Source organism: Nocardioides bruguierae (assembly GCF_023554635.1).
GTDB lineage: Bacteria > Actinomycetota > Actinomycetes > Propionibacteriales > Nocardioidaceae > Nocardioides > Nocardioides bruguierae.
Map to the genome: position 1 here is coordinate 1 of NZ_JAMJPH010000033.1, position 115,343 is coordinate 115,343.

At 74.6% G+C, this 115,343-nt stretch carries 99 protein-coding genes and 1 tRNA gene (1 of these 100 running past the window's edge); 40 read left to right on the forward strand and 60 right to left on the reverse strand.

Going from position 1 to position 115,343, the window contains the following annotated elements; all coding sequences use genetic code 11:
* Positions 1-110: 110 nt before the first annotated feature.
* Together ilvA and M8316_RS17425 are read right to left on the reverse strand one after the other, a co-directional pair.
* Positions 111-1,322 carry a threonine ammonia-lyase gene (ilvA, locus tag M8316_RS17420; RefSeq protein WP_308196052.1) on the reverse strand — a complete coding sequence of 404 codons (1,212 nt, stop codon included), beginning with the start codon at positions 1,320-1,322 and terminating at the stop codon, positions 111-113.
* The gene (locus M8316_RS17425) at positions 1,319-2,725 is read right to left on the reverse strand and encodes an AI-2E family transporter (RefSeq protein ID WP_250056695.1); all 1,407 of its coding nucleotides are present in this window, start codon (positions 2,723-2,725) and stop codon (positions 1,319-1,321) included. Before M8316_RS17425 ends, ilvA begins: the two co-directional genes overlap by 4 nt.
* 131 nt (positions 2,726-2,856) lie before the next feature.
* On the opposite strand from M8316_RS17425, the gene msrA reads away from it, so the two are divergent.
* Both msrA and M8316_RS17435 read left to right on the forward strand, forming a co-directional pair.
* On the forward strand, positions 2,857-3,504 hold the full coding sequence (msrA, locus tag M8316_RS17430; protein WP_250056697.1) for a peptide-methionine (S)-S-oxide reductase MsrA: 648 nt from the start codon (positions 2,857-2,859) through the stop codon (positions 3,502-3,504).
* Entirely contained in the window at positions 3,501-3,815 is a 315-nt protein-coding gene (locus tag M8316_RS17435; protein ID WP_250056699.1) for a hypothetical protein, read from the forward strand. Before msrA ends, M8316_RS17435 begins: the two co-directional genes overlap by 4 nt.
* Before the next feature lie 3 nt (positions 3,816-3,818).
* Here M8316_RS17435 and M8316_RS17440 read toward each other — a convergent pair whose 3' ends face one another.
* Positions 3,819-4,700 carry a GNAT family N-acetyltransferase gene (locus tag M8316_RS17440; RefSeq protein WP_250056701.1) on the reverse strand — a complete coding sequence of 294 codons (882 nt, stop codon included), beginning with the start codon at positions 4,698-4,700 and terminating at the stop codon, positions 3,819-3,821.
* A 72-nt stretch (positions 4,701-4,772) separates the two neighbouring features.
* Complete coding sequence (locus M8316_RS17445; RefSeq protein WP_308196053.1) at positions 4,773-5,456, reverse strand: alpha/beta hydrolase; 684 nt, start codon at positions 5,454-5,456, stop codon at positions 4,773-4,775.
* Between the two features lie 300 nt (positions 5,457-5,756).
* On the opposite strand from M8316_RS17445, the gene M8316_RS17450 reads away from it, so the two are divergent.
* Positions 5,757-6,101, forward strand: coding sequence for a YciI family protein (locus tag M8316_RS17450; protein ID WP_250056704.1), 345 nt, complete (start codon positions 5,757-5,759; stop codon positions 6,099-6,101).
* A gap of 42 nt (positions 6,102-6,143) precedes the next feature.
* Here M8316_RS17450 and M8316_RS17455 read toward each other — a convergent pair whose 3' ends face one another.
* Together M8316_RS17455 and M8316_RS21220 are read right to left on the reverse strand one after the other, a co-directional pair.
* Positions 6,144-6,590 (reverse strand): GNAT family N-acetyltransferase, encoded by a 447-nt coding sequence (locus M8316_RS17455; RefSeq protein ID WP_250056714.1) that lies wholly within the window; start codon positions 6,588-6,590, stop codon positions 6,144-6,146.
* A 78-nt stretch (positions 6,591-6,668) separates the two neighbouring features.
* A complete protein-coding gene (locus M8316_RS21220; RefSeq protein WP_250056716.1) occupies positions 6,669-7,664 on the reverse strand; it encodes a GNAT family N-acetyltransferase in 996 nt (331 codons plus the stop codon).
* 106 nt (positions 7,665-7,770) lie between these two features.
* On the opposite strand from M8316_RS21220, the gene M8316_RS17465 reads away from it, so the two are divergent.
* From M8316_RS17465 to M8316_RS17480, 4 genes are read left to right on the forward strand one after another with little or no spacing between them, the layout of a single operon-like run.
* Positions 7,771-8,439, forward strand: a complete 669-nt coding sequence (locus tag M8316_RS17465) for a hypothetical protein (RefSeq protein WP_250056718.1) — start codon at positions 7,771-7,773, stop codon at positions 8,437-8,439.
* A 1-nt stretch (position 8,440) separates the two neighbouring features.
* Positions 8,441-8,809, forward strand: coding sequence for a VOC family protein (locus tag M8316_RS17470; protein WP_250056720.1), 369 nt, complete (start codon positions 8,441-8,443; stop codon positions 8,807-8,809).
* The gene (locus M8316_RS17475) at positions 8,797-9,339 is read left to right on the forward strand and encodes a hypothetical protein (RefSeq protein ID WP_250056729.1); all 543 of its coding nucleotides are present in this window, start codon (positions 8,797-8,799) and stop codon (positions 9,337-9,339) included. The genes M8316_RS17470 and M8316_RS17475 overlap by 13 nt, the downstream gene beginning before the upstream one ends.
* Before the next feature lie 40 nt (positions 9,340-9,379).
* A complete protein-coding gene (locus M8316_RS17480) occupies positions 9,380-9,955 on the forward strand; it encodes a hypothetical protein (protein WP_250056732.1) in 576 nt (191 codons plus the stop codon).
* A 37-nt stretch (positions 9,956-9,992) separates the two neighbouring features.
* On the opposite strand, the gene M8316_RS17485 is transcribed toward M8316_RS17480, so the two are convergent.
* Entirely contained in the window at positions 9,993-11,756 is a 1,764-nt protein-coding gene (locus M8316_RS17485; protein ID WP_250056734.1) for a chloride channel protein, read from the reverse strand.
* A gap of 174 nt (positions 11,757-11,930) precedes the next feature.
* Here M8316_RS17485 and M8316_RS17490 point away from each other — a divergent pair, with 174 nt between their 5' ends.
* Together M8316_RS17490 and M8316_RS17495 are read left to right on the forward strand one after the other, a co-directional pair.
* Entirely contained in the window at positions 11,931-12,455 is a 525-nt protein-coding gene (locus tag M8316_RS17490) for a MarR family winged helix-turn-helix transcriptional regulator (protein WP_250056736.1), read from the forward strand.
* Positions 12,456-12,539: 84 nt separating this feature from the next.
* Positions 12,540-13,877, forward strand: coding sequence for an ABC1 kinase family protein (locus M8316_RS17495; protein WP_250056738.1), 1,338 nt, complete (start codon positions 12,540-12,542; stop codon positions 13,875-13,877).
* A gap of 44 nt (positions 13,878-13,921) precedes the next feature.
* Here M8316_RS17495 and M8316_RS17500 read toward each other — a convergent pair whose 3' ends face one another.
* The 7 genes from M8316_RS17500 to M8316_RS17530 all read right to left on the reverse strand — a co-directional run bounded on the left by M8316_RS17500 (position 13,922) and on the right by M8316_RS17530 (position 19,235).
* A complete protein-coding gene (locus tag M8316_RS17500; protein WP_250056739.1) occupies positions 13,922-14,650 on the reverse strand; it encodes a hypothetical protein in 729 nt (242 codons plus the stop codon).
* 32 nt (positions 14,651-14,682) lie between these two features.
* A complete protein-coding gene (locus M8316_RS17505) occupies positions 14,683-15,210 on the reverse strand; it encodes a DinB family protein (protein ID WP_250056741.1) in 528 nt (175 codons plus the stop codon).
* Positions 15,207-15,986 carry a VOC family protein gene (locus tag M8316_RS17510; RefSeq protein WP_250056742.1) on the reverse strand — a complete coding sequence of 260 codons (780 nt, stop codon included), beginning with the start codon at positions 15,984-15,986 and terminating at the stop codon, positions 15,207-15,209. Before M8316_RS17510 ends, M8316_RS17505 begins: the two co-directional genes overlap by 4 nt.
* A 10-nt stretch (positions 15,987-15,996) precedes the next feature.
* The gene (locus M8316_RS17515; protein WP_250056743.1) at positions 15,997-16,392 is read right to left on the reverse strand and encodes a DUF3054 domain-containing protein; all 396 of its coding nucleotides are present in this window, start codon (positions 16,390-16,392) and stop codon (positions 15,997-15,999) included.
* Positions 16,393-16,435: 43 nt separating this feature from the next.
* Entirely contained in the window at positions 16,436-17,077 is a 642-nt protein-coding gene (locus M8316_RS17520; protein ID WP_250056745.1) for an IMPACT family protein, read from the reverse strand.
* A 45-nt stretch (positions 17,078-17,122) separates the two neighbouring features.
* A complete protein-coding gene (locus tag M8316_RS17525) occupies positions 17,123-17,821 on the reverse strand; it encodes a response regulator transcription factor (RefSeq protein WP_250056747.1) in 699 nt (232 codons plus the stop codon).
* 634 nt (positions 17,822-18,455) lie between these two features.
* Positions 18,456-19,235, reverse strand: a complete 780-nt coding sequence (locus M8316_RS17530; RefSeq protein WP_250056749.1) for a TSUP family transporter — start codon at positions 19,233-19,235, stop codon at positions 18,456-18,458.
* A gap of 163 nt (positions 19,236-19,398) precedes the next feature.
* Between M8316_RS17530 and M8316_RS17535 the strand changes: the two genes are divergently transcribed.
* Positions 19,399-19,788, forward strand: coding sequence for a helix-turn-helix domain-containing protein (locus M8316_RS17535; protein WP_250056751.1), 390 nt, complete (start codon positions 19,399-19,401; stop codon positions 19,786-19,788).
* 47 nt (positions 19,789-19,835) lie between these two features.
* Here the strand turns inward: M8316_RS17535 and M8316_RS17540 are convergent, their stop codons facing one another.
* Positions 19,836-20,420, reverse strand: a complete 585-nt coding sequence (locus M8316_RS17540) for a ClpP family protease (RefSeq protein WP_250056753.1) — start codon at positions 20,418-20,420, stop codon at positions 19,836-19,838.
* A complete protein-coding gene (locus tag M8316_RS17545) occupies positions 20,417-21,061 on the reverse strand; it encodes a ClpP family protease (protein ID WP_250056755.1) in 645 nt (214 codons plus the stop codon). Before M8316_RS17545 ends, M8316_RS17540 begins: the two co-directional genes overlap by 4 nt.
* A 105-nt stretch (positions 21,062-21,166) precedes the next feature.
* On the opposite strand from M8316_RS17545, the gene M8316_RS17550 reads away from it, so the two are divergent.
* Positions 21,167-22,063, forward strand: coding sequence for a TroA family protein (locus M8316_RS17550; RefSeq protein ID WP_250056757.1), 897 nt, complete (start codon positions 21,167-21,169; stop codon positions 22,061-22,063).
* A 26-nt stretch (positions 22,064-22,089) separates the two neighbouring features.
* Here M8316_RS17550 and M8316_RS17555 read toward each other — a convergent pair whose 3' ends face one another.
* The 3 genes from M8316_RS17555 to M8316_RS17565 form a co-directional block, all read right to left on the reverse strand.
* Entirely contained in the window at positions 22,090-24,207 is a 2,118-nt protein-coding gene (locus tag M8316_RS17555; RefSeq protein WP_250056759.1) for a vWA domain-containing protein, read from the reverse strand.
* A complete protein-coding gene (locus M8316_RS17560; protein ID WP_250056761.1) occupies positions 24,200-25,612 on the reverse strand; it encodes a magnesium chelatase ATPase subunit I in 1,413 nt (470 codons plus the stop codon). Before M8316_RS17560 ends, M8316_RS17555 begins: the two co-directional genes overlap by 8 nt.
* Before the next feature lie 258 nt (positions 25,613-25,870).
* The gene (locus M8316_RS17565; protein WP_250056763.1) at positions 25,871-26,788 is read right to left on the reverse strand and encodes a universal stress protein; all 918 of its coding nucleotides are present in this window, start codon (positions 26,786-26,788) and stop codon (positions 25,871-25,873) included.
* A gap of 133 nt (positions 26,789-26,921) precedes the next feature.
* On the opposite strand from M8316_RS17565, the gene M8316_RS17570 reads away from it, so the two are divergent.
* The 3 genes from M8316_RS17570 (at position 26,922) to M8316_RS17580 (ending at position 29,568) form a co-directional block, all read left to right on the forward strand.
* The gene (locus M8316_RS17570; RefSeq protein ID WP_250056765.1) at positions 26,922-27,323 is read left to right on the forward strand and encodes a YchJ family protein; all 402 of its coding nucleotides are present in this window, start codon (positions 26,922-26,924) and stop codon (positions 27,321-27,323) included.
* Between the two features lie 167 nt (positions 27,324-27,490).
* Complete coding sequence (locus tag M8316_RS17575) at positions 27,491-27,937, forward strand: pyridoxamine 5'-phosphate oxidase family protein (protein WP_250056767.1); 447 nt, start codon at positions 27,491-27,493, stop codon at positions 27,935-27,937.
* Between the two features lie 56 nt (positions 27,938-27,993).
* The gene (locus tag M8316_RS17580) at positions 27,994-29,568 is read left to right on the forward strand and encodes a GAF domain-containing sensor histidine kinase (RefSeq protein WP_250056769.1); all 1,575 of its coding nucleotides are present in this window, start codon (positions 27,994-27,996) and stop codon (positions 29,566-29,568) included.
* 386 nt (positions 29,569-29,954) lie between these two features.
* Here M8316_RS17580 and M8316_RS17585 read toward each other — a convergent pair whose 3' ends face one another.
* The 5 genes from M8316_RS17585 to M8316_RS17605 all read right to left on the reverse strand — a co-directional run bounded on the left by M8316_RS17585 (position 29,955) and on the right by M8316_RS17605 (position 37,840).
* Positions 29,955-30,632 carry a response regulator gene (locus M8316_RS17585; RefSeq protein ID WP_250056771.1) on the reverse strand — a complete coding sequence of 226 codons (678 nt, stop codon included), beginning with the start codon at positions 30,630-30,632 and terminating at the stop codon, positions 29,955-29,957.
* Positions 30,622-34,110 carry a thiol reductant ABC exporter subunit CydD gene (gene cydD, locus M8316_RS17590; protein ID WP_250056774.1) on the reverse strand — a complete coding sequence of 1,163 codons (3,489 nt, stop codon included), beginning with the start codon at positions 34,108-34,110 and terminating at the stop codon, positions 30,622-30,624. Before cydD ends, M8316_RS17585 begins: the two co-directional genes overlap by 11 nt.
* A complete protein-coding gene (gene cydB, locus M8316_RS17595; RefSeq protein WP_250056776.1) occupies positions 34,107-35,141 on the reverse strand; it encodes a cytochrome d ubiquinol oxidase subunit II in 1,035 nt (344 codons plus the stop codon). The genes cydD and cydB overlap by 4 nt, the downstream gene beginning before the upstream one ends.
* A gap of 31 nt (positions 35,142-35,172) precedes the next feature.
* Positions 35,173-36,624: a cytochrome ubiquinol oxidase subunit I gene (locus M8316_RS17600; RefSeq protein WP_250056777.1), complete on the reverse strand. Its 1,452-nt coding sequence runs from the start codon at positions 36,622-36,624 to the stop codon at positions 35,173-35,175.
* A 364-nt stretch (positions 36,625-36,988) separates the two neighbouring features.
* The gene (locus tag M8316_RS17605) at positions 36,989-37,840 is read right to left on the reverse strand and encodes a hypothetical protein (protein WP_250056779.1); all 852 of its coding nucleotides are present in this window, start codon (positions 37,838-37,840) and stop codon (positions 36,989-36,991) included.
* Between the two features lie 202 nt (positions 37,841-38,042).
* On the opposite strand from M8316_RS17605, the gene M8316_RS17610 reads away from it, so the two are divergent.
* Entirely contained in the window at positions 38,043-39,116 is a 1,074-nt protein-coding gene (locus M8316_RS17610; RefSeq protein WP_250056781.1) for an SGNH/GDSL hydrolase family protein, read from the forward strand.
* 109 nt (positions 39,117-39,225) lie between these two features.
* Here the strand turns inward: M8316_RS17610 and M8316_RS17615 are convergent, their stop codons facing one another.
* From M8316_RS17615 to eno, 7 genes are all read right to left on the reverse strand, one after another.
* On the reverse strand, positions 39,226-40,083 hold the full coding sequence (locus M8316_RS17615; protein WP_250056783.1) for a Bax inhibitor-1/YccA family protein: 858 nt from the start codon (positions 40,081-40,083) through the stop codon (positions 39,226-39,228).
* A 354-nt stretch (positions 40,084-40,437) separates the two neighbouring features.
* Positions 40,438-40,510 (reverse strand) — tRNA-Leu (locus M8316_RS17620).
* Between the two features lie 70 nt (positions 40,511-40,580).
* The gene (locus M8316_RS17625; protein ID WP_250056785.1) at positions 40,581-41,348 is read right to left on the reverse strand and encodes a uracil-DNA glycosylase; all 768 of its coding nucleotides are present in this window, start codon (positions 41,346-41,348) and stop codon (positions 40,581-40,583) included.
* Between the two features lie 13 nt (positions 41,349-41,361).
* Positions 41,362-42,294, reverse strand: coding sequence for a Ppx/GppA phosphatase family protein (locus M8316_RS17630; RefSeq protein ID WP_250056787.1), 933 nt, complete (start codon positions 42,292-42,294; stop codon positions 41,362-41,364).
* The gene (locus tag M8316_RS17635; RefSeq protein WP_250056895.1) at positions 42,285-42,788 is read right to left on the reverse strand and encodes a DUF501 domain-containing protein; all 504 of its coding nucleotides are present in this window, start codon (positions 42,786-42,788) and stop codon (positions 42,285-42,287) included. Before M8316_RS17635 ends, M8316_RS17630 begins: the two co-directional genes overlap by 10 nt.
* Positions 42,789-42,846: 58 nt before the next feature.
* A complete protein-coding gene (locus tag M8316_RS17640) occupies positions 42,847-43,527 on the reverse strand; it encodes an FtsB family cell division protein (RefSeq protein ID WP_250056789.1) in 681 nt (226 codons plus the stop codon).
* Positions 43,528-43,541: 14 nt separating this feature from the next.
* The gene (eno, locus tag M8316_RS17645; RefSeq protein ID WP_250056792.1) at positions 43,542-44,819 is read right to left on the reverse strand and encodes a phosphopyruvate hydratase; all 1,278 of its coding nucleotides are present in this window, start codon (positions 44,817-44,819) and stop codon (positions 43,542-43,544) included.
* Between the two features lie 365 nt (positions 44,820-45,184).
* Between eno and M8316_RS17650 the strand changes: the two genes are divergently transcribed.
* Positions 45,185-47,755, forward strand: a complete 2,571-nt coding sequence (locus M8316_RS17650; RefSeq protein ID WP_250056793.1) for an esterase-like activity of phytase family protein — start codon at positions 45,185-45,187, stop codon at positions 47,753-47,755.
* A gap of 106 nt (positions 47,756-47,861) precedes the next feature.
* Here the strand turns inward: M8316_RS17650 and M8316_RS17655 are convergent, their stop codons facing one another.
* The 9 genes from M8316_RS17655 to M8316_RS17695 all read right to left on the reverse strand — a co-directional run bounded on the left by M8316_RS17655 (position 47,862) and on the right by M8316_RS17695 (position 61,159).
* Positions 47,862-48,545, reverse strand: a complete 684-nt coding sequence (locus M8316_RS17655; RefSeq protein WP_250056794.1) for a MazG nucleotide pyrophosphohydrolase domain-containing protein — start codon at positions 48,543-48,545, stop codon at positions 47,862-47,864.
* Entirely contained in the window at positions 48,542-49,243 is a 702-nt protein-coding gene (locus tag M8316_RS17660; protein ID WP_250056795.1) for a hypothetical protein, read from the reverse strand. Before M8316_RS17660 ends, M8316_RS17655 begins: the two co-directional genes overlap by 4 nt.
* Positions 49,244-49,391: 148 nt before the next feature.
* Positions 49,392-53,066 carry a transcription-repair coupling factor gene (mfd, locus tag M8316_RS17665; RefSeq protein ID WP_250056796.1) on the reverse strand — a complete coding sequence of 1,225 codons (3,675 nt, stop codon included), beginning with the start codon at positions 53,064-53,066 and terminating at the stop codon, positions 49,392-49,394.
* Between the two features lie 135 nt (positions 53,067-53,201).
* Positions 53,202-53,558 (reverse strand): hypothetical protein, encoded by a 357-nt coding sequence (locus M8316_RS17670; protein WP_250056798.1) that lies wholly within the window; start codon positions 53,556-53,558, stop codon positions 53,202-53,204.
* 157 nt (positions 53,559-53,715) lie between these two features.
* A complete protein-coding gene (tsaE, locus tag M8316_RS17675; RefSeq protein ID WP_250056800.1) occupies positions 53,716-54,678 on the reverse strand; it encodes a tRNA (adenosine(37)-N6)-threonylcarbamoyltransferase complex ATPase subunit type 1 TsaE in 963 nt (320 codons plus the stop codon).
* Positions 54,675-55,817, reverse strand: a complete 1,143-nt coding sequence (locus tag M8316_RS17680; RefSeq protein WP_250056802.1) for an alpha/beta fold hydrolase — start codon at positions 55,815-55,817, stop codon at positions 54,675-54,677. The genes tsaE and M8316_RS17680 overlap by 4 nt, the downstream gene beginning before the upstream one ends.
* On the reverse strand, positions 55,814-56,989 hold the full coding sequence (alr, locus tag M8316_RS17685; RefSeq protein ID WP_250056804.1) for an alanine racemase: 1,176 nt from the start codon (positions 56,987-56,989) through the stop codon (positions 55,814-55,816). The genes M8316_RS17680 and alr overlap by 4 nt, the downstream gene beginning before the upstream one ends.
* Positions 56,990-57,052: 63 nt before the next feature.
* Positions 57,053-58,465 (reverse strand): NAD(P)H-hydrate dehydratase, encoded by a 1,413-nt coding sequence (locus tag M8316_RS17690; RefSeq protein WP_250056806.1) that lies wholly within the window; start codon positions 58,463-58,465, stop codon positions 57,053-57,055.
* Positions 58,466-58,582: 117 nt separating this feature from the next.
* A complete protein-coding gene (locus M8316_RS17695) occupies positions 58,583-61,159 on the reverse strand; it encodes an amidase family protein (RefSeq protein ID WP_250056808.1) in 2,577 nt (858 codons plus the stop codon).
* A 274-nt stretch (positions 61,160-61,433) separates the two neighbouring features.
* On the opposite strand from M8316_RS17695, the gene M8316_RS17700 reads away from it, so the two are divergent.
* Positions 61,434-62,393 carry an endonuclease domain-containing protein gene (locus M8316_RS17700; RefSeq protein WP_250056810.1) on the forward strand — a complete coding sequence of 320 codons (960 nt, stop codon included), beginning with the start codon at positions 61,434-61,436 and terminating at the stop codon, positions 62,391-62,393.
* A 43-nt stretch (positions 62,394-62,436) separates the two neighbouring features.
* Here M8316_RS17700 and M8316_RS17705 read toward each other — a convergent pair whose 3' ends face one another.
* Together M8316_RS17705 and glmS are read right to left on the reverse strand one after the other, a co-directional pair.
* Positions 62,437-62,790, reverse strand: coding sequence for a holo-ACP synthase (locus tag M8316_RS17705; protein WP_250056812.1), 354 nt, complete (start codon positions 62,788-62,790; stop codon positions 62,437-62,439).
* Positions 62,791-62,797: 7 nt separating this feature from the next.
* The gene (gene glmS, locus M8316_RS17710) at positions 62,798-64,642 is read right to left on the reverse strand and encodes a glutamine--fructose-6-phosphate transaminase (isomerizing) (RefSeq protein WP_250056814.1); all 1,845 of its coding nucleotides are present in this window, start codon (positions 64,640-64,642) and stop codon (positions 62,798-62,800) included.
* 190 nt (positions 64,643-64,832) lie between these two features.
* Here glmS and coaA point away from each other — a divergent pair, with 190 nt between their 5' ends.
* The gene (gene coaA, locus M8316_RS17715; RefSeq protein WP_250056815.1) at positions 64,833-65,855 is read left to right on the forward strand and encodes a type I pantothenate kinase; all 1,023 of its coding nucleotides are present in this window, start codon (positions 64,833-64,835) and stop codon (positions 65,853-65,855) included.
* 26 nt (positions 65,856-65,881) lie between these two features.
* Here coaA and M8316_RS17720 read toward each other — a convergent pair whose 3' ends face one another.
* Genes M8316_RS17720 through rplM form a run of 5 tightly spaced genes read right to left on the reverse strand, consistent with a single transcriptional unit; the run spans position 65,882 to position 70,061 of the window.
* Entirely contained in the window at positions 65,882-66,688 is an 807-nt protein-coding gene (locus tag M8316_RS17720) for an ABC-2 transporter permease (protein ID WP_250056817.1), read from the reverse strand.
* Positions 66,685-67,656, reverse strand: coding sequence for an ABC transporter ATP-binding protein (locus M8316_RS17725; RefSeq protein WP_250056819.1), 972 nt, complete (start codon positions 67,654-67,656; stop codon positions 66,685-66,687). The genes M8316_RS17720 and M8316_RS17725 overlap by 4 nt, the downstream gene beginning before the upstream one ends.
* 60 nt (positions 67,657-67,716) lie before the next feature.
* Complete coding sequence (glmM, locus tag M8316_RS17730) at positions 67,717-69,072, reverse strand: phosphoglucosamine mutase (protein WP_250056821.1); 1,356 nt, start codon at positions 69,070-69,072, stop codon at positions 67,717-67,719.
* A gap of 12 nt (positions 69,073-69,084) precedes the next feature.
* On the reverse strand, positions 69,085-69,585 hold the full coding sequence (gene rpsI / locus M8316_RS17735) for a 30S ribosomal protein S9 (protein ID WP_250056823.1): 501 nt from the start codon (positions 69,583-69,585) through the stop codon (positions 69,085-69,087).
* A 32-nt stretch (positions 69,586-69,617) separates the two neighbouring features.
* Entirely contained in the window at positions 69,618-70,061 is a 444-nt protein-coding gene (rplM, locus tag M8316_RS17740; protein ID WP_250056825.1) for a 50S ribosomal protein L13, read from the reverse strand.
* Between the two features lie 465 nt (positions 70,062-70,526).
* On the opposite strand from rplM, the gene M8316_RS17745 reads away from it, so the two are divergent.
* Positions 70,527-71,816 (forward strand): citrate synthase, encoded by a 1,290-nt coding sequence (locus M8316_RS17745; protein ID WP_250056826.1) that lies wholly within the window; start codon positions 70,527-70,529, stop codon positions 71,814-71,816.
* A gap of 101 nt (positions 71,817-71,917) precedes the next feature.
* Here M8316_RS17745 and M8316_RS17750 read toward each other — a convergent pair whose 3' ends face one another.
* Complete coding sequence (locus tag M8316_RS17750) at positions 71,918-72,346, reverse strand: hypothetical protein (RefSeq protein WP_250056828.1); 429 nt, start codon at positions 72,344-72,346, stop codon at positions 71,918-71,920.
* 80 nt (positions 72,347-72,426) lie between these two features.
* A complete protein-coding gene (locus M8316_RS17755) occupies positions 72,427-75,558 on the reverse strand; it encodes a collagen-binding domain-containing protein (RefSeq protein WP_250056831.1) in 3,132 nt (1,043 codons plus the stop codon).
* A 397-nt stretch (positions 75,559-75,955) separates the two neighbouring features.
* On the opposite strand from M8316_RS17755, the gene M8316_RS17760 reads away from it, so the two are divergent.
* The 4 genes from M8316_RS17760 (at position 75,956) to M8316_RS17775 (ending at position 81,377) form a co-directional block, all read left to right on the forward strand.
* The gene (locus tag M8316_RS17760; RefSeq protein ID WP_250056833.1) at positions 75,956-77,524 is read left to right on the forward strand and encodes a trypsin-like peptidase domain-containing protein; all 1,569 of its coding nucleotides are present in this window, start codon (positions 75,956-75,958) and stop codon (positions 77,522-77,524) included.
* A 784-nt stretch (positions 77,525-78,308) separates the two neighbouring features.
* The gene (locus tag M8316_RS17765) at positions 78,309-79,553 is read left to right on the forward strand and encodes a sensor histidine kinase (RefSeq protein WP_250056835.1); all 1,245 of its coding nucleotides are present in this window, start codon (positions 78,309-78,311) and stop codon (positions 79,551-79,553) included.
* Positions 79,554-79,744: 191 nt separating this feature from the next.
* The gene (locus tag M8316_RS21225; protein ID WP_250056836.1) at positions 79,745-80,701 is read left to right on the forward strand and encodes a sensor histidine kinase; all 957 of its coding nucleotides are present in this window, start codon (positions 79,745-79,747) and stop codon (positions 80,699-80,701) included.
* Positions 80,694-81,377: a LuxR C-terminal-related transcriptional regulator gene (locus M8316_RS17775; RefSeq protein ID WP_250056837.1), complete on the forward strand. Its 684-nt coding sequence runs from the start codon at positions 80,694-80,696 to the stop codon at positions 81,375-81,377. Before M8316_RS21225 ends, M8316_RS17775 begins: the two co-directional genes overlap by 8 nt.
* A gap of 72 nt (positions 81,378-81,449) precedes the next feature.
* On the opposite strand, the gene M8316_RS17780 is transcribed toward M8316_RS17775, so the two are convergent.
* Complete coding sequence (locus M8316_RS17780; protein WP_250056838.1) at positions 81,450-82,256, reverse strand: helix-turn-helix transcriptional regulator; 807 nt, start codon at positions 82,254-82,256, stop codon at positions 81,450-81,452.
* A 536-nt stretch (positions 82,257-82,792) separates the two neighbouring features.
* Between M8316_RS17780 and M8316_RS21230 the strand changes: the two genes are divergently transcribed.
* From M8316_RS21230 to M8316_RS17795, 3 genes are read left to right on the forward strand one after another with little or no spacing between them, the layout of a single operon-like run.
* Positions 82,793-83,809, forward strand: a complete 1,017-nt coding sequence (locus M8316_RS21230; RefSeq protein ID WP_250056839.1) for a sensor histidine kinase — start codon at positions 82,793-82,795, stop codon at positions 83,807-83,809.
* Positions 83,775-84,473 carry a response regulator transcription factor gene (locus tag M8316_RS17790; protein WP_250056840.1) on the forward strand — a complete coding sequence of 233 codons (699 nt, stop codon included), beginning with the start codon at positions 83,775-83,777 and terminating at the stop codon, positions 84,471-84,473. The genes M8316_RS21230 and M8316_RS17790 overlap by 35 nt, the downstream gene beginning before the upstream one ends.
* Positions 84,470-85,942 carry an exopolysaccharide biosynthesis polyprenyl glycosylphosphotransferase gene (locus tag M8316_RS17795; protein WP_250056841.1) on the forward strand — a complete coding sequence of 491 codons (1,473 nt, stop codon included), beginning with the start codon at positions 84,470-84,472 and terminating at the stop codon, positions 85,940-85,942. Before M8316_RS17790 ends, M8316_RS17795 begins: the two co-directional genes overlap by 4 nt.
* A gap of 550 nt (positions 85,943-86,492) precedes the next feature.
* On the opposite strand, the gene M8316_RS17800 is transcribed toward M8316_RS17795, so the two are convergent.
* The 3 genes from M8316_RS17800 to M8316_RS17810 all read right to left on the reverse strand — a co-directional run bounded on the left by M8316_RS17800 (position 86,493) and on the right by M8316_RS17810 (position 92,206).
* Positions 86,493-87,230, reverse strand: a complete 738-nt coding sequence (locus tag M8316_RS17800) for a hypothetical protein (RefSeq protein ID WP_250056842.1) — start codon at positions 87,228-87,230, stop codon at positions 86,493-86,495.
* Positions 87,227-90,880: a PKD domain-containing protein gene (locus M8316_RS17805; RefSeq protein WP_250056843.1), complete on the reverse strand. Its 3,654-nt coding sequence runs from the start codon at positions 90,878-90,880 to the stop codon at positions 87,227-87,229. The genes M8316_RS17800 and M8316_RS17805 overlap by 4 nt, the downstream gene beginning before the upstream one ends.
* Before the next feature lie 102 nt (positions 90,881-90,982).
* Complete coding sequence (locus M8316_RS17810; protein ID WP_250056845.1) at positions 90,983-92,206, reverse strand: glycoside hydrolase family 26 protein; 1,224 nt, start codon at positions 92,204-92,206, stop codon at positions 90,983-90,985.
* A gap of 271 nt (positions 92,207-92,477) precedes the next feature.
* Here M8316_RS17810 and M8316_RS17815 point away from each other — a divergent pair, with 271 nt between their 5' ends.
* From M8316_RS17815 to M8316_RS17850, 8 genes are all read left to right on the forward strand, one after another.
* Positions 92,478-94,232, forward strand: coding sequence for a hypothetical protein (locus M8316_RS17815; protein ID WP_250056847.1), 1,755 nt, complete (start codon positions 92,478-92,480; stop codon positions 94,230-94,232).
* Positions 94,225-95,748 (forward strand): O-antigen ligase family protein, encoded by a 1,524-nt coding sequence (locus M8316_RS21235; RefSeq protein ID WP_250056849.1) that lies wholly within the window; start codon positions 94,225-94,227, stop codon positions 95,746-95,748. The genes M8316_RS17815 and M8316_RS21235 overlap by 8 nt, the downstream gene beginning before the upstream one ends.
* Complete coding sequence (locus tag M8316_RS17825) at positions 95,745-96,965, forward strand: hypothetical protein (RefSeq protein ID WP_250056851.1); 1,221 nt, start codon at positions 95,745-95,747, stop codon at positions 96,963-96,965. Before M8316_RS21235 ends, M8316_RS17825 begins: the two co-directional genes overlap by 4 nt.
* A 62-nt stretch (positions 96,966-97,027) precedes the next feature.
* Positions 97,028-97,939, forward strand: a complete 912-nt coding sequence (locus M8316_RS17830; protein WP_250056853.1) for a sulfotransferase — start codon at positions 97,028-97,030, stop codon at positions 97,937-97,939.
* The gene (locus M8316_RS17835; RefSeq protein WP_250056855.1) at positions 97,936-99,507 is read left to right on the forward strand and encodes a lipopolysaccharide biosynthesis protein; all 1,572 of its coding nucleotides are present in this window, start codon (positions 97,936-97,938) and stop codon (positions 99,505-99,507) included. Before M8316_RS17830 ends, M8316_RS17835 begins: the two co-directional genes overlap by 4 nt.
* Positions 99,504-100,496, forward strand: a complete 993-nt coding sequence (locus tag M8316_RS17840) for a sulfotransferase (RefSeq protein WP_250056857.1) — start codon at positions 99,504-99,506, stop codon at positions 100,494-100,496. Before M8316_RS17835 ends, M8316_RS17840 begins: the two co-directional genes overlap by 4 nt.
* Before the next feature lie 8 nt (positions 100,497-100,504).
* Positions 100,505-101,488: a glycosyltransferase family A protein gene (locus M8316_RS17845; protein WP_250056859.1), complete on the forward strand. Its 984-nt coding sequence runs from the start codon at positions 100,505-100,507 to the stop codon at positions 101,486-101,488.
* Positions 101,485-102,093, forward strand: coding sequence for an LbetaH domain-containing protein (locus M8316_RS17850; protein ID WP_250056861.1), 609 nt, complete (start codon positions 101,485-101,487; stop codon positions 102,091-102,093). Before M8316_RS17845 ends, M8316_RS17850 begins: the two co-directional genes overlap by 4 nt.
* Before the next feature lie 102 nt (positions 102,094-102,195).
* On the opposite strand, the gene M8316_RS17855 is transcribed toward M8316_RS17850, so the two are convergent.
* Complete coding sequence (locus tag M8316_RS17855; protein ID WP_250056863.1) at positions 102,196-103,260, reverse strand: glycosyltransferase; 1,065 nt, start codon at positions 103,258-103,260, stop codon at positions 102,196-102,198.
* Positions 103,261-103,497: 237 nt separating this feature from the next.
* Here M8316_RS17855 and M8316_RS21240 point away from each other — a divergent pair, with 237 nt between their 5' ends.
* Complete coding sequence (locus M8316_RS21240) at positions 103,498-104,739, forward strand: LCP family protein (protein WP_250056865.1); 1,242 nt, start codon at positions 103,498-103,500, stop codon at positions 104,737-104,739.
* A 211-nt stretch (positions 104,740-104,950) separates the two neighbouring features.
* Positions 104,951-105,253: a GIY-YIG nuclease family protein gene (locus M8316_RS17865; RefSeq protein ID WP_250056868.1), complete on the forward strand. Its 303-nt coding sequence runs from the start codon at positions 104,951-104,953 to the stop codon at positions 105,251-105,253.
* Positions 105,254-105,454: 201 nt separating this feature from the next.
* On the opposite strand, the gene M8316_RS17870 is transcribed toward M8316_RS17865, so the two are convergent.
* Both M8316_RS17870 and M8316_RS17875 read right to left on the reverse strand, forming a co-directional pair.
* Positions 105,455-106,495, reverse strand: coding sequence for a GNAT family N-acetyltransferase (locus tag M8316_RS17870; RefSeq protein WP_250056870.1), 1,041 nt, complete (start codon positions 106,493-106,495; stop codon positions 105,455-105,457).
* A complete protein-coding gene (locus M8316_RS17875; RefSeq protein ID WP_250056872.1) occupies positions 106,492-108,186 on the reverse strand; it encodes an ABC-F family ATP-binding cassette domain-containing protein in 1,695 nt (564 codons plus the stop codon). Before M8316_RS17875 ends, M8316_RS17870 begins: the two co-directional genes overlap by 4 nt.
* A 127-nt stretch (positions 108,187-108,313) precedes the next feature.
* Here M8316_RS17875 and M8316_RS17880 point away from each other — a divergent pair, with 127 nt between their 5' ends.
* On the forward strand, positions 108,314-109,015 hold the full coding sequence (locus M8316_RS17880) for a maleylpyruvate isomerase family mycothiol-dependent enzyme (protein WP_250056874.1): 702 nt from the start codon (positions 108,314-108,316) through the stop codon (positions 109,013-109,015).
* 3 nt (positions 109,016-109,018) lie between these two features.
* Here M8316_RS17880 and M8316_RS17885 read toward each other — a convergent pair whose 3' ends face one another.
* The 3 genes from M8316_RS17885 to M8316_RS17895 are packed head-to-tail and all read right to left on the reverse strand — an operon-like array spanning position 109,019 to position 111,422.
* Positions 109,019-109,627, reverse strand: a complete 609-nt coding sequence (locus M8316_RS17885) for a class I SAM-dependent methyltransferase (RefSeq protein ID WP_250056876.1) — start codon at positions 109,625-109,627, stop codon at positions 109,019-109,021.
* On the reverse strand, positions 109,624-110,544 hold the full coding sequence (gene truA, locus M8316_RS17890; protein ID WP_250056878.1) for a tRNA pseudouridine(38-40) synthase TruA: 921 nt from the start codon (positions 110,542-110,544) through the stop codon (positions 109,624-109,626). The genes M8316_RS17885 and truA overlap by 4 nt, the downstream gene beginning before the upstream one ends.
* A 50-nt stretch (positions 110,545-110,594) precedes the next feature.
* Positions 110,595-111,422, reverse strand: coding sequence for a hypothetical protein (locus M8316_RS17895; RefSeq protein ID WP_250056880.1), 828 nt, complete (start codon positions 111,420-111,422; stop codon positions 110,595-110,597).
* A 173-nt stretch (positions 111,423-111,595) separates the two neighbouring features.
* Here M8316_RS17895 and M8316_RS17900 point away from each other — a divergent pair, with 173 nt between their 5' ends.
* Entirely contained in the window at positions 111,596-113,278 is a 1,683-nt protein-coding gene (locus M8316_RS17900) for an NAD(P)/FAD-dependent oxidoreductase (protein WP_250056882.1), read from the forward strand.
* Positions 113,279-113,282: 4 nt separating this feature from the next.
* On the opposite strand, the gene M8316_RS17905 is transcribed toward M8316_RS17900, so the two are convergent.
* Positions 113,283-114,194: a PfkB family carbohydrate kinase gene (locus M8316_RS17905; protein WP_250056885.1), complete on the reverse strand. Its 912-nt coding sequence runs from the start codon at positions 114,192-114,194 to the stop codon at positions 113,283-113,285.
* A 122-nt stretch (positions 114,195-114,316) separates the two neighbouring features.
* On the opposite strand from M8316_RS17905, the gene M8316_RS17910 reads away from it, so the two are divergent.
* Positions 114,317-114,670 (forward strand): GntR family transcriptional regulator, encoded by a 354-nt coding sequence (locus M8316_RS17910; protein ID WP_250056887.1) that lies wholly within the window; start codon positions 114,317-114,319, stop codon positions 114,668-114,670.
* Positions 114,671-114,769: 99 nt separating this feature from the next.
* Positions 114,770-115,343 carry the 5' portion of a ketopantoate reductase family protein gene (locus tag M8316_RS17915; RefSeq protein ID WP_250056889.1) on the forward strand. It continues 401 nt past the right edge of the window, so 574 of the gene's 975 nt are visible here — the first part of the coding sequence; it begins with the start codon at positions 114,770-114,772; the stop codon falls past the right edge of the window.

Below are 115,343 nucleotides of genomic sequence, written 5' to 3' on the forward strand. Positions count from 1 at the left end.
CGGGGGGGGGGGGCCCGGGCGGCCCCCCCCCCCCCCCCCCCCCCCCCCCCCCCCCCGGCCCCCCCCCCACCGGGCCCCCCCCGCGGCGGGGTCTGGGGGTGGGTGCCGGGTCAGGAGACGACGCGGTAGCCGCACTCGCGCAGGCGGGCCACGAGGGTGGCGGACGACTCCGCGCCCCGGGTCTCCAGCTGGAGCCGCACCTCGACCTCGTCCATCGACAGCGCCGGAGAGGTGCGGGCGTGCCCGACCTCGAGCACGTTGCCGCCGTGGGAGCCGATCTCGGTCAGCAGCGCGGCCAGGCCGCCGGGGCGGTCCGGCAGGGTGACGATGAGGTCGAGGTAGCGACCGGCCGCGGCCATGCCGTGCCGGATCACCTTGCCGAGCAGCAGCGGGTCGATGTTGCCGCCGGAGACGACGGCGACGGCCGGCGTCGGGAAGCGGGACGGGTCGTCGAGCATCGCGGCCACGGCGGCCGCACCGGCCGGCTCGGCGACGAGCTTGGCCCGCTCGACCAGCCCCTGCACAGCCCGGGCCAGGAGGTCCTCGGAGACGGTGACCACGTCGTCCACGTGCTCGCGGACCGCGGCGAGGGTCAGCTCGCCGGGGGCGCCGACGGCGATGCCGTCCGCCATCGTGGCCAGCTGCGTCAGCGGCACCGGACGCCCCTGCGCGAGCGAGGCGGGGAAGGCCGCCGCGTCCTTGGCCTGGACGCCGATCACCCGGACGTCGGGGCGCAAGGTCTTCACCGCGATCGCGACACCGGCCAGGAGGCCGCCTCCTCCGGTGGGCACGACGACGCTGGCGAGCTCGGGCAGCTGCTCGACCAGCTCGAGGCCGACGGTGCCCTGCCCCGCCACGACGTCGACGTGGTCGAAGGGGTGGATGAAGACCGCGCCGGTGGACTCGGCGTGCTCCTGGGCCGCGGCCAGCGCGGTGGTCAGCGAGGAGCCGGCGAAGACGACGTCGGCGCCGTAGGCCCGGGTCGCGCGCTCCTTGGGGATCGGTGCGCCCTCGGGCATGTAGACCGTGGCGCGGATGCCGAGCAGCTGCGCGGCCAGCGCCACGCCCTGCGCGTGGTTGCCGGCCGAGGCCGCGACCACCCCGCGGGCCCGCTCGGCCTCGCTGAGCCGGCTCAGCCGCAGGTAGGCGCCGCGGATCTTGAACGAGCCGGTGCGCTGGAGGTTCTCGGCCTTGATCCGCACCTCGCCGCCGGCCAGGGCGGTGAGCCAGCGGGACTCCTCCAGCGGTGTCGGCACCGCCACGTCGGCCAGCATCGCGCGGGCGGCCTCGATGTCGGCGAGGCCGACCGGCAGGGCGCTCACAGCCGCTCCCCCTCGTCCGATCCCGACGCGGGGGCGGCGTCGGCCGCCACGGGTGGCGCGTCCCCGGGGACGGGCTCGGGCTCGGCCGGGGTGGAGAGCGAGGCCAGGTGCAGGACGACGGCGTTCAGCGCGGCGGCGGCCGGCACCGCGACCAGCGCGCCGGCGATGCCCGCCACGAGCACACCGACCGCGATGGCGACGATCACCGCGAGCGGGTGCACCGAGACCCAGCGGCCCATGAGGAACGGCTGGAGGATGTGGCCCTCCAGCTGCTGGACGACGATGACGCCGACGAGCATCACCAGCGCGGCGACGGCGCCCTGGTCGACGAGCGCCACGAGCACCGCCACGGTGCCGGCGATGGTGGCACCGATCATCGGGATGAAGGCGCCGAGGAAGACCAGCACGCCGATCGCGAAGACGAACGGCAGGCCCATCACCTGGGCCCAGATGCTGATGCCGAGCGCGTCCACGAACGCCACGATCACGGTGGCGCGCACGAACTGGGTCAGCGAGATCCAGGCGACGTGGCCGGAGGAGTCCACCCGGTCGCGGGCGGCCCGGGGGGCGATCCGCACGACCCAGCCCCAGATCCGGGAGCCGTCCGCGAGGAAGAAGTAGGTGGAGAACAGGGCGATGAACAGGCCGGCGAAGACGTGGCTGAGCGTGGTGCCCAGCTCGGTGATGCGCGAGATCAGCTGCGAGGACTGGCCGGGCTCGGCCGTGAACTGCTGCGTGATGTAGAGCTGCGCCTCGTTGATGTAGTCGTCGATCTGGGTGTCGCTGGCCTGGAGCGGCCCGTTCTTGAGCCACTCCCGGATCTGCCCGAGGCCCTGCACCGTGGAGTCGGCGAGGTCGTTGGCGCCGTTGGCGATCTGCTGCCCGACGAACGTGAGGGCGGCGCTGATCAGCGCGAGGCCGACGACGACCGTGACCAGGGCGGCCAGGCCGCGCGGCAGCACGCGGCCCAGGAGGTTGACGACCGGCACCACCAGGGCGCTGAGCAGCAGCGCGACCAGGATCGGCACCACGACCACCGAGAAGTACGCCACCAGGTAGGCGATCAGCCCGCCCGCGGCGACGATGACGAGGAACCGCCAGGCCCAGGCCGCGGCCAGGTCGACCCCGGGCGGGACCTTCGCGGAGACCGGGGTGTCCCCGCCGACGTCCGGCATGGCCAGCTGGCGCTCGCGCTCGAGCCGCAGGGCGCTCCACTGGGCGTTGAGCTGGGCGATCTGGCCCAGCACGCCGCGAGCGCGCTCCTCCTCCGCCTCCCGGGCACCCCGGGCCGCGGCCCGGACGGCCCGCCGGCGGGCCGCCTCCTCGCGGTTGCGGGTGCGCGCGGGCGAGGACTGCTCCTCGTCCGGCTCGGGGGCGCCTGCGCGGGGGTCCTGGTCGTCCACAGGCAGACCCTAGCCGCGGGCACCCCACGAACCCGAGGGGTGAGTCGCGGGTCGGGAAGGATCGCGCCCACGGTCGTGTTGTGCTCCCTGCCAGGCCCCACCGGGGCAGTCGAGGACGACCGGAGGCAGACGTGTTCTTCGCCCGCAAGCAGACCGAGCTCATCGACGAGGGGCAGACCCTCCCGGGCCGCTCCACCGCCCTCCTGGACCCGGCCGCGCGACACCTCGTCCTGGGCACCCCCGTCGTCACGGACGAGGTCCCCGACGGCTTCGAGGTCGCGCTGTTCGGCCTGGGCTGCTTCTGGGGCGCCGAGGAGATCTACTGGCAGGTGCCGGGCGTGTGGTCCACCAGCGTCGGGTACGCCGGCGGCACCACGCCCAACCCCACCTACGAGGAGGTCTGCTCGGGCCTGACCAACCACACCGAGGCGGTGCGGGTGGTCTTCGACCCGAGCACGGTCTCCTACGCCGACCTGGTCAAGCAGTTCTTCGAGGTGCACGACCCCACGCAGGGCATGCGGCAGGGCAACGACGTCGGCACCCAGTACCGCTCGGCGATCTACTACGCCTCGCCCGAGCAGGAGCAGACCGCCGCCGAGCTGACGAAGGTCTACGGCGAGGAGCTCGCCTCCCGCGGCGTCGGCGCCATCACCACCGAGGTCCGCCCGGCCGCCGAGACGCCGTACTTCTACGCCGAGGACGTGCACCAGCAGTACCTGCACAAGAACCCCTACGGCTACCGCTGCCACGCGAACACGGGCGTGCCGTTCCCGGCGTGAGCGGGTCTCGCCCGCGCCCGGTCGTCACGCTCTGCGGCTCCTGGCGATTCGCGGCCGAGATCCAGCGCCTGACCGCCGAGCTGACCCTGGCCGGGCACGTGGTGCTGGCCCCGGTGGCGGTCCCCCGCGAGCCCACCCCGGACGAGCGCGAGCGCCTCGCCGACGTCCACCTGCGCAGGGTGGCGATGGCGGACGAGGTGCTCGTCGTCGACGTGGACGGCTACCTCGGGGAGAGCACCCGCCGCGAGGTCGAGCACGCCCGCGCGTGCGGGGTGCCGGTGCGGTTCCTCTCCGACCAGGCCCCGGCCTGAGGCTCAGCCGCGGAACCACGTGGTGGTGGACGTCGGCACGAAGCCCAGTCCGGTGTAGAGCCCGCCCGCAGCCTGGCTGCTCCACGAGACCTTGGCCCGGGCGAGCCCACGGACCGCGGCCAGCGCCAGGCCGTGCGCGAGCACCGCGCGCGCCAGGCCGCGGCGCTGGTGCGCCTCCTCGACCCGCACCGGCTCGACGAGCGCGACGCCGGTGACCGGGTCCGGCCAGAGCAGCGCGTAGCCGGCGACCGAGCCGTCGGGGGCCAGCGCGACGAGGTCGAGCGCGGGGTCGTACAGCAACGTCGCGGTCAGACCGTCGGCGACGTCCGGGCCGTTGCGCAGCGCGAGGTGGTGCCGACCGCTGAGGTGCTCCCGGCTGCTCAGGCGGTATCCCTCGGCCACGGCAGCGACCGGCAGTTCCGCGACCGGCAGGGCCCCGGCGAGCTCGAGCCAGCCGGTGTCGTCCCCGTGACCCGCGACGAGGCCGAGCCGCGCTGCCTGGGCCCGACCGACCACGTCGTCGTCCGCCACCGGCACCTCCACGGCGCCCTCCCCGGCAGCAGCCCGGGCCTCGGCCAGCGCTCGGTCCCACACGTCCGCCGGGTCAGCAGGGGAGCCCCGGGTCACCACCGGGTCGCACTGCCAGGCGTCGTCCTGCTCGGCCGTGAGCAGCACCCCCGCGACCGGCTCGGCCCCGGAGAACCAGAAGGTGGTCGGGACGTCGTCGGAGGGCCTCGGTCGGCGCGACCACCACTGCGGGTCGGCCGCCTCCCAGACCCCACCGACCGGCTCGGCCACCCGGGCGGCCTGCAGCAGGCGGGTGGCGGCGTCGAGGCGCTCGGAGCCCGACAGGGCCTTCGCGCGCAGGGGTCGGTGCGACGTCATGGCCCCACCCTTGCCCAGGACCCCGATCGACGGCACCGGGTTATCGGCCCACCGGGTCATCGGCGCCGTGGCTCAGCCCTCGGCCCCGAGGAACGCTCGGACAGCCGGCCAGCAGCCCGGGGCGTGCAGGACGTTCGCGTGGTCGGCCTGTGGCAGGTCCACCACCTGGGTGCCCGGCGGCAGCGCAGACAGGAGGGCGTCGGTGCGGGCAGGCCGCACCACGGTGTCCTCTCCTGCGCGCACCACGAGCACGGGTGCGGTGACCCGCGGCGCGAGCGACGCCGAGTCGAAGGTGTCGGCCACCAGTCCGCCCCACCTGCCGGCGTGGTCCCGCGCCACCGCCGCCACGGAGTCGAACGGGGTCACCATGACCAGCGCCGAGAGGGCCCGTCGCGCGGCCACTTGGACGGCGACGCCGCTGCCCAGGCTGCGACCGATGACGACGACCGGGTGCGCGGGGTACCGGCGCGCCGCCTCGTCCACCACCGCGCAGGCGTCCTCCACCAGCGCCCGCTGGGACGGCCTGCCGCTGCTCGCGCCGTAACCGCGATAGGCCATCAGGTGCACCGCGTGCCCGGGCAGCTCCTCGCTCAGGACACCACGTTGCGCGCCCACCTCCTCCGCGTTGCCCCCGAGGTAGACGACGGCAGCCGGCGCATCCGGATGTGTGACCCACCCCCGCAGCACGGCTCCGGGCACCCTCAGCGCCACGTCGGTGACCGAGACCGGGACCCGCGTCTCCCGGCGCGGGAACACCAGGGGACGGGTCAGGGGCGGCCGAGCGCGGGAAGCAACGGCACGTCGCTGACGCTAGTGCGGCCATGCCGGTGCGGCCGGCCGAAACGTCGGTCACGGCCGTGATCGGCGTCGGGGAACAGGAACAACGCGGGCGGACGGCGGCGGGCGGCCGTGTCGGCGCAGGTCAGCGAGGTGCGGGCCGGCCGGTGCGGGCGTTGTTCCGGTCCGGCGACGCGCCGACCCTGGCACCCCACCCTGGCACCCCACCCTGGCGCCCCACCCTGGCGACGAGGCCCCGGACGGGGCAGAGTGCCCGGCATGACCCAGTACCTGATCTTCTTCAACCAGCAGTGGGTCGGCGACCACCCGGCCGAGTGGTTCGCCGAGCGCGGCCCGCTGGCCCGCGCGGCCGTCGAGGAGATGCGCGAGGCCGGCGTGCTCGTCTTCGCCGGCGGCCTGGAGGAGGACCCGGCCGAGGGCTTCAGCGCCGACGCCACCTCCGGCGAGCTGACGTTCAGCCCCGGCCCCTACCGCCAGACGCCCGAGTTCGTGGGCGGGATGACCATCGTCGACGTCCCGGGCGAGGACGAGGCCCGCTACTGGGGCGGCCGGGTGGCCGAGGCGTGCGGCTGGCCGCAGGAGGTGCGGCCGTTCAAGGGCTGACCTCCCCCGCCCCGGCCACCGAGCACCGAGCACCGACGCGGGTCAGGGCAGCCGCAGGTAGACCTCGTCCGCGTCGTGCGCGAAGGGCGTCTCCCAGGCGGTGAACCCGGCCGCGGCGCACAGCGACGCCATCACCGTGTTCTCGGCGCGGTGGCTGGTGGCGACCATCTCGACGGACGGCACCCGCCGGGCCCGGGCCACGACCGCGTCCAACAGCGCCCGCCCGTAGCCCTGCCCGCGCTGCTCGGGCGCGACCATCAGCCGCAGCACGAACCCGACGCCACCGCGCACCTCGAGCACCGCGAACCCGACCGCCGGGGCCGCGGGCACCTCCAGCCCGCACCAGCGCGCGTCCCAGGCCACGAGCGGCTCGAGCGCGGCGTCCTCCGCGCACTGGGCCAGGGAGCGGTCGACGTCGGCGACCAGGTGCGCCTCGTCGTCCGGGCGCCGCACGGCGCGCGCCGCGGCCCGGGTCTCGTCGTCGGTCACGGTCCGCAGGGTCACGCCAGCCACCCGGGCATCACACCACGCCGCGGCGCACCACGGGTGACGGCCGGAGCAGGAGCGTCAGGGCCGCGACCACTCGTGGACGCAGGTCGCGGCCTCGTCGGTGTAGCCCAGCGACCGGTAGAGCCCGAGCGCGCCGGAGGGGTTCGCGGTGTCGACCCCGAGGCCGGCCGAGTCCAGCCCGGCGGCCGCGAACCGGTGCATCGAGTCCACGAGCAGCGCCGTCGCCACGCCCCGGCCGCGGTGGCTGCGCAGCACCCCCAGCTCGTCGGTGTACCCCTGGGACCTGCCCTCGGCGGCCCAGTCCTGCTCGTAGGCGCACGACAGCGCGACCCCGACGATCGCCCCGGTCCCCTCGTCGAGCGCCATCACCGACCACGCCGGGCGGACGACGGAGGAGCCGATCTGGTCGGCCCACACGTCGTCGGTGCGGTCCGCGTGGCCCCAGTGGTCGGCGAAGGCCGTGTCGAGCACGCGGTGGATCTCAGCGCTGCGCGCGAGGTCGAGGTCGACCAGCCGCACCCCCGGCACGTCTCGCGGCGCCGGCAGGTCGGTCAGGGGCCGGGCCATCTCGGTGAAGTACCGCGCCACCTCCAGCCCGTGGCGGGTGGCGAGGTCGCGGACGTCGCCCTGGCCCACCGGCGCGTAGAGGCGGGCGACCAGCGGACCGTGGCCGGGCTCGCGCGTCGCCTCGTCCCAGGCCCGGGCGTGCGCGAGCTGCCAGGCCAGCACCGCCCCGCCGATGCCACGCCGCCGCCACGCGGGGTGCACCGCCCCGCCCAGGTGGACGCGGCGCACCTCCGTGATCGAGCGGTTGCAGCCGGCCCACGCGACGGCCACGAGCGTCCCGTCCTCGCTGCGGCCGGCCCGGACGTCCTCGGCCGGGCGCGAGCGCGGCGAGTCGACGAACTCCTCCAGCATCGGCAGCGACTGCCGCTCGGGGTCCTCGTCGTGGGCGGTCGTGACCTCGTACAGACGGGCCAGGTCGGGGAGGTCGGTGCGCAGGAGGGGTGCCCAGCGCAGGCCGGTGCGGGCGTCGAGATCGAGGTCGTCCACGACGCGCACCCTGCTCGCCGCCGTCCGCCCCGGCAACCCGTTTTCCCGGGCCGCACCGCCGGTCGGGTGGCCCTGCCGAAGGTAAAGACGTGGCAGGGTGCCGGGCATGACGAACGCCGCCGTCCCCTTCACCGAGGTCACGCTGGACCCGACCGTCGACACGGCGCTCGACCGTTCCCCCACCACCCTTCCGGAGGCAGGCGTGGGCACCCGACTCGCCGCCATGGCCGACCGTCCCCTCATCTCCGTGTGGACCCGCACGCTCGCCGGCCTGGGCGTCGCCCTCGTCGGCGCGGGCGCCGCCTGGGGCCTGGCCCTCGTGCTCGGCGGCCTCAACAGCTACGCGTGGGCCGACGACGCCCTCGTGCCGGCGGACGGCAGCGCCCACGAGGTCGCGGTCACCGCCGGCGAGACCACCCGCATGTGGACCACCACGGGCGCCGTGCCGGGCTGCCGCGTGGGCGACGCCGCGTCCGGCGAACGCCTGGCGCTGGCCCCCTCGCAGGCACTGACCCGACCGGCCGGCAGCAGCACCTGGACCTCCGGCGGGCAGTTCGTGCCCACGTCCGGCCTGGTCACCGTGGCCTGCGCCGCCAGCGGGCCCGACGTCGTGGCGATCGGCGCCGGCGGCACGGTCGCCTTCGACCTCGGCGACTCCCGCACCCAGGCGCCCCTGGGCCTGACCATCATCGGGGTCGCCCTGGTCACCATGGCGCTGGTCCTCGTGGCCGCCCAGCACCAGGGCACCGCTCCCGCACCCGGGAAGCGTCGCTGACGTGCCGGCCTTCGCCGCCTACCCGAGCGTGGTCCTGGACTGCCCGGACCCGGGAGGCCTCGCGCGCTTCTACGGCTCGATGCTCGGCTGGACGGTGCGGGTCGACGACGACGGGTCGTGGGCCGAGGCCCGCCCCGAGGACGGCTCGGCCTGCCTGTGCTTCCAGCAGGTCGAGGCCTACGCGGCGCCCTCCTGGCCCGGCCAGGAGCACCCGCAGCAGATGCACCTGGACGTCATGGTGCGCGACCTCGACGACGCCGAGCCGCAGGCCCTGGCCCTGGGGGCGACGCGGGCAGAGCACCAGCCGGGTACGTCCTTCCGGGTCTTCCTCGACCCGGCCGGACACCCGTTCTGCCTGTGCGTCGACTGACGTCGGCCGGGCGCCTCGCCCTGGCCTCGACCGGACTGCTGCTGGTCGGGCTGGTGTGGGGCACGGTCGCGGTGGTCCGCGGCCTGCTCGGCGACTGGGACTTCGCCGACGACGCCCTGGTGCCGGTCGACTCCGAGCCGCACGTGGTCTCCGTGGCGACCGACCGGCCGACCTACGTCTGGATCTCCGAGACCACGGCGCGACGCTGCACGGTCGCCGAGGACGACGGCACCGACCTCGCGCTCGCCGAGGCCGACCTGCCCCACCACCTGCCGTCCGGCCTCCTCGGGCCGGGCTGGATCGCCACCGACTCCTTCACCGCCTCCTCGAGCCCGGTCACGGTGACCTGCTTCAACCGGACCCCCAGCGACCTGCGCGTCGCGATCGCGGCCGACCCGGGCACGCCGGCGCTCGCCCTCGTCCGCCGGCAGGTGGTGCCCCTCCTCCTGGTCGGGGTGGGTCTGGTCGGGCTCGTCGCGTCCGCGGTGCTGCGGCTCCGGGCGCGACGCGACGGGCCGAGCACCGCCTGAAGCGCCGCAGGCCGGGCCCGAGGCCTTTACCATCCGTGTCATGACCGACACGACGCTACGAGCGGGGGCGACCTCGGAACCGGTCCGGTTGCTCGCGCTGGGCGCCACCGCCCTGCTCGTGCTCGCCGCCGCCTGGGCGTGGCTGGGGCTGGTGATGACCTCCGCCGACGGCTGGACCTTCGCCGACGACGCGGTGGTCGCGGTCGACGGGCGCCGGCACACGGTCGCCACGGCGACCGACGCCCCGACCTACGTGTGGACGCTGGGCACCGCCCTGCCGGGCTGCACGGTGCTCGACGCCCGCGGCGAGAAGGTGCCGGTGACCCGGACGGCGGACGGGCCCCGACTGCCGGGCGGGTCGGTGGGCGACTGGGTCGCCCGGGCGTCCTTCGACTCCCCCACCGCCACGGCGCGCGTCTCCTGCGAGGCAGGCGGCCGCTGGAGCGTCGCGGTGGCGGGCGCCCCGGCGTTCCCCACGGCCCAGATGCTCACCGACAGGCCGCTCCCGCTCGTCCTCGGCGGCGTCGGCCTCCTCGGCCTGCTCGTGGCCGCGGCGCTGGGCCTGCCGGCGCGGCGCGCCGCCCGGCGCGCGACGGCCGCCGGCTCGCCCTGGTGAGCAGGGCGCGTGTGAGCGGCCCGGAGACCTGGGGCGGTCAGCGCATCCCGGAGAGCGCTGCCGGGTAGGTCAGCCAGCCGACCACCCGGTCCTCCTCGGCGCCGTCGGCCGCCCCGTGCACCGGCACGGCCGGGGCCCGGGCCGCCTCCAGCGCCGCGAGCGCGTCGGCCAGCGAGTCGTCGGTGCGCAGCCGGTCGGGGTGCTGCTCCACGAGCGAGACGGGGTCGTCGTCACTGGCCCCGTCGGCGAGGTGGTGGGCGATGGTCGCCGCCGTGACGGTGCCGACGTACTCGCCGTCGGCGTCCACCAGCGGCAGCACCCCGCCCGAGCGAGCGAGCACCTCCACCGCGTCCGCCATGCGGGTGCCGGCGGGCAGCGGCTCGGGCACCTCCAGCATGACGTCGCGGACCCGACGCCGCACGGCGATGGTCTCGGGGTTGCGCAGCAGGTCCACGCCGCGGCGGGCCAGCTTGAGGGTGTAGATCGTCTCCTTGGTCAGCCGGTGCGAGAGCCCCGTCGCCAGCACGATGGCCACCATCAGCGGCAGGATCAGCGCGTAGTCGCCGGTCAGCTCGAAGAGGATCACCACACCGGTGATGGGTGCCCTGGTCGCGCCGGCGAACGCGGCACCCATGCCGATGACGGCGTAGGCCCCCGCGGACGAGGTGCTGCCGTCGGTGAGCAGCGAGGCGGCCTGTCCGAACGCGGCGCCGAACATCGCGCCGACGAAGAGGCTGGGGGCGAACACGCCGCCCGAGCCGCCGATGCCGATCGTGAGGCTGGTGGCGATCATCTTGCCGACGAGCAGCACCAGCAGGAACCCGATGGCGTACTGCCCGCCCACCGCGTCGTCGAGCACGGGGTAGCCGACGCCGTACATCTGGGGCAGGACGAGGAGCACCAGGCCGAGCAGCAGGCCACCGGCCGCGGGCCGCAGCCACTCCGGGCCGCGCCAGACCCAGTCGCACAGGTCCTCCACGGCGTAGAGCACCTTGGAGAACCCGACGCCGAGCGCGCCGCCGAGCAGCCCGAGCACGGCGAACAGCGCGAACTCCCACACGTGCCCGACCTCGATTCCTGGCAGCGAGAGGAACGCCTCGTCGCCGATGGCCGCGCGGCTGATCACCGACGCGGTGACGCTGGAGACCACGACCATGCCGAACGCCTGGGCGGCGAAGTCGGCCAGGATCAGCTCCATCGCGAAGAACACGCCCGCGAGCGGGGTGTTGAACGTGGCCGCGATGCCGCCGCCGGCGCCGCAGGCCACGAGGACGCGCAGGCGCGACTCGTCCATCCGCAGCCACTGGCCCAGCGTCGAGCCCCAGGCGGAGCCGATCTGCACGATCGGCCCCTCCCGGCCGACCGAGCCGCCACCACCGATGGTGAGCGCGGAGGCGAACGCCTTGACCGCGGGCACCTGCGGGCGGATGCGTCCGCCGTTGCGGGCCACCGCGTACATCACCTCGGGCACGCCGTGCCCGCGCGCCTCGGGGGCGAACCGGCGCACGACGGGCCCGTAGACCAGGCCGGCCACCACGGGCGTGAGGACGACGAAGAACGGCCCGAGCCACGGCACCCAGGGGTTCGCCTCGCCGGCGTGCGCGGCGTAGTCGTCGAAGCCGGAGAGCAGGTAGGTGAACGTCGAGATCAGCCACCGGAAGACCAGCGCCAGCAGCGCCGCACCGACGCCCACGAGGAGGGCCAGGACGAGCAGGCCGCCGTCCGAGGTCCGCAGCCACGCCGCCGCCCGCGAGCCCGCGCCGCGCTGCGGCGAGGACGACAGGGAGCGCGGGTGGGACACGCTCGAGGCGGGCGGGGTGACAGCGTCCGAACCTGATTGCACGGTGCAATGATTGCAGACACGAACCCGATCCTCCGAACCCTCACCACCACGTGGACGAGGCCACCACCGCGACCTCGACGGCGGACCTCCCGCGCCGCGGCCGGGCCGAGCCCGGGCGCTACCGTGGCGGGCGTGACTGACGCAGCGAACCCGGCGGAGCCGACGGACCCGACCGACCTGGGGACCGCGGCCGACGAGACCGAGATCGACGCGCTCGTGGGCCGCCTCCTGACCGCCTCCCGCGCCCTCGTGGGGGTCTCCGCGCGCTCGCTGGCCGACGTCGAGGACACCGTCACCCTGAGCCAGTTCCGCACCCTGGTCGTGCTCGACTCCCACGGCGCCACCCGCCTCGCGCAGCTCGCGGAGCGGCTGGGCGTGGGCCCCTCGACGGCCCTGCGCGCCGTCGACCGCCTCATCGCCCAGGGCCACGCCGAGCGCCGCGGCAGCGAGGTCGACCGCCGCGAGGTCGTCATCGAGGCCAGCACCCAGGGCCGCGACCTGGTCGCCGAGGTCACCCGGCGTCGGCGGGCCGCGATCGAGAAGGTCGTCCTGGGCATGCCGCCGGAGCACCGCGAGGCCCTGGTGGAGGCGCTCGCGGCGTTCGCCGACGCGGCGGACGAACCCCCGGTGGACAGCGCCACGCTGCTGGGCTGGTGACGCTCGACGTGACCGGACGGCGCACCGCCGGTGGGCGCCGGCGGGAGGAGCAACGCGTGTGGACCCGTCGGCCATGATGGACCCATGACCGACCTGCCCCGCAAGGCGGCGGCGCGCACCGCGCGCCTCGCCGCGCTCCCCCTGGGCTACGCCGGCCGCTCCGCGCTCGGGCTCGGCAAGCGGCTGGGCGGCAAGCCCGCCGAGGAGGTGCTCAGCGAGGTGCAGCAGCGCACCGCCGAGCAGCTCTTCCGCACCCTGGGCGAGCTCAAGGGCGGGGCGATGAAGTTCGGTCAGGCGCTCTCCGTGCTCGAGGCGGCCCTGCCGGAGCAGCTGGTGGGTCCCTACCGGGCCGAGCTGGCCAAGCTGCAGGACGCCGCTCCCCCCATGCCCACGGCCACCGTGCGGCAGGTGCTCGCGGCCGAGCTCGGCGAGGACTGGGCGGCCCGCCTCGTCCACCTGGACGGCGGCCCGAGCGCCGCGGCGTCCATCGGGCAGGTGCACAAGGGACGCTGGCACGACGGCCGCGAGGTGGCGGTGAAGGTCCAGTACCCCGGCGCGGGCGACGCGCTCATGAGCGACCTCAAGCAGCTGAGCCGCCTGGGTCGCACCATGGCGCCGCTGCTCCAGGGCATGGACGTGAAGCCGCTGGTGGAGGAGCTCCAGGCCCGTGCGGTGGAGGAGCTGGACTACACGCTCGAGGCGCAGGCACAGCGCGCCTTCGCGGCCGCGTTCGCCGACGACCCCGACATCGTGGTGCCCGACGTCGTCGAGGCGGGCCCCACGGTGCTGGTGACCGAGTGGCTCGACAGCGTCTCCAGCCTCGGCGCGGTGATCGCCGACGGCAGCCGCACCCAGCGCGACCACTACGGCGAGCTGTTCAGCCGGTTCCTGTTCGCCAGCCCCGCGATCACCGGGATGCTGCACGCCGACCCGCACCCCGGCAACTTCCGCGTCGTGCCGGGGCCCGACGGCGACACCGAGCGGGGGCGCCTCGGCGTCCTGGACTTCGGGGCGGTGGCCCGGCTGGACGGCGGGTTCCCGCCCGCCATGGGCCGCCTGCTGGCGATCGCCGCCACCCGGGGCCCCGACGACCTCGTCGAGGGGCTGCGCGCCGAGGGCTTCATCAAGGACAAGGTCACCGTCGACCCCACGCTGGTGGCCGACTACCTGATGCCGTTCGTGGCCCCCACGGTGCCGGAGCGGTTCCGCTTCTCCCGGGAGTGGATGCGCGAGGTGTTCGCGAAGATCAACGACCCCCGCGACCCCGCCTACACGGTCGGCCTCAAGCTCAACCTGCCGCCGGACTACCTGCTCATCCACCGCACCTGGCTGGGCGGGCTGGGCATCCTGTGCCAGCTCGAGGCCGAGGCGCCGTTCCGGGCGATCCTCACCGAGCACCTGCCCGGCTTCGACCTCGACTGACCTCGGCTGACCTCTGTCGGCCCGACCTGCGCGGCGGGGCGGGCTCAGGCCCCCAGCGGCTCGTCGCTCTGGCTGGGCGTCACCGGCGAGAGCGGGTCGGTCGCGCTGCCCGTGAGCCGGTCGGCGACGAACGAGACGACCGCCTCCGCGCGAGGGCCGCGCAGCAGCCGCAGGCCCGTGGCGCGCCCGGGCACCGCGTAGACCTGCACCTCGCCGCTGGCCGCGGCCGCCATCCCGATGCCGTCGGCGACGTCGGCGGCCGCGGAGTCCTCGCCCACCACCAGGGTCGTGGGCAGGGCGCCGGCCCCGCTCACCGCGGACGTCGGGGAGAGCACCGCCAGCCCCGCGACGAGGTCGGGGTCCTCGACGCCGAGGCCGAGCACGGCGTCGCCCTGCTCCCCCGTGCCGACCAGGGAGAGCGCGCCGTCGGCGTCCTCCTCGGCCAGGTCGGTGGCGACGGCGGAGAGCTCGGCGGCGGCCACGTCACCGGTCAGGGCGAGCACCCGTTGGCCGTCGGCGGCGAGCACCTCCGCCAGGGGCGCCCAGGCGGAGGCATCCCGCCCACCCACGAGCAGGACGACGGCGTCGCCCGCGCCCCACTGGGTCAGCTCCGCCCCCGCCAGCTCGACGGCGCCGGTGGCGCTGGGGTCGATCGTGGGGGTCGGTGCGGCGGCGCCGGGGTCGTCGTCGGCGGCGGAGCAGCCGGCGAGCAGGAGCACCGCGCACAGGGACGGGGCCAGCAGCAGGGCGGGCAGGGAGCGGAGACGAGCCACGGGGCGCCACCGTACGGGGCGGCGCCAACGGCTCAGAGGTCGGTGGCCCCGTCGATCGCCTGGCGCAGGAGGTCGGCGTGCCCGCAGTGCCGGGCGTACTCCTCGATCATGTGCACCACGATCCAGCGCAGCGAGACCGGCCGGCCGCGCCGCTCGACGACCGAGAGCCGCTCGAGGTCGGGGGCGTCGGCCGCCTCCGAGCTCCAGATGCGGTCCGAGGCGGCGATCGCGGTGGTCAGCAGCCCGTCGAGGGTGGCGAGGTCGGCGCCGTCGGCCAGCGCCATCTCCGCGTCGGGGTCGGAGTCCCAGTCCAGCGAGGCCCACGGCTCGACGTCGCCGCCGCCGAGGAGCACCTGGGAGAACCAGTAGTCCTCGACGAACGCCATGTGCGCGAGCAGCCGGCCGAGCGTGAGGGTGGTCGGGGCGAGCGGGGTCGCCAGCTGCTCGGGGGTCAGACCGTCGGCCTGCCGCCGCAGCGTCTGGCGGTAGTGGGACAGGAAGCCCCACAGGGTGGCGTCCTCGTCGGCGGCGACGGGCACGTCCGAGCGCGGGATGCTCATGCCGGGGACGGTAGCGGCGCGCGGTCGGTCACGCAGTAGGCCAGGCCGTCGGGTGCCGCGAGCACCGTCCACCAGGGATGCTCGGCGAGCACCCGCGCGCCCAGCGCCACGTGCCGCGCGACCTCGGCGGGCCGGTCGTCGGTCGCCAGGTCCGGGTGGGCCGTGGCGGACGCGCCCGGCGCCGCCTCGTCCAGGCGCTGGAGCAGGAGCCGGACCGGCTGACCCTCGGGACGCACCAGCGAGGTGAAGCACGGCAGGGTCGTCGAGGCGCGCGTCTCCCAGCCGGTCAGGGCTGCCCAGAAGGCGACCTCCGCGTCGTAGGCGTCGGGCGGGACGTCGAGGCAGGCCTGGTCGACCTGGGACCGGTGCCGACGGCCCTCCGACGAGATCCAGGTGGTCGCCGCGCTGCGCCGGGAGGCGGGATGGTGGACGAAGCAGAGGGTGAGCCCGCCGGGCGAGCGGAGCACCACGTAGCCGTGCTCGCTGCGGTGCACCACCGCGGCCCCCAGGTCGACCGCCGTGGCCGCAGCGGACCCGGCGTCGGTCACGTGCAGGTCGAGGTGGAGCCGGGTCGGGCCGGGGTCGTCCGCCCCTCGCCGCTGGACCCGGAGGTGGTCGTCGCCGCCGGCGGGCACGAGCGTGCGGAACTCGCTCGCCGCGCCGCGCGGCGGCGAGAGCGTCGTGCCGCTGACGGCGGCCCAGAAGGCGGGCAGCGTCTCCCAGGACGCCGGTGCGACGTCGAGGAAGACCGAGACCCAGGAGGGGGCGACGCTCACGGCCTCGTCCTCAGCTCCGGGCCCCGGACTTCTCCGAGGCCTCCTGGGCGGCCGTGCGTCGCTCCACGAAGGCGATGCTGGCGCGCCACCCGAGCAGGGTGACCGTGAGGAAGATCAGCGAGACCACCAGGAACCCGGGCGCCAGCCCGCGGCCCTGGACGAAGCGCAGGCTCATGCCGAGCAGGTAGGTGACGGCCAGGACGGTGACGCCGCTGGGCCACACGGGCGCGGGGCTCCAGCGTCGCAGCGCCACCAGCGCGTGACCCGCGGCCAGGGCCACGACGAACGGCCAGGCGATGACGAGGACGAGCGCGAGGGCCGAGCCGGACTCGTGCGACTCCCGCCCGGCAGCGGCGAAGAAGAGGACGAAGACGAGGTCGACGAGGATCACGAGCCAGCGGTTCACGGTGCCTACTCTCCCCCATCGGCCACGCCCTCGGCGACGCGGCTCAGGCGTCGACCCAGCGATCCTCCCCACGGACCGGGGTGACGCTGCCACTGGTCAGCTCGGCGACCGTCGCCTCGAGCCGGTCGAGACCGGCGGGGTCGACGCCGAGGGTGAGCGTGACGGCCGCTCCGTAGGCGGCGTCGAGGACGTCCACGCCCCGGGCGCGCAGGTCGCCCTCCACCCGACCGGCGTCGGCGTGCGAGACCTCGAGGAGGAGCTCGGTGCGCAGCCGGCGCTCGCGGGTGCCAGCGGCCTCCAGCCCGGCACGCACGGCGTCGGAGTAGGCGCGGACGAGGCCGCCCGCACCGAGCAGGGTGCCGCCGAACCAGCGGGTCACCACGGCCACCGCGTCGCTCAGCGGCAGGTCGCCGCCGGCGCCGCGCAGCACCTCGAGCATCGGCGCCCCGGCGGTGCCGGCCGGCTCCCCGTCGTCGGAGGAGCGCTCGACCGGCACGGGCGGCGGCCCGAGCACGAAGGCGGAGCAGTGGTGCCGCGCGTCCCAGTGCTGCTTGCGCAGCCGCTCGACGAGGGCACGCGCCTGTGCCTCGTCCTCGACCCGGGCGAGGGTGCACCGGAAGACCGAGCGCTTGACCTCGATCTCGGCCTCGGCGTCGCGCCGCGGCACCCGGTAGGCGGTCTGCACGCGCAGCACCCTACGAGCCCACGAGCAGGTCGCAGGGCGCGGGGATCAGGCTCCCTTGCGCTGGTCGGTCTCGCCGGCTCCCCAGCCGACGCGGTGCGCGGCACCGACGGCGGCCAGCTGCGAGGAGACCTCGAGCTTGGCGAGGACGGACTTGACCTGCGTGCGGACGGTGGCGGGCGAGAGCATCTCGACGGCGGCGATCTCGGCGACGGCGCGGCCGGCCATGAGGTGGCCGAGCACGACCCGCTCGCGCGGGGTCAGCTTCTCGAGGCGGTCGAGCGTGTCGCCCTCGTCGGCGGCCCGGTCGCTCCAGCGGGCCACGAGGGCCTCGCGGGTCTCCTTGGTCATCACCGGGAAGCCGGTGAGGACGCGGCGGACCACACCCATGATCTCGGCGAGCGAGGAGGACTTCGGCAGCACCGTGCGGGCACCGGCGGCCAGGCAGCGGCCCCAGCGGGCCTCGTCGGCCGAGCCGGTGACCACCACGACGTGGATGCCGGCGGCGCTGAGGGGCCCGATCAGGGCGGTCGAGTCGCCGAGGCCGGCGAGGTCGAGGTCGAGCAGCACCAGCTGCGGGGAGACCTTCTTCAGCCGCTCGAGCAGCGTGCCCAGGTAGGTGACCTCCTGGGGCAGCACCCGGACCACGTCGTGGCCACGCAGGGAGAGAGCGAGCTCGAGGGACTCGGCGAAGAGCTGGTGGTCCTCCACCAGCGCCACCCGTCCACCGTCACCGGGTCCGGCCATCGCGGAACACCTCCATCGCGGTCACAGGGGCGAGGTGGAGCGAGGCCTCGGGAGAAGGCTCCAGGAGCCGTGCCACACCGGCACGATCCAGTCGGTGAGTCGGCAGGCCGGCGGTCGGGTTGAGGAACCCCGGGCGGATCGAGCCGGCAACGCTGGTCACACGACCACGAGTCACGGTCGACATGTGTGCTCCTTCCGGTCGAGCGGGTGCCCGACCTGGGTCCCCGGTGGGCGAGGTGCTCACCGGCTGGAGGCTCTCCGTCGCTGCCCGAGTACACGCTCGTCAGAAGGCCGTGACCTCATGTTGCGACGCTCGTTGTCGACGTTTCAACCCGCGGAGAGGCTGCTGGGAGGACACGTGCTGCAAAGCCCACCCATGTCATTCACGAATATCGGACAGTGTGCCCGGATCGCTGTTGCCGTCCCGTGAACATGGCTTTACCGAGGACGGGTGACTTACCCCATCTGGGGTAGGTCCTGGACGGACCACTCGCAGCACGCCTGCTCACTGTTGCCGAACTGTGGATCTCAGTGCACAACACTTGTCGGAGACAGAAAGAAAAGATTCTGACAATTTTTTAACCTTCTTTCAGCCTGTCACGCCGCACCCGACACCCGACCGGTCTGGTACTGGCTACCAGAGGCCGATCTGCTCGCCACCGATGCGCACCACGAAGGCCGCCACGACGAGCACGAAGAAGACCCGCACGAAGCCGGAGCCACGGGCGATCGCCGTCCGGGCGCCGAGGTAGCCGCCCAGCAGGTTCGCGGCGCCCATGAGCAGGCCCACCTTCCACAGCACCGCTCCCTGGGGCACGAAGACCACCAGCGCCGCCAGGTTGGTGGCCCAGTTGGCCATGCGGGCCTTGGCCGAGGCCTCGAGGAAGGCGTAGCCGAGGAGCCCCACGAGGGCGAAGACGAAGAACGAGCCGGTGCCGGGGCCGAGCGCGCCGTCGTAGAACCCCACGACCAGCCCCGTGCCGACGACCGCGGCCACGTGCCGCCACCCCGCGAAGCGCAACGCGGTCTCCGCCCCCAGCGAGGGCTTGAGCAGCACGTAGGCCCCCACCAGGACGAGCGCCACCAGGACGACGGGCTCGAACACGCTCGCCGGCAGGTGGCTGGCGACCAGCGCACCGAGGATCGAGCCGACGAACGCGAGCGCCATGAGCGGCAGCGCCGCCCGCAGGTCGGGCCGGACGCGGCGGTAGTAGGTCGCCGAGGAGACCGTGGTGCCGCAGATCGAGCCGAGCTTGTTGGTCGCCAGGACCTGCACCGGGGATGCCCCCGGCAGGCCGACGAGCAGTGCCGGCAGCTGGATGAGCCCTCCGCCGCCCACCACCGCGTCGACGAAGCCCGCGGTCAGCCCGGCGAGCGCGAGCAGGATCAGGGTGGTCAGCGACGGGTCCGGCACTCGCGCCAGCCTAGGTCCGGTGCCGGTCGGCGACCGCACCGGGCACTGCTCCCGTCGCTCCCCCGTTGCCCGATCCCGGGTCTGGGGCCGTGTCGGGTCCCTGCCGTTCTGCTCTGCGCGGAACGGCGCCGCCCAGGCGTCCGCCCGTGCCTAGCCTCGGGTCATGGGAGACCTCCTGCGCCTGAGCGCCCCCGCGGCCACGCCGTCCACGCCCACCTCGTCCGCACCCGCGCCCCTGGCCCCGGCGTCCGGCCCGCACGCGCCCGCCGCGCGCGAGCCCCTGTTCCGGGAGGCCAGTGGCCGCGTGCTGCGCCGGCACCGGCAGGAGCGCGGCGAGCGCCTGGCCGAGACGGCGGCCCGCGCCGGCGTCTCGCTGCCCTACCTCTCCGAGGTCGAGCGGGGCGTGAAGGAGCCGTCCTCGGAGGTGCTCTCCGCGGTGGCCGGCGCCCTCGGTCTCACGCTGCTCGACCTCACCACCGAGGTCGCGCGCGACCTGCGTGCCGCCCAGCAGGCCGCAACCCGGCCGCGCGGCACGCTGGCGCTGGCCGCCTGACGCGTCCACGCACCGGAAGCGCCGCGGCCTCGGGGTCGGCAACGGCCTCAGCGGGTGGAGATCACCCGGTCCGCCAGGCCGTAGGCGACGATGTCGTCGGCGCGCAGCACCCGGTCCCGGTCGGTGTCGCGCCGCAGCTGCTCGACGTCGCGCCCGGTGTGCAGGCTGAGCGCCTGCTCCAGCTCCTCGCGCACCGCCAGCACCTCGTCGGCGGCGAGGATGAGGTCGGGGATCGCGCCTCGTCCCTGTGCGGAGGGCTGGTGCAGCAGCACCCGCGCGTGCGGCAGGACCGCCCGGTTGCCCGGCTCACCCGCGGCCAGCAGCAGGGCCGTCGGCGAGAACGCCTGACCCACGCACGTGGTCGTGACCGGCGAGCGGCAGTAGCGGATCGTGTCGTAGAGCGCGAAGGTCGCGGTGATCGAGCCGCCCGCGGAGTTGAGGTAGAGGTGGATCGGCTCGTCGGGCCGGTCCGCCTCCAGGTGCAGGATCTGGGCGATCAGGGCGTTGGCCACGCCGTCGTCCACCTCGGTGCCGAGGTAGACCACGCGCTCCTCCAGCAGCCGGCTGTACACGTCGAGCACCCGGTCGCCGCGGGGACCCTTGCTGACGACGTTCGGCAGGACGTAGCTCATCGCGCGCCTCCCGCGGGAGCCGCGCCCAGGAGCCCCAGCCCGGATCGGCGGGGCGTCGGGAGGGCTGCGGAGAGGTCGGTCAGGACGGCGTCCGCGAACCCGTACTCGACGGCCTCGGCGGCCTCGAAGGTCCGGTCGCGCAGGGAGTCCTCGAAGACCCGCTCGCGGGTCTGGCCGGTGCGCTCGGCGATGACGCCGAGCACCGTCTCGCGCATCCGCCGCAGGTCGTCGGCCTGCAGCTCGATGTCGGGCGCCATGCCGCCGATGCCGGCCGAGCCCTGGTGCAGCAGCACCTTGCCGTGCGGCAGCACGTACCGCTTGCCGGGGGTGCCGCAGCACAGCAGGAACTGCCCGGCCGAGTACGACATGCCCAACCCGAGGGTCACGACGTCGTTGGGCACGAGGTCGATGAGGTCGGCGATGGCCAGCATCGCGGAGACCGAACCTCCCGGGGAGTGGACCCACAGGGCGATGTCGCTCTCGGGGTCCTGGGCGGAGAGCAGGGCGAGCTGGGCCATCAGCTGGGCCCCGTTGCCGTCGTCGAGGGGTGCGTCGAGGAGCAGCACGCGGTGCGCGAGCAGCTCCTCGGCGGTGCGGGAGGCCAGGGCCGGGGCCGTGGCGACAGGGGGTGCGTCGGTCATGGCTCCACGCTCGCCTCGCCGGGTGCCGGGCTCCAGGCGGCTCTGCCGTGGGCGTACCCGTTCTGCTGTGGGCCTCCCGTGTCGACCCCCTCTAGGGTCGAGCGCGTGCGCGTGGTCTCCCTGCTCCCCTCGACGACCGAGATCTGCTTCGCGCTCGGCGCGGGCGAGGACGTGGTCGGGGTGACGTTCGAGTGCGACCACCCCGCGCAGGCGCGGACGCGTCGCGTCGTCTCCTCCACCTCGATGCCGCAGGGCCTGGACCCGGCCGGGATCGACGCCTGGGTGCGCGAGGCCACCGCCGCGGGCGAGGACCTCTACCACCTGGACGCCGGGGCCCTGGCCGACCTGGACGCGGGGGCCGGGGACCTGGTCGTGCTCACCCAGGACCTCTGCGCGGTCTGCGCCCTCGACGTCGGCACCGTCGACGAGGCGCTGGCCCACCTCGGCTGCCGCGCCGAGGTCGTCTCCTACGACCCGCACACGCTGGCCGACGTGCGCGACGGGGTGCTCACCATCGCGGCGCGGCTCGACCCCGGCGGTCGCTACCTGGACGCCGGCAGCGCGCTGGCGGCCTCGTTCGACCCCGTCCTCGCAGCACTGGCGGCAGCGGACGCCGAGTCGCCCGCGCAGCGCGAGGCGCGCCCCCGGGTGCTGGTGCTGGAGTGGACCGACCCGCCGTTCGCGCCGGGGCACTGGCTGCCGGAGATGGTGCTCGCGGCGGGCGGGGAGCCGCTCCTGGGCCGCCGTGGGCAGCGCTCGGTGCCCACCACGTGGGAGGACGTGGCCGGGTGCCGCCCGGACCTCGTGGTGGTCGCGCCCTGCGGCTTCGACCGGGCCGGGGCGCAGCAGCAGGCGGACGCGCTGGTGGCCGCCGGGCGGTTGCCGGCCGGCGTCCCCGTGCACGCAGTGGACGCCGACGGGTGCTGGGCCCGCCCCGGGCCGCGGGTGCTGGACGGCATCGCCGACCTGGCCGCGCGGCTCGCGCTGATCTCAGGGCGCTGACAGCGCCGGGGGCTGTGGCCGGCCGCTCAGTCCGCCCAGAAGCCGCGGCCCCAGCCGAGGTCGCCGGCGCCCCACGCCCCGCCGGCACCCCAGCGACCGCCGCCCGGACCGCCGCCCGTGCGGCCGCCGAGGTAGGAGCCGACGACGGCGGCGCCGAGGTCGTCCAGCTCCGGGGCGACCACCCGTCCGTCGACCCGGTTCGCCATCTGGTCGATGAACCGGGCCAGGCCCGGGTCCTCGCCGAGCCGGAAGAACGTGGTCTGCGCCCCGAGGCGTCGGGCGTTGTCGAGCTCGCGCACGGAGTAGGCGATGGTCAGCGGGTGCGGCGGGTAGGCGAACCAGGCCTCGCCGTCGGGCTCGAGGTGGGCCGTCGGCTCGCCGTCGGTGACCACCAGCAGCACCGGCTGGGCGTTGGGGTGCTTGCGGAAGTGCCGGTTCGCCAGGAGCAGGGCGTGGTGCAGGTTGGTGCCCTTCTCGTACTCGGGCTCCAGCGCGGTGAGCTGCTCGATCTCGGTGGTGGCCGCGTGCCGGCCGAAGGTGATGAGCTGCAGGTCGTCGCCACGGAACCGGGAGGCGATCAGCGTCTGCAGCGCCAGCGCCGTGCGCTTCATCGGCACCCAGCGGCCGTCCATGGCCATCGAGAAGGACGTGTCCACGCACAGCGCCACGGCCGCCTGGGTCCTCGCCTCGGTCTCCTGGACCTCGACGTCGTCGATCTTCAGGCGGACCCGGGGCCTCGACGTGCGCTCGCCGGCGCTCGCTGCTCGACCACCGGGAGCCCCACGCTCACCGGCCTCGCGGACGATGGCGTTGGTGAGGCTGCGGGTGACGTCCCAGGGCTCGGTGTCGCCGAACGCCCAGGGCCGGGTGCCACCGGTCCGGTCGCCGGCGGCGCCGGCCGCGCGCATGTCGCGCTGGCCGGAGCGGTCGCTCATCCGCTGGGCCACGTCGCGCAGCAGCTCCTTGCCGAGCTGGCGCATCGCCTTCGGGGTCAGCCGCAGCTGACCGTCCGAGCCGCGCTCGAGGGTGCCGGTGCGCTGCAGCGCCTTCTCCAGCTCCGCCAGCGTCCGGGCGTCGACGGCCGCCGCGTCGCCGAGCTGGCGGCGCAGGGCCTCGAGGTCGACGTCGTCCATCTGGGCGCCGCCGTAGCCCTGCGAGAGCTGCTCCGAGAGCGCGTCCAGCTCGGCGAGGTCCTGGAAGACGCCGGTGCCGTCGCCGAGGCCCAGCCCCTGTGTCGAACCCTGGCCGCCCTCGCCCATCTGCTCCGAGCCGCCCCAGTCCTCGCCGGGCCGCAGGCCCTGGAGGTTGGCGTCGAGCTGGGCCAGCGCGTCCATGAGGGCGGGCGAGCCGAAGGCGGCGGCCGAGAGCTCCATCAGCTCCTGGCGCTGCTCGGGCGACATCGAGTTCATCATCCGCTGCGCGGCGGCGGCGCGGGCGGCCATCGCGTCGAGCAGCTCGTCGAGGTCGCGCGGGTTCTCGGGGAAGAACTCGCCGTGCTTGTCCATGAAGTCGGCGAAGTCCTGAGGGGTGTCCTCCCCGGCGGCCCGCTTCTGGAGCAGGTCGTTGAGGTCACCGACCATCTCCTGCACGGCCGCCCGGTCGGCGTCCGTGGCGTTCTCCAGCGCCTGCTTCATGCCGGCGAACCGCTGGTCGAGCATCTCGCGCCCCAGCAGGTCCTTGATCTGCTCGAAGGTCTCGCGTGCGTCCTGGCTCGCCCAGTCGTAGGAGGAGAGCTCGCTGACGGCGGCCGAGGGCGACGGGGAGAGGTTGTCCAGCTGCATCTCGCGGAACGCGCGGTCGTCGTCGTCCATCATCGCGTCGCGCGCGAGCTGCTTGCGCTCCTCGAGCACGGCGGAGTCCAGCAGCTCGCGGACCTCGCGCATGGTGCCGTCGAGGTTGTGCTTGCTGAGCAGCTCGCGCTTCTTGTCGGCGACCTGGCGGGCCAGGTCGTCCAGGCCCTTCTGGGAGCGCCCGCCGCGGCGCAGGAACTCCTGCATGGCCCGCTCGGGGCTGTAGCCGGCCATGACGTCCTCGCCGATGGCGTCCAGCGCCTCGCGGACGTCGACGGGCGGGGCCAGCGGGTCTGGCCCGCCGGTGTAGCGGCCGTACCGGGAGGCACGTCGCTGGCTCCAGACATCAGCCATAGACGGTCTCCCCCTCGCCGGACTCCTTGCTGACCCGCCGCGCCAGGTAGAGGCCCTCCAGCGCCAGCTCGATGGCGGCGGCGCGCTCGCCGTCGGTGGTGGCCTCGGCGGCGTCGCAGACCTGGTCGTAGAGGTCGGACTCCCCCAGCACCGGCAGGCCGGAGAGGAAGTCGATCGCGGTGACCTGCTCGCCGGTGGTGACCATGACGCCGGACTCCAGCCGGTCCACCAGCAGGGAGAAGTCGAGGCCGCGGAAGAGCGAGCGCACCGTGTCGTGGGTGGCGCTGCGCAGCAGGTGGGCGAGGATCTCCGCCTCGCGGCCCTCCTCGCCGGACTCGAACTCGATCTTGCCGCCGAGCACGTCCACGGCCGTCTCCAGGTCGACGACGCGGGCGACCGCGTGCTCCTCGCCCTGGACGGTGGCCCGGTGCAGGGCCGCGGCGGCGATGGTCTCGGCACCGGCGATGGCGAAGCGGGCCGAGACGCCGGAGCGCTGGTCGACCGCGGAGGACTCGCGCAGGTTGCGGGTGAACCGCGCGAGGATCTCCAGCAGGTGCGAGGGGACGTCGGCGACCAGCTCGGCCTCCTGCCGGATCACCGCCACCTCGTCGGTCAGCTCCAGCGGGTAGTGGGTGCGGATCTCGGCACCGAACCGGTCCTTGAGCGGGGTGATGATGCGGCCGCGGTTGGTGTAGTCCTCCGGGTTCGCGCTGGCCATGACCAGCACGTCGAGGGGAAGGCGCAGCACGTAGCCGCGGATCTGGATGTCGCGCTCCTCCATCACGTTCAGCATCGCGACCTGGATGCGCTCGGCCAGGTCGGGGAGCTCGTTGATGGCGACGATGCCGCGGTGGCTGCGCGGGATGAGCCCGAAGTGGATGGTCTCCGGGTCGCCCAGCGAGCGGCCCTCGGCGACCTTCATCGGGTCGACGTCGCCGATGAGGTCGGCCACCGAGGTGTCGGGCGTGGCCAGCTTCTCGGCGTAGCGCTCGGAGCGGTGCACCCACACGACCGGCAGGTCATCGCCCAGCTCCTCGGCGCGCCGCAGGGTCACCGGGGTGATCGGCTCGTAGGGGTGCTCGCCCAGCTCGGAGCCCTCGACGGCCGGCGTCCACTCGTCCAGGAGGCCGACCATCGTGCGCAGGAGGCGGGTCTTGCCCTGGCCCCGCTCGCCCAGCAGGACGACGTCGTGGCCGGCGATGAGCGCCCGCTCCAGCTGCGGCACCACGGTGCCGTCGAACCCGTGCAGCCCGGGCCACGGGTCGCGGCCCTCGCGCAGGGCGGAGAGGAGGTTGTCGCGCAGCTCGGTGCGCAGCGGCTTGAGCACGTGCCCGGAGGCGCGCAGCTCGCCGAGGGTGGAGATCGAGGGGGCGGGGCTGCTGGTGACGGAGGTCGGGGAGCTCACGTCGGCCACGCTACGCCGGGGCTCCACAGCCGCACAGGGGCTCAGGCACGGCTCGTGCCCCAGCGGGCCCGGCACCGGGAGAGTGGCGCCGGGCCCGGGTGCGCCCCTCCCCCTGGTGCCGTCGGCCGCACGGGGCGGCGGCGGGCGAGGTCCCTCACGAGGGGCGGCACCGGACGCCGGCGGGCCGGGCGCTCGACCGGCGCCGCCGTCGTCCTGCTCTGGTCGTGGTGGTGGGTGGCTGGCTGGGTGCCGGACCGGTCAGCCCGGCACCACCATCACGGCGCCCTCCGCGTGCTCGAGGACGGCGAGGGAGACCGACCCGAGGACCACGCTGTCGATCAGGCCGGTGCGCCGGTGGCCGACGACCACCAGGTCGCGACCGCGCGCCGCCCGCAGCACCTCCTCGTCCGGCAGGCCGCCCACCAGGGCGGTGCCGACCGGGACGTCGGGGTGCTTCTCCGCCAGCCCGGCCACCGAGCCGGCCACCATGGCCGCGACGTCGGCGACCGTCGGGTCGTGGACGTCCATCTTCTGGCCCGAGGCACCCCGGTCCCACGGCAGGCAGTGCAGCACCGTGAGCGGAAGTCCTCGTGCGGCGGCCTGCTCGAACGCGACCTCGGCGGCCGGGCGCGAGCGCTCGGTGCCGTCGACCGCCACGAGCACGCCACGCGGGTGCTCGGCGTCGACCGGCTCGGTGCGCGGCCGCAGCACCACCACGGGGCAGGCGGCGTGCCGCGCGAGCGAGGCGGAGACGGAGCCCAGGACCAGCGACTTCACCGGCCCGAGCCCGCGCGAGCCCACCACGATCATGTGCGCCTCGCGGGAGAGGGCGAGCATGAGGGAGCGCGGGTCCTCACCGTGGACGACGCGGTGGACCTCGACGCTCGGGGACACCTCCGCGACGGTCGCCTCGGCGTCGTCCAGCAGGCCCTCGGCGGCCTTGCGGACCTCCTCCTCGATGGGCCCGGGGTCGATCCCGGCCTGGGCCAGCCAGACGTTGCTGACCGGCTTCCACGCGCTCACCAGGCAGATCGGACGGCGGGTGAGGACCGCCTGCCCGGTCGCCCAGGCGAGCGCGTCGGCGGCGGCCTCCGAGCCGTCGACACCGACGACGATGGCGCCGGCGGCCAGCTCGGAGACCGGGGTGCTGAGGTGCTCGTGGCCTGTGGTGTTCATGCCTCCAGTGTGGTCCGGACCGGGCCCGGCTCCCATGGACCTAAGACCCCTCTTGACGCGCCCTCCCGCCGTCGTCGGCCCGCCGGGTGGGTCCGGGGTCCGCGCCCCCGGGGCCTGCTCCTAGGCTGGTCCGGTGATCTCCGGCGGTGGCCCCTGCCCCTGCGGCACCGGCCGCACCTACGACGACTGCTGCGGCCCGCTGCACCGCGGCGCCGCACGCGCCACGGGCCCCGAGCAGCTGATGCGCAGCCGCTACACGGCGTTCGCCCTCGGCCACGCCGACCACCTGTTCCGCACCTGGCACCCCCGGACGAGGCCGCGTGACCCGGCCGCGCTGGAGCCGGACCCGGCCACCACGTGGACCGGCCTGGAGGTGCACGGCGCGGGCACCACCGGCGAGGGCGCCGACGCCGAGGGCTGGGTGGAGTTCACGGCGCGGTACTCCGCCGCGTCCGGGCCCGGGAGCCTGCACGAGCGCAGCCGCTTCGTGGTGCGCGCCGGGCACTGGGTCTACCTCGACGGCGTGCACGACTGATCGCCCGTGCCCGGGCCGGCCGGCGGCGCGCCGGAGCGGCCCGGAGCGGCCCGGAACCAAGCGCCATGGTCCCCGCGCCCGGGGACCATCGGCCCCTGTGTCGCCGTGGCGGCGCGACGACCATGGAACGGTCCAGCCACGAACCCGAAGACCCCAGGGGAGGAACAGTGCTCCAGTCGATCGAGCTGTCCCTGTCCGAGAGCGAGGCTCTCCTCCGCGCCGGCTCCACCGGTCGGATCGCCATCTCGACGCCGGAGGGACCGCACATCATCCCGGTCAACTACTCCCTCGTCGCCGACCGCGTCGTCGTCCGCACGAGCCCGTACTCGCTGCTGGGCACGCACGCCTCCGGCACGGTGCTGGCCTTCGAGACCGACCACTTCGACCACCAGCAGCAGCGCGGCTGGAGCGTGCTGGTGCGCGGCCGCGGCGAGGTGATCACCGACCCCGCGACGCTCCAGGCGATCCGGCAGGTCTGGCCGCCGCGTCCCTGGGCCGCCGGCAACCGCAACCTGCACGTCGGCATCCGGCTCACCGAGATCACCGGACGCCGGCTCGGCGACGGGTGGGACGTCATGGAGACCCTCGACGGTCACACGGCCCGCGCCGTCTGACGTCGCCCGCGCGCCGTCCGGCCCCGCGGAGCCCGGCGATGGGTGAGACTGGGCGCGTGCCCCACCGCCGCAAAGAGCTCACCGGTCACGCCCACGCCCTGCTGGACGCGGTCGTCGCGATCTCCAGCGACCTCGACCTGGCCAGCGTGCTCCAGCGGATCGTCCGCGCCGCCTGCGAGCTGACCAACGCCGGCTACGGCGCGATCGGCGTCGTCGGCGCCGACGGGGAGATCAGCGAGTTCCTGGTGCACGGCATGGACGCCGAGACCCAGGCCGCCATCGGCGCGCCTCCGCGCGGACGCGGCATCCTCGGCCTGCTGATCAAGGACCCGCGGCCGCTGCGGCTGCACGACCTCAACGTGCACGCCGCGTCCTACGGCTTCCCGGCGAACCACCCGCCGATGGAGACGTTCCTCGGGGTGCCCGTCCGCATCCGCGGGACCATCTTCGGCAACCTCTACCTCACCGAGAAGGACGGCGGCGAGGACTTCACCGAGACCGACGTGATGCTCGTCGAGGCGCTGGCCTCGGCCGCCGGCTTCGTCATCGAGAACGCCCGAGCCTACACCCTCGGCGAGCGGCGACGGCAATGGCTCCAGGCCGCCGCCGAGCTCGTCGACGAGCTCCAGCCGCCGCTGCAGCACGACGAGGCGCTGCGGCGCGTCGCCCGCGCCGCCAGCCACGTCGTCCGGGCCCGCGGCACCGCGGTGGTGCACGCCGAGGACGACCCGGCCGAGGCCGCGGACACCGCGGTCATCGCGACCGTCGACGACGAGGAGGCGCTGCGCGTCGAGCTGCTGGCGCTGCTCCAGTCGGTGCAGGGCCCCGTGGAGGACCCGCAGGAGTGCCGGGTCGGCGCGATCCGTGCCCTCGTCGTGCCGCTGCGCTCGCACCTGACGGGGGCGGCGCTGCTGATCACGTTCTTCGACGAGCACACCCACGCCCTGGAGGCCGAGGAGCGCGAGCTGCTGATCTCCTTCGCCGACCAGGCCGCGCTCGCACTCGACCGCGCGCAGGCCATGAGCGACCGTGCCCAGCTGGCCGTCATCGGCGACCGCGAGCGGATCGCCCGCGACCTGCACGACACCGTCATCCAGCGGCTCTTCGCTACCGGGCTGCACCTCCAGGGGGCCTCCATGGGCACCGACGACCCGGTGCTCGCGGAGCGGATCGGCAAGGCCGTCGACGACCTGGACCACACCATCCGCGACATCCGCGGCACCATCTTCGAGCTCACCAGCGACGGCCAGGCCTCCCTCAAGACCCGCACCCGCACCCTCGCCCGCGAGTACGCCCGCCTGCTCGGCCACAACCCCGAGGTCACCATCGAGGGGCCGGTCGACACCGCGGTCTCGCCCGAGGTCGCCGAGCAGGTCGTCCCCGTGCTGCGCGAGGCCCTCTCCAACGTCTCCCGCCACGCCAAGGCGTCGCGCACCAGCGTGCTGCTGCACTGCGCCGACGGCCTCCTCGTGCTCGAGGTCGCGGACGACGGCGTCGGGCCCGGCACCCCCGACCACGAGAGCGGCCTGCGCAACGCCCGCACCCGCTCCGTCGACCTCGGCGGCAGCTTCGACCTGCTCCCCCGCGACCCCCAGGGCACGGTGTTCCGCTGGACGGTGCCGCTCGGTTGATTGGTCGGCTCCGCCGCAGCGGTGGTCGAGGTGCGAGGCCGGCCACGGCCGAGCCTCGAGACCGCCGCACCCGCCCCGGGGCTCGCACCACGTCCAGGTGCGGGGATCTCGAGGCTCGTCGCCGGGGCTCCTCACACCTCGATCACCGGCCGCGGCGCGCGCGAACGCTTCACGCGTCCGGAAAGCACGATCCCCAGAGGCACAGGGGGATGTGCCTCTGGGGACCAGTCAGCAGAGGGGCATGAAGCGTTCGCGCGCGACGCCTGTTCTACAGCGAGGATGGCGAGGTGCCGACCGCGAGCCTGCGAGCGTCGGTGCCGAGAGCTCCGAGCGCAGAACAGGGGTATAAGCGCGCGAACATGTCGCCGGAGGCGACCATCCCATGCCTACTTCGGCTTGCCGTCCGGCCCCAGCAGCTTGGACGCGAGGACGGCGGCCTGGGTGCGGCGCTCGAGGCCGAGCTTGGCGAGGATCGAGGAGACGTAGTTCTTCACGGTCTTCTCCGCGAGGAACATCCGCTCGCCGATCTGGCGGTTGGTCAGGCCCTCGGCGATCAGCGCGAGGAGCTTGAGCTCCTGCTCGGTGAGGTTGGCCAGCTCGGGGGCGGTGGCGGGGCCGTTGCGCACCCGGTCGAGCACCCGGGCGGTGAGCGCGGGGTCGATGAGGGAGTTGCCGTCGGCGACCTGGCGGATGGCGCCGACGAGGTCCATGCCGCGCACGTCCTTGAGGACGTACCCGGACGCGCCGGCCATGATCGCGGCGAACAGCGCCTCGTCGTCGTCGTAGGAGGTGAGGATGAGGGCGCGGATGTCGGGGTCGACGGCGCGCACGGTGCGGCAGACCTCGATGCCGGAGCCGTCGGGCAGCCGGGCGTCGAGCACGGCGACATCGGGCTTGAGTGCGGGGATGCGGTGGGCCGCCTCCTCGGCGAGGCCGGACTCGCCGATGACGTCGATCATGCCGGTGCCCTCGAGCAGGCTCCGCAGGCCCTGTCGGACCACCTCGTGGTCGTCGAGCAGGAAGACGGTGATCTTCTTGCCACCGGCCTGGGGACTAACGGACATGCGGCAGCTCCTCTGCGTCTGGCCGACCCGGCTCGTCCGGGTCATCGCCGGCGTCGCCCGTACGGGCAGCGAACGCTCCTAGATTTATCACTTCGTCCACGAGATCGAGCCCAGCGGAGCCGTGCGTCACCCAGATGACGGTGCGCCGTGCGCCGCTCTCCCCCAGCACCTCGTGGGCCAGGTCGTCGGCGGTGGCCTCGTCGAGGTGCGCGGTCGGCTCGTCGAGCACGAGCACGTCGGGGTCGGCGAGCAGCACCCGGGCGATCGCGAGGCGCGCCCGCTCACCACCCGAGACCGACGCGTGGCCGTCGCCGACCCAGGTGCCGAGCCCCGCGGGCAGGGCGTCGAGCCAGGGGCCGAGCCGGGCGGCGCGCAGCGCGGCCTCGACCTCGGCGTCCGAGCATCCGGGCCGGGCGAGGCGGACGTTCTCGGCGACGGTGGAGGCGAACACGTGCGGGTCGTCGTCGACGAGCCCGACCCGGCCGCGCACGTCGGCGAGCGGCAGGCGGTCGAGCTCGGCGCCACCGAGGCGGACGCTGCCGCGCCGGGGGTCGAGGAACCGCAGCAGCAGCGCCACGAGGGTGGACTTGCCGCAGCCCGAGGGTCCGACGACGGCGACCCGACCGCCGGGGGCGACGTCGAGGTCGAGGCCCGCGAAGGCCCGTGTGCCCTCCCAGCCGGCGGTGACGTCGCGCAGGGCCACGTCGTTGCCGCGCGGCTCGGGGCCGAGTATCCGCGGCTCGGTGACGGCGGGCTCCATGTCGGCCAGGGCCTCCAGGCGCGCGCGGGCGGCGGCCGTCCTCGCGGAGAGGGCGCCCGCGTCGGCGAGCGGGACGGCGACGTCCGTCATCGCCAGCGGCATGAGGATCACCAGGGCCGCGAGCGGCCCGCTGAGGTCACCGGCGGCGACCAGCGGGGCGAGGACGACGGCGACGAGCGCGACGGCTGCGCCGGTGAGCGCGAGGACGACGGCGCGCCCGGCGCCCCACCAGGTGGTGGAACGGCCGGTGGCGGCCCCGAGCCGGTCGCTGGCGGCTCCGACGGCGTCGGCGGCCCGGTCGACGGCCTGCCACATGGTCAGCTCCTCGCCCAGCGCGGCCGCGGCGACGACCTCCTCGGAGAGCGCGGCCCGCAGCGCGACGGCCTCGGCCTCGGCGCGGGCGGCGCCCAGGCGAGCCAGGTACCAGGCCGCGAGCCCGGCGAGCAGGCAGTAGCCGCCCACCACGAGCCCGGCCACCGGCGCGAGCAGCGTGGACACGAGGGTGGCGAGCACGGCGACGAGGACGAACCCGCGCAGCGGCATCAGCACCCGCAGCTCGTGGTCGAGCTCGGAGTCGACGTCGTCGACGACCGAGGCCAGCAGGTCGCCCCTGCGACGCCCCAGCCGGCCGGGCACGAGCGGCACCAGGGAGCGCCACACGGCCACGCGGCGCTCGGCGAGCATCCGCAGCACCACGTCGTGGGAGAGCAGCCGCTCGGCGTAGCGCAGCACGGGGCGGCCGATGCCGAAGGTGCGCACACCGACGATGGCGACCATCAGGGTCAGCACGGGCGGCATGAGGGAGGCCTGGACGATGAGCCAGCCGGACGTGGCGGTCAGCGCCACCCCGGAGGCCGAGGACAGCGCCCCCACGAGGGTCGCCAGCGCGAGGCGTCCGCGCCCCGCCAGCAGCGGGGTGTCGTCGGCGTCCTCGGGGCGCAGCACCCGCGGTGCGGGCCCGGTGGCCCGGTCGGCGGTGGGCCCGGTGGTCGACTCTCCGGTCGGCCCGGTGGTCGGCTCTGCGGTCGGCACCGGGGTCGGCCCCGGGGTCGGCAGGGCGAGCGTGACCACGTGGTCGGCGACCTCCACGAGCGCGGGGCGGTGCGCGACCACGACCACGGCGCGGGTGCGCGCGAGGGCGACCAGCGTGTCGGTGACGACCTGCTCGGTGAGGACGTCCAGGTGGGCGGTGGGCTCGTCCAGCAGCACCCACGGCCTGTCGGCGACGACCACCCGGGCGAGAGCCAGACGGGCGCGCTCCCCGGCGGAGAGCGTGCTGCCGTCCTCCCCCAGCCAGGTGTCCAGCCCGAGCGGCAGGTCGCGGACCCGCTCCTCCAGGGCGACCTGGGCCAGCGCGGCCCACAGGTCGGCCTCGGGGGCGTCGGGTCGGCCGAGGCGGAGGTTGTCGGCCAGCGTCCCGGCGACGAACCCGGGGCGCTGCGGCAGCCAGGCGACGTCCGCCTGCCACGCCGCCAGCGCGGCCCCGGTCAGGGGCTCCCCGCCCCGCAGGACCCGGCCCTGCGTGGCCGGCAGCAGGCCGGCGACGACCGCGAGCAGCGTGGACTTGCCGCAGCCCGACGGCCCGGTCAGGGCGGTGAGGCCCGTGCCGGGCAGGGCGGCGTGGACGTCGTCCAGCGCCGGGACGGTGCGGCCGGCGCGCAGCACGGTGATGCCGTCGACGGTGATCGGTGCGGCCGGGTCGGTGGTCGGCCTCGGTCTCGCGACGGTCGCAGCGCGACCTCCTCGACCAGCGGCATCGCCGCCGGGGGCGTCCAGCAGCGCCGAGACCTCCTCGATGGTCGCGACGCCCTCGGCGGCGGCGTGGAACTCGGCACCGACGCGGCGCAGCGGCCAGTAGGCCTCGGGCGCCAGCAGCAGCACGACGAGGGCGGTGCCCAGGTCGAGGTCTCCCTCGGCCAGGCGCAGGCCGACGGTGACGGCGACGAGCGCCACGGACAGGGTGGCGACGAGCTCGAGGACGCCCGAGGAGAGGAACGCGATGCGCAGCGTGTCCATCGTGCGCGCCCGGTAGCCGTCGGTGGCGCGGCGGATCACCGCGGTCTGGGCGTCCGCGCGGCGGTAGGCGACCAGCGTGGGCAGCCCGCGGACGACGTCCAGGAAGTGCCCCGACAGGGCGCTCATCGAGCGCCACTGGGCGTCGGCCCGGTCGCGCGTGGCGAGGCCGACGAGGGCACCGAAGACGGGGATGAGCGGCATGGTCGCGACGACCACGACGGCGCTCATGAGGTCCTGGGAGGCGATGGCCAGCACGGTGAGGGCGGGCAGGACGCCGGCGAGCACCAGCGCGGGCACGTACCGGGTCAGGTACGGCTCGAGGGCGGTCACGCCGCGGGTCACCAGCACGGAGCGGTGGCCGCTGGAGGCGTCCTGCTCATCCCCACCGGCAGGGACGGCGAGCACGCGGCCCACGAGCCGGCGGCGGATCTCGCCGCCGACCCGCGTGGCCGCGGTGGCGGTGAGCCGGTCGGTGCCCCAGCCGGTCAGGCCGCGGCCGAGCAGCAGCAGGGCGACGGCGAGGGCCCACCGGGTGACGGCGGGCGAGGAGAGGTCCTCGACGGCGGCGACGACGAGGCCGGTGACGGCGAAGGCCTGCCCGATGACGAGCAGCGCGGAGAGGGTCTGGAGGACGACCACGCCCGCCAGCGGGCCCCTGGCGGGGGCCAGCCGGCGGGCGAGGCGAGGATCGGTGGGCCTCACGCGGCGCTTCCGCTGCCGGCCAGGGTCTCCTCCGGGATGTGCTGCACGGAGATGCGCTTGCGGAAGACCCAGTAGCTCCAGGCCTGGTAGGCCAGCACGATCGGGGTGAAGACCACCGCGACCACGGTCATCACCGTCAGCGTGTAGCTGGTGGCGGCCGCGTTGGTGGTGGTCAGGCTGTAGGCGGCGTCGATCGAGGACGGCATCACGTCGGGGAAGAGGGCCAGGAACAGGCCCGCGACGCCGGCGGCGATGGTGACGAAGGTGCCGAGGAAGGCCCAGCCCTCGCGGCCGACGGCCGCCGCGGCGATGCCCCCGACCAGGCACAGGGCGGCGACGACGAACGCGACCGCCGAGGCGACCGAGCCGGTCATCACCTGGGTCCAGAGCAGGAACGCCACGGCGATGACGGCGGCGCCGATGCCGGTGCGCACGGCCAGCGCCCGGGCTCGGTGCCGGATGTCGCCGTCGGTCTTGAGGGCCACGTACATGGCACCGTGGGTGAGGAACAGCGTCAGCGTCATCAGGCCGCCGAGCAGGGCGTAGGGGTTGAGCAGGTTGAAGAAGCCGCCGGTGTACTCCAGGTGCCCGTTCAGCTCCTCGATCGGCACGCCGCGCAGGATGTTGGCGAACGCGACGCCCCACAGCAGCGCCGGCACGACGGAGCCGATGATCAGCGCCAGGTCCCAGTTGCGGCGCCAGGCCGCGTCGGCGCGCTTGTGCCGGTACTCGAAGGCCAGCCCGCGCACGATCAGGCCCACCAGGATCAGCAGCAGCGGGAGGTAGAAGCCGCTGAACAGGGTGGCGTACCACTCGGGGAAGGCGGCGAAGGTGGCGCCGCCGGCGACGAGGACCCAGACCTCGTTGCCGTCCCACACGGGCCCGATCGTGTTGATCAGGACGCGCTTCTCCCGCTCGTCGCGAGCGAGGACGGGCAGCAGCATGCCGACCCCGAAGTCGAAGCCCTCGAGGGCGAAGTAGCCGATCCACAGGACGGCGATCAGGGTGAACCAGACGGTGGTGAGCTCCATGACTCTCTTCTGTCTCTCTCGTCCCGGGCGATCAGTAGGCGAAGGCCAGCGGGCGGTCGGGGTCGTGGTCGTCGTCGCGGACCACCGGCTCGGCGAAGTCGTCCGCGCCGTGGGCGATCGCCGAGAACATCAGCTTCAGCTCGACGACGGCGAGGACGCCGTAGAGCAGCGTGAAGACGATGAGGGAGGTGAGCACCTCGCCCGCGCTCACGGTCGGCGAGACCGCGTTGTCGACGGTCATCAGGCCGAACACGGCCCAGGGCTGGCGTCCGACCTCGGTGAAGATCCAGCCGAAGGAGTTGGCGAACAGGGGGCCCAGCGGCGCCGCCCAGGCCACGAGCAGCCAGCGTCGGCTGGTCACCGTGCGGTCACCGCGCAGCGCGACGAGCACCGCCAACGAGGCCAGGATGCCGAGGAAGCCCAGGCCCATCATCAGCCGGAAGGACCAGTAGGTCAGTCCCTCGATCGGGGTGTAGTCCTCGGCGTAGCTGACGGCCTCGGTGTCCTGCCCGTACTCGAGGACGTACTCCTCGCTGAGCGGGTTGATGCCCTCGACCTCGCCGTCGAAGGAGCCGGTGGCCAGGAAGGAGAGCAGGTTCGGGGTGGTGACGGCGAACTTCTCCTCGGTGCCGTCGAGGCTGCCGATGGTCAGCCAGGAGAACCCGGCGGGCTGCTCGGTCTCGTACAGCGCCTCGGCGGCCGCCATCTTCATCGGCTGGACCTCGGTCATGATCTTCGCCTGCGCGTCGCCGGAGACGATGACGCCGGCCGAGGCGATCAGCATGACCCAGGCGGCGGTCTTGGCGCCGGTGCGGTACAGCGCCTGCTCGGAGGCCTCGGCCCGGCGGCGGCCGCGCACGAGCTGCCAGACCGAGACGCCCACGACGAAGCCGGCCGCGGTCATGTACGCCGAGAGCAGCACGTGCGGGAACGTCACCAGCTGGACCTCGTTGGTGAGCACCGCGAAGAAGTCGGTGAGCTCGGCACGCCCGGTCTCCGGGTTGTACTCGTAGCCGACCGGGTGCTGCATGAAGGAGTTCGCCGCGAGGATGAAGTACGCGGAGAACACCGTGCCCAGGTGCGCCAGCCAGATCGTGGCCAGGTGCGCCTTCTTGGGCAGCCGGTCCCAGCCGAAGATCCACAGGCCGAGGAAGGTCGACTCCAGGAAGAAGGCGAGCAGGCCCTCCACCGCCAGCGGGGCGCCGAAGATGTCACCGACGAAGCGGGAGTAGTCCGACCAGTTCATCCCGAACTGGAACTCCTGCACGATGCCGGTGACGACGCCGATCGCGAAGTTGATCAGGAAGAGCTTGCCGAAGAACTTCGTGAGGCGGAGCCACTTCTCCTGGCCCGTGCGCACCCAGGCGGTCTGGTAGCCGGCGACGATCGCCGACAGACCGATGGTGATCGGCACGAACAGGAAGTGGTACACGGTGGTGATGGCGAACTGCCATCGGGCAATGTCGAGTGCGCTGAGGTCCACGCGTCGATCGTGCTGCCGCGCCACCCCGCTGTCTGCCGCCGAGTTTCGTGCCGTGGGGGGACCTAGGTCCGACCCGAGGCAGACCAGTGGCCGTCCCCGTCGGGAGGGCCCTCCGAGGGCGCAGGAGCAGCGCGCGACCGGTGCGCGCGTCCCGGCCGCGGGGACCTCGGCGGCCCTCCCGCGCTGCGCCGCAGGTCAGCGGCCCCCGGCACGCCCACCGCGGCGTCCGGTGCGGTCCGGTGGGGAGGCCGCCGCTGGACCTCGCGCCGGGGGACCTCCGACCCGGGCAGCGCGACGGACCGGACCGACCCGGTCTGGTGTGACTCGGCGCACAGCCTCGTCCCTGCGGGATCGGCGGTGCGGCTCAGCCGACGAGGCGCCCCGCGAGCAGGCCGAGCACGGTGCGGTGGGCGTCGTCGGCGCCGGCACCGGTGAGCAGCCGCACGACCAGCGCGCGCAGCAGGTCGGCGCGGGTCTCCTCGCGGGAGGCCAGCTCGTCGAGGTGGGGGGCGGGCGCCCCGAGGTCGAGGACGAGGTCGAGCACCGCGGTCGCCTCGGCGAACGGGGCCGGCCGCCAGGTCGGCTCGATCGCGGTCACGAACGGCGCCCCCAGGGCCTCCAGGTGGACGTTGCCTGCCAGCGCGGCGTGCACCAGCTGCTGCGGGCGCGGGTCGGGGCCTGCCGAGAGCAGTGCGAGCGCGGCCAGCGCCTCCTGCGCCAGGCGCACCGCCGGCACGCCGACGCAGGTGGTCTTCGCAAGGCGCTCGACGAGCGCGTCGGTGAGCGGCCGCTCCCCGAACGCCACGGCCTCGGCCAGGCCGCGCGGGTCCTCGCGCTCCACCAGCGCGGACGGCGGCGTGCGCACCGCGACGTCCAGCAGCGCGTGCAGCAGCCGACCGGCACCGAGCACCACGGCGACGTCCCCGCAGACCTCCGTGCCCGGCTCGTGCCGGGCCGCGCTCCACCCGTCGACCACCCAGGAGCCGTCGCGCGCCGGGACGGGCAGCCCCAGGCGCAGGTCGCGGTGGCCGCGGCCGGGGGCCTCGTCCAGGCGGACGGCGAGGCGCGCCTGCACCGGCGAGACGGCGCCCACGAGCGCGGCGTCGCGGCCGGGCCGCAGTGCCAGGTCACCTGCGCGGACGGTGCCGGTCCCGGGCACGGCGACGGCTCCGCCGGGCACGGCGAAGAGGTCGAGGACGCGGGGAGGGACGAGCACCGGACCACGCTATCGCCCGCGCTCGCTGCACGCCCGTGCGCCGACCACCCGAACGGGGGGACGCCGCACGTGAGCCGCGGCACGTCGCGACACCCCGGTGGGCACCTGCGCCGCAGGTGAGGGGCCTGCGGACGGGTCGGCGACCCGCCGACCCCCGCCGGGGCGACCCGGGTGGTCGCCGGGGCTCCCTACAATCGCGGCCGTGGGAAAGGCAGCAGCGGCACGCAAGCTGGCGTCCGCCGCCGCGTACGGCGGAGGCGGACTGTCGGTGCTCGGCGCTGCCCTCTACGGCGTCCTCGCCACCGAGGCGCGCCTCGCCAAGCAGGCGGTCGGCCCGATCCGCGAGGAGCCGCCGCCGGACCCGACCGGCTGGTACGGCCGCGGGCGTCCGGGCCCGGCGCTCACGATGGTGCTGCTGGGTGACTCCAGCGCCGCCGGCTACGGCGTGGACCGCCCCGAGCAGACCCCGGGCGGCCTGCTGGCCTCCGGCGTCAGCGAGACCGCCGACCGACGCCTCTACCTGCGTGACCTCGCGGTGGTCGGCGCCCGGTCCTCCGACCTGGCCGACCAGATCGACCAGGCGCTGCCGCTGGAGCCCGACGTCGCCGTCGTCCTGATCGGCGCCAACGACGTCACGCACCTGGTGCCGCCGTCCGCCTCCGTGCGCTACCTCTCCGAGGGCGTGCGCCGCCTCGAGGACGCCGGCTGCGCGGTCGTCGTCGCCACGTGCCCCGACCTGGGCTCGGTGAAGCCGATCGCCTCCCCGCTGAAGGAGGTCGCGCGGTCGTGGTCGCGGCGGCTGGCCGCCGCCCAGACCATCGCGGTCGTCGAGGAGGGCGGCCGCACCGTGTCCGTGGGCTCGATCCTCGGCCCGGAGTTCGCCGCCGAGCCGACCGTGCTGTTCGGGCCCGACAAGTTCCACCCCTCGGTGGAGGGCTACCGACGGCTCGCCACGGTGCTGCTGCCCTCCGCCCTGGCCGCCTTCGGCCTCGCCGAGGACGAGGGCGACCGCCTGGAGTCCCAGCGCGGCGAGGGCGTCCTGCCGGTCACCGACGCGGCCCTGCGGGCCGTGCGCACCCCGGGCACCGAGGTCGACGGCACCGAGATCGGCGGCAACCGCCGAGGCGTCCGCGGCCTGTGGGTGGAGCTGCGGCACCGCCGCCGGCGCACCGACGTCGAGGGCGAGGCCCCCGAGGAGCTCGAGGAGCGGGACGTCCCCGCGCACGACGGCACGGCCGTCGAGGCCGGGTCCGGCACCGGCACAGGCACCGACTGACGGGCCGCGAACGCACGTGGGCCCCGGGCGATGCCCGGGGCCCACGTTCTCGTCCGTGACCCCGCGGTGCTGCGTGAGCCCGCGGGGCCGCGGAGGGGTCTGGGGTGGCTCAGTCCTGGTTGAAGAACGCCAGGATGCGCAGCAGGTTGGTGTAGATCCAGACCAGGCTGACGGTCATCGCGAAGGCGGCGATCCAGGAGTCGCGCTCGGGCAGGCGGTTGGCGATGCCCTGCTCGACGAAGTCGAAGTCCATGATCAGCATGAACACGCCGAGCACGAGGCCGGCGACGGCGGTGATCATGCCGATGCCGGTGACGCCGAAGAGGCCGATGTTGAAGCCGAACAGGCTCATCACCAGCGAGACCAGGGACAGGCCGACCATGCCGAAGACGGCGGCCATCACACCGCGGCGGAACTTGTCGCCCACCTTGATGTTGAGGAACTTGTAGGCGGCCAGGGTGCCGGCGAACGCGGCGAAGGTGCCGAACACGGCGCCCGAGACCACGCCGTCACCGAACTGGGCGTCGAAGATCTTCGAGATGGCGCCGAGCGCCACGCCCTCGAGCGCGGCGAAGGCGAGCACCAGCGCGGGGCTGACGACCTTCTTGAAGGAGTTGACCATGGACAGCGCGAAGGCACCGAGCGAGCCGATGGTCGCCGCGGCCATGAGCGCGCTGATGTCGGCGCCGGGCACGACGTCGGGGGTCAGCACCCACGTCGCGATCGCGGTGAGGATGACGACGCCGAGGCTGATGCCGGTCTTCTGGACGACCGAGTCGATCGTCATCCGGCCCTGGTCGGGGGTGGTCGTGTAGCCGGTGGTCTCACCGGGCACGCCGACGCCCCACGTCGAGGGGTCGGAGCCGTAGCCGCTGGTGGTGCCGTTGCCGGCGTAGGTCTGGTTCGCGTAGGCGCCGGAGCGGTTGAACTCACCGGAGCGCCGGAACACCGGGTTGTTGCTCTGCATGGTTGGTCTCTCCTCGGAGGCCGGGTAGGGCCAGTCGTGGTCCTGGGGCGAGAAGCCTAGAGAAGCTCTCACCAGGTGCCAACGTCCGAGGCGGGTGAGTCGTTCCCGCAGGAGACGCAGAGGAAGTCGCAGAGGAAGTCGCAGAGGCGGGGGGGACCCGGGGACGTCCACGCAGTGGGGTCCCCGGGCCCGTGGGGGCCGGGACCATGACGACGGGCGTCACGATCCCGGGCTGCCGTCCTCCCCCAAGAACGACAGCACGACCACTGTCGCCGAACCGGCGTGAAGACCGCGGGGGCGATCGGCGCGGACCGGTGAAGGGGCCGTGAAGATCCCCGGCAAGGGATGGCGGTGTGCCCCCGGTGGGACTCGAACCCACACTGTGCCGCTTTTAAGGCGGCTTCCTCTGCCGTTGGGATACGGGGGCCGCGACCCCGTGCGGCCCGTGCTACCCCGGGGGCCGTCGGGCGTCCGTCGCGCATTGTGCCAAGCGGGGCTCAGGTCGGCCCGGCCAGGTCTCCCCCACCCGCACCCGTGGCACCCAGGTCCCGCGCGCGGCCCAGGACCTCCTCGAGCATCGGTGCCGTGAGGCGCCGGGTGGCGGTGTTGTGCCGGCTCGGGTGGTAGCTGCCCATGAGGGTGACCGCGTCCCCCTCGGGCCCCGCTCCGCCCAGCGCGGAGGACGAGGCGTCGAGCCGTGCCTGCGCCCCGTGACCGAAGCGCGGCCGCGGGCGCGGCACGACGACCCCGGCGCGGGCCAGCGCCCCCAGGGCCGCACCCCAGCCGATCGCGCCCAGCGCGACCACCACGCGGACGCGCGCCCCGACGAGGGCCAGCTCCTCGTCGAGCCAGGGGGCACAGGTCGCGCGTTCCTGGGGCGTCGGCTTGTTCGCGGGTGGCGCGCACCGCACCGGGGCGCAGAGGCGGAACCCGGTCAGCTCCTGGCCGTCGTCCGCGCTGGTGGCGGTGGGCAGGCGGGCGACGCCGACGGCGTGCAGGGCGGCGAAGAGCCAGTCGCCCGAGGGGTCGCCGGTGAACATGCGGCCGGTCCGGTTGGCACCGTGGGCGGCGGGTGCCAGGCCGACGACGAGCACCGTCGGCTCGGGGTCGCCGAAGCCCGGCACGGGCCGGCCCCAGTAGGTCTCGTCGGCGAACGCGGCGCGCTTCTCCCGCGCCACCTGCTCGCGCCACGACACCAGCCGTGGGCAGGCCCGGCACTCGACGACGCGTCGGTCGAGGGCGGCGAGCGCGTCGAGGTCGGTCACGGCGGTGGCGCCCTCAGCGCAGGGCGAGGTCCCAGGCGATGCCGTCGAGGATGTCGGACTCGCTCACGACCAGGCGGGTGGCGCTGGTGCGGGCCAGGACCCGGGAGACGATGATCGCGCCGGCGCCGATGACGTCGGCCCGGCCCGGATGCATCCAGCCCAGCGCCCGCCGCTGCTCGGCGCTCTGCCCGACGATGGTGTCGCAGTGGGCGTGCACGTCGGTGACGGCCAGGTCGCACTGGTCGATGGCGTCGCGGTCGTAGCGGTCCAGGCCGAGCACGCCGGCCGCCAGCGTCGTCACGGTGCCGGCGACGCCGACCACGCCCCGGGCTGCGGCCACGGCGTCGCGGACGGCGGGGTCGCACGCGTCCAGCGCGGCGTCCACCGCGGCCACGCAGGCGTCGACCTCGGCCGGGGTCGGCGGGTCCGTGGGCAGGCAGCGCTCGGTGAGGCGCACCGATCCGATGTCCATCGACTCCGAGACGTCCACCGTGTCGCCCCGGCCCACGATCAGCTCGGTGGAGCCGCCGCCGACGTCGAAGACGAGTGTCGGCTCGGCCGGCGGGGTGCGCAGGGCGCGCACCGCCCCGGCGTAGGACAGCGCGGCCTCCTCGGAGCCGGTCAGCACCTCCGGCGCGGTGCCGAAGCGGTCCAGCACCCCCGCGGTGAAGACGTCGGCGTTCGCGGCGTCCCGGCTCGCGGACGTGGCGCAGAACCGCGCCCGGTCGACGCCGCCGACCTTCTCGACGAGGGCCGAGAGCTCCTCGACGGCGGCGAAGGCACGCGCCATGGCGGCCTCGGAGATCCGGCCGGTGGCGTCCACGCCCTCCCCGAGCCGGATCATCCGGAACTCCCGCACCAGCTCGGTGGGGGTGCCGTCGTCGGCGAGCTCGAGGACGAGCAGCTTGATGGTGTTGGTGCCGCAGTCGACCGCCGCTACACGCACGGGCCGGCCTCCCACCAGGCGCCCAGGGCCTCGACGACCTCGTCGCCCAGCGGGTTCACGCCCGGGCCCTCGGCCAGCGCCTGGCCGGCGAGGACGTGCAGGCACTTGACCCGGTCGGGCATGCCACCGGCGGAGATCCCGGCGATCTCGGGGACGTCGGCCCCGACCTCGGCGCCGATCGCCTCCCGCACGGCCAGGTAGCGCTCGTGGGCGGCGCGGTAGGCCGCGGCCAGCTCCTCGTCCTCGCCGAGACGCTCGGTCATCTCCTTCATCAGCCCGCCGCCCTCGAGCGTGCCGATGCGGGACGCCGCCCGGGGGCAGGTCAGGTAGAACGTCGTGGGGAACGGCGTGCCGGTGGGCAGCCGCGGCTCAGTGGCCACCACCGCGGGGTTGCCGCACGGGCAGCGGTGGGCCACGCCGTAGGTGCCGCGGGCCTCCCGGCCCAGCTGGCGCTGGACGGCGGCCGCGTCGGCCTCGGAGAAGCCACGCTCCACGCCGTGCCCGGCGGGGCCGGCGTCCGGCCCGGCGGGGCTCTCGGGGGTCTCGCTCACGTCAGTTCCCGTCCTTCTCGGTCGACCCGTCGATCTCGGTCGCCGGTGTGCTCTGCTGCTCGGCCGAGGGGTCCCCGGCCAGGACGACGGAGGCCCACGCGTCCTCCCAGAAGCCGGGGTCGTCCTCGGCCACGACCTCGTCGGGGTCGGTCAGCTCGTTGTCCTGCTCCAGGGGCTCGCCGTCCTCGTCGAGCACGACGTAGGAGGTCTCCCCCGGCATCACGTAGCCCAGCTCGCGGGCCTGCTGCACCACGTAGGCCTCGTCCGACCAGCGCTCCTTCTCCTCGGCCAGGTCCGCGATGGCGGACTCGCGGTCGGCGATCTCGGCCTGGAGGGCGTCGATCTCCGAGCGCTGCTGGAGGTAGGCGCGGGCCGAGGAGGCGTAGGAGACCACCAGGACCCCCACGACCAGCAGCAGCACGAGCGCCCGCCCGGTCAGCCGTGGGCGGCGCGGCCCGCCGCCGGCCGCCACGGGGACGGGGCGGCGCACCGAGCCCGGCCCGCCCGCCGTCGTCCGGGGGCGTGCCTGGGCGCCACGGCCCTGCTCGGCGGTCTGCCCCGCGCCGTCGGGGGCCACGGACCCCGCGGAGGCGCGGGACGGGCCCCGGCCGGATCGGCCGGGGCCCGTGCGGCCACGGGGGCCCGAGGAGCGCGAGGTGGTGCGTCGCTGGCTGTCGGGCATGCCCCTAGGGTCGCTCAGCCCTGGTACCGCGGGAACGCCGACACACCGGCGTAGCGCGCGGCGTCACCGAGCTCGTCCTCGATGCGCAGGAGCTGGTTGTACTTCGCGACGCGCTCGGAGCGGGCCGGGGCACCGGTCTTGATCTGGCCGCAGTCGGTGGCGACGGCCAGGTCGGCGATGGTGACGTCCTCGGTCTCGCCCGAGCGGTGGCTCATCATGCAGCGGAAGCCGTTGCGGTGGGCCAGCTCGACGGAGTCCAGCGTCTCGGTCAGGGAGCCGATCTGGTTGACCTTCACGAGCAGCGCGTTGGCCTGGCCGCCCTCGATGCCGCGCTGGAGCCGCTCGACGTTGGTGACGAACAGGTCGTCGCCGACGAGCTGGACCTTGTCGCCGAGCTGGTCGGTGATGGTCTTCCAGCCGTCCCAGTCCTCCTCGTCCAGCGGGTCCTCGATGGAGACGATCGGGTAGGCGTCGGCGAGCTCGCCGTAGTAGGCGCTCATCTCGGCGGCGGTCTTCTTCTCGCCCTCGAAGGTGTAGAAGCCGTCCTCGTAGAACTCCGAGGCGGCGACGTCCAGCGCCAGCACGACGTCCTTGCCGAGCTCGTAGCCCGCCTTGGCGACGGCCTCGCCGATCAGGTCGAGCGCGGCGCGGTTGGACTCCAGGTTCGGGGCGAAGCCGCCCTCGTCGCCCAGGCCGGTGGCCAGGCCGCGCTGCTTCAGCACGCCCTTGAGGGCGTGGTAGACCTCGGCGCCGCAGCGCAGGGCCTCGGCGAAGGTCGCGGCGCCGACCGGCGCGATCATGAACTCCTGGATGTCGACGTTGGAGTCCGCGTGGGAGCCGCCGTTGAGGATGTTCATCATCGGCACCGGGAGCACGTGGGCGTTCGGGCCGCCGACGTAGCGGTACAGCGGGAGGCCGGCGGACTCGGCGGCGGCCTTCGCGACGGCCAGCGAGACGCCGAGGATGGCGTTGGCGCCGAGCGAACCCTTGTTGGCGGTGCCGTCGGCGGCCAGCATGGCGGAGTCGACGAGGCGCTGGTCGTCGGCGTCGAGGCCCTCGATGGCGGGGCCCAGGGTGTCGACGACGGCCGCGACGGCCTGCTGCACGCCCTTGCCGAGGTAACGGTCGCCACCGTCACGCAGCTCGACGGCCTCGAACTGGCCGGTGGAGGCGCCCGAGGGAACGGCGGCACGCGCGAACGTGCCGTCCTCGAGGAGCACCTCGACCTCGACGGTGGGGTTGCCGCGCGAGTCGAGGATCTCGCGGGCGGCGACAGCTTCGATGGATGCCACGTTGCTCTCCTGAGGAGGAAGACGTCTAGGGGACGCGCCCACCCTAGTCCGCCGCTCACCGGCGCCGACGCGGCCCGGACCGTGGTGGACACCGCAGTTGCGTGGGCCACTCCCCGCTCACCCGCCGACGTCCATGCCCGTACCCCTGCCCGTACCCCTGTCTGTCCCGAGACCGGTCCCGCTCCCGGTCCTGCGCGCCACTCCGAGAGTTCACCCCGGCGTGGCGCCCGCATCACCGTGCGGTCACCGGGAGGCGTGAGCGTCCGGCCCGGTCGGGCTCGCTCGGGGGCCGCGACCGACGACCTGCTCCACCTCACTCCGTCCCGTCCGCTGACTCTCGCAGCGGCCGACGAAAGGCCTCACCGATGCGCCTCTCCCTGACCAGGGTGGCCACCCTCCTCGCCGTGCCGTCGCTCGCGCTCGCCGCCGCCGCGGTGGCCCCGCCGGCGAGCAGCGCGGCCGTCGACGACGACCGCGCGTTCTCGCGCGTCGCCACGTACCCCGTCTTCCTCAACGTTCCCGACGGCGTGGACCCCGCCGACGAGACGGTCGCCGAGATCTCGGCGGTCTCGGAGGACGGCACCACCGTCGTCTACACCGACGCCGCCGGCAGGCGCATCGGCTTCGTGGACGTCACCGACCCCTCGAACCCGGTCGGCGACGGCACGCTGGACCTCTCCGAGCTCGGCGACGTCGAGGACGAGCCCACCTCCGTGGCCGTCGTGGGCGACTACGTGATGGTCGTGGTGAACACCTCGGAGAGCTACACCAACCCCTCGGGGCGGGTCGACGTGGTCGAGCTGGCCACCCGTGAACGGGTCGCCTCGCTCGACCTCGGCGGCCAGCCCGACTCCATCGCCGTCAGCCCGGACGGCACCTACGCCGCCATCGCGATCGAGAACGAGCGCGACGAGGACGTCCTGCCCGACGACGCCGCGACCGACCCCGACGCGGAGGAGGGCGACCTGCCCCAGGCGCCGGCCGGCTTCGTGCAGACCATCGACCTGACCGGAACCCCCGACACGTGGACGGCCACGCCGGTCATGCTCGGTGCGGACGTCATCCCCATGATGGACACGCCCTCGGACGCCGAGCCCGAGTACGTCGACATCAACGAGGACGACGAGCTGGTGGTCTCGCTGCAGGAGAACAACGGCGTCGTCGTCATCGACCTGCCGACCCTCGAGGTCACCAGCGCCTTCAGCGCCGGCGAGGCCACGCTGCGCGGCGTCGACACCGAGGACGACGGCGTCTTCTCCTTCACCGACACCCTCACCCTGCCGCGTGAGCCCGACGCCGTGCACTGGGTCGGCGACGGGTACGTGGCCACCGCCAACGAGGGCGACTGGAAGGGCGGCAGCCGCGGCTGGACCGTCTTCGACGCCGCGACCGGCGAGATCGCCTGGGACGCCGGCACCGGCTTCGAGCACCTCGCCACCGCCTACGGCCTGTTCAACGACGGGCGTCAGGACAACAAGGGCTCCGAGCCCGAGGGCCTGACCTACGCCGTCTACGGCGGCACCCCGTACGCCTTCGTCGGCTCCGAGCGCTCCAACTTCGTCGCGGTCTACGACATGACCGACCCGACCGACCCGGCCTTCACCCAGGTCCTCCCGACCACCAACGGCCCCGAGGGCCTGCTGCCCGTGCCCGGGCGGGACCTGTTCGTCGTCTCCTCCGAGACCGACGACGCGGAGGCGGGCGTCCGCGCGACCGTCGGTCTCTACGCCTTCGGCGAGGACGCGCCGACCTGGCCGGACGTCGTCTCGGTGCCGGCCGACGGCGCCGCCCACCCGATCGGCTGGGGCGCCCTCGGTGCCCTGAGCGCGGACCTCGCGGACGAGGACGGCCTGTGGACCGCCTCCGACAGCGCGTTCTCCCCCGCCCGGATCTACCACCTCGACACCACCGACGTGCCCGCCGTCCTGGACGACGTGATCGAGGTCCGTGTCGGCGGTGGCCAGCCGATCGACCTCGACATCGAGGGCCTGGCAGCCCGCGCGGAGGGCGGCTTCTGGATCGCGAGCGAGGGCGCCACCGGCCCCCGGAACCAGCTCGTCCGCATCAACCGTCACGGCCTCGTCCAGCAGCGCGTGCACCTGCCCGCCGAGGTCGCCGCCGGCCTCGGCAAGTGGGGCCTCGAGGGTGTCGCGGTCACCGGGAGCGGCGACGACGAGACGCTGTACGTCGCGCTGCAGCGGCCGCTGACCGGCGAGGACGTCGCTCGGATCGGCCGCTACGACGTCGCCACCGGCGCCTGGACCTGGTTCGGCTACCCGCTGGAGACCACCGAGGTCGACGGCGACTGGATCGGCCTGTCCGAGATCGTGGCGCTGGACGCCGACTCGGTGGCGGTCATCGAGCGCGACAAGCAGGTCGGCACCGCCGCCGCGATCAAGCGGGTCTACACCGTCGACCTGCCCGCCGGCTCCGTCGACGCCGTGACCCCGGTGACCAAGTCGCTGGCCGTCGACGTGCTGCCGCTGATGCAGGCCCGCCACGGCTGGACGCAGGAGAAGCTCGAGGGCCTCACGGTCTCGGCCGGCGGCGAGGTCTACGCGGTCACCGACAACGACGGCCTGGACGACGCCACCGGCGAGACCCAGGTGTTCGACCTCGGCACCGCCACCGACGTCTTCGCCGACGCGCTGGCCACCCGCACCCGGGTGCGGGCCCCCCGGAAGGTCGTGGCCGGCACGATCCTCCCGGTCCGTGTCCACGTGTCCCCCTCCGCCCAGGGAGTGGTGCGGCTCAAGGTCGGCCGGAAGCTGCTCGGCACCGCCACGCTGAACGACGCCGGCCGGGCCGGGCTCCGCGTCCGGCTCGCCGGCCGGGGTCAGCGCACGCTCCGGGCGATCTACCCCGGCACCGACACGGCGGTGGCCTCCAGCGACACCGTCACCGTGCGGGTCGTGCAGCGCGGGCGCCGCTCCTGACCTGAGCCGCTCGAGCGAGCAGCGCACGAGCACCCGGGGCCGGGTCGGCAGGTGACCTGTCGGCCCGGCCCCGGGCGCGTCCGAGGGGCTGCCCCCCGTGCCCGTCTCAGGCCAGGCGTCGGCGCACCGCGTCGCGCAGGGCCAGCTCCGCGTCGACGCCGGTCTCCCGGGCGTCCAGGACGACGGCCAGCAGCCGCTCCCCCACGGCGGTGTGGGGGTCCTGTCCCTCGGCGGCCTCGGCCGACCGGAGGCCGAGGCGCCCGGCGACCTTGTCGGCCCACAGCAGGGCCGGCAGGCTCCCGGGGACGCCGTCGGTGGGCTCGCGCCGGTGGGCCTTCTCGGCGGCCTTGATCCGCTGCCACTCGGCGTCCACCTCGTCGGCGGTCAGTCCGGTGGTCGGCTCGCCCGCCCGGTCGCCGGCCGCGCCGAAGACGTGCGGGTTGCGCCGCCACATCTTCTCCACCAGCCCGCGGGCGACGTCCTCGACGTCGAAGCGGCCCGCGTCGGTCGGCTGCTCGGCGGCGATCGCGGCGTGGAAGTAGATCTGCAGCAGCAGGTCGCCCAGCTCCTCGCGCAGGTGCGCCCACGCCGCCTCGTCCGAGGTCCCGGCGGCGTCGGCGGCGGCCACGGCGTCGAGCGCCTCGAGGGTCTCGTGCGCCTCCTCGAGCAGGTAGCGCCGCAGGGACGCCGGCGTCTGGGCCGCCTTCCAGGGGCACTCGGCACGCAGCCGGGCCATGACCCCGGTCATCTCGACCAGCCAGGACCCGCCCTCCGGGCCGGCGGGGCTCACCCCTGGCAGGCCTGGCCGGCGGGCATCGCGGCGGCGTAGGAGCCGTCGCCCTGCCCGAGCGCCTCGGCCATCTCCGCGTTGATGAGGTCGCGGGCGGTGTCGCTGACCGCGACCGAGAGGTCGGCCGTCTCGTCGGCCTGCACCGAGGCGGCGAGGTCGACGGCGTCGTAGACCGGGTTGACCACGATCTCGTGCTCGTCCTGCCAGTCGGCGAGGTACTGGCGCTGGTCGTCGGTGTCGGTGCCGGCGACCGTGAGGAGCACGTCGCTGAAGAAGTTGTTGGCCGCCACGAACCGGACGACCTCGTCGCTGATCTGGTCCTCGGTGAGGTCGGTGCTGTCGACGATCTGCTCGAGCTGGGTGCGCGCGTCGGCCTCGTCGCCCTCGAGCATCGCGTCGGCGTCCATCCCGTTCTCCTCGGCGATCTGCGAGATCACCTCGACGCGGACGAGGGCGTCGACCGCGAGGTCGCGCATGAAGGCGCCGGTGAGGCTGCCGCCCAGCTGGCCGGCGGCCGAGAACACCTCGCAGGTGTCCATGGCGGTCTCGTCGACCTCGGCCACGCTCAGCGTGGTGCCGTCGACGTCCGCCGCGACGCCAGGCTGCACGACGGCGTCGCTGACGCCGCAGCCGGAGAGGGCGAGCGCGGCGACACCGGCCAGGACGGCGAGACGGGTCGTGGACCGGGAGATGCGCACGTGGGCTCCTTCACATCGCGGGTGCGGGCCCATTGAACCAGGCTCCGCGCAGCGCCGCCCCCGGCCCTCCGGCACGGCCGCCCCCGGCCCTCCGGCACGGCCGGGCCAGCCCTCCGGCACGGCCGGGCCCCGGCGCACGGCACACGCGTCAGCCGCGGCCGCCCCCACCGGCACGCCCCGAGCGCCCGGCGGGCACCTGGGCGGCCGCCGGCTTCTCGGCCTGGGGGGCGGCGCCGTCGGGGTCGACGATCTGGTCGATGACGCCGCGCGCCCACTCCAGCAGCGCGATGCCGTCCAGCGGCCTGCCACCGATCACCGCGGTCTGCGGGCGGGGCACCAGGATCGACTCGGTCTGGTGCTTGATCAGCGACTTCGGGTACATCCGGTTCAGCCGCACCTGGCGCGAGTCGGGCAGGCTCACCGGGTAGAACCGGACGTTCTTGCCGGCCACGGTGACCTCGCGGACGCCGGCCTGGCGGGCGCGGGCCCGGAACCGTGCCACGAGCAGCAGCGAGACGACCTCCACCGGCGGCTCGCCGTAGCGGTCCACCAGCTCCTCGTTGATCGCGTCCACGTCCTCGTCCGAGCGGACCTCGGCGAGCCGCTTGTACATCTCCAGGCGCAGCCGCTCGGAGCCGATGTAGTCGTGCGGCAGGTGCGCGTCGACGGGCAGCTCGATGCGCACCTCCTCCAGGACGTCGTCCGCGCTGCCCTTGAAGTCGGCGACGGCCTCGCCGACCAGGCGCACGTACAGGTCGAAGCCGACGTCCGCGATGTGCCCGGACTGCTCGCCGCCGAGCAGGTTGCCCGCGCCGCGGATCTCGAGGTCTTTCATCGCGATCGCCATGCCGCCGCCCAGGTCGGAGTGCTGGGCCAGGGTGGCGAGCCGCTCGTGGGCGGTCTCGGTCAGCGGCTTCTCGGTGGGGTAGAGGAAGTACGCGTAGGCGCGCTCGCGGGAGCGGCCCACGCGACCGCGCAGCTGGTGCAGCTGGCTCAGGCCCATGGTGTCGGCGCGCTCGATGATCATCGTGTTGGCGTTGGAGACGTCGAGACCCGACTCGACGAGCGTGGTGCAGACGAGCACGTCGAAGCGCTTCTCCCAGAAGTCGACCATCACCTGCTCGAGCTGCTTCTCGCCCATCTGCCCGTGCGCGGTGGCGACGCGGGCCTCCGGCACCATCTCCCGGATGCGGGCGGCGGCCTTCTCGATCGACTGCACCCGGTTGTGGATGTAGAAGACCTGCCCGTCGCGCAGCAGCTCGCGGCGGATGGCGGCCGTGACCTGCCGGTCCTCGTAGCCGCCGACGTAGGTGAGGACGGGGTGCCGCTCCTCGGGCGGGGTGGCGATCGTGGACATCTCGCGGATGCCGGTGATCGACATCTCCAGCGTGCGCGGGATCGGGGTGGCCGACATGGAGAGCACGTCGACGCTGGTGCGCAGGCGCTTCATCTGCTCCTTGTGCTCCACGCCGAAGCGCTGCTCCTCGTCCACGATGATGAGGCCGAGGTCCTTGAACCGGGCGTCGGGGTTCAGCAGCCGGTGCGTGCCCACGACGATGTCGATGGAGCCGTCGGCCATCCCCTTCATCACCTCGGCGGCCTCCTTGGCGGTCTGGAACCGCGAGAGGCCCTTGAGGACGACGGGGAAGCCGCTCATCCGCTCGGCGAAGGTGGACAGGTGCTGGTTGACCAGCAGGGTGGTCGGCACCAGCAGCGCCACTTGCTTGCCGTCCTGCACGGCCTTGAAGGCGGCCCGGACGGCGATCTCGGTCTTGCCGTAGCCGACGTCGCCGCAGACCAGGCGGTCCATGGGCACGGTGCGCTCCATGTCGGCCTTCACCTCGTCGACGGTGGAGAGCTGGTCGGGGGTCTCGGTGAAGCCGAAGGCGTCCTCGAGCTCGCGCTGCCAGGGCGTGTCCGGCCCGAACGCGTGGCCCTGGCTGGCCTGGCGCGCGGCGTAGAGCTTGATCAGCTCGGCGGCGATCTCGCGCACGGCCTTGCGGGCGCGGGCCTTGCGCTTGGTCCAGTCGCCGCCACCGAGGCGGTCCAGGCTGGGCTGCTCGCCGCCGACGTAGCGGGTCACCTGGTCCAGCGCGTCGGCCGGCACGTAGAGCCGGTCGGCCGGCTGCCCCTTCTTGCTGGCGCCGTACTCGAGCACGAGGTACTCGCGCACCGCACCGCCGACGGTGCGCTGCTTCATCTCGATGAACTTGCCGACGCCGTGCTGCTCGTGCACGACGAAGTCGCCGGCCTTGAGCTCGAGCGGGTCGATCTGCCGCTTGCGCCGCGCGGGCATCTTGCGCATGTCGCGGGTGGAGGACTTCTGGCCGGAGACGTCCTCGCCGGTAAGCAGGGCGAGCCCGCCCGCCTCGTCCACGAAGCCCTGGGCCAGGGTGCCGCAGGTGACGGTGACGACGTCGCGGACCCACAGGTCCTCGGCCCCGGAGGTGGGGTCGACGAAGCGGGCGGGGACGTCGGCCTCACCGAGCGCCTCGACCATCCGCTGCGCCGGGCCGGAGCCGGGGTGCAGGACGACGGTGCGGAACCCGGCCGTCCGCCACGTCCGCAGGTCCTTCAGCGCCCGCTCGACGTCGCCGCGGTAGGCCTCGGCGGGCTGGCCGGGCAGCGCGCGGGCCGGCGTGCCCGCGGCCTTGTCGACCATGGCCTCGACGTTCGGGATGCTGCGGCCGTCCGCGTCCACGGCGATCGTCTCGTCGGTGATGCCGAACGGGCTCACCGTCCACCACGGGCGGTCGGTCTCCAGCGCGTGCTCGCGCACCTGCGCCAGCTCGCGGTAGGACGCGGCACCGAGGTCGACCGGGGCGGTGCCGCCGCCGGCCGCGGCCGCCCAGGAAGCGCCCAGGAACTCCTCGGACGTGGCGACGAGGTCGTGCGCGCGGCGGCGGACCCGCTCGGGGTCCAGCACGAGGACGTGGGTGGCCGCCGGCATGAGGTCGACCAGCAGCTCCATCTCGTCCACGAGGACGGGGGTCAGCGACTCCATGCCCTCCACGGCGATGCCCGCGGCGATCTTGTCGGTCATCTCCAGCAGCTGCGGGTGCGCCTGGCCGAGCTCGGCGGCCCGCGCCCGGACCTGCTCGGTCAGCAGCAGCTCGCGGCACGGCGGCGCCCACAGGCGCTCGACCTTCTCGGTGGTGCGCTGGTCGGCGACGGAGAAGCCGCGGACCTCGTCGACCTCGTCGCCCCACAGCTCCACGCGCAGCGGGTGGTCCTCGGTGGGCGGGAAGACGTCGACGATGCCGCCGCGCACGGCGAACTCGCCGCGCTTCTCCACCAGGTCGACGCGGCTGTAGGCAGCGTCCGCCAGCCGCTGCACCAGGTCCTCGAGGTCGACGGTGTCGCCCGCCACCAGCTCGACGGGCTCGAGCTCGCCCAGGCCCTTGACCTGGGGCTGGAGCACCGAGCGCACCGGGGCCACCACCACGTCCACCGGCCCGGCGGCGTCCTCGGGGTGGGCCAGGCGGCGCAGCACGGCCAGGCGGCGACCCACCGTGTCCGAGCGCGGGCTCAGCCGCTCGTGCGGCAGCGTCTCCCAGCTCGGGTAGTAGGCCACGCGAGCGGGGTCGAGCAGCGTGCCCAGCCCCTCCACCAGGTCCTCGGCCTCCCGGCTGGTCGCGGTGACCACCAGCACGGAGCGGCCCTCGCGCACGAGGCCCGCCGCCACGAACGGGCGCAGGCCGTCGGGGCCCGTGAGGTCCAGGGAGCGCAGGCGCCCCTCGCGCGCGTCGCCGAGGACGCCCGCCAGCGCCTCGCTCTCGAGCACGGGCGCGAGCAGGCTCTCGTGGACGGTGGACTGAGGCACGCGGGCTCCTCGGGGGTCAGGCTGGTCGGACACAGCACGAGCGCCCCCGGTCGGGCGCGACCGGGGGTGTGCGGGGTCGAGTCTAGGTCGCCGCGGCGACAGGCCCTCCCCCGCGAGGGCCTGAGCGCGGCAGGCTCAGAAGGAGAAGCCCGCGTCCCCCTCGTCCCGGGGCCACTCCGGGTCGCCGAGCACCTCGAAGGGGTCGTGCTCGGGGGCCGCCCACGGGCCGAGGGCGTCGGCCAGGACGCGCAGCTCGGCGGCGGCCTCGCGGCGCAGGTCCGCCAACGAGGGCGCCGCGGCCTCGGCGTCGGGGTCCGCCACCCACGCGCGCACGCGCTCGCGGTAGGTCACACGGGCCAGGCGCTCGGCCTCGTGCTCGATCCGGCCGCCGGCCAGGACGTGGCCGGGCACCTCGACCGGGCGGGCCGGCGGCGCGGGGCGTCGGCCACCGAAAGGGGGCCGCAGCACGTTCTCGTCGGTGTGGTCGTCCATCTGGGTTCCTCTCCCCGTGCGGACAGGGCTGTGCCCTGATCGACATGGCGAGAGGTGCGGGACGCACCCAGGGGCGCCGGACGACGCCGACGGGAGGAAGAAGATACCGCCACCAGCCCTGTCAGGTCCATCCCGACCCGGCAGCCCGCGGCTGAGGTCAGCCCAGGCCGCGGAAGGACAGGGCGTGCCAGCGCGGCCCGACGGGGGTGACCTCGATCCGCCGCTCGTCCAGCGGCTCCCCGTCGACGTCGAGCGCGCCGGCGTCCTGCGCCACCCGACCCTGCTCCCGCACGATCCGCACCTCCAGGCGCGACTCCGAGAGGCCCTCGGCGATGTCCTCGCCCCACTCGACGACCGTGACGGCGTCGTCGAGGGAGGTGTCGAGGTCCAGGTCGTCCAGCTCGTCGAGGCCGCCGAGCCGGTAGGCGTCGACGTGCACGAGCGCCGGCCCCTGCACCAGGGAGGGGTGCACGCGGGCGATGACGAAGGTGGGCGAGGTGACGTGCCCCCGCACCCCGAGCCCCGCGCCCAGGCCCTGGGTGAACGTGGTCTTGCCGGCACCGAGGTCCCCGGTGAGCACCAGCAGGTCACCGCGGGTGAGCTGGCCGGCCAGGGAGCGGCCCAGCCCGCGCGTGGCCTCGGCGGTGGGTGCGTGGAAGACCATCGTCCGCAGCGGGCGGCGCATCTCCACCAGCGGCGAGTAGCGCAGGATCTCCTTGAAGCCCTGCCGTTCCCAGAACCGGATGGTCGCCGGGAGCTCCTCGCGGGCCACGACGGTCAGGTCGTCCATGCCCCGGCCGGAGGCCAGCACCGCGTCGACGGTCGCGTCGATCAGCCGGCCGGCGATGCCGTGGCCCTGGTGGTCGGGGCTGACCGCGAACCGGCGCAGGTAGGTGGTCGACCCGAGGGGGTCGAGGATGAGGCACCCCACCGGCACGTCCTCGAGGGTGGCCAGCAGGCCACCGCCGTCGGCGAGCTTCGCGGCCAGGGTCTCCGGCGTCTCCGACAGCGCGTCGGGCGGCGGGTCCATGGCGATCCGGTTGCCGAAGGCGGCCGCGACCACCGTGTGGACGGCCTCGGCGGCCTCGGGGCCGACCGGGCGGACGACGACGTCGCTCACGCGCCCTCCACCGTCTCGGTCGCAGCGGCGAGGAGCTGGTCGATCTCGGCGTTCACCTGTCCGTGACTCTCGATCATCACGAGGTGGCCCGCACCGGCCACCTCGAGGAGGCGGGACCCGGAGATCCGGGCGTGGAGGGTGCGGCTGTGGCTGATCTTGGTCAGCCGGTCCTTGGTGCCGCAGACGATGGAGACGGGCACGTGGCCCATCACCTCCACCGCGTGCAGCTTGTCGAGGCCGTCGAGGCTGGGGAAGAAGTCGACGAGCACCCGGGTGGGCGTGGTCGAGAGCATCGACCACGCGAAGTCGAGGTAGGCACGCGGCACGTCGCGGCCGAAGGCGAAGTACTTGGCGGTCTGCTCCGAGAGGGTGCCGCCGAGGTCGCGCACCAGGTCGACGGCCTTGTGGCCGGCGCCGACGCCGCGCATGACCCGCCGGGTCAGCTCCCCGCCCAGGCGCGCCGGCACGGCGGGCAGGAACATCCGGCCCATGTCGAGCTTGTCCGCGGCGGTGGCGACGAGGCCGACACCCACGATCCGGGTGCCGAACAGCTCGGGGTGCTCCTCGGCCAGCGCGGCGATGGTCATGCCGCCCATCGAGTGGCCGACCAGCACGACGGGCGTGCCGGTGGCCACCTCGTCCAGCACCGTCAGCAGGTCGTGGGCGCACTGCTCGATCGTGGCGTTCTCCGGCGAGGAGCGGCCCGAGCGGCCGTGGCTGCGCTGGTCGTAGAAGACCGAGCGCACCAGCCCGCGGTAGGCGGCACGCTGGAAGTGCCAGCAGTCGGAGGTCAGCGCGTAGCCGTGGACCCACACCACCGTCAGCGGCGGCTCCGAGCGACCCGCGGCCCCCTCGCTGGGCTCGAACTCGTCGACCTCCACGTGCAGGGGCACGCCGTCGTCCGCCACCACGGTGAGGGCGGGCGAGCGCAGCGACCCCGGGACGGCGACGTCGCCGGCGCCCCGCTTGGAGACCACGCGACGGCGGCGGGCGACCTCGGCCGCGGCGGCACCGCCCGCCACGGCGGCACCCGCCGCCGCACCGGCGATGCCGAGCACCAGGTTGCGCTGCCAGTGCTCGCTGCCGGGCCCGGAGGCGGGCCGGCCCGACGAGCGACCGGACGGGGTGCGGGGCGTCATGCGCCCTCCTCGCTGTCCACGTGCCGGCGGACGAGGCGGCCGCCGAGCCGGGTGACGATCTCGTAGCTGATGGTGCCGCAGGCCTGCGCCCACTCCTGCGCGGACGGCGCGGGAGCCGGGCCGACGAGGCGCACGACGTCGCCCACGGCCGCCCCGACCTCGGTGCCGGCCGGACCGAGCTCGACCACGACCTGGTCCATGCAGACCGTGCCGCGCAGGGGCCGACGACGTCCGCCGACCTCGACCTCGGCGGGGGCGCCCGCCGGCCCGGGGCGGTCGTTGCCGGCCGCGGCGCGCGGGAGGCCGTCCGCGTAGCCGACGGGCACCAGGCCCAGCGTCGTCGGTGCCGGCGCCGACCAGCGCCAGCCGTAGGAGACGCTCGTGCCCTCGGGCACCTGCTTGACCATGGTCAGCGGCGCGGTGACGGTCATGGCGGGACGCAGGTCGGTGCCGTGGGCGACGTCGGGGGCCGGGTCGAGGCCGTAGGTGGCCAGGCCGATCCGCACCAGGTCCAGGCGCAGGTCGGGGTGGAGCAGCGCGGCGGCGGAGTTGGCCAGGTGCCGCACCTCGGGCCGCAGACCCGCCTCCTCGACCACGGCCAGGGCCGCGTGGAAGGCGGCGGCCTGCTGGGCGTTGGCGGGGTGCTCCGGCTCCTCGGCGGCGGCCAGGTGCGACCACACGCCGGTCACCCGCCAGCGGCCCTCGAGCTCGCCGGCGCGGGCAGCGGCCACCAGGGCCGGCCATGCCTCGGCGGTCGAGCCGGAGCGGGAGAGGCCGGTGTCGACCTTGAGCTGCACCCGCGCGGGGCGCCCGGAGGCCTCGACGGCGCGCGCGAGCAGGTCCAGGTGGGCCGTGGTGGCGGCGGTGACGTCGACGTCGGCGGCCACCGCAGCGGTCAGGTCCTCACCCGGCAGGACCAGCCAGCACAGCAGGCGGCCGACGTCCCCGGCCTCGCGGAGCGCCAGCGCCTCCGGCACGGTCGCGACGCCCAACCACGGCGTGCCGGCCTCGCGGGCCGCGCGCGCCACCTCGAGGGCGCCGTGGCCGTAGGCGTCGGCCTTCACCACCGCCATGGTGGCGACGTCGTCGCCGACCAGCGCGTCGATGGTGCGCAGGTTGTGCCGGACCGCCGCCAGGTCGACGACGATCTCGGGGCGGGCGGTGGCGGACATCGCCCCCATCTTCCCACCGGGAGGGGGGTCACGTGCCCGCACCCCCGGGGGTGGGACGCCTCACTACCGCCTCGGGAGCCCCCGCACCACGTCGGCGACGGCCCCGGCCACCTGCCCGGCGACGATCGGGCCGCCCCGGGAGACGAGCACGGCGGCGGCCCCGTGCAGCCACGCGCCCACGGACGCGGCGTCGAACGGGTCGAGGCCCGCGGCCAGCAGCGCGCCGGTGAGCCCGCCGAGCACGTCGCCGGCGCCGGCGGTGCCGAGCCAGGGCGTGCCGGTGGTGTTGACGCGGACCCGCCCGTCCGGCGCCGCGACGACGGTGCGCCGCCCCTTGAGCAGGACGACGGCGTCGTACCGGGCCGCCGCCTCGCGGGCGTGGGTGAGCATCCGGGCCTCGACGTCGGCGCGCTCCACCCCGAGCAGGGACGCGGCCTCCCCGGCGTGCGGGGTGAGCACGAGCGGCGCCCCCGTGGACCGGTCGAGGTCGGGCACGTGCGCGAGCGCGTCGGCGTCGACGAGCACCGGGACGCCGTCGGCGACCGCGGCTGCCAGCTCCTCGCCCGCGGCCGCGCCCCCGCCGGAGCCGACGACCCAGGCCTGCACGCGCCCGGCGCCCACCACCTCGGGGTGCGCCTCGCGGACCCGGTCGGCCACCGCCGAGTCGCCCACGTACCGGACCATCCCGGCCAGCCCGCAGGCCGCGCCGGCCACGCTGAGCAGGCCCGCTCCCGGATAGGTGGCCGAGCCGCTGCGCACGCCCACGACCCCGCGCGTGTACTTGTGGTCGCGGCCGCCCGGCACGGGCAGCAGCGCCGCCACGTCCGCCGCGCCGAGGGCCTCGACGGGGGCGGGCGGCAGGTCCAGCCCCAGGTCGACCAGCTCCACCGCGCCGCACGCGGTCGACGCGGGGTCGAGCAGGTGGGCGGGCTTGAGGGTGCCGAAGGTGACCGTCAGGTCGGCGACCACGTGCGGGCCGGGCGTCTCGCCGGTGTCGACGTCGACGCCGCTGGGCACGTCCACGGCCACCACGGGGACGCCGGCCAGCACGGCGAGCGCGGCGCGTGCCTCGTCCCGCAGGCCGGGGCGCCCGCCGATGCCGACGACCCCGTCGACGACCACGTCGGGCGCACGGTCGGCCGGCACGGACGTCGGCAGGGCCCCGTGCTCGCGCACGCGACCGCCGGCGCGGCGCAGCGCGGCCAGCCCGGCGGCGTGCGGCCGGTCGGAGAGCAGCCACGCCTCGACCCACGCCCCGTCGCGTGCCAGGCCGGCGCCGGCGTGCAGGGCGTCCCCGCCGTTGTCGCCGCTGCCGACCAGCAGCACCACCCGTCGGCCGTACGTGCCGCCGAGGAACGCCGCGACCGCCCGGGCCAGCCCGTGCGCGGCCGCCGCCATGAGGGCGCCCTCCGGCAGGAGGGCCATCCGCTCCGCCTCGGCTGCTCGGACCTGCTGGACGGTGTGGGCACGACGCATGCCGTCACCGTAGGACGCCCCCGACGCGACGCAGCGCACCCGCCCGGGGGAACCCCGGACGGGTGCGCTGCTGGTGCCGACTGGTGCCGGCCGGTGGTCTCGGCCGGTGCTCTCGCGTCAGCGGGCGGAGACCCGCGTCCTGTCGACGCTGCGGGTGTACTTGGCGGTGCCGGAGTACACCGCCTTGACCACGGCTCGGCCCTTCCGCGAGGTGCGGACGGTGACCGTGGCGGTGCCCTCGGTCAGGCGCTTGCTGCCGACCTTCTCACCGGCGACGAAGAACGTCACCCGGCCGTTCGGGGCGGCGTCGTCGTCGGCCACGACGACGGCCGCGGCCCGCACCTTCGACCCGTTGCCGACCCGCTGGGCGACCGCGGCGACGGCGGTGCCGGTCTTGCGCTTGGTGACCGTGGGCGCGGTCTCCTCGGCGTCGGCGTCCGTGGTCGCACCGGTGGAGTCGACGGTGCTCACCGAGGTGACGTCGATGCCGGTCGCACCCGCGCGCTTGGCCTTGAAGGTGTAGGTGACCAGGGTGGTCTCCCCGTTGTCGGACGGGCTGGTGCCGAGCTTGGTGTGGGTCAGCGCCAGGCTGCCCGGGGTCCGGTCGACCCAGCGCTCGCCGGTGGAGGGGGTCTCCACGCCGCCCTTGACGACCTTGACGACGCTGGTGTCGTAGTCGAGGTCCACGCCGTAGGCGTACAGGTCGGCGGCGTCGGTGGAGACGGTGACGGTGAACCGCTCGCCGGCGGAGACGCTCTCCGGGGCGTCGACGGTGACGGAGCCGTCGCCCGCCTCGGCGGTCTCGTCGGAGCCGGTGCCGGCGAAGACGTCGCCGTCGATCTCGCCGTAGAGCGCCGGGGTGGTGCGGTGCTCGGTGGCCTGCTCGTAGTCGTAGGCGTAGCCGATGAGGTCGCCCTCGGTGTAGTTGCGACCCAGCAGCTCGAGGTTCACGCCGGCGCCGGTGATGGTGCCGTCGGCCTCGGTGGCCTGGCCCATCGGCACCGTCACCGCGGGCATGCCGGTGTTCGGCGAGAGCCGCAGGTTCGTGCTCTGGGTCGAGTACGGGTTGCCGCTGGGGTACATCAGCGCGTCGAGGCCGTAGTCGTCCATGAGGCCGGTGGTGACCTCCTCACCGTTCTCGATCGCGACGGTGTGGGTGCTCATCCACGTCTCGTACTGCTCCTGGGTGACGTCCGCGCGGGTCTGGTAGGTGCCGATCCGGCTCGGCGCCATCCAGCCGTCGTCGATGAGGCCCTGGAGGGAGCGGACCGTCTCGTCGGCGTCCAGGTGGGCGTCGATGTAGTCGTTCAGGTCGTGGTTGAACTCGTTGGTCGATCCCGAGCCCTCGCTCAGCGTGGCGGCCAGCGGGTTGTCGGTGCTGGTGTCGATCTCGACGACGGTCGCGCCCTGCGCCTCGAGGTCGGCCTTGGCCTGCTCGAAGAGGCGGGTGGTCGTCGCGTTGGTGCCGACCATCGAGGTCAGGTAGCCGATCGTCGTGCCCTCGAGCGCGGTCGGGTCGAGGTAGGAGGTGTAGGAGTCGGGCACGAGGCCCTCCTGCTCCTCGGTGACCGGGTCGTTCTCGTCCACGCCGGTGACGGCGTCGAGCGCGATCGCCGCGTCCGCGACGGACCGGGCGATCGGGCCGCCGGTGTCCTGGGTCAGCGCCAGCGGCACGATGCCGTCGCGGCTGGCCAGGCCCACCGTCGGGCGGATGCCGACCAGCTGGTTGTAGGTCGAGGGGTTGCGGATCGAGCCGCCGGTGTCGGTGCCGAAGCCGATCGCGCCCAGGTTGGCGGCGATCGAGGCGCCGGTGCCGCCCGAGGAGCCGCCGGCGGTGCGCTCGGTGTCGTACGGGCTCGCGACGTAGATGGTGCCGCCGCGCTCGGAGAGGGTCGTGAACTGCGAGGAGAAGCCGTAGGCGAACTCGTCCAGGCTGGCCTTGCCGAGGATGACGGCACCGGCGCTGCGCAGGCCGGAGACCATGAACGCGTCGGTCTCGGTCTGGTTGTCGGCCCAGGTGCCGTTGCCGGCCGAGGTGGGCATGTCCTCGGTGTCGTAGTTGTCCTTCAGCAGGACCGGGATGCCGTCCAGCATCGAGCGGGGCCCGCCGTGCTCGGCGCGGTAGGCGTCGGACTCCGCGGCCGCGGCCAGCGCGTCCTCGTCGCCGGTGGTGATGATCGAGTTGAGCGCCCGGTCGGTGTCCTCCTCGCCGGTGACGCCGTCGGTGTCGATCACGGTGGTGTCGAGCGCGGCGATCCGGTCCAGGTAGGCCTGGGTGAGCTCCACGGCGGTCACGACGCCGGCGTTCATCGCGGCCTGCATCTGCACCGCGGACGCCTCGACGACGTCGAAGGAGCCGTCGTCGTAGAGCATGCGCATGGCCACGTCGGCCAGGTCGGCGCTGGTGATCTCGCCGTCGTCGTCGGTGTCGGCGGCGGAGACGTCCGCCCAGCCGGCGTCGCCGTCGGTGGTGCCGATCGCCGCCTCGACCACGTCCAGGTCGTCGGTGGTGACCTGGTCGTCGCCGGTCACGTCGGCCTCGGTGTAGTACGGGGCCAGGAGGACGGCGCCCGAGGCCGCCTCCTCCGCCGCCAGGGCCGAGCCGGTGGTGCTGCCGGCGACGGCCAGGCCGGCCAGGGCCAGGGAGGCGGTGACGGCCGCAGCCGTCATCCGCCGCGTGCGCGAGATGCTCACGGAAGTCCTCTCGTCGGGGTGGTGGTCCGGCCCGGACGCTAAGCACCCCGTATTACGGACGATCGCAGATCTGCTCGGGCGTATTGCGCCGTCGTGACGATCTCCTGAGAATCTCAGGCGCCTGTCAGGAAGTGTGTGCGCTCCCGTCACGACCCACCGGGTCGTGTGCCTGAGCGGTCGCCGGAGCCACCGCTGGGGCACACGACCCCGTCGGGTGCGTCCCCGCCTGTGGACGGCCGCCTCCGCCCGGCTCGGAGCGGGCAGGAGGGCGCACATGGCACCCGACCCGCTGCGCCGCCTCCCGGTGGAGGCCGAGACCCGTGACCTGCTCGCTCGGCTCGCCCAGGAGCAGGGCGGGCTGCTCGCTCGTCGCCAGCTGACCCGGCTCGGGGTGCCGCGCGGCGCCGTGCGGGCCCAGCTCGACGCCGGCCGCTGGAGCCTGACCACGCCGCGCGTCGTCCAGCTGAGCACCGGGGAGGCGACGACGCGCCAGCGTGAGTGGGTCGGGGTCCTGCACGCCGGCCCCCGCAGCATGCTCGGTGGGCTGTCGGCGCTGCGCCTGCACGGCCTCGCCGGCTGGGAGCCCGACCAGGTCACCGTCTGGGTCGACGACGAGCTGGCGTTCGAGCCGGTGCCGGGGGTGCGGTTCTTCCGCAGCCGACGTCCGTTCGAGCTGCTGCGTGGCCCGGGGCTGCTCCCCCGGGCCCGGTGCGAGCCGGCGGCGCTCGTGCACGCCGGCTACCGGCTCGGGCCCCGGGCGGCCGATGGGCTGCTGGCCGCAGTCGTGCAGCAGCGGCTGACCACGCCGGAGCGGCTCCTCACCTGGGTGCAGACCCTCCGGCCGCTGCGCGGAGCGCCCCGGTTCCGCGCCGCCCTGGGCTGGGTCGCGGCCGGTTCCCACTCCCGTCTCGAGCAGGACGTCGTCGATCTCTGCGCCGGCGCGGGGCTGGAGCCGCCCCGGCAGCAGCACGGCCGCACCGACGCCGACGGTCGCCGCCGGTGGACGGACTGCGAGTGGCTGCTGCCGGACGGTCGGGTCCTCGTCCTGGAGGTGGACGGCGGCGCGCACGTCGAGGCCCGCCACTGGGCGGCCGACGAGCGACGGGCCCGCCGGCTCAGCAGCGCCGGTCGACTGGTGGTGGGCTGCACCGCCTACGAGGTGCGGCACGAGCCGGCGGAGGTCATCGCCGACCTGGTGCGCCTCGGGGTGCCACGGGCGAGGTCGTGTGCCTGAGCGGTCGCCGGAGCCACCGCTGGGGCACACGACCCTCGCGGGGTCAGGACTCCAGCACCACCACGGCGGAGGCGACACCGGCGTCGTGGGAGAGCGAGACGTGCACGGAGGCGCAGCCGAGGTCGGCGAGCGCGGCGGCCACGCTGCCGCGGGCCTCGAACCGGGGGCGACCGGAGGACTCCGAGACGATCTCGCAGTCCTGCCAGGAGAGCCCCGCCGGCGCGCCGAGCGCCTTGGCGAGCGCCTCCTTGGCCGCGAAGCGGGCCGCCAGGGAGGCGACCGTGCGGCCCCGCTCCCCCGGCGTGAACACCCGGGTCAGCAGGCCCGGGGTGCGGTTCAGCGTCGCGGCGAAGCGGTCGATGTCGCAGACGTCGATGCCGACGCCGAGCACGGCCACGCGGGGCTCACTCCACGGTGACGGACTTGGCCAGGTTCCGCGGCTGGTCGACGTCGTGGCCCTTGGCGGTGGCCAGCTCGCAGGCGAAGAGCTGGAGCGGCACGACGGCCACCAGCGGCTGGAGCAGCACGGGCACCCGCGGCAGGGTGATGAGGACGTCGGCGTAGGGCTCGATGGAGGAGTCGCCCTCCTCGGCCAGGCACACGGTCCGCGCACCGCGGGCGCGCACCTCCTGGATGCCGGAGATCATCTTGTCGTGCAGCTGGTCGCGGCCCCGGGGCGGCACGACGCACAGCACCGGCATGTCCTGCTCGATGAGCGCGATGGGGCCGTGCTTGAGCTCACCGGCGGCGAAGCCCTCGGCGTGCAGGTAGGCCAGCTCCTTGAGCTTCAGGGCGCCCTCGAGCGCCACCGGGTAGCCGGCGTGCCGGCCGAGGAAGAGCACCGAGCGGGAGTCGACGTGCGCGCGGGCCAGGTCGTAGACCTGCTCGGACTTCTCCAGCACCGCCGAGATGTGGTCCGGCATCGACTCCAGCTGCTGGAGCACCTGGTTGATCTCGTCGCCGAACCGGGTGCCCTTGACCTGCGCGAGGTACAGGGCCAGCAGGTAGCAGGCCACGAGCTGGGTGAGGAAGCCCTTGGTGGAGGCGACGCCGATCTCGGGGCCGGCGTGGGTGTAGATGACGGCGTCGGACTCGCGCGGGATGGTCGAGCCGTTGGTGTTGCAGATCGCCAGCACCTTGCTGCGCTGGGTGCGCGCGTGCCGGATCGCCTGCAGGGTGTCGGCGGTCTCGCCGGACTGGCTGATCGCCACGACGAGCGTGGAGTAGTCGAGGATCGGGTCGCGGTAGCGGAACTCCGAGCTCAGCTCGACCTCGACCGGGATGCGGCACCAGTGCTCGATGGCGTACTTGGCCACGAGGCCCGCGTAGAACGAGGTGCCGGCCGCGATGATGATGATCTTGTCGATGTCGCGCAGCTCCTGGTCGGAGAGGCGCATCTCGTCGAGCTGGAGGGCACCGGAGCGCGAGCGACGGCCGAGCAGCGAGTCGGCCACGGCGCGCGGCTGCTCGAAGATCTCCTTGCGCATGAACCAGTCGTGACCGTCCTTCTCGGCGGCCGACAGGTCCCAGTCGACGTGGTAGACGCGGCCCGCGGCCGGCGTCCCGTCGAAGTTGCTCACCTCGACCCCGGAGCGGGTGATGGTGACGACCTGGTCCTGGTCGAGCTCCATCGCCTCGCGGGTGAACTCGATGAACGCGGCGACGTCGGAGCCGAGGAAGTTCTCGCCCTCGCCGAGCCCGACCACCAGCGGCGAGTTGCGACGCGCGGCGACCACCCGGTCGGGGTCCTGGGCATCGATGGCCACGAGCGTGAAGGCGCCCTCGAGCCGGCGGCACACGCGCTGCATCGCGGTCGTCAGGTCCTCGCCGGACTCCACCTGCAGCTCCAGCAGGTGCGCCACGATCTCGGTGTCGGTCTCGGAGACGAGCTGGATGTCGTCGTCCTCGAGCCGGCCGCGCAGGGAGTCGAAGTTCTCGATGATGCCGTTGTGCACGACGGCGATCCGGCCTCCGTAGCCGCGGTGCGGGTGCGCGTTGCGGTCGTTCGGCGCGCCGTGGGTCGCCCAGCGGGTGTGGCCGAGGCCGATCGTCGAGACCGGCAGCGGCTCCTCCGCGATGGCCTTCTCCAGGTTGGCGAGCTTGCCCGCCTTCTTGTTGCCGGCGATGGCGCCCTCGTGCACCAGCGCGACGCCCGCGGAGTCGTAGCCGCGGTACTCCAGCCGGCGCAGCCCGTCGATCACGACGTCCTGCGCCGAGCGCTCACCCACGTACCCGACGATCCCGCACATGGAAGGGGAGTCTAGGCGGACGAGGCGTGAGAACCGCGTCGGCGACGCCGGGCCCGGGGGTGTCGCCGCGTGACCTGCCCCGACGACCCCTCCCCCACTCCGACGACACGTGTCGGCCATCTGCTGGGGGCGCTCGGAAGCCGGGGTGCGACCTGTGTCGCGCGGCACCCGTGCTGCAAGAATCGCCGTCATGCCCCAGCCCGGTCAGCAGCACGCCGCGCCTGCGTCGGCCCCGCCGACCGGCTGGTTCCCCGCCGTCCAGGGCGAGACGCCCCGTGAGACCTCGCCCTACCTGGAGCTGGACCGCGACGCCTGGGCCGCCCTGGCCCGCGAGACCGAGAGCCCGCTGACGGCGGAGGAGATCCACCGCCTGCGCGGCCTCGGCGACAGCCTCGACATCGAGGAGGTCCGCGAGGTCTACCTGCCGCTGTCACGCCTGCTCAGCATGTACGTGGAGTCGGCGAAGAAGCTGCACCAGGAGCAGGAGCACTTCCTGCACCAGCGCACGCCGCCGCGCACGCCGTTCGTGATCGGCGTGGCCGGGTCCGTGGCCGTCGGCAAGTCCACCACCGCCCGCGTGCTCCAGCAGATGCTGGCCCACTGGCCCCAGCACCCCAACGTCGCGCTCGTGACCACCGACGGGTTCCTCTACCCCAACGCCGAGCTGGAGCGCCGGGGGCTGCTGCAGCGCAAGGGCTTCCCGGAGTCCTACGACCGCAAGGCGCTGCTGCGGTTCGTCATCGACATCAAGTCCGGCAAGGACGAGGTCGCCGCGCCGGTCTACTCCCACCTGGTCTACGACGTGGTGCCGGACGAGAAGGTCGTCGTCCGCTCCCCCGACATCGTCATCGTCGAGGGCCTCAACGTGCTCCAGCCCTCGCGCAGCCGCGAGGACGGCCGCACGGGCCTGGCGGTCAGCGACTTCTTCGACTTCTCCGTCTACGTCGACGCCCACACCGCCCACGTGCGCGACTGGTACACGCAGCGGTTCCTCAAGCTGCGCCAGACCGCGTTCCGCGACCCCGACAGCTACTTCCGCAAGTACGCCGCCCTCACCCACGACGAGGCGGTCGCCGAGTCCGAGCGGATCTGGGACACCATCAACGGCCCCAACCTGGTCGACAACGTGCTGCCCACCCGCTCGCGGGCCACGCTGGTGCTGCGCAAGGACGCCGACCACTCGGTGCGCTACGTCCGCCTGCGCAAGCTCTGACGCGCGGGCCTGCGACGCCCCTCGGCTCAGAGCACGTCGCGACGGAAGGTCGTGCGCGCCCCCACCGTGACCAGCACGACCCCGTAGGCGAGCAGGACGAGGGCCCCGGCCCACCCGGGCAGGAGGTCCGGGCCCCCGGAGCCGGCGGTCATGGCGCCGAGCAGGCTCGCGCCGGTGACCGCGTCGGCCGCCGCACCCGGCAGGAACGAGGCGACGCGCGCGGCCCCGTCCACCGCGCCCAGGGCGATCCGCGCGACCGGCTCCACGAACTGGGTGAAGACCAGGACGCCGACGACCGCGGCCACCTGGTTGGTCACCACCGACCCCAGCGCCACGCCCAGCACGCACCACAGCGTCGTCACCACCACGCCCAGCACGAGGGCCCGGACGACGGCGGGGTCACCGACCGCGGCGCCGTCACCGAGCACGGCGAGCACCGGGAGGCCCAGCGAGACGCCGAGCGTGCCCGCCACGCCCAGCACCAGCCCGACGGGCACCGCCACGGCCAGCTTGGCCACCAGCACCCGCCACCGCCGCGGCTCGGCGAGGAACGTGGCCGTGAAGGTGCCGTGCCGCGCCTCGGAGGTCACCAGGAGCGTGCCGACCAGCAGCGGGAAGACGTAGCCGGCGGTGCCCAGCGAGCCCAACACCAGCAGGGTCTGGTCGGCCGGGGCGAGGTCGGGGGCCGTCTCGGCCGGGGCCAGGGCGAACGAGGCGGCCAGGACGACGGCGGTGAAGCCGAGGTAGACCAGCATGACCAGCGCCAGCACCCACCACAGGCGCGTGGTGACGAGCTTGCGCCACTCGGTGCGCAGCAGCGCGACGGGGCTCATCGGACGACCCCCTCGACGGCACTCTGCCCCGGATCAGGGCTCTCCCCGGGATCAGGGCCCGGCTGCGTCAGCCGGAGGAAGACCGACTCCAGGTCGCTCCCGCGCGGCTCCAGCCGGTGCAGCTCCAGGCCGGCGGCGTGGGCGGCGGCACCGACGCCGGCGGCCTCGGCACCGGCCAGCACCACCCCGCCGGTGGCCGGGTCGGGGGCCGTCGTCCAGCCGTGGGCCTGCGCCAGGGCAGCCAGCCCGGCGGCGTCGGGGGCGAGCACGAGCGTCGCGGGCTCGGCGCGGCGGGCGAGGTCGCCCAGCGGCTCGGCGACCACCAGCCGACCGGACGCGACGACCACGACGTCGTCCACCGTGTGCTCGACCTCGCGGAGCACGTGGCTGGAGACGAGCACGGTGCGGCCCTGCCCGGCCAGCGAGCGCAGGAGGCTGCGCAGCCAGACGATGCCCTCGGGGTCCAGGCCGTTGGCCGGCTCGTCGAGCACCAGGACGGCGGGGTCGGCCAGCAGCGCGGCGGCCAGGCCCAGGCGCTGCTTCATGCCGAGGGAGAAGCCGCCGACGCGGCGACGCGCCGCCGCCTCCAGACCGACGAGGGCCAGCACCTCCCGCACCCGTGTCTCGGGCAGCCCGAGGGGTGCGGCCGCCACCCGGAGGTGCCCGAGGGCGGTGCGACCGGGGTGCAGGGCGCCCGCGTCCAGGCAGACGCCGACGAGGCGCGCCGGCGCCGGGTGCTCGCCGTAGGGACGGCCACCGACCAGCCCGCGGCCGGCGCTGGGACGCACCAGGCCGAGCAGCATGCGCAGCGTGGTCGTCTTGCCCGCCCCGTTGGGCCCGAGGAAGCCGGTGACCCGGCCCGGGGCGACGGCGAACGACAGGTCGTCGACGGCCCGGACCGCACCGAAGTCCTTCGTGAGGCCCACGGCCTCGAGCACGGGCGCGTCCGGTGGGGGTGCCGGGGTCATGGCAGCGACCCTAGCGATCCAGGGGCCGGGCCCCACCCGACGACGCGGTGCCGGCAGGGCTCAGAGCGCGAGCCGCTCCCGGACCACCTCGGCCAGCCGGTCCGCGACGCCCTGCGCCACGTCGTGGGTGGGCGCCTCGACCATGACGCGGACGACGGGCTCGGTGCCCGAGGGGCGCAGCAGGACGCGCCCGGTCTCGCCGAGCGCGGCCTCCTCCAGCGCCACCGCGGCGAGCACCTTCTCGTCGTCGGCGCGGGTCTTGTCGACGCCCCGGACGTTGACGAGCACCTGCGGGAGGCGGGTGACCACGCCGGCCAGGTCCGCCAGCGTGCGACCGGTGGCGCGCATCCGCTGGAGCAGGTGCAGGGCGGTGAGCAGACCGTCGCCGGTGGTGGCGTGGTCGGAGAGGATGACGTGGCCGGACTGCTCCCCGCCGAGGGAGTAGCCGCCGACCTTCATGGCCTCGAGCACGTAGCGGTCGCCGACGGCGGTCTGCACGACCTGGACGCCGGCGTCCTTCATGGCCAGGTGCAGGCCGAGGTTGCTCATCACGGTGACGACGAGCGTGTCGTCGGCCAGGCGACCGGCCTCGTGCAGGCCCAGGGCGAGGACGGCGAGGATCTGGTCCCCGTCGACCACGGCGCCCGTGGCGTCCACGGCCAGGCAGCGGTCGGCGTCCCCGTCGACCGCGATGCCGACGTCCGCGCCGTGCTCGAGCACCGCGGCGCGCAGGGGCTCGAGGTGGGTGGACCCGCAGCCGTCGTTGATGTTGAGGCCGTCGGGGCGGTCGCCGATGGCGATCACCGTCGCGCCGGCGGCGCTGAGGACGGCCGGGCCGACCTCGTGCGCGGCACCGTGGGCGCAGTCCAGCACCACGGTGAGGCCCTCGAGGGGCCGGGCGTGGCCGCCGTCGAGGGTCGAGAGCAGGTGGTCGGCGTAGTCGTCGGCCGTGCCCGCGTACTTGGTCACGCGGCCGACGTCGGCGCCGGTGGGCCGCAGCGGTGCCGCGTCCATGGCGGCCTCGATGGCGCGCTCGACCGCGTCGTCCAGCTTGACCCCGCCGCGCGCCAGGAACTTGATGCCGTTGTCGGGCATCGGGTTGTGCGAGGCGCTGATGACGACGCCGAGGTCGGCGTCGAGCAGGTCGGTGAGGTAGGCGACGCCGGGGGTGGGCACCACCCGGAGCCGGAGCACGTCCACGCCGGCCGAGGCCAGGCCCGCGACCACCGCGTGCTCCAGGAACTGTCCGGAGATGCGGGTGTCACGGCCGACCACGGCGAGAGGCCGCCGCCCGCCCCGGTCGACGGTGTCGACCAGGACGCGAGCGGCGGCCTCTCCGAGGCCGAGAGCCAGGTCAGCGGTGAGCTCACCGTTGGCCAGGCCTCGGACCCCGTCGGTCCCGAAGAGTCGTCCCAAGACGAGTCGGGATCAGCGCTTGGAGAACTGCGGCGCCTTGCGCGCCTTCTTCAGACCAGCCTTCTTGCGCTCGATGACGCGGGCGTCACGCGTGAGCAGCCCGGCCTTCTTGAGCGAGGGGCGGTTGGCCTCGACGTCCACGTTGTTCAGCGCACGGGCCACGCCGAGGCGCAGGGCGCCGGCCTGACCGGTGATGCCGCCGCCGTGGATCAGGGCGATGACGTCGAAGCGACCCTCGAGCTGCGTGGTGGCGAACGGCTCGTTCACGACCTGCTGGTGCAGCTTGTTCGGGAAGTAGTTGTCCAGGGCGCGACCGTTGACGGTCCACTGGCCGGTGCCCGGCACGATGCGGACACGGGCGACGGCCTCCTTGCGGCGACCCACGGCAGCGGCCGGCGCGATGGTGGCCGGACGGGCCTCGGCGTCGGCGGACGGGGCCGACTCGGAGCTGTAGGCGACGCCCTGCGCGTCGGTGGTGAAGGTCTCCTCGACCTCGGTGGCGTTCTCAGCCATGTCTCTTGGTTCCTTTACGTCTCGTCGAGAAGTTACTGGGAGATCTGGCTGATCTCGTAGGGCGTGGCCTGCTGAGCCTGGTGCGGGTGGTTGGGACCCGAGTAGACCTTGAGCTTCTTCAGCATCTGCCGACCCAGCTTGTTCTTGGGGAGCATGCCCCAGACAGCCTTCTCGATGGCCTTGCGGGCGTCGGTGTCGAGGACCTCGCCGATGGGCGTGGAGGTCAGACCACCCGGGTAGCCGGAGTGGCGGTAGGCCATCTTGGTGGTGGCCTTGTTGCTCGACAGGGAGACCTTCTCGGCGTTGATGACGATGACGAAGTCACCGGCGTCGACGTGCGGCGCGAACATCGGCTTGTGCTTGCCGCGGATCAGGTTCGCCACGGTGACGGCGAGGCGACCCAGGCGCACGTCGGCGGCGTCGATGACGAGCCACTCGCGCTGGATGTCGCCGGGCTTGGGGCTGTAGGTGCGCACGGCTGTACCTACTCTCTCGTTCGTTCGGCCCGGTCGGGGTGCCGACCGGGTGGTGCTACCGCGACTCCTGACGAACACGGCCCGGTTCGCACCTGGCGGCACCCACCCCTGTTCCACAGGGGCTCGCAGTGCCCGGCTCACGTCCGGATCTGCACCCCGACCCGTGACGGGTCGGGACGCGGCAGAAGTCGCGACAGGAAACAGTAGGCGTCCGGCGGCCCGGGAGTCCAAACCACGCGAGGTCATCCACGGAGCGTGGGAGGACCCGCCGGCCGGACGGGGTCGAGCGTGGGCCACGTCCACGCTCCCGCACGACTGCCGGGCAATGCCACTTCGCCGACACTTGTAGAATTGCGGACGGTCCCGTCCGGACTCCGGATGCGGGTGACAGTCAGGGCGGACGTGGCCCGGAGGGTGGGACACCCGCTACCGGCCCCGACGTGGCGCGGACTACAGTCGGGCGTCGTGACCGAATCTCTGACAGTCCGCGACAACCGCACCGGACAGGAGTACGACGTCCCGATCACCGACGGCACCATCCGTGCCGCCGACCTCGGGAAGATCAAGGCTGACGACGAGACCCCCGGCCTGGCCGTGTACGACCCGGGCTTCGTCAACACCGCCTCGTGCCGCTCGTCCGTCACCTACATCGACGGTGACAAGGGCATCCTGGAGTACCGCGGGTACCCGATCGAGCAGCTGGCCGAGCACTCCTCGTTCCTCGAGGTCGCCTACCTCCTGATCCACGGCCACCTGCCCTCCAAGGAGGAGCACGACGCGTGGGTGCACGAGATCACCTACCACACGTTCGTGCACGAGAACGTGAAGACGTTCATGCAGGGCTTCCGCTACGACGCGCACCCCATGGGGATGCTGATGGCGTCGACGGGGGCCCTGTCGACGTTCTACCCCGAGTCGCGCGACATCAGCGACGAGCAGAACCGGCACATGCAGATGGTCCGGATGATCGCGAAGATGCCGACGCTCGGCGCCTGGGCCTTCCGCCACGCGCAGGGCAAGCCGTACGTGTACCCGGACAACGACCTGTCCTACACGGGCAACTTCCTCTCGATGCTCTTCAAGATGAGCGAGACCAAGTTCGAGGCCGACCCGCGCCTGGTCAAGGCGCTGGACACGCTCTTCATCCTGCACGCCGACCACGAGCAGAACTGCTCCACCAACGCCGTGCGCTCGGTGGGCTCCTCGCAGGTCGACCCCTACTCGGCCGTCGCGGCCGGCGTCGGCGCGCTGTACGGCCCGCTGCACGGCGGCGCCAACGAGGCGGTGCTGCGGATGCTCAAGCGCATCGGCAGCAAGGAGAACATCCCCGCCTTCATCGAGGGCGTGAAGGCCGGCAACGAGCGCCTCATGGGCTTCGGGCACCGCGTCTACAAGAACTTCGACCCGCGCGCCACGATCATCAAGAAGGCCTGCGACGACGTCTTCGAGGTCACCGGGGTCAACCCGCTCCTCGAGATCGCCAAGGAGCTGGAGAAGATCGCGCTGGAGGACGAGTACTTCGTCAAGCGCAAGCTCTACCCCAACGTGGACTTCTACTCCGGCCTGATCTACGAGGCCTTCCAGTTCCCGCCGGAGATGTTCACCGTCCTGTTCGCCATCGGCCGCACCCCGGGCTGGCTCGCCCAGTGGAGCGAGCTGGTGACCGACAAGGAGCAGAAGATCGCGCGCCCCAAGCAGATCTACACCGGCGACCGCACCCTGCAGTTCACGCCGGCCTCGCAGCGCTGGGCCTGAGCCCCGGCTCCCCTGCTGAGCAGCACCGGCCCCGGACGAGTCGTCCGGGGCCGGTGACGTTCCGGAGCCCTGCCGCGAGGTGAGCGCGGCCCGGGCGGCGCTCAGAGACCGGAGAGGTCGTCCGGGATCTCGATGTCGCCCAGGTTCTCCTCGGTGAGCAGGCCGTCGGCGTCGATGCGGGGCGGCACGGCCTCGAGCGCCTGGCGGACCAGCGCGATGCGCGTGCGGACGAGCACCGCACGCTGGAGCCGGTTGGCGTCACCGAGCGTCTCCTCGACGGCGGCCTGCACCTGCTCGTCGGTGAACTGCGGGCGGGTGCCGGGCTCGACCTCCACGTCGGGCAGCGCCACGAGCACCGGCAGGATCTGGTCCCCCAGGCCCGAGAGCAGCTGGTAGCGCCCGAAGCGGCCCAGCTCGTGCCACACGTCCTCGACGTCGCGGCCCTTCTTGCGGACCTCGCGCTGGGTCGCCAGCACGCTCTTGGCGGCGCCCTCCATGGCACGGGTCATCTCGTTCTCGGTGAAACGCACGGACCCTATCCTCCCACCCGCGCGAGCGGGGCGTGGGAGGACGGGGTCCGTGCTGCGTCCCGTGAGTGCCTCGGCGTGCCTCAGCGCAGGGCGACCCGGGTGCGGGCTACCGGCCCGCGCTGCGGGTCGACCACGACGACGGCGGCGGCCTGGCCCCGGCTCACCAGCCGACGACCGGCCCGGGTCAGGCTCAGGCGCACCTTCGCCGTGCCGGAGCCCTCCAGCCTGGCGCTCGAGCGGGCCAGGACCTTGCCGCGGGCCCTGACCGTGACGGTGCTGCCGCCCATCACCGAGGCCGCGACCTTCGTGGTGAGGGTCGAGGACGTCGTCCGCGCGACCGGAGCGACCACGACGGTGGTGCTGCCCGGGGACACGATGGCGGTCACCGTGGAGCTGTTGTTGCCGGCGTCCGCGTCGACGTCGGTCGAGGCGACCGTCGCGGTGTTGTCGATGGCGACCGGGGAGGCGGTGCCCACCCGCTCGGTGGTGGTCCGGTCCCCGACGCACCACAGGGTCAACGTCGCCGTGGCGGACTGCCCGCCCGGGTTCAGCAGCCGGAAGGCGCGGGTCTTGATCCGCGGGTCGTTGCCGAGGTTCACCAGCCCGCCGGTCAGGCGCCAGGACGCGAGCACGCCCTTGGCGTCGTCCGCGCAGACCACCTGCTCCTCCACGACCGAGCCTGCCGGCACCGTGACGGTGCGGGTGACGGGCGTGAGCACCAGGTCGTGGGTGTGACCCTGCACGGCCGTGGTCGAGGTGCGCAGGCAGCTCGCGGAGACCGTCACGACGGTCTCGGCCTCGGCCTCGAACGTCCAGCGCCAGCCGCGGGCCGTGGTGCTCTGCGAGCCGACGAGGGTGACCACGCCGCCGTTGGTCGTCCAGCCGGGCGCGACCGGGCGGGTGCCGGCCACGCAGGTGGCCTCCACCGCGGTGGTGCCGGCCGGCAGGGTCGCCGTGGTCGTGGCCATGGCGGAGTCGACCTCGAGGGCGTGGACGTGGCCGTTGCCGTGCCCGGTCTGGGTGTCGGCCTGCTCGGTGCTGGCCGGCAGGCAGGCGACGAACGCCTTGGTCTGGGCCCGGCCGGTGGCGTCGTTGCGGACGACGGCTGCCCACGTGTGGGAGTCGGCCGCGGCGGCCGAGAGCACCCGGACGTCCTCGAGGGTGCCGGTGCCCTGGTCGACGTGGTCCACGCGGAGGCTTCCGTCGGTGACGAGGCCGCCACCCGTGCAGGTGACCTGCACCGAGCGGGTCTGGCCGGCCTCGAGGTCGACCTGCTGCTCGACCTTGAACGGGGTCAGCCAGTGGTAGGCCTGGGCGTGCGGGCTGCGGCCGGCGCCCGCCGTCGGGTCGAGCGCCACGTCGATGGTGCGGACGACGGACGCGCCGGCCTCGAGGTCACCCAGCTCGCACGTCACGACCCGGGCGGCCACGTGGCAGTCGCTGCTCCCGAGCGCGCGCAGCGTCACCCCGTCGGGCAGCGGGTCGGTGAGGACCACACCGGTGGCGGTGGCGAGGCCGATGTTGGCCACCGTGAACGAGTAGGTGACGACGTCACCGCCGGTGGGGGTGGCGTCCGAGACCGTCTTGCTGACCGTCACGTCGGAGCGCGGGGCGGTGCCGCCCCCGGACCCGCCGCCCGTGCCGCCGCCGGTGCCGGGGCTGCTGGTGGTCGCCGTCGGGGACTCGGTGGGCGTCTCGGTGGGCGTCTCGGTGGGCGTCTCGGTCGGCGTCTCCGTCGGCGTCTCCGTCGGCGTCTCCGTCGGCGTCTCCGTCGGCGTCTCCGTCGGCGTCTCCGTCGGCGTCTCCGTCGGCGTCTCCGTCGGCGTCTCCGTCGGCGTCTCCGTCGGCGTGCTGGCCAGTCGGTACTTCACCGCGTAGTGCGAGATCTGCTTGGCGCCGCCCTTGTAGCTGAAGGTGACGGTGTCGACGGGCTCGTCCAGGTCCACGTACACCGGCCCGTTGCCGTTGTTCACGGAGCCGGCCTTCACGCAGTAGCCCTCGATCTCCCAGGGACCGGCCGCGTCCGGGTTGCCCCGGCTGGTCTCGAGCGCCACGACGTCGTCGAGGTCGTAGGTCACCGTCATCGGGCCTGACGGGGTGTCGATCTTGCCGGAGTCCAGCGGCGCGCAGACGCCGCTGTTGACCGCGGAGACGTCGACGGCGGCGGCCGCCGCCTCGGGCAGGCAGACGGTGCTGGGGAACAGGTTCAGGTGGGTCTCGATCGCCGCGTCCAGCGAGGCACCGACGACCTGACCGGTGAGGTGGCTGGTGGCGCCGAGGGTCACGTCGGCGCGGGGGGCGAGCAGGGTCCCGGGGAAGGTGTTGGCGAAGGCCGCGTCGACGGTGTCGGCGTCCGGCGCGTTCCACAGGAAGCCGGCGAAGTCGTCGGCCAGGCCGTCGTTGGTCTGGACGGCGCCGTCGCGGTAGCCGCCGAGCCAGAACGAGGCGCCGCGACCGAGGGTCACGTCGCCGGCCGGCAGGTTGACGACGACGGTCGAGCCGGCCGGGACGTCGAGGTAGACGCCCTCCACCTGTGCACCGAGCTGCTCGGCGGTGGGGCTGAAGACGTTCAGCAGCGGGCTCGTGCCGGTCAGCTCCAGCTGCCGCTTGCTGCCGTTGTCGTAGACCCCCACCTGCGTGGTGCCGGTCGACGGCAGCGTGGCGAGCGCGTCGGAGAGCGAGGAGAGGTAGAGGAAGGCGGCGTCGAAGTCGACCGGGCTGCTCACCGCGCCCGCGGCGCCGTCAGGGTCGTTGACGTTGATCGTGGCGCCACCGAGGTCCCCGACCGCGTAGGAGCCCCGGGTCAGGTTGACGGTCCCGGAGACCGCGCCGGCGACGAGGGCCGCCGAGCCCGCGGCGACGTCGGAGCGGGTGGCCACGTTCGCGGCGCCGACCCGCAGCGTGCCGCCGACGGCGACGAGGCCCTCGGACTCGCTGGAGTAGCGGCGGTCGTCGCCGGAGACGAGCTCGGTCCACCCTGTCGCATCGCCCAGCAGCTGCGTCACGGCCACACCGCTGACGCCGTCCACGGAGCAGGCCGTGCTGCTGCCACTGCTCCCGTTGCCACCGCCGTTGCCGTTGGCGTCGGCCGAGGCGCTGGTGAGCGCGACGAAGCCGCTGCTCAGAGCGAGCGCGGCGGCGGCCGTCAGCCCGGTCAGCGCGGCCGCCCGGCCACGGGTCGAGCGTCGCGCTGCGACGAGCGGTGCCTTCATGCGTACGTGTCCCCCCGTACTCCTGGCCGGTCCCCTCCCGGAACGGGCCCCGGGACGCGCGCGTGCCCCGCCGGCACCTCCCTGCGCCGTCGGACCCGCGTCCCCGTGGATCGTTGTACCGCGTCCCGTCCCTGGTCCGTGGCTTTTCCCGCGCGCGGTCCGGTCCAGTGGGACGCGGTCGTGCACCGGGTCTCACCGTCCCACGGGAGCAGGCACGCGGACGGCTCGGTGGACGTCTTGTTACTGAGCCGTTCCGGTGCCGTGGGTCGCGTCCCGGCGGTGTCGGGGGCCGGGCACGGCGCGGTCGCACAGGACTCACAGGTTCCACACAGCCACAGCGGGCTCTTTCAACCGTCGTCTCAGCCTGGTCACAGCATCGTTGGCGACGATCGAGGACATGAGCGAGACCCCGTCCGGCCCCCCGAGCGACGGCTCTGCGGAGCCGCGTCGCAGCTACCCCGACCACCCGAACAGCAACCCCTACCAGCAGCGGGACGCGTCCCAGGGCTCGGGTGACCAGGGCTCGGGTGACCAGGGCTCGGGTGACCAGGGCTCGGGCGACCAGGGCTCGGGCGACCAGGGCTCGGGTGACCAGGGCTGGACCAGTGGCGGCGCCGCGTCCCCGGGGTACGGGACCTCCCCGACACCCTCGCCTGCCTCGTCCACGGAGGAGACCGCTCCCCTGCGGGCCACCCCCGGCGCCGGCCCGACCCCCGCGCCCCAGCAGCCCGGCTACGACGCCACCACGTGGCAGCCCCCGGTGTGGGGCGCCCAGGACGGCGCCACCGCGACGCTGCCGGCCCAGGCCCCTGCTGCCCAGACCGCTCCGCGCAAGCGACGCGGCGGGCTCGCCGCCTCCGTCGTCGCCCTCTCCCTCGTGCTGGGTGCCGCGGCCGGCTTCGGCGGCGCCGCCGCCTGGAGCTGGTACGACGACGAGGACGGCTCCACCAGCACCGCGGGCGCGGCGACCTCGCAGGTGGTCACCAGCAACGACACCGACGCCTCCACGATCGAGCAGGTGGCCTCCAAGGTCCTGCCCTCCGTGGTGATGATCGAGGTGGTCGGCGCCCAGGAGTCCGGCTCGGGCTCGGGCATCGTGCTCTCCTCCGACGGCACCATCCTCACCAACAACCACGTGGTGGAGGTGGCGGGCGACTCCGGCTCGATCACCGTCGACTTCAACGACGGCAGCCACGCCACCGCCACGATCGTCGGCACCGACCCGCTCACCGACACCGCCGTCATCCAGGCACAGGGCGTCAGCGACCTGACCCCTGCCGACATCGGCGTCTCCTCCGACCTCAAGGTCGGCGAGGGCGTCGTGGCCGTGGGCTCCCCCTACGGCCTGGACGCCACCGTCACCAGCGGCATCGTGTCCGCGCTCGAGCGCCCGGTCGACGTCGGCTCCGACGACCAGGGCAACGCCACCGTCTACCCGGCCATCCAGACCGACGCGGCGATCAACCCCGGCAACTCCGGCGGCCCGCTGGTCGACCTCGAGGGCAACGTGGTCGGCATCAACGCCTCGATCCAGACCGCCTCCTCGTCCTCCGCGTACGGCACCACGGAGGAGGGCGGCTCCATCGGCCTCGGCTTCGCCATCCCGATCGACGAGGTGTGGCCGGTCATCCAGCAGATGATCAACGGTGAGACGCCCACGCACGCCCGCCTGGGGATCTCGGTCTCGGACGTGCAGAGCGGGACGACCGCCACCGACGGCACCGTCACCGACGGCGCGCAGGTCCAGGCCGTGACGGACGGCTCCGCCGCCGGCTCGGCAGGCCTCCAGGTCGGCGACATCATCACCCAGGTCGACGACACGATGATCACGAGCAGCGACTCGCTCGTGGCCACGATCCGCGGCTACCGCCCCGGTGACGAGGTCACCGTGACGTACCTGCGGGACGGCGCGGAGTCCACCGCGACCCTCTCCCTGGACTCGGACGGCGGCACCGCCTCGTCCTGACCCCTCGCCCGCGCTGCGGGCCCCTGATCCGGCCGGTCCTGGTCCCACCGGTCGTCCGAGAGGCGAAGCCCCGTCCCGGTCCTCCGGGGCGGGGTTTCGTGGCTTCAGGAGGGGGGTACCCCGGGGGGTAAGAAATCCCCTGAGATGGGGGTGTCGGACGTCCGGGATCGTGTCCGAGTTCGGCGTCCCTCCAGGGGGTTTCGCGCCGCGCACGAGTGGCAAGTTGCTGCCCCCGTCCACCTCGTGCCTGCACACCGGACCGCAGCGCCCCCGATCTCGGTCGCGACCGACGGCCATGCACGTCCTCGCAGGTCACGAGCCACGCAGCCGCTTGCGCCGGCCGGCCCTCCAGAGCGCCACACGTGTCCGGGACAGGTGTTCTCCGTACTCGGAGCGCGCGCCCCGGACCCTCTCGGCCTCCGCGGCTCCACAGACTTCAACGGTCGTTCCACAGGGGCGGCCGATCAGAAAAGACTAGCCACGGGGGTTTGAAGCGACTTTCCTCGGCGCCACGCGCACTGTTCGTCGAGCCGGTGAGGGACCGGCCCCCGAGGGGTGCCGACAGCGACGCAGAGGGGCGTCGCGCACGCACCGAGAAGCATCATGCACACGCCGCGGAGAGGCGGCGCAGGGCGGGCGGCGACCAGCCGCCCGGAGTGGGGGGAAACATGACGAGCGCACCGTGCTCGAGACGCCGCGACGCGGCGCGAGCAACCAGACCCGAGACGACTCCCGGTCGCCGCTCGGGGCACGAGCCGGCCGGCGACGCCGGGCGACAGCCGCAATGACCATCGAGGTCCTGCAGCCGGTGGCCCCGTTGCTGCTGCTCGACCTCGCTGTCTACGTCCAGCTCGGGCTGGTCCTGGCGCTGCGCTCGCTGCCGATGCGGGCACTGCTCCTCGCCTCCGTCCTCGCGTTCCTCGGCCTGCGCCGGGCGCAGCACGGGACCGACTCCACGGTGACCGAGTCACTGCTGGTCCTGTCGGCCGCACTGTGCCTGGCGCTGGTGGCCGTGCGCGCGCGCCGACCTCGTCGGCACGTCACCGACCTGCCCGCCTGCCCGGAGCACGCCGCCCCGGCCTCGACGACCTCGGCGGGCGGCACCACCGTCCGCGGCGGGCTCGACGCCATGACCGCCCACGAGGTCCGCTCGATCTCGGCCGGGCTCGCCGGCGCCGCGACCCTGCTCGTCGACCCCGCCCTCCAGGGCGGTCCGCGCGAGCGCATCTGCCAGCTCATCGCGGCCGAGGCACAGCGCCTGCAGCGCCGCCTGGGCTCCCCCGGCGTGGCACCCGGCGCTCCCGCCTGGACGGCTGCCGTCGTGGCGCAACCGTGCTGCTCGGGCCAGCAGGGGCAGGCCGAGCCCGCCGCCTCGGACGCGGCGGGGAACCCCGCCTCGGACGCGCCCGTCCCACGGATGCCGGTCGTGCACGAGCCGCCGCCGCGCGGCACGTTCGTGGGCCCGACGACCACGCACGCGCCTCGCCCTCAACCGGTACGCGCGTACACCCGAGCGCCGGAGTGCGACGTGGACACGATCGTGGCCTCGCTGGCGCTCAGCCACCGCGCCCGCGGTCGGCGCGTCAGCGCGGGCACCACCGGGTTGCGGGTGGCTGCGCCGCACGACGACCTCGCCGAGATCCTCGGCGTCCTCCTGGACAACGTCGCCGAGCACGCCCCGGGCTCGCGCACCGAGGTGCGCGGCACCCGCGTGGGGGCGCTCGCCGTCCTCCGGGTCAGCGACGACGGGCCGGGCATCGACCCCCGCCTGTGCGCGACCATGTTCCAGCCGGGCGTGCAGCGCCAGGGCTCGCGCGGCTCCGGCCTGGGCCTCACGTCCGCCCGTGCGCTGGCCCGCCGACACGGGGGCGACCTCCGCCTCGTGCGCGGGTCGGTCGGGTGCACCTGGGAGGTCGTGCTGCCGGTCGCCGGGTCCGTCTCCAGCATCTCCGGCACGCCCGCGCAACGCGTCAAGGCCGCCGGCGCTGGTGTGGACCGGCGGTCGGCCCAGCGGGGTGTCGTGGCGTGAACAACGTCCGAACTCGTCCGGGATATCCTGTCGTTCCAGGCTCAGAGAGCGCCTGCGTGTCAGTCGACACCTGTTTCGTTACCGCGTTTTCCGGGCAGGATGTGCAGCGGACGGCACAGTGGGTCTCCGGACGCCGGGCGACGGCGTGCCGTCCGAGTGGGGGGGAGATCCGTATGCGAACGAACGGGACCGTGCGACAGCAGTCCGCCGTGTCGCGGCTTCGGTCGCGCCTGGCATCCGCCGGCTCCTTCGGCGAACTGGGCGGGGCGAGCGGCCTGGCGCCGCAGCCCGCGACGACCCGCGAGGACGACGGGGCGCTCGACCGAGCCGCCCTCGCCGCCGCGCTGCACGAGGTCCGTTCCATCGCCGCCGGCATCGCCGGCGCCGGTGAGCTGATCCGCGACCCCGAGGTCTCCGCGGCCCACCGTGACCGCATGGCGGCCCTGGTGGTCGCCGAGGCCCGCCGCCTGGAGCGCCGTGCCGCCGCGCACGGCGTCGGCGACGAGTGCTCCTGCCGCGCCGTCACCGCCGTGCCCCTCCGTGAGCCCGTCACCACGCTCGCGGCCACGCACCGGGCCCGCGGCATGCGACTCACGCTGGACCCGGCCCTGCTCACGCTGGACGTGGCGGTGCCGGCCGACGACGTGGCCGAGATGCTCGGCGTCCTCCTGGACAACGCCGCCCGGCACGCGCCGGGCTCCGCGGTCCACCTCACGGCCCGACGACACGGCCCCGACGTGTTCGTCCGGGTCTCGGACGACGGCCCGGGCATCGCCCAGGCCCAGGTCCGCGTGCACAGCCTGCGCCGCGCCGGACGGGACACCCCGACCCCGTCCCGCCACGGCCACGGCATCGGGCTGGCGTCCGCGCGGACGCTGGCCGCTCGCGCCGGTGGGCACCTGTACCTCGTGCGGACGTCGCGACGCGGCACCACGTGGGAGCTCCAGGTCCCGGCGGCACGACCCGCTCCCACCACCCCCACGCACCCAGGCCGCTCGGGCCGCCCGGTCGGGGACGAGCACCCCGCGGACCACCACCGCGACCACCACCACGACCACCGCTACGAGAACGACGACAACTGTGACGACGATGAGCGCGTGCTCCCCCAGCACGCCGAGGAACGCTGGGAGGCGACCCACTGTGGGTGAGAGGATCGTCCTCGTCGAGGACCACCTGCTGTTCGCCGAGGCCATGGAGCTGGCGATCTCCCTGCGAGGCCACGAGGTCTCGCGGGTCGTGCCGACCGAGGCACGGAACCTGACCACGCTGGTCGACAGCATCCTGCGCCGCAAGCCGGTGCTGGTGCTGCTCGACCTCGACCTGGGGCCGCTCGGCGACTCCACCGACATCATCTCCACGCTCACCTCGGCCGGCAGCGCCGTGGTCGTGGTGACCGGCAGCACCGACGAGGCGGACTGGGGTCGCTGCCTGGCGGCCGGGGCGCGCACCGTCGTGCCCAAGTCCCGCCCGCTGCCCGAGATCATGGGCGTGGTGCGCCGCGTCCTGAACCACGAGCGCGTCATCGACCTCGGCGAGCGGGAGCGACTGGTCACCGTCGCCCGCGCCCGCAAGGACGAGCTCAGCGACGCCGCCCAGCGGCTCGGGCTGCTCTCGCCCCGCGAGCGCGTGGTGCTGGCCCAGCTCATGGCGGGGCGCAGCGTCGCGGACACCGCCGCTGCCGAGACGCTCTCGCAGGCCACGGTGCGCACCCAGGTGAAGTCGATCCTGGCCAAGCTCCAGGTGTCCTCGCAGGTGGCCGCCGTCGGGCTGGCCTACCGGGCGGGGTGGACCCCCGGGGACGTGAGGAGCGCCAGCAGTCGCTAGGCGCGGCGCTGCGGCCGACTCGGCGGCCGCGGCGGCGCGCGGACCTGCGCCGGGATCGGCTCCGGGCCAGTCTCAGAGGTGCGGGACGGCGCGGAGCTGCTCGACGAGCAGCACCGCCTTCACGCGGTCGGCGACGCCGAGCTTGCGCAGGACCTGCTTGAGCACGGTGCGGACCGTGGCCTCCGCCAGTCCGAGACCGCGTGCGGTGCCCTCGACGTCGGCGCCACGCACGAGAGCGTCGAGCACGTCGCGCTGACGGGCGGTCAGGCCCGAGAGCCGGCGGACGGCCTCGCGGTGGTCGTCGGAGAGGTCGGCCCAGCACTCGCGGGCCGAGTCGAGGACGCCGTCGGGGTCCCAGGCGCCACCACGGGGAGCCTCCGCCGGGCGGTCCCCCTCGGCGAGCCGGTCGACCAGGGTGCGCATGCGGTCCAGGGAGGCGCCGACGATGACGGTCGCGCCGGCCTCGGCGAGCGGGGCGGCGGCGGCGCCGGGGTCCTGCGGGCAGGAGACGAGCCAGGGCAGGCGCGGCTGCTGCTCGATCAGCCACAGCAGCTCGGCGAGGGTGTCGTCGACGGCCAGGGTCGCGATGACCAGCCCCACCTCGGCCCGCATGGACGAGAGCTGGATGCGGACCGAGTCCTGACCGGGCGCCGGCCGCGGGTCCAGCCCGCGGGGGCGCGCACCGAGGTGCTCGAGGCCGAGGACGACGGTCTCCTGCACCAGTCTCTGGTCCGCCGCGACCGCCACCCGGGTGCCGCGCGAGGGGCCGGTGCCCTGCTCACGCGGGCTGCGGGCTGTCGTCCGGCCGGTCTCGCTGCCGACGACCTGGAGGCGCGCGGGAGCGTCCGAGGCAGCGGCGACCGCGTAATCGGCGTTCATCTCAGGGGTCCTCCGTGAGGGGCGGTCGTCAGGGGGTGGTCGACCGTGGGGCAAACGGTACCCACGATCGGTGCCGGAACGCCTGCTAACCGCGCCGGTCCCGTTTCTTGGGGATGGAACAGACCGAAAGGGTGACCTCGCGCACGAAGACGTGACCGCGCCACGCCGAGGGCTCCGGCGCACATCCCCTGTTTCGGGGATGCCCGGGCTCCGGGGCCGTCGGAGGATCGTGACCGGTCCGCCGTCCCCGGACCGCGGGCCGGCCCTGACGTCGACCACCCTCCCGGTCGAGCACCGGGGCCGGCCCCACACCTCGCTGCACGGCGCACCGGCGTCCGAGCCGTCCCCCACGGGGGCAGGTCACGTACACGCGTTCACCGAGGCGCGCCCGCGGCCGTCACCAATCCTGGGTAATGCGCTTCCGGTCCGGGCTCGTCGTGCCGTCGGCCACCCAAGACTGCGGACGTGGGAGACGGCTGTGGGCCGCCTCCCGCTCATGACGGTCGAACGAGTGCGGACGAGGGGGGTGTGACGACGTGGGTGCTCAGCGGTCCGAATCCCGGCTGCGCGCGGTGCGCAACGGTCGCCGCCCCCGCCCCGGCGTGGGCGCGCTCGTCACCATGGCGGCGGACTCCGGTCGCCTCGCGGTCGCGGCGGTGGGCCTCGTCCTGGCCGGCGCGGCCGTGCTGGTGCTCCAGCTGCTGGCCGAGGTCGTCTCCTGGATGATCACCTCCGGCGTCAGCGCCTACGCCGGCCTCGCCGTCGGGCTCGGCCTGGCCGTGCCCGGCGTGGTCGTCATCGGCGTCCAGGCCGTGCGTCGCGTCGTGCGCCGCATGCACGACGCCGAGGCCCAGCAGGACGCGCTCGACGCGGAGCTCCAGCGGCTCGACAGCGAGCTGCGCACCACCGGCGGCCGCATGCACGAGGTGGGCTCCATCGCCGCCGGCCTCGCCGCCGCGGCCAAGCTGCTCGACAGCGCCGGGCACAGCGCGGACGAGGCCCACACCCTGCGCCTGCGGCAGATGCTCCAGGCCGAGGCCGAGCGGCTCCACCGCCTGGTCGACGACAGCCTGCCCCGGCCCGTGGCCCTCTCCAGCGTGGACGAGGTGGTGTGGCCGATCGTCGTGCGCACCATCGCTGCCGGGCAGCGCGTCGCCTTCCGCCCCGGCGACGCCCTCGTCAGCGCCGACGCCGACGCGGTCGCCCAGATCCTCAGCACCCTGCTCGACAACGCCCGTCGGCACGCGCCCGGCAGCAGCGTCCAGGTCGACGCCGACCTCGTCGACCTCGACACGGTCGAGATCTCGGTGACCGACGACGGCCCGGGCATCGACGCGGTCACCGCCGACGAGCTCTTCACCTGGGGTGCGCGCGGCTCGGACTCCCCCGGCCACGGGATCGGCCTGCACGCCGCCCGGCAGCTCGCCCTCCAGGAGGGCGGCGACCTCCGTCTCGACCCGACCCCCTACGGCAGCCGCTTCGTGCTCACGCTGCCCGGAGCCTCCGGAAAGGAGCGCCATGACGTCCCCCGCCGTCCCGGCCACGTCGCGTAAGGACTTCCGCGTCGTGATCGTGGAGGACCACACCCTGTTCGCCGAGTCCCTCGAGCTGGCACTGACCATCGAGGGCTACACGGTGCGCCGGTTCACCCCGGGCCCCGAGGCGACGGCGGGACACGTGCTGGCCGGCATCCAGCGGCTGCGGCCGCGCCTGGTGCTGCTGGACCTCGACCTGGGTCCCGGCGGCGACGGCGGCCGGTTCGTCTCGGGCCTGGCGCAGTCCAACACCGACGTCGTGGTGCTCACCGGTGAGTCCGACCGCAGCCGCTGGGGCGAGTGCCACCAGCAGGGCGCCCGCAAGGTGCTGCCGAAGTCGGCGCCGCTGGAGGAGATCCTCGGCGTGATCAAGCGGGCCCAGCGCGGGCTCCCGCTGCTCGACCCCGGCGAGCGCGAGAGCCTCGTGCACGCCTGGCAGGCGGGTCGTGCGGAGCACGCCGACACCAGCCGCCGCCTCGCCTCGCTGACGCCCCGCGAGCAGCAGGTGCTCGCGCACCTGATGACCGGCGCCACCGTGCGGGACGTGGCCCGGGCCGACGTCGTGGCCGAGGCCACCGTCCGCACCCAGGTCAAGTCGATCCTCGCCAAGCTCGAGGTCTCCTCCCAGCTGGCCGCCGTGGGCCTGGCCCACCGCACCGGGTGGAAGGGGCCCCGCGCGTGACGGACGTGGCCCGCGCCGTGGAGCCGACCTTCGAGGAGCGCCCCTGCGAGGGGCGTCTCCTCGACGAGCAGCGGGAGCAGAGGGCCGACCGCCGGGCCGTGCCTGCCCGCCCCGGCTCCCCGCTGCGGCTGACCCGACCCGGTGACCACGCGGCCGCTCGTCGCGAGCTGGTCACCGTCGCGCGGGTGCTGCCGTTCCTCGACCTCGCCCTCCTGCTCCCGGCCCTGCTGGGCGCACGCGCGCTGATGCACGGCCCCCGGGCCCTCGAGGTGCTCGCCCTGGCCGGTCTCTGGATCGTGGTCGTCGCCGCGCACGGCTGCTACCGCCCGCTCATCACCCGCAGCCGTCGCTCGGCGCTCGAGCGGGTGCTGGCCGCGGCCGGTGGCTACGGCCTCATCCTCTGGGCAGGCTCCGCGGTCGGGTTCCTCGACCCCGTGGGCGAGCGCGCCGGCGTCATCCTCGTCGTGGCCGTGCTGGTCACGGCCGCCGTGCACGTGCTGGCCGCAGGCTTCACCCGCCCGCGGCGCGTGCTCGTCGTCGGCGACGCCGACTCCCTCGCGGACGCCGGCGCGGTGCTGGGCGCGCAGCGCGGCTGGCAGGTCGTCGGCAGCTGCTCGCCGGCCGAGGACGGACTGCTCGCCGCCCCGGCCCTGGCCGCGCGTCGCCGCGCCGACGCCGTCGTCGTCCTGCCCGGGGCGCACGTCGACACCCCCGGCCTGCGCCGCCTCGCCTGGGCGCTGGAGACCGACGGGGTCTCGATGCTCGTGGGCACCGGCCTGGTCGACGTCTCCCAGCGCCGTGCGGAGATGACCCAGGTCGGCGGCTGGTCGATGCTGCACGTGCAGCACGTGGAGCGCAGCGGTGTCGCTGCTGTCGTGAAGTCGGCGCTGGACCGGGTGGCGGCCGCCGGCCTGCTGCTCCTGCTGGCACCGCTGATGGTGTCGCTGACGCTGGCGGTGCGGCTCGACAGCCGGGGTCCGGCGCTGTTCAAGCAGGTCCGCGTGGGCCGCGACGGCCAGACCTTCACCATGCTGAAGTTCCGCTCCATGCACGTGCCTGGCAGCGTCCCCGCCGCCGACGTCGCGCTCGTCAACGAGGCGGACGGCGCCAGCCCGCTGTTCAAGATGCGCCGCGACCCGCGCGTCACCCGGGTCGGCGCGTGGCTGCGTCGCTACTCGCTGGACGAGCTGCCGCAGCTGGTGAACGTCGTGCGTGGCGAGATGTCGCTCGTGGGCCCCCGGCCCGCCCTGCCCACCGAGGTGGAGCAGTACCGCGAGGACGCCCGCCGGCGGCTGCACGTGCGCCCCGGGCTCACCGGCCTGTGGCAGGTCTCCGGCCGCTCCGACCTCACCTGGGCCGAGAGCGTCCGCATGGACACCCTCTACGTCGACAACTGGTCGCTCGGCCTGGACCTCGCGATCCTCGGCCGCACCATCTCCGCGGTTCTCTCCCACCGCGGCGCCTACTGAGCGCTCGCGCACGCTGTCTCCTCCTCGGCCCCGTCGGTCCACCGGCGGGGCTGAGGTGCGTCTGGAGGTCTCCGGTCGTCGAGGCGCGAGGAGCGCCGGCACCCCACCGGTCGTCGAGGCGCGAGGAGCGCCGGCACCCCACCGGTCGTCGAGGCGCGAGGAACGCCAGCACCCCACCGGTCGTCGAGGCGCGAGGAACGCCAGCACCCCACCGGTCGTCGAGGAGCGAGGAGCGCCAGCGACGAGCCACGAGACGCCCGCACCCACCCGACCCCCGAGCCACCGGCCGGTCCTGGTCCTGCGACGGCCGCGAACGGCCTCCTCGACCCCACGGGCAGTTCCCGCACCCCACCGGTCGTCGAGGTGCGAGGAGCGCCAGCGACGAGCCACGAGACGCCCGCACCCACCCCACCTCCCGGCCCACGCACAGGTCCTGGTCTCGGGACAGCCGCGAAGACCCGCGCCCTCCGGACGCAGCACGACGCCGAGCCGGCCCTGGCGGGCCGACTCGGCGTCGGTGGTGGTGCGGGGTGGTGCTCGGTGCGGTCGGTCAGCCGCCCGCGGGGAGGCTGATCTGCCAGCAGCCGCTGGCGTCGGCGGTCTCGGCCCGGATCTTCCAGCTGCCGGAGGTCGGCAGCGTGAGGCCGACCTGGTAGGCCGCCATGCTCTCGTCCGCGCCCGGGCGCTCGATCTCCACGACCACCGGCGAGAGGCCTGCCTGGGTGGCCGTGACGGTGAGGGCACCGTCCTGCTCGCTGGTCGTGGGGACGACGTAGAGCCGCAGCTGGCGCAGGTCGGCACCGACGGAGTCGGTCCCGTCCTCGTCGCGCCACCCGTCGATCTCGCTGACGAACGGGCCGGCGAGGAAGTCGCCGGACAGCACGTCCTGGTGCGAGCGGGTCGCCACGCAGCGGTGCTCGAACGTGCCCGGGGCACCCTCGAACAGGGCCGTCTGCGCGGACCCGCCGCCGGAGCCCTTGCCGGAGCCCTTGTCCGAGCCGGAGCCCGCGCCCTCGCTGGAGGACGACCCGGAGGTCGCCTCCGCGGAGGAGGACGCGGAGCCCGAGGCGGATCCGGAGGCCGACCCGGAGCCCGACCCAGAGGCCGACGGGGAGTCGGAGGCCGACGCAGACGGGGTCGCCGACGCCGTGACGGAGGCGCTCGCCGAGCCGGCCGCCGAGGCGTCCGCCCCGCCGTCGTCCGCCCCGCACGCGCCGAGGGCCAGGGCCGTCACCGCGGCGACCACGGGGGCCGCCACGGTGAGGCTGCTGCTGCGTCGGGTGCTCATGACGCGGGCCGGAGGCTGACGGTCCAGGACACGCCCTTGGCGGAGGTGTCGTTGGTGGTGGCCGTGCGCGCTCGCCAGGTGCCGACCGACAGCGGCCCGGCGTCGGCGAGGACGCTGCTGACGCGACCGCTGTTGTTGCCGTAGGCCTCGGTGCGCGTGGTGAGCGCGTTCGGCACGGTCCAGGCGGTGGTCGTGGAGGACTTGTCGGTCCACACGTTCACCACCCAGCCACCCTCGGCGGCCGTCACCGGGGCCGAGACGTGCTCGGCGGTGCGGCTGTCGGTGGTGGAGCCGACCTGGACGACGGGGTCCGCCGTGTCGACGCCGCGGTAGGCACCGAGCACGAGCGAGGACTTCAGCGTGTCGCCCAGGGCGGTCGTCACGGTGCTGCCGGCGTCGGAGGCGGTGGCCACGCGGGTCCACAGCACGCTCTCGAGGCTGCCCTGACCGTCCTCGGCGACGCGGGTCCAGCCCGCCGGGTCGGCCGGGTCGGTGCCGTCCACGCCGTAGCTGCCGACCAGGACCAGCAGGTCACCGGCCTGCACGTCGCTCGGGATCGAGAGCCACGGGTTCGCGGAGTTGCGCGACCGCGAGTCCGAGGCGACGTAGGTGACGGGGTCGTTGCTCGAGGAGGTCGAGACCGTCACGTCCGTCGTGGTCGTGTCGCTGGCCCCGTCGTCGTCGGTCACCGTGAGGGTCACCGTGTAGGTGCCGGCCGCCGGGTAGGTGTGGTCGGTCGTGGCACCGGTGGCGGTCACGCCGTCACCGAAGGACCAGGCGTAGGACGCCACGCTGCCGTCGCTGTCGGTCGAGCCCGAGCCGTCGAGCTGGCAGACCAGGTCGGTGCAGGCCGCCACCACGTCGGCGGTCGGGGCGACGTTGGCCGCCGAGACGGTGACGGTGCGGGTCACGGTGTCGCTGGCCCCGTCGTCGTCGGTCACCGTGAGGCTCACGGTGTAGGTGCCGGGGCCGGCGTAGGTGTGCTCGACGCTCGCACCGGTGCCCGTGGAGGCGTCACCGAAGGACCAGTCGTAGGAGACCACGCTGCCGTCGCTGTCCGAGGAGCCGGAGCCGTCCAGCTCGCAGGACAGGTCGGTGCAGGACGCCGCGATCGCCGCAGTCGGGTCGACGTTGGGCACCGCGGTGACGCTCCACGGGTCGACCAGCAGGGCCCGGCCACGCCAGTCCTGCGTGGTGTCGACCGTGGTGAGCGGCCCCGACGGGGTGGCGTCGGAGAGGTCGAGCGAGGAGAGCGAGCCGTTGCTGCCGGAGACGACGTAGAGCGTGTCGCCCGCGGCCAGCAGGCCGGCCGCGTTCGCGAAGCTCACGCCGGAGACCGACGTGCTGAACTCCTGGACGCCGACGATGCCGCTGTCGGGGGTGAACCAGCGCCAGAACAGCTGCGAGGAGCCCGACTTCGTGTAGTAGACGCGGTGGTGGGCGTAGGTCAGGCCCGTGATCGAGGAGAGCTGGCCGTAGAAGGTCGGCAGCTTGCCCGTGTAGGTGCTGCCGCTGCCGTTGGCGACGTCCTTCCACTCGGTCTCGACGTAGGGGTCGATCGTCGTGGAGGCGCCGAGGCCGTTGGCCCGGATGGGCGCCGAGTGCAGGTAGCCGTCGGTGCTGCCGTACCAGAGGCTGCCGCCGGCGGTGAAGGCGCCGCGGACGGCGGTCCAGTCGATGCCCTGGGTGTCGACCGAGGTGGCGGCGCCGGTGGTGGTGCCGTCGAACTCGACCGAGGTGAGGGCGCTGTCGGCGGCCACCGGGGCCTCGCCGTCGGTGTCGACGATCTCGATGGCGTTGATCAGCGGGTTCTCGGTGACGTGCGAGAGGTCCACGGTGATGGAGCCGTCCGAGACCAGGTCGACCGCACGCATGGTGCCGGTCTGGTCGCCGGCCGCGGCCACGATGTCGAAGTCGTTCAGCACGGTGGAGCCCTCGACCTGCACGTCGAAGACGCGGGAGCCGACGGTGGAGGTGCCGGAGTAGCGGTTGGCGAAGTAGAGGCGGACCTCGACGTCGGTGCCGGCGGAGACCGGGAAGGTCCAGGTGGCCCGCGGGGAGTCGCTGTAGGACCACGCCTCGGAGTCGAAGACCGACGCCGGGGTGGACGACGGCACGGTGCTGTCGAGCGCGGCCGACGGGCTGTAGCCCGCGGTGGAGACCGAGCCGCTGCGGTAGGTGCCGTCCGCCGTCCAGGCCGGACCGCCGTCGGTCGAGGCGACCTCGGAGCCACCGGCGTTCACGCGGTACAGCACGTTGCCGGCGTCCTCGGCGACGCTGCCGCCGACGAGCACGGACTCACCGATGGCGGTGGTGCTGGAGTCGACCGGGGTGGTCGAGCCGGCGGGCAGGAGGGCGACGCGACCGCGGCGCCACTGGAAGTTGCCGAGGTACTCGGTGTCGCTGGCGATCCAGAGCCCGTCGGAGGTGTCGAGGAAGTCGAAGACCGCGACGCCACGCGGGTTGCGGCCCGGGTTCCAGGCCAGGGGCAGGCCGTTCTCGGTGTCGAGCGCGGCGAGGCCGGGCCGCGGGACGGCGCCCTGGCCGGCGGCGTCGGAGGCGCCGGAGTTGTTCATCCAGCGGAGGTGACCGCCCACGTAGACGGCGTCGTCGGTGATCTCGACGCCCCACATGGTGTCGCCGCCGGAGTGGTCCACCCAGGTCGGGTCGATGTCCTGGCCGCTCGCGTCGACCTCGAAGCGGGCCGCCGCGTCGCACAGCGTGTCGGCGACGCCGCCGCCGGTGGTGGTGATGACGAAGTAGGAGCCGTCGGGCGAGATGTCCAGGCCGCGCACGTAGCTGTCGAAGGCCCACCAGTAGCACAGCGGCTCGTAGCCGGTGGTGCGCCAGCTCGGGTCCACCGCCACGTCCGAGCCGTTGTTGTCGAGCAGGACCACCTGGTCGCGGTCGTAGCCGTCGACGTCGGTGAAGTTGCCGATGGCGATGATCGTGGAGCCGTCCGGGGTGGCGACGACGTCCTTGACGCCGACGCCGCCCTGCGCGCCCTGCCCGGAGTCGTTGTGGTGCCCGGAGGCCTGCACGTCCATCCACTCGTCGACCGCGCCGGTCAGCGGGTCGAGCGCGACGATGCCGCCGTGGGCGGCGCCGCCGACGTTGGAGAAGTTGCCACCCACGACCAGCCGGCCCGCGACCGTGGTGAGGCTGAGCGCCTTGCCGTTGGCGGCGGGCGCCGAGAACCCGGAGACGGGGGCGCCGGTGCTGACGTTCAGCAGCGCGACCCGGCGCTGGCGTGCCCCGTCGATGGTGTTGAAGGAGCCGGCCACGTAGACGGTGCCCGCCACCGGGCCCTCGAGGACGTCCTCGACGGTGCCGTCGATCTGCGGGTTGAACGCGGTGACCACGCGACCCGTGGAGGCGTTGAAGGCCACGATGCCGGTGCGCGTGAGCGTCGTGCCGTCCGTGGAGGTGACGTTGGTGAACGTGCCGCCCGCGACCATGATGTTGCCGGTCTGCGCGACGGCGTTGACCTGGCCGTTGTTGATCTGCGGGGTGGAGGCCACCGGGACGTCCTCGGGGAGGACGGCGGAGGCCGGGGTCACCAGCGCGGGCAGCACGAGTGCCGGCGTCAGGGCGACCGTCAGGCTCGCCAGGGTGAGGGCGAGTCGACGAAGGGGACGTGGAGCGGGCAACGGAACTCCCGGGGCCGGGCACGGCCTCTCGGCACGCGCAGGGACTGCAACCCCGTCAGCGTCAGGGTGACAGGCCCCACTCCGGCCCCGGTCGGTCCTGTCTTACCCAGAAATGGGGACCACGCTCGCGACCGGGTCGGACCGGCGCAGCACGCGGAAGCCACGCAGCGACCTGGCGGAGGTGTCGATGGTGACGTCACCGGCGATCGCGGCCTCGTCGTGGTCGAAGTACATCATCGCCTTCAGCCGCGGCGCCGTGGCGAGCCGGTTGCCCATCTTGCGCAGGAAGCTGCCCTTCCACCGCGGCCGACCCGGGCGCTCCCCCAGGCCCCACTCGCCGAGCATCAGCGGCTTGTGGGGGTGGCGGTGCGTGGCCCAGCGGTAGAAGCCGCGCCAGTCGCTGCTCCAGTGGCGGTTGAGGAGGCCGCGCAGGCCGTCGGGGTCGTAGCCGCCGAGGTCCTGGGACATGTAGGAGTCGTAGGCGATCCAGTCGACGTACCGCGCGCCGGGCCACAGCTGGTGGAACCAGGGCTTGAGGTGCCAGCCCTCGAACCCCATGTAGTTCATCACCCACACCACGTTGGTGACGCCCTCGTCCTCGAAGACGTCGACGACGTGGCGGTACATGGCGCGGTAGGCGAGGGCGGTGTAGCCGCTGCCCTTGGTGTCCACCACCTCGTCCTCGGGCTCGTGGTGCACCGTGAGGAACATCTTCCGGTTCCAGGCGCCCTTCAGGTAGCGGGCCTGGGCGCGGATGCGCTGGTCCGCGTCGCCCTGCGCGACCTCGCGCCAGGTGTAGCCGTCGTCGACCTTCCAGTTCGCGAACAGCAGGCGGGGGCCCTGCCCGCCCTGGCGCAGGGCCTGCTTCTGCACGTCCGAGGGGAAGCGGTCGTCACCGCGGTAGTAGAGGTGGACCGTGCCCAGCCGGCCGCCGGAGGAGCGCTCGAAGCGCCGGACGGCGTGCACCCACGACTCGCCGGCCCGCGGCTGGACGTAGGCGCCGGTGAGGACACCACCGCGACAGCGCGGCACCAGGATCTTCGTCAACCGGCAGCCACCGGCGGCCGCGCGCAGGGCTGTCCCTCCCTGCGACGCGGCCGCCGAGCCGTCGTCCTGACCGTCGGCCGCACGTGCGAGGGGCGCCGCGCCGGTGCCGGGCGGGAGCATCGCCGGCAGCAGGGTCAGGACGAGTCCGAGGGCCACGAGCAGCATCAGGGCTCGGGGTGCCCTGCGGGTGCTCGTGCGTCGGTCGTGGATCGTGGTGCTCGCGCAGGTCCCGGCCGGGGACGTCGTCGTCAGCCGAGGCATGGGCGGGGTCTGGTTCATCGGACCTCCGGGTGCTTCAGGGGTGCTGGGACAGGGTGAGGGAGCGTGCGAGGGCGAGCCATGACCTACCCCAAGTTGGGTATGCGAGTGTGCTGTGACCTGTGTCACGTTCGCATCCACGAGACGTGGGGCGCCCGGACGGACCGGGCCTCGACCTGGGGTTCGGCTCTACCTACCCGGGTCTGAGCCCTGCGGCACGCGCGTACCCACTTTTGGTGAGCGCGCTCGGGAGACACCCGTCGGGCGCGCCCGGACACGGATGCTGCTGGTCATGGACGAACACCTCACGACCACCGTCGACGCCGGCTACTACCGGCGGGTCCTCGTGCGGGGCCTGCGCGTCGTGCTCGTCTGCGTCGCACTGGGCGTGGCGCTCGGTCTCGTGGTGTTCACCGTGCTCCCGCGCACCTACACCTCCACCGCTTCCCTGCTGGTCACCAGCACCGGCGCCAGCGGCACCTCGTCGGTCGGTGAGTGGACGGTCGACGACGAGGTCAACCTGGACACCGAGGCCCAGCTGGTCACCTCGGCCGAGGTGGTCGACCGGGCGCTGACCTCGCTGGGCGACCAGGCGGACGCGTCGACGGTGGCCGACCAGGTGAGCGTCCAGGTGCCCTCGAACACCACGGTCCTGTCGATCACCTATTCCGCGGAGACGCCCGAGCTGGCACAGGCCGGCGCCGAGGCGTTCGCCCAGGCCTACCTCGACAGCCGTCGCTCGGTCGCCCAGGAGGACGTCGACCAGCGCATCTCGACGCTGCAGGACCAGCTGGAGTCCGCCCGTACCGAACAGGCGACCCTCCAGCGCCAGGCCGACCGGGCCGGTGGCGCCGAGGCGGCCTCGCTCCAGGCGGAGGTCCAGGCGGCCGCCGCGGCCGCCTCCGACCTCGCGCAGTCGGTCTCGTCCCTGCGCTCGATCCTCATCACCCCGGGCCGCGTCATCAACCAGGCCGAGGTGCCCGACGGCCCCACCAGCCCGCAGGCCCTGCTGGTGCTCGGCTCCACGACGGCCCTGGGCCTGCTGGTCGGGCTCCTGCTGGCCGCCTGGCGCGAGAAGGCCCGCCCGCGGCTCGTCGAGGGCCAGGACGTGGAGCGCGAGACCGGCCTCTCCGTCGTCCTCGACCTCCCGACCCACCCGGCCACGCCCTCCGAGTCGCTGGGCCACACCGACGAGGTCGTCACCGCCCGCGAGTGGCGCCGTTTCCTCTCCGGTCTCGACACCGACCGGGTGCTCCTGGTGCCGGGCGACGACCGCGCCGACGCCCTCGCGTGCGGCACCGCGCTCGCCTGGCAGGCCGCCCGCCGCGGCCGGCCGGTCCGCCTCGTGCTCGAGCAGCTCCCCGAGGACGGCGGGCTGCCCGTGCCCGCCGGTGCGACCGGCTCCTCCCTGGTCTGGGACATGGTCGACGGCGCGCCCGTCGGCGTGTGGAGCGGTTCCTCCGGCGGCGGCACGGTGACCGTCGTCGGCCACGACGGCGACCTTGCGACGCTGCTCGGCACGACCGACGGCGACGCGGACCCGGACACCGACTCCTCGACGCCCGCGCCCGCGCCCGCGGACGACACCCTCGTCGTCCTCGTGGCCGGTGCCGAGGGCGAGCTCACCGAGGCCGTCGGCGTCGCCGACGGCGCGGCCGCCCTGCTGGTGATCGCCGGCGGCGCGTCCGCCGCGTCGGTCCAGACCCACCTGCCCACGCACCTGGTGGCCGACGGCCGGCTGCGCGGCGCCCTGCTGCACCGCCTTCCCGCCCGCCGGGTCGTGCCGGTCGTCGTGGGCGCCCTCGCCCCGGACGACGCCGAGGACGCGCCCGTCCCTGCCGGCGACGCGGTGACGGTGCTGCCGATCGCCGCCCTGCACGGCGCTGGACCGGACGAGGCCGCCGATGACTCCCGCGGGGCCGACGACCTGCCGATGGACGAGGACGTGGACGCGGACCAGGACGACGAGGCCCCGATCGAGGCCGACGAGGACACCGAGGACACCGAGGGCGCCGACGAGCAGCCGGAGCCCGCGGGTCGTGCCTGAGACCGCCGCCGACCCCTCCAGCCGGCCCCCGGGCGGCACCACCGAGGTGCCCGCGCCCCGGTACGTCCGCGGGCTGCCGGCCGCGCTGCGTCCGCGCGACCCGCTCTTCCCCCTGGCCGTGCTGGTGGTGCCGCTCCCGCTGTGGTGGGTGCTCGGCCTGGCGAACCTCGGGTGGTTCGCGATCAGCGGCGTCATGCTGCTGGCGCTGGTCCGCCGACGCAGCCTGCCGCTGCCGAAGGGCCTCGGCTGGTGGATGCTGTTCTGCCTCTGGCTGGTCCTCAGCCTGCTGGCGCTCGGGGTCAACCCCGAGGACACCCGCGTCCAGAGCGTCGGCGACCGGCTCGTGCCGGTGGCCTTCCGGTTCGCCGAGTACGCCGCGGCCACCATCTGCCTGCTGTGGGCGTACGCCACCGCGGTGGACGGCGGCCGGCCCGCCGTCGTCCGCATGGCCCGGCTGTTCGCCCTGATGCTCGCCTGGACCGTGGGGGGCGGCGTGCTCGGCGTGGTGGCCCCCACCTTCGAGCTGACCAGCCCGGTGGAGATGCTGCTGCCCAGGTCGCTGGCCTCGGCCGGCTACGTCTCCGCGCTGGTGCACCCGGCTTCGGCGCAGATCCAGGACGTCCTCGGCTCCGGCGAGGGCAACGGACGCCCCAGCGCGCCCTACCCCTACACGAACTCCTGGGGCAACGCGCTCGGCCTGCTGCTGCCCTGGGGCGTGGCGGCCGCGACGCTGGCCCGCGGCCGGTGGGCCCGCCTCGGCTGGGCCGCGCTCCTGGTGGCCGTCGTGCCCGCCGCCGTCCTCTCGCTCAACCGCGGCCTGTGGGTCGGGCTGGCGCTCGCGGTGGGCCTCGCCCTGGTGCTCCTGGTGCGGCGCGGCCACGTGCTGCCGGCCGTCGCGACGGTGCTGGCCGGGGTCGTGGCGCTCGGCGTGCTGGCGGTGTCGCCGCTGGGCAGCGTGGTCACGGAGCGACAGTCCGGCGACGCCCCCAGCAACGACATCCGCGGCTGGAGCATGATGCGTGCCGTCGAGCTCGCCGAGGGCTCGCCGGTGCTCGGCTACGGCGGCACCCGCGCCCAGATGGGCAGCCTCCAGAGCATCGCGATCGGCCCCACGGCCGACTGCCCGAACTGCGGCAGCCTGCCCATCGGCACCAACGGCCAGGTCTGGTTCGCACTCACCGGGCAGGGCTTCGCCGGGCTCGGGCTGTGGGTGGTCTTCCACCTCGTGGTGGCCTGGCTGCTGTGGCGCGGTCGCCGAGGACCCGGGCCGGGCTCCCCCGGTCGTCGCGACCCGGCCGACGTGATCGTCCAGGCCGCCGCGGTCACCGCCGTCATGTCGCTGTGGTTCGCCCTGGTCTACGACCGGACGGTCGCCACCGGCTGCCTGGAGATGCTCACGCTCGGCGTCGGCCTGGCCGCGCTCGGGCTGCCACCGCTCGACCGGCCCTCCCCCGAAAGCACCACCACCGACGGCACCACCCCGCTCGCGTCCACCACCCCGGAGGCCGTCCGATGACCACCATCCCGCTGCCCGTGCCCGCCGGTCTGCCGTTCGCCTCCGTGCTCTCCGACGGCACCGGCGAGACGACCCGCTACCGGGTGCTGCGCCGCGACGACGGCGTCCGCGCCCTGGTCCCGGACGCCGGGGTCGGCGTGCTGCGCGAGGTCCTGGGCCGCGCGAACGACCCGGAGCCGTGGAGCCGGCACGTGGCCCGGCAGGGCTTCGCGACGGGCGCCGGGCTCGGGCTGCTCGCCACCGAGCGCGCCCACCTCGCCGACGCCACCCTGCGCACCCGTCTCGAGGCGCTGGTCGAGGGCTCCGGCCTGGAGTTCAGCCACCTGGCGGTGCACTTCGGCCCCCCGCGGCCCAACCGCAAGCCCGTCGTCCACCTCCTCGACGACCGGGGCGTCCTCGTCGCCGTCGCAAAGATCGGCGCCGGGCCGGTGCCCGCGGCCCTGGTGCTGCGCGAGGCGGCAGCCCTCGCCGCGCTCTCCGAGCAGGGGCCGCTCGTGCTGCTCCAGGTGCCGACCGTCGTCGGCGTCGGCCCCGGCCCGGGCGACAGCACCGTGCTCGTGCAGACGGCGCTGCCGGTCGCCGGACGGGCGCGGCTGCCGCAGGAGCCGGAGCGCCGACGCGCCCTCGTGGAGCTCTCCACCGGACGCACCAGCACCGGTGCGCGCGCCTGGCTCGACGGTCTCGCCGCGCGGCTCGACGACCTGCCCGACGCCGACGCCCTCACCGACCCCGACGCCCGCGAGCTCGTGGACGCGGCCCGGGCGCTCGTCGCCGAGGCCGAGGAGGCCGGGTGGGTGGACGACGTCCGCTGCGGCCCCTCCCACGGCGACTGGGCCCGACAGAACGTGGTGGGCACCCCGGACGGCGTCGCCGCGTGGGACTGGGAGCGCTACGACCGCGACCGCCCCGTCGGCTACGACGAGGCCCACCTCGCGCTCCAGGAGGTGCGGCGGGCCGCCTCGTCCGGCCGACGTACCCAACGTGGGGGAAGCCGTCTCCAGGCCAGCGCCGACGCGTTCGCCCGCTGGCAGCCTCCTCACCAGGCCGGAGCACGGCCCGAGCGGGACCTCGGTCTGGCGCGGCTGCTCGTGCTCGACCTGGTCGCCCGCTACGGCGGGGACGCCACCACCACGGCCGGCGGCGACGCCGCCCGGGTGCAGGGCGGGCTGGCCCGCCTGGCCGGGTGGACGCTCCCGCTGCTGCGCGAGACCGCCTGACCCGCAGCACTCCCCCAGCACCCCCTGCACCACCCACCCCACCCCACGAGGAGCCCCGCGTCATGGCCACCGCCACCAGCAACGCCGGAACCACCACCCGCAGCAGCCGCGACGCCCGGGACGGTCGCGACCTCCTGCGCACCTCGGCGCGGGCCGTGCGGGACGGCGTGGGCTCGATGACTGCCGGACGCCGGGCACTGCCGGGCCTGCTGATCACCGGCGGTCAGCGCTGCGGCACCACGTCCCTCTACAAGGCGCTCGTGCAGCAGCCGCACCTGCACCGCCCGGTGTGGCGCAAGGGCGTGCACTTCTTCGACACCGACTTCGACAAGGGCGTGGACTGGTACCGCTCCCACTTCCCGCTGGTCTCCACCGTGCGCCGCTCCGGCGAGCGCCACGGCCTGGCCGCGACGTGCTTCGAGTCCAGCCCGTACTACCTCTTCCACCCGCTGGCCGCGGAGCGGATCAAGGCGACGCTGCCCGAGGTGCAGGTCGTCGTGCTCGTCCGCGACCCCGTCGAGCGGGCCGTCTCCGCGCACGCCCACGAGCGCGGCCGCGGCTACGAGCCGCTGGACCTGCTGGACGCCCTCGAGGCCGAGGAGTCCCGCCTGGCCGGCGAGGAGGAGCGGCTGGCCAACGACCCCACCTACCGCTCCCACGCCCACCAGCACCAGGCCTACCGGGCGCGCGGCGAGTACGCCGTGCAGCTGGAGAAGCTGGCCGGCGTCCTCGGCCGCGAGCGCATCCACGTCGTCGACAGCCACCGCTTCTTCGAGGACCCGGCCCCCGTCTACACCGCCCTGCTGGACGCCCTCGGCACCCGCACGGTCGTGCCCACCCGCTTCGAGCAGCACAACGCCCGCCGCCCCGCCCCGATCGACGCAGGCCTGCGCCGCGAGCTCGAGGCCCACTTCGCCCCGCACGACGAGGCCCTCGCGTCCTGGCTGGGGGCTCCTGCCTCCTGGCGCGCGTGAGCGCCCGTCTGGGCCGCCAGAGCCTGCTCAACCTCGTCGGCTACGGCGTCGGGGGCGCCGGCCAGCTGCTCGTCGTCCTCCTCACCGCGCGGGCCCTGCCCCAGGCGGACGCCGGGCGGGTCTACGCCCTGATCTCGGCGGCGCTGATCGTGGCGGCCGTGCTGCGGCTGGGCACCTCGGCCTCCGCCGTCCTGTTCCTCGCGCGCGAGGGCGAGCCGGACGAGGAGACCACCCGGCGGATCGCCCGGATGGTCCTGCTGCCGGTCGCCGGCGCGTCCCTGCTGGTCGCGACCGTCGGCGTCCTCGTCGCCGTGGCGATCGACTCCGCCGCCCTCGCCGTGTTGGCCCTGACCCTGCCGGCCACCGCGCTCGTCGAGCCCCTGCTGGGCATCAGCCGCGGCACCGGCCGGATGCTGCCGACCGTGCTGGCCGACCGGGCCGGGCGTCCCCTGCTGCAGGTGCTGCTCCTCGGGGGCGCGTGGCTCGCGGTGGCCCTGGCCGGCGGCAGCCTCACCGTCACCGCCGTCGTCGCCTGCTGGTGCGCCCCCTACCTGGTCGGCGCCGGCGTCGCCTGGTGGTCGACCCCGGCCCTCCACCGGCTGCACACGTGGCGGCACGGGTGGCCCCGGCCGCTCCCCGGCGAGGCGCGCGAGATGGTCCGCTTCTCGGCCTCGCGCTCGGCCACCGAGATCATGCAGATGGCCTTCGCCCGGCTCGACGTCGTGCTGGTCGCGGCGCTCGCCGGCCCGGAGCAGGCCGCGCTGTACACCGTCGTCACCCGCTTCGTGGTCGTCGTCCAGCTCGTGCAGCAGGCCATCGCCACCGCGACCGAGCCGCCGCTGGCGGCCGCGGTGGCCGCCGGCCGCCGCGCCGACGCCGCCGAGCTGTACCGCACGTCGACCGCGTGGATCGTCAGCATCGTCTGGCCGCTGCTGCTCCTCGTCCTGGCCAAGCCGGACTGGTGGCTCGGCGTGTTCGGCCCCGCCTACGCCGGGTCGTTCGCCGTCGTCCTCCCGCTGGGGCTGGCGATGCTCGTGGCCAGCGCCGTGGGCTCCGCGGAGTCCGTGCTCACGATGGCCGGGCGCTCCGACCTCGTCGTGGGCACCAACGTCGTCGCCCTGGTCACGATGATCGGCGTCGACCTCGCGCTGATCCCCGCCCACGGCGCCACCGGCGCGGCGATCGGCTGGGCCTCGGCCATCGTGATCAAGAACGTGGCCGCCCTCGTCCTCAACACCCGCGGCCCCGCGGGCCACCCCTTCAGCGGCGCGTGGCTGCTGGCCGTGGGTCTGCCCGTCGTGCTCGTCGTGGCGCTGCCCGGCCTGCTGGGCGCGCTGGTCCCGGCCGTCGCGGACGCCGCCGAGCTGCTGGGGCTGGCCGCCCTGGCCGTCACCTACGTGCTGGCCCGCCGCCGGCTGCGGCTCGACCGGCTCGTGGCGATCCCCGCCCGCCGGCGGCGCGCCGCGGCCGCCGCGGCCTCCCCCGACGTCTCGTCCTCCGCCTCGCCGGCTGCCTCACCGGCTGCCGCGGACCCCGCCGTGACCCCCGACCCGCAGGAGGCGCGATGAGCGCGCAGACCACCCCCGAGACCTCGCCGTCGGGCGCTGCCGACCCCGGGCCGGCCGGCCCGCCCGTCCTGTACCTGGCCGGCATCGGCCGCAGCGGCACCACGCTGCTCGAGCGGGTCCTCGGCGCCGTGCCCGGCGTGGTGGCCCTCGGCGAGACGATGCACCTGTGGGAGCGCGGCCTGGAGCGCGGCGAGCGCTGCGGCTGCGGCGAGCCCTTCACCGCCTGCGAGTTCTGGGCGGCCGTCGGTGAGGACGCCTTCGGCGGCTGGGAGCACGTGGACACCGCCCGGATGGCCGCGCTCAAGCAGCGCGTGGACCGGGCCAGCCGGGTCCCGGCGCTCGCCGCCGGGGCCATGGCCGAGGACGTGCGCGAGTACGCCGCCGCCTACCGGGCCGTGCACGCCGCGGCCGCCCGGGTCAGCGGCGCCCGCGTCGTCGTCGACTCCTCCAAGCAGGTCTCGCTGGCCTGGGCCCTCGCCCTGGGCGGGGCGGACGTCCGCCTCGTCCACTGCCTGCGCGACGCCCGCGGCGTGGCCCACTCCTGGGCCCAGGAGGTGGCCCGTCCCGAGGCCGTCGACGCCGCGCACGGCGAGATGCCCCGCTACTCGGCGGCCACCGTCTCGGCCCTGTGGCTGCTGCACAACGTGGAGATCGAGGCCCTGGGGCGCCGGGTGCCGAGCATGCGTCTGCGCTACGAGGACTTCGTCGCGGACCCGCGCACGACGACCCGCGAGGTGCTCTCGCTGGTCGGGCTGGCGCACGCGCCGCTGCCGCACGTCACCCACGACGCACTGGAGCTGGGCGTCACCCACTCCTGCGCCGGCAACCCGATGCGCTACACGCACGGCAGCGTGCCGGTGCGGCGCGACGAGCGCTGGCGCACCGGCCAGCCGGCGGCCCAGCGTCGCGCCGTCACGGCGCTGACCTGGCCGCTGCTGCGCCGCTACTCCTACAGCACCTCCTACGGTCAGGCGGCGAGCACCCGATGAGTCCGGACGTGACCAGCCAGCGCCCCGCCGCGTCCCCGGCCCCCGAGGTGGGCCCGGACGCCGCACGGCCGACCGGGCCCGGCTCCTGGCCGAGCGTCGGCGTCGTCGTGCCCACCGGCGGCACCCGGCCGCACCTGCTGCGGCGTGCCCTGGACTCCGTGTCCGCCCAGGACTACCCGGGCGAGGTGCGCGTGCTCGTCGTGCACGACCGGGTCGAGCCCGACACGGGGCTCGTCAGCGACGGGCCCCGTCCCGTGGACGTGGCGGTCAACACGCGCACGCCCGGCCTCGCCGGCACCCGCAACACCGGCATCCTCGCCATCGGCACCGACTACGTTGCCTTCCTCGACGACGACGACCACTGGCTGCCCGGCAAGCTCACCGCCCAGGTGCGCCGCGCCACCGCCGAGGACCGGCCCGCCATGGTCACCGCCTCGATGCGGGTGGACTTCGACGGGGTCAGCACCCCGCGCCTGCTCGGCACCGACGCGATCGACCACACCATGCTCACCCGCAACATCGTGGCCACCGCCCACTCCAGCGGCATGCTCTTCGACCGCGCCGCGCTCGTGGAGCGCATCGGCCTGGTCAGCGAGGACATCCCCGGCTCGCAGAACGAGGACTGGGACGTGAAGCTCCGCGCCGCACGGCTCGGCCCGATCGCGCACGTCGACGAGCCCCTGGTGGTCGTCGACTGGAACCGCACCTCGCACTACGCCCGTTCCTGGGACACCAAGATCGCGTCGTGGGACTGGATGCTCGCGCACCACCCGGAGATCGCCCGCGACCGCCGCGCGTCCGCGCGCGTGCACGGCCAGCTGGCGTTCGCGGAGGCCGCCCGTGGTCGTCGCGTCGCCGCCCTGCGGCACGTCGCCCGCGCCGTGGTCGGCTTCCAGGGCGCCTGGCGCTCGGTGGTCACCCTCGCCGTCGTGGCCGGTGCCCGCCCGGACGCCGTCATCGACGCGCTGCACCGCCGGGGGCGGGGCCTGTGAGCGCCACCGCGACCGCGCCCGTCGGCGGCCACGTGGTCGCCGGGCGGCTGCCCGCGCCCGCCCGCGCGCTCGTGCACCTCGGCCTGCGTGCGGTGACCCGCGCCTACCGGCTGCGCTACGGCCGCCGGCTCGTGGTCGGCGAGGACGTCATCATCTTCGGCGGCCTCAAGCTCCAGCAGGGCACCACCCTGCACCTGGGCGACCGGGTGCGCGTGCGCCGCGGCGTCATCGTCAACGGGGGCGGCGAGGTGCACGTCGGCGCCGACACGCTCCTCAACGGCTGCTGGATCGGCGCGACTACCCGCGTGGACGTCGGCCGCCGCTGCCTCGTCTCCGACTGCTTCGTCACCGACTCCGACTTCCACAACCTCGACCCGGCCGAGCGGCACCTGCCGCCCGGCCCCCGCAGCCGCAAGCCGGTCGTGATCGAGGACAACGTCTGGATCGGCGCCCAGGCCTGGGTGCTCAAGGGCTCCCGCATCGGCCGCGACTCGGTCGTCTCCGCGGTCTCCGTGGTGCGCGGCGAGGTGCCGCCCGCGGTCGTCGTCCTGGGCAACCCCGCCACGGTGGTCAAGCACCTCCCGCCGGCGCCCGAGCACGTCTGACCCTCGACCACGACCGACAGGGGCCGCCCCGGTGATCACTCACCGGGGCGGCCCCTTCGTCGTGCCGGGCCGCTCGTGCCCGTGCTCCCGGGCGCGAACGGCTCAGCCGACGCGAGCCACCTGGAAGCGCGCAGGGACGGCGCGCTTCCGGGCGGCCTCGGCGAGGTGCGCCGAGGTGAGGGTCTCGCCGGGCTCCACGAGCACCACGAGGCCGCGCTCGGCCAGCTCGCGGCACATCCGGATCTGGTGGTCGTCGACGTGCTCGCCGCGCTCGGGGCAGCGGGGCACGACCACGGGCACGTGGCCGGCCTCCAGGGCGGTGAGCACCGAGCCGGCACCGCCGTGGGTGACCACGACGTCCGCGTCGCGCACGCCGGCCAGCATCTCCTGGGCGCTCAGCCAGCGCTGGGGCTGCTCGCCCGCCACCCGGCAGTCGGTGTTGCCGACCTGCCAGGTCACCGGGGTGGTGGGGGCGGCGGCCAGCACGTCGTCGACGAGGCGGGTGAAGCCGAACTGCTCGGTGCCCAGCAGCACCGCGAGGGAGCGCGGGGCGCGGGCGACGGTGTGGGTCTCGACGGCGAAGCCGGAGTAGATGTCGTGGGCCCGCAGCCAGGTGCCGGCCCAGGTGGCCGAGGACTGGTGGAACAGGCGGGAGCCGGGGATGCTCGCGGCGAGGCGGCCGGTGAGCGAGGGGCGGTCCAGCCGGGCCACGCTCTCGACGTAGACGACGGGCGTGCGGAAGGCGGCGGCCGCCACGAGGTGCGGCACCGCCTGGAGCGCGCCGGCGGAGAGGACGACGGCGGGGCGGACGCGGCGGTGCAGCATGAGCGCGCGGGCCAGGCCGGCAGCCGCCTTGGTCATCTCGCGGCTGGCGATCCGGGGCACGAAGGTGACGGTGCCGCCGTCGGCGGTGACGTCCTTGGTCTGGCCGGTGCGCGGCACCACCCAGTGCCGGTCGACGGGGTCGATGCCCCACGCGTCGGCGAGGGCCCGCAGCTCGGCGAAGTGGCCGCCGCCGGAGCTGACCAGCATGACGGGGCCGGTGCCGCCGTCCCGGACGAGGGGCAGGGCGTCGGGCAGCACCTGGGGTGCCGGAGCACGGCGCTTCGCCCGGCGGAGCACGACCGGTGCGGTCGTCTCGGGACGGGACGGTGCGGTGATCGACATGGGTGTCACTCCTGCTGTGGGGATAGCCCAAGCAGACGTCCGTTCAACACATGTTCGTGCTGGTCACCCGTCGACTTACCTCAGATGCGGGTGGGTCGGGCCACCCACGTACCCCACTTGGGGTAGGTCATGACGGGACCCGGTCGAGGTGGGTGCCGGGGCTCCTACCGTCACGGTGTCGGCAGCGTCCCCTGCGCTCCGAGCACCCCCGATCACCCAGACTGCGAGGAGCCCGTCGTGGCCCGAACCTCCGAGCGCGAGAGCCGCTCCACCTCCTCGGCCGGCGCCCCCGGCGACGCCGGGCTCTCCGGCATCGGCCTGGCCGAGCACGAGGACGTCGAGCACGGGGGCGCCGAGCACGGGGGCGGCACGCCGCCGCCGGAGCCGCCCGCCACGTCCGACGGCGCCGCACCCTCGGGCCGGCGTCGCCGCCGCGTCCGGATCGCCGTCGTGGTCGTGCTCGCGCTCCTCGCCGTCGGTGCCGGCGCGACCGGCTGGGGCGTGCACTCCACCGAGAAGCAGCTGGACTCCCAGGTGACCCGCGTCGACGACGTCTTCTCCGGTCTCACCCTGCGCCCCGACAAGGTCGAGGAGGGCCCCGCGGCACAGGCCCTCAACATCCTGCTGCTGGGCTCCGACGCCCGCAGCGACACCCCCACGACCGGCACCGCCGCCGGGGGGACCGGGACCGACGCCGACATGAGCGCCGAGGACTGGGTCCCGGGCTCGCAGCGCTCGGACACGATGATGCTGCTGCACCTGTCCGCGGACCGGCAGTCGGCCTCGCTGATCTCCTTCCCGCGGGACTCCTGGGTCGACGTCCCCGGCTGGGGCTCGGCGAAGATCAACGCCGCGTTCTCCTGGGGCGGGCCGTCGCTGGCCGTGCAGACGGTGGAGCAGCTCACCGGGGTCTACATCGACCACGTCGCCTGGGTCGACTGGGACGGCTTCGAGGCCCTCACCGACGAGCTCGGCGGCGTCGACGTGTGGATCCCGGGCACCGTCTACGACTCCGCGCGCGACGTCACCTGGACCAAGGGCATGCACCACCTGGACGGCGAGGAGGCGCTGCTCTACGTGCGCCAGCGCTACGGCCTCACCGGCGGCGACCTGGACCGGGTGCGCCGTCAGCAGTACTTCATGAAGGCCCTCATGGACACCTTCCGGCACCAGTTCAAGGCCACCGACCCGCTGCACGTGCGTGACATGGTCTCGGCGCTGACACAGCACCTCTCGATCAGCTCCGAGCTCACCCTGGACGACCTCAAGGACCTGCTCATGGACCTCACGGACCTGCGCACCTCCGACGTCGACTTCATGACCGCCCCGGTCACCGGGTTCGGCGACGAGGACGGCCAGAGCGTCGTCTACCTGGACACCGCGGCCGGTCGGTCGCTGTGGCGGGCGGTGCGCAACGACAAGGTCCGCGCCTGGTCCCGCGAGAACGTCGACTCCCTGACCATCGGCGTCGTCCGCTGACCCAGCCGGTGGCCGGGCTGACCGCTCGGTTGTCGAGGTGCGAGGAGCGCCGCACCCACCGGTGGTCGAGGTGCGAGGCCGTCCACGGCCGAGCCTCGAGACCCCCACCGGTGGTCGAGGTGTGAGGAGCCCCGGCGACGAGCCTCGAGACCGCCGTCCACAGGCGCGACGTCTCGCGCATGACCCCGCTCGCTCCGGGCAGACCACGGACATGGCCTGGACCTACATGCTCCGCTGCGCGGACGGCGCCTACTACGTCGGCAGCACGACGGACCTCGGACGACGCCTGGAGGAGCACCAGGAACGGCGAGGTGCGGCCTTCACCAAGCCGGACAAGAGACGCCCGGTGACGCTGGTGTGGTCCCAGGAGTTCGACCGCGTCGAGGACGCCTTCAGGTACGAGAAGCAGCTCCAGAGCTGGAGCCGAGCCAAGCGTGAAGCGCTCATCGCCGGTGACCTCCACGCGGTCCGCGAGGCCGGGCGTCGGCCGGGTGTCAGGCCCCGCCACAGGTGAGGGGTCGCCGGTCTCGAGGCTCCTCGCTGGCGCTCGTCACACCTCGACCACCGACCAACCGCTCCTCGCCGGCGCTCGTCACACGTCGACCACCGACCAACGGCGCTCGTCACACCTCGACCACGGACGGACCGCACCGGTGGTCGAGGTGCGAGGCCGTCCACGGCCGAGCCTCGAGACCGCCGACGCAGGACCGCCCTCCTACGACGTCCTCTTCTCCAGCCCGCCCAGGCACTCGACCGGGCGGAAGCCGAGCGCCTCGTTGACGCTCACCATCCAGGGGTTGTCGAGCGCGTTCCAGGTGATCACCTCGCGCACCTCGGGCTGGTGCTCGCCCAGCAGCCGGGTGGCGGCCACCTTGAGGGCGACGCCGAGCCGGTGGCCCCGGTGGTCGCGGTCGACGAGGGTGCCCCACTGGTAGGCGCGGGTCGGCTCGTGGACCGTCGTGACGACCTCGGTGTAGGCCACCACGGTGCCGTCCGGCGCGAGCGCCGCCGCCCGGTAGGGCGTGCGCCCCTGCCGCACGAACAGCTCGTCGCCCTCGCGGACCCGCTGCACGTCCGCCTGCTCCGGCTCCCGGGTGAGCCCGCCGGTGGGGGCCTCGGTCTCCAGGCTCGCCTCCAGCACCGCCCAGCCGCCGACGAGGTCGTCGGGCACGTCGCCGACCCACGCGCGCAGCACGTAGTCGGCGTGGTGCGGGGCGGCGGAGGCCGCGAGGTCGTCCAGGACGGCGGGGGCCACCGGGAGCGCCAGGCGACGCTGCACCTCGACCAGCTCCAGCGCGTAGCCGCGGGCGCGCCCGAACTCCAGGCCCGGGAGCCCAGCGGGGTCCTGCCCGAGCTCGAAGGGCCACGAGGTCTCGGTGCCCAGCACCGTCCGCCCGTGCTCCGCGCAGTACGCCTCGAGGTGGGCGAGCAGCGCGGTGCCGTGGCCGCGGCGCCGGTGCTCGGGCAGGACGCCGAGCATCACGTGCCCGACGGTGAGGTTGTCGCGCAGCGGCAGCTCGACCATGCCCCAGGCGACGGTCTGCTCGGCGCCGTCCGGGCCCGGAACGGTGCCGGCCCAGGCGGTCATGACGCGGGTGGAGCCGGTGCCCCGCAGCGCCTCGCGGGTCTCGGGCTCGGTCCACACCACGAAGGTCTCGCCCCGGTCGGCGCGCTCGGCGTCGCGGTAGACCCGGTGCCAGGCGGAGTAGTCGGCGTCGTCCTCGACCCGGACGGGCCGGATGGTCAGGCGGCTCATCGGACCCGCTCCACTCGTCCCTCGTCCCACACCGGTTCCGGCGCCTCGTAGACCGACCCGTCGGCCCCGTAGACGAGGAACCGGTCGAAGCCGCGGGCGAACCACCGGTCGTGGGTCACGGCGAGCACGGTGCCCTCGAACGCGGCCAGGCCCTCCTCGAGCGCCTCGGCCGACTGCACGTCGAGGTTGTCGGTGGGCTCGTCGAGCAGCAGCATCGTGGCGCCCGAGAGCTCCAGCAGCAGGATCTGGAACCGGGCCTGCTGCCCGCCCGAGAGCGACTCGAAGGTCTGCTCGGCGCTGGCGGAGAGCTCGTAGCGGTCCAGGACGCGGCTCGCGGCCTCGCGCCCCATGCCCTGGCGTCCGTCGGGGTGCCCGTCGCCGCGGTGCAGGATGTCGACCAGCGTGCGGCCGATCAGCTCGGGGTGGTGGTGGGTCTGCACGAACCAGCCCGGACGTACCCGCGCGCCGAGCCGGGCGCGACCGGTGTGCCGCACCGGCTCGATCTCGACCTCGCCGACGGGTCGGTGCTCGACGTCGGGGTCGCTGCCGCCCGCGGCCAGCAGCCGCAGGAAGTGCGACTTGCCCGAGCCGTTGGAGCCGAGCACGGCCACGCGCTCGCCGAACCAGACCTCGAGGTCGAACGGCTTCATCAGGCCGGTGAGCTCCAGGTCCTCGCAGACCACCGCGCGCTTGCCGGTGCGACCGCCCGCCAGGCGCATGGTCACGTGCTGCTCGCGCGGCTGCTCGGTCGGCGGGCCGGCCTCCTCGAACTTGCGCAGCCGGGTCTGGGCGGCCTTGTAGGCCTTGGCCATGCCGTCGTTGAACTCGGCCTTCACCTTCAGCCGCAGCACCAGCGCCTTGAGCTTGGCGTGCTCCTCGTCCCAGCGGCGCCGCAGCTCCTCGAAGCGGGCGAACCGGTCCTTGCGGGCCTGGTGGTAGCTGGTGAACCCGCCGGGGTGCGTCCACACCGTGTTGCCGGCCCAGCCGAGCTCGACGGTGACGACGCGGGTCGCGGTGTTGTCGAGCAGCTCGCGGTCGTGGCTGATCAGGAGGATCGTCTTGTCGCTGGCCCGGATGCGTCCCTCGAGCCAGACCTTGCCCGGCACGTCGAGGTAGTTGTCCGGCTCGTCGAGCAGCAGCACCTGGTCGGGCCCGGCCAGCAGGTACTCCAGCACCAGCCGCTTCTGCTCGCCGCCCGACAGCGTGGCCAGCGCGCGGTACTTGGCGCGGTCGTAGGGCAGCGCGAGCGCGGCGGTCGTGACGACGTCCCAGACGACCTCGATGTCATACCCGCCCGCGTCGGCGTACTCCGCCAGCGCCTCGGCGTAGCGCATCTGGGTCTTCTCGTCGTCGCTCTCCATGAGCTTCAGCTCCAGGGCCTCGACGCGCGCGGACGCCTCCCGCACCCGTGCCGGGGAGACCGAGAGCAGTAGGTCGGCGACCGTGGGGTCGGCGCCCAGGCCGGCCTTCACGTCCTGGCGCATGACGCCCAGCCCGCCGGAGCGGGTCACCACGCCGCCGTGCGGCTCCAGGTCGCCGGAGACGATCCGCAGCAGCGTCGTCTTGCCCGCGCCGTTCGCGCCGACCAGCGCCACCTTCGCGCCCTCGCCGACCCGGAAGGTCACGTCGTCGAGCAGCACCCGCCCGTCGGGGAGCTCGTACCTGACACCGGCGACGTCCACGTGACCCACGGGGCCCGATCCTCCCCCATCCGACGCGGCGGGTCACCTCGATATCGCGGGGCCCGGCGCCGGTGCCGGCCTGAGGGAAGACTCACGACCGGGTGCCAGGGTGAGAGACGCCTGAGAGGATCGTTGCATGCAGCACCCGTTCATCGACCTGCTCGCCTCGGCCGTGGAGCGCTTCGCGGCGCTGACGGCGGAGGTCGACCCCACGCTCCCCGTGCCCGCCTGCCCCGACTGGGTGGTCGTCGACCTCGTGGAGCACCTGTCCAGCGTCCACTCCTGGGCCCGCCACGCGATCCTCGAGGGCAACCCGGAGGCACCGCTGCTCGACTCCACGCCGGCCGACCTCTCGCTGCTCCCCGGCTGGTACCGCGGGCACGCCGAGGCGCTGCTCGCGGTGCTGCGCAGCACGCCGGAGGACGCTGAGGCGTGGACCTTCGGGCGCGGCGCCGGGACCGCCGGTTGGTGGCAGCGCCGCCAGACGCACGAGACGCTGCTGCACACCCGCGACCTGCTCGCGGCCGCCGGCCGCGAGGACGAGTGGCACGTCGACCCGGCGCTGGCCTGGGACGCCCTGGACGAGGTGGCCTCGATGTTCTACCCGCGCCAGGTGCGGCTCGCCCGCTGCGACATGCTCACCACGGCGCTGCGGCTCGTGCCGACGGACCTGCCCGCCGGGCTGCTGGCCGAGACCGGCCCGGTCGTCATCGGTGACGTCGAGGACGTCGTCGAGCTCACCGGCACCGCGGGTGACCTGCTGCTCCAGGTGTGGAAGCGGCTCCCCTGCACCGACGAGCGCGCCGCCGGCGTCCTGGCGCACGCGATCACGCCGTAGGCCTCAGGCGCGGTGGGTCTCCAGGACACGGAACCCCTTGGCGCTGGCGATCCGCTCCGTCGGCCAGCCCTGCTCGCCCAGCCACCGCTGGAGCGAGTCGCCACCGAGGTTCTTGCCGACCACCATCACCGCCCGGCCGCCGGGCGCGAGCCGCGGGAGCCACCGCAGCAGCAGCTCGTGCAGCGCCTGCTTGCCGATGCGGATGGGCGGGTTCGACCAGATCTCGTCGAACTCCGCCTCCGCCGGCACCTCGTCGGGCAGGCAGGCCGTGACGCGGTCCTCGACGCCCAGGTCGGCGGCGTTGCCCCGGGTCAGCAGGAGGGCGCGCTCGTTGACGTCCACGCTGGTCACGTGGGACGTCGGCGAGGCCAGCGCGGCCGCGAGGCCGATCACGCCGTAGCCGCAGCCCAGGTCGAGCAGCCGCGGCGCAGTGGGCGGCTCGGTCTCGCGGAAGAGCACCGAGGTGCCGATGTCGAGCCGGCCGTGGGCGAAGACGCCCGACCCGGAGCTCAGCACCAGGTCCTGGCCCCACACGTGCGTCTCGACCCGGGTGCGCGCGAAGGGCACGCTGGGGTCGGCGGTGAAGTAGTGCTCCGCGTCGTCCGTGCTCATCCGCGGTCCCCCTCGTGCTCGCTGTCGGCCGGGCCCTCGTCGGGCTGGGTGTCGGGCTCGATGTCGGGGCAGGCGTGGCCCGCGACCTCGTCGGCGCGCCGCCGTGCCCGGGTGCGCTCGTTGCGGGCGCCCAGGTCCGCGTCGGCAGGGTAGGCCACCTCCTCCAGCACCAGCCCGTGGGCGTGGGCGACGGCCACGTGGGAGGTGCGCTCCCCGGCGGCGAGGACGGCGGCGGGCCACTCCACCGGGCGGCGGCCCTCCCCCACGGCGAGCAGGCAGCCCACGAGCGCGCGCACCATCGAGTGGCAGAAGGCGTCGGCCCGCACGTGCGCGACGGCCAGCCCCGCCTCGTCCCGGGCCCAGGTGAAGTGCTCGAGGGTGCGGATGGTGGTCGCGCCCTCGCGCGCCTTGCAGAAGGCGGCGAAGTCGTGGCGGCCCTGGAGCGTCTCGGCGGCCCGGGCCATGAGCGGCACGTCGAGCGGTCGGGACCAGCGCAGCACGTGCCGCACGGCCAGCGGGTCGAGGGTGGCCGGGCTGTCGCTCACGCGGTAGGCGTAGCGGCGCCACAGGGCCGAGAACCGCGCGTCGAAGGCGGCGGGCACGGGGGCCACGGCGCGCACCGCCACGTCGGCGGGCAGGATGCCGTTGAGCCGGCGCACGAGCGCGTCGGTCGGTGCCACGGGCGAGCGTCCGGCCGAGGAGGCCAGCACCGCCTCGTCCACGTCGACGTGCAGCACCTGGCCGCGGGCGTGCACCCCGGAGTCGGTGCGGCCGGCGCAGGTGACCGGCACCGGGTCGGTGCGCAGGGCGGTGCCGAGGGCCTCCTGGACGGTCTCCTGGACCGTGCGCAGCCCCGGCTGGCTCGCCCAGCCCGAGAAGTCGGTGCCGTCGTAGGCGAGGTCGATCCGCAGGCGCACGGCCCCATCCTCGCGCACCCGGGCGCGGGAACCGGCATCTGCCGGGCGGCCTACCCGGGGGCGTCTGTCGCCAGGCGGGCGGGCCGCGGCTGCGGCAGCGTGCGCGAGAGCGTCACGACGACCGCGGCGGCCACCACCAGCGCCCGGGCGCCGCCCCACGGCAGCCGGGTCTCGAGGAACGAGGTCCCCAGCGACGCCGCGAGGGCCCCGGCGGCCACGACCGCCAGCACCGTCCACGCCGCCGGACGCGGCAGCGCCGACGACAGCGCGAGCGCGGCACCGATGGGGAGCGAGCACGCCAGGGTCCAGGCCAGCAGGTCGGCACGGTCACCCGAGCCGCCCGTCAGCAGCCCCGTCACGAGCACCGGCCCCACGACCAGCACCACCACGCCCGCCGCCACGCCGGTCGCGCGGACGGCCACGGGCTGCGACCACGTCGCGTACCGACTCCGCACGAGCAGCAACAGCAGCACCAGGCAGGTCGCGGCAGCGAGCCCGCCGACCACCGCCAGGAGCGCGGCGAGTGCCGTGACCAGTGGCTCGGCCGTGATCTGCTCCGTGGAGCAGCACCCCCGGTACAGCGGCCAGCGTCGGGTGGCGACGAGGCCGGTGCCGGCCAGCTGGGCGGCGCACAGCCCGGCGACGCCGAGGGCGGCCGCGGTGACCACGGCTCCCCGGCGCATCAGCAGGACGAGGCCCGCGCCGAGGGTCGTCGCGGCCAGCAGCACCTGCAGCGGCCCGTAGACCGTGGGCCCGCCGGCCGTCCACGCCCCGCCGACGCGCCCGAGGCCGTCCGTGGCCAGCACCAGGCCGGCGACCAGGCCCGCGACGACCACGACCGCCCCCACGAGCCGCACCGGCCCCGCACCCGTCTCCATGCCCGGCACCGTAGGGCGCCGCGGCCGGCCCACGCGCGGGAAGCGGCCCCGCTCCCCACCCTGGGGTACGCGCCGCACCGTGCACCGAGCCGCGCACCCGGCCGCGCACCCGGCCGCGCGAACCGGCCGCGCGAACCGGCCGCGCGAACCGGCACCTGCCTAGGCTGCACCCTGTGAGCACCACCCCGCCCCCGGTCCTGCTGCTGGTCGCCGACCAGCACCTCGGCGACCTGCGCGCCGGCTTCGCCCGCTACACGGGCGAGTACGACGTGCGCGCGGTGCGCAGCCTGGAGGAGGCCGAGCGGGTCGTCGCCGGCATCCGGGACGACGGCGGGGCACTGGCCCTGGTCGCCACCGACGCGGTGCTGCCGGACGCGGACCCGGTGGCGGCGTTCGCCCGCCTGCGGTCGCTGGCACCCCACGCCCGCCGGGTCGTCGCCGCGCACTGGGAGCTCTTCCTGGCCGAGGCCGAGCGCCTGCGGCCGGCGATGGCCAAGGGCAAGTACGACGCCTACCTGCTGATGCCCCGCGGCATCCGGGACGAGGAGTTCCACCAGGCGATCACGGAGCTTCTCAGCGACTGGGCCTCGACCGCTGCCGGGCCCGAGGTGGTGAGCGTCAAGATCCTCTGCGACGGCCTGCACCCCGACCTGCACGGCGTGCGCGACTTCCTGGACCGGATGGGAATGCCCTACCGCGTCTACGACCCCGAGTCCGAGGTCGGGCTGGCCGTGCGGCAGGCCCACGCCGCTGAGGTCGGCGAGGACCCGGCCTACCCGCTGGTCGTGGCGATGAACCGCCCCGCCGTCCAGGCCGCCACCGCCCAGAAGGTGGCCGCCACGTTCTACGGGTCGGCGGAGGGCGTGGACGTGCCCGGCACCGTCGACGTCTGCGTCGTCGGTGGTGGGCCCTCCGGGCTGGCGGCCGCGGTGTACGCCGCCTCCGAGGGGCTCTCGGTCGTGGTGCTGGAGGCCGAGGCCATCGGCGGGCAGGCGGGCACCAGCTCGATGATCCGCAACTACCTGGGCTTCCCGCGCGGCATCTCGGGCATGCGGCTGGCCCAGCGCGCCCGCAACCAGGCGCTGCGCTTCGGCACCCGGTTCGTCACGGGCTGGCGCGTGGAGGGCATGGAGCCGGGCGAGGACGGCGCCCCGCACGTGCTGCGCACCGCCGGCGGCCACGTCTCGGCGCGGTCGGTCGTGGTCGCCACCGGCGTCGCCTACCGCAAGCTCCGCGTCGACCCGGTCGAGCAGCTGGTCGGGCGCGGCGTCTTCTACGGCGCCGCCATGAGCGCCGCCCGGGAGATGGAGGGCGCCGACGTCTACGTCGTGGGCGGCGGCAACTCCGCCGGCCAGGCCGCGGTGCACCTGGCCCGCTTCGCCCGGTCGGTCACCATCCTCGTCCGACGGCCGGCGCTGACCGAGACCATGAGCCAGTACCTGATCACCGAGATCGACTACCACGAGCGCATCTCGGTACGGACCTGCACCGAGGTCACCGACGGCGGCGGCGACGCGCGCCTGGAGTGGCTCGAGCTCACCTGCACCACGGACGGCAGCACCGAGCGCGTGCCCGCCCAGGGGCTGTTCCTGCTGCTGGGCGCGGAGCCGCACTGCGACTGGCTGCCTGCGCAGGTGGCCCGCGACGAGCGCGGCTTCGTGCTCACCGGCCGCGACGTCCCCCGCGAGCGATGGACCGACGGGCTGCCCCCGGAGAACCTCGCCACCACCGTGCCCGGCGTCTTCGCCGCGGGCGACGTGCGGGCCGGGTCGATGAAGCGCGTGGCCTCCGCCAGCGGCGAGGGCGCCTCGGTCGTGCCGCTGGTGCACGCGTGGCTGGCGCCCGAGCCGGAGTAGCGGCTCAGGCCTCCGCGGCGTCCAGCTCCGCGCGGGTCGGCGGGTCCGCGCCGGGCCGGGAGACGGTGACCGCGGCCGCTGCGGCGGCGTGCGCGAGCAGGCCCTCGACCTCGCCGCGGCCCAGGTCGCCGATGCGCCCGCCGAGGCGACCGAGCCCGGCCAGGCCGTCGACCAGCGCCGCGGAGAACGTGTCGCCGGCACCGATGGTGTCGGCCACGGTGACCCGGCGCCCCGGCACGTCCGTGCGGCCGGCGGCGTCGAACCAGGAAGCGCCGTCGGCGCCGCGGGTCACGACGACCACCGACGCCCCCAGGGCGCGCAGGTGGGCGGCGCCGGCGTCGAGGCCCAGGCCGGGCCAGAGGTGGTCGAGGTCCTCGTCGGAGAGCTTCACCAGGTCCGCGAGGGCCACCACGGCCTCGGTGGCGGCCACGACCTCCGGCCCCGTGCCGGTGATGCTGGGCCGGGCGTTGACGTCGTAGGTGATGGTGGCGTCCGGGCGCGCGACGGCGGCGACCGCCCGCACCTGCTCGGCGCCGGGGGCCAGCACGGCACCGATCGAGCACACGTGGACGGCCAGCGGTGGCGGGTCGCTCGGCACCTCGCCGATGCGCCACTCCAGGTCGAAGACGTAGCTGGCCGAGCCGTCCTCGGCGATGGTCGCCACCGCGGAGGAGGAGTGGTCGATCACGGCCGGGTCCGAGGCGAGCAGCACGCCGTTGCGGTCGAGGTGCTCGGCCAGCATCGTGCCGTGCTCGTCGCCGGTGAAGGCCGTGGCGAACCGGACGGGCCGACCCAGCCGCGAGAGAGCCACGGCCACGTTGGCTGCGCTCCCGCCGGGCCGGGCGACGACGGCGCCGTCGGGGGTGTGCACCACGTCCACGAGGGCCTCGCCGACGACGAGGAGGTCACGCTCCATGCGCCGGTTCTAGCACGCGGGTGCGACGCGGGTCACCTCGGTCAGGACCAGGGCGGTCCCGGTGTGCCGCTCGGGCGCCCCGGCGCCGCCGACCGGGCACCCCGCGCCCCTAGGCTGGGCGCGTGGCCCTCCTCCCCCTCGACCCGCACTCCCCCGAGCCCGCCTCCGAGCAGCTGCGGCTCCAGGTCGCCGACCGTGCTGCGTCCGGCGACCTGCCGGTGGGCACGCGGCTGCCGCCGGTGCGCGCCGCCGCGGAGCAGCTGGGCCTGGCCGCGAACACCGTGGCCAAGGCCTACCGCGCCCTGGAGGCCGCCGGGGTCGTGGTGACCGAGGGCCGCCGCGGCACGTTCGTCGCGCAGCAGCGCGGCACCGACGGTCTCCTCGCGGCGCACGCCGGCGCCCTCGTGGACGCGGCACGCGAGCGCGGCCTGAGCCTCGCCGAGACCCAGCGGCTCCTCGAGCGCACCTGGGGCTGACCGCGCGGCCGTCTCCGCGCTGGCCCTCACCCCCGACGGCCCTCACCCCCGACGGCCCTGGCACACGGCTGCGCCCGCCCCGCGGCTAGCGTGAGGGACGTGCGCTACGTGATCGTCGGAGCAGGAGCCATCGGGGGCGCGGTCGCCGCGCTCCTGCACGAGGCCGGGGTCGAGGTGCTGCTGGTCGCCCGGGGCGCCACCCTCGAGGCGGTGCGCCGCGAGGGCGTGCGCCTCACCGTCGCCGACGCCCCCGAGAGGTCGGTGCCCGTACCGGTGGTCGCCCACCTCGACGAGGTGGTCTGGGACGAGGCGCGCGACGCGCTGGTGCTGGCGGTGAAGTCACAGCAGACCGAGGCGCTGCTCCCCGCCCTGGCGGGCGTGCCCGCCGGCATCCCGGTGTTCTGCCTCCAGAACGGGGTGGAGAACGAGCGGCGGCTGCTGCGCCTGCGCGCGGACGTGCACGCCGTCGTGGTGATGATGCCCGCCTCCAGCCTGGAGCCGGGCCGCGTGCTGCTGCACAGCGGTGGCCGGCCGGGGCTGCTCGACACCGGGCGCTACCCCACCGGCACCGACGCTGCCGACGAGGCGTGGGCCCGCGACCTCGGTGCGGCCGGGTTCGACGTGGTCGCCCGCCCCGACGTCATGGCCTGGAAGCGCCGCAAGCTGCTGCTCA

Bases quoted from the DNA above. Each gene is read 5' to 3' on its own strand.
- M8316_RS17440 (WP_250056701.1), bottom strand. From the start codon at position 4,700: ATGACGTCGCACCGACCCCTGCGCGCGAAGGCCCTGTCGGGCTCCGAG.
- M8316_RS17450 (WP_250056704.1), top strand. From the start codon at position 5,757: ATGACCCAGTACCTGATCTTCTTCAACCAGCAGTGGGTCGGCGACCAC.
- M8316_RS17465 (WP_250056718.1), top strand. From the start codon at position 7,771: ATGACGAACGCCGCCGTCCCCTTCACCGAGGTCACGCTGGACCCGACC.
- M8316_RS17480 (WP_250056732.1), top strand. From the start codon at position 9,380: ATGACCGACACGACGCTACGAGCGGGGGCGACCTCGGAACCGGTCCGG.
- M8316_RS17495 (WP_250056738.1), top strand. From the start codon at position 12,540: ATGACCGACCTGCCCCGCAAGGCGGCGGCGCGCACCGCGCGCCTCGCC.
- M8316_RS17505 (WP_250056741.1), bottom strand. From the start codon at position 15,210: ATGAGCATCCCGCGCTCGGACGTGCCCGTCGCCGCCGACGAGGACGCC.
- M8316_RS17525 (WP_250056747.1), bottom strand. From the start codon at position 17,821: ATGGCCGGACCCGGTGACGGTGGACGGGTGGCGCTGGTGGAGGACCAC.
- M8316_RS17535 (WP_250056751.1), top strand. From the start codon at position 19,399: ATGGGAGACCTCCTGCGCCTGAGCGCCCCCGCGGCCACGCCGTCCACG.
- M8316_RS17540 (WP_250056753.1), bottom strand. From the start codon at position 20,420: ATGAGCTACGTCCTGCCGAACGTCGTCAGCAAGGGTCCCCGCGGCGAC.
- M8316_RS17545 (WP_250056755.1), bottom strand. From the start codon at position 21,061: ATGACCGACGCACCCCCTGTCGCCACGGCCCCGGCCCTGGCCTCCCGC.
- M8316_RS17555 (WP_250056759.1), bottom strand. From the start codon at position 24,207: ATGGCTGATGTCTGGAGCCAGCGACGTGCCTCCCGGTACGGCCGCTAC.
- M8316_RS17565 (WP_250056763.1), bottom strand. From the start codon at position 26,788: ATGAACACCACAGGCCACGAGCACCTCAGCACCCCGGTCTCCGAGCTG.
- M8316_RS17585 (WP_250056771.1), bottom strand. From the start codon at position 30,632: ATGTCCGTTAGTCCCCAGGCCGGTGGCAAGAAGATCACCGTCTTCCTG.
- cydB (WP_250056776.1), bottom strand. From the start codon at position 35,141: ATGGAGCTCACCACCGTCTGGTTCACCCTGATCGCCGTCCTGTGGATC.
- M8316_RS17615 (WP_250056783.1), bottom strand. From the start codon at position 40,083: ATGCAGAGCAACAACCCGGTGTTCCGGCGCTCCGGTGAGTTCAACCGC.
- M8316_RS17640 (WP_250056789.1), bottom strand. From the start codon at position 43,527: ATGCCCGACAGCCAGCGACGCACCACCTCGCGCTCCTCGGGCCCCCGT.
- M8316_RS17650 (WP_250056793.1), top strand. From the start codon at position 45,185: ATGCGCCTCTCCCTGACCAGGGTGGCCACCCTCCTCGCCGTGCCGTCG.
- M8316_RS17670 (WP_250056798.1), bottom strand. From the start codon at position 53,558: ATGGACGACCACACCGACGAGAACGTGCTGCGGCCCCCTTTCGGTGGC.
- M8316_RS17680 (WP_250056802.1), bottom strand. From the start codon at position 55,817: ATGACGCCCCGCACCCCGTCCGGTCGCTCGTCGGGCCGGCCCGCCTCC.
- alr (WP_250056804.1), bottom strand. From the start codon at position 56,989: ATGTCCGCCACCGCCCGCCCCGAGATCGTCGTCGACCTGGCGGCGGTC.
- M8316_RS17690 (WP_250056806.1), bottom strand. From the start codon at position 58,465: ATGCGTCGTGCCCACACCGTCCAGCAGGTCCGAGCAGCCGAGGCGGAG.
- M8316_RS17700 (WP_250056810.1), top strand. From the start codon at position 61,434: ATGGCACCCGACCCGCTGCGCCGCCTCCCGGTGGAGGCCGAGACCCGT.
- glmS (WP_250056814.1), bottom strand. From the start codon at position 64,642: ATGTGCGGGATCGTCGGGTACGTGGGTGAGCGCTCGGCGCAGGACGTC.
- coaA (WP_250056815.1), top strand. From the start codon at position 64,833: ATGCCCCAGCCCGGTCAGCAGCACGCCGCGCCTGCGTCGGCCCCGCCG.
- M8316_RS17720 (WP_250056817.1), bottom strand. From the start codon at position 66,688: ATGAGCCCCGTCGCGCTGCTGCGCACCGAGTGGCGCAAGCTCGTCACC.
- M8316_RS17725 (WP_250056819.1), bottom strand. From the start codon at position 67,656: ATGACCCCGGCACCCCCACCGGACGCGCCCGTGCTCGAGGCCGTGGGC.
- rpsI (WP_250056823.1), bottom strand. From the start codon at position 69,585: ATGGCTGAGAACGCCACCGAGGTCGAGGAGACCTTCACCACCGACGCG.
- M8316_RS17755 (WP_250056831.1), bottom strand. From the start codon at position 75,558: ATGAAGGCACCGCTCGTCGCAGCGCGACGCTCGACCCGTGGCCGGGCG.
- M8316_RS17760 (WP_250056833.1), top strand. From the start codon at position 75,956: ATGAGCGAGACCCCGTCCGGCCCCCCGAGCGACGGCTCTGCGGAGCCG.
- M8316_RS17765 (WP_250056835.1), top strand. From the start codon at position 78,309: ATGACCATCGAGGTCCTGCAGCCGGTGGCCCCGTTGCTGCTGCTCGAC.
- M8316_RS17780 (WP_250056838.1), bottom strand. From the start codon at position 82,256: ATGAACGCCGATTACGCGGTCGCCGCTGCCTCGGACGCTCCCGCGCGC.
- M8316_RS17790 (WP_250056840.1), top strand. From the start codon at position 83,775: ATGACGTCCCCCGCCGTCCCGGCCACGTCGCGTAAGGACTTCCGCGTC.
- M8316_RS17800 (WP_250056842.1), bottom strand. From the start codon at position 87,230: ATGAGCACCCGACGCAGCAGCAGCCTCACCGTGGCGGCCCCCGTGGTC.
- M8316_RS17810 (WP_250056845.1), bottom strand. From the start codon at position 92,206: ATGAACCAGACCCCGCCCATGCCTCGGCTGACGACGACGTCCCCGGCC.
- M8316_RS17815 (WP_250056847.1), top strand. From the start codon at position 92,478: ATGGACGAACACCTCACGACCACCGTCGACGCCGGCTACTACCGGCGG.
- M8316_RS17825 (WP_250056851.1), top strand. From the start codon at position 95,745: ATGACCACCATCCCGCTGCCCGTGCCCGCCGGTCTGCCGTTCGCCTCC.
- M8316_RS17830 (WP_250056853.1), top strand. From the start codon at position 97,028: ATGGCCACCGCCACCAGCAACGCCGGAACCACCACCCGCAGCAGCCGC.
- M8316_RS17840 (WP_250056857.1), top strand. From the start codon at position 99,504: ATGAGCGCGCAGACCACCCCCGAGACCTCGCCGTCGGGCGCTGCCGAC.
- M8316_RS17855 (WP_250056863.1), bottom strand. From the start codon at position 103,260: ATGTCGATCACCGCACCGTCCCGTCCCGAGACGACCGCACCGGTCGTG.
- M8316_RS17865 (WP_250056868.1), top strand. From the start codon at position 104,951: ATGGCCTGGACCTACATGCTCCGCTGCGCGGACGGCGCCTACTACGTC.
- M8316_RS17870 (WP_250056870.1), bottom strand. From the start codon at position 106,495: ATGAGCCGCCTGACCATCCGGCCCGTCCGGGTCGAGGACGACGCCGAC.
- M8316_RS17880 (WP_250056874.1), top strand. From the start codon at position 108,314: ATGCAGCACCCGTTCATCGACCTGCTCGCCTCGGCCGTGGAGCGCTTC.
- M8316_RS17885 (WP_250056876.1), bottom strand. From the start codon at position 109,627: ATGAGCACGGACGACGCGGAGCACTACTTCACCGCCGACCCCAGCGTG.
- M8316_RS17895 (WP_250056880.1), bottom strand. From the start codon at position 111,422: ATGGAGACGGGTGCGGGGCCGGTGCGGCTCGTGGGGGCGGTCGTGGTC.
- M8316_RS17905 (WP_250056885.1), bottom strand. From the start codon at position 114,194: ATGGAGCGTGACCTCCTCGTCGTCGGCGAGGCCCTCGTGGACGTGGTG.